Here is a 113193-nt window from a genome sequence, read left to right as displayed (position 1 = left end):
CTTCCCGAGGAGTCCGGCCGCCTGCTGGCCGTGCCGATGCCCGACGCCGCCGGGTGGGTCGCCTCGCACGCCGAGGGAGGCGTGCAGTTCATGGTGTTCGACGCCCCGCAGATCGGCGCGCTCACGCCGCTCGCGAACCTCGCCGCCATGGCCGTCTGGATCGAGCAGCACCCCGGGGACTGAGAAGGGTCCGGGCCCGTTCTCCGGATGAATGGGGGCGGACCGCCGCAGACGCCGCTGCACTCGCGCGATGATCCGGAGATCCGACGTCACCCCCGCCGGCGCCGCGTCGCCATCAGCCCGCGGACAGCAGCGATGACCCGTTCGGGGTGCCACATGAGGTCCGTGGCCGACAGGCGGAGCATTGCGTACCCCCGCTCTGCGAGAGCGAGGTCACGGCTGCGATCGGTGCGGTAGGCCCGAGGACCCGAGTGGTGCGCTTCGCTGTCGCACTCGATGACGAGCCACCCGTCCACGAGGAGGTCGACACGACCGACACCGTCGATGCGGACCTGGATCTCGACGCGACGGGACAGCCCGCGCAGCAGCAGTCTCGCGAGGGTCTCCGGTCCGGACTCGGCCCGCGGGTCGATGAGCATCCGGAGCGGCCGGTAGCGGCGCGGAAGGGCGGCGAACACCCGCGGGACGTCGCTCTCCGGGATCAGCCCGAGGTGGAGCGCGCTGTCGAGCGTCGCGATGGCCGCCCGCGGCGGCTGACAGCGGACTGCGTGAGCCACCATGTCCATCGGGTCCGCGCACGCGCCGTGCCGCTGCGGAGCGTCGATGGGTGGCAACCAGTGCCGCACGATCCCGGGCGCCGGCGGAAGCCTCGTGGAATGCGGGTCGACACGTACGTGGAGGCCGGGCTCGTCGAGCACGAACACTCCCAGGAGTCTCAGCGCACTCACGCACGTCAGGACTCCGCCGGCCGCCACAGCGGCGATCAGCTCGGGGGCAGCGTCGCCCGCGAGGTACCGATCGCGTCGCGCTCGGATCACGCTCCCGTTCGAGAGTGCCGCCGTGCGCTCGGTCCCTCCCATTCCGGCCGCCCGGAGGTCCGACGCGCCCCACACCGGGGTGGCGATGATCCGCCCCGCCCGCTCCCGGAACGCCCGCCGCTCGCTTTCCCACATGGCCACACCGTCCATCACCTTCGCCTCCAGGCGCGGGGGACGCCGACGGGCTGAGCATTTCCGACCGCAGGGACGTCATGTGGAGGAACGTTCTCCGGATGAGGAGGCCCCGAGCGCGCCGCGGTGTCGGCGAGAGGGCATCCATCCGGAGAACGGGCCCGTCTGGAGTGCCGGGGCGGCGCGCTCGGCGCGGGAGCGATGCCGGCCCACGCGCGTTCCTCGACGGCTCGTCGCGGCCCGTTCTCCGGATGAGCGAGGTGGTTCGCCCGCGTCGGACGTCGAAGAGCGTGATTCCTCCGGAGAACGGGCGAACGATGCGTCGGAACCCGCATCCGGCGCGCGCGGATAGGGTCGGGGCATGGAGCCGGTGACGCTGCGGACCGAGCGACTCGTGCTGTCGATCCCCACGGCAGCCGACGTCGACGCGATCACGGACGCCGCGCAGGACCCGCAGGTGCCGCGGTGGACGACGCTCCCCTCCCCCTACGATCGCCGGTACGCCGAGGAGTACGTCCACGGCGCGGAGCGCACGTGGGCCGACGAGTCGGAGCTCCTGTGGGCGATCCGGGCGGACGGCGTATGGGTCGGTGCGATGGGGCTGCACCGGGTCGTCACGGGTGGGAGCGCGGCGATCGGGTACTGGATGGATGCCGCGGCCCGCGGCAACGGCTACGTCACCGAAGCCGCCGCGGCGGTCATCGACTTCGCCTTCGCGCGACCGCTGTCGCTCGCACGCATCGAGTGGCGGGCGATCGTCGGCAACGACGCATCGGCGCGGACGGCGCAGAAGCTCGGCTTCCGCTACGAGGGCACGCTCCGCCAGGGTCTGGCCGACAGCCGCGGCCGCTACGACGGTTGGATCGCCTCGCTCCTGCCGACCGACGACCGCGCCCCGCAGCCGTGGCCGGTGCCCGTGACAACCCCCTGACCACCCGCGACCCCGGATGGCAGGATGACCCCATGCCTGAGATGCCCGAGGTGCAGGGACTGGTCGACTTCCTCCGCGACCGAGCGACGGGACTGTCCGTGACGAAGGTCTCGGTCGCGAACATCGCCGCGCTGAAGACCTACGACCCGCCGATCGACGCCATCAAGGGCGCGAGGATCACGGGATCCGATCGCCACGGCAAGTTCATCGACCTCGAGACGGATGCCGGTGTCCACCTGATCTTCCATCTCGCCAAGGCCGGCTGGCTCCGCTGGTACGACCAGCTCCCTGCGACGGTCATCCGGCCCGGCAAGACGCCGATCGCGCTCCGCATCGGCTTCGACGACGGATCGGGGTTCGACCTGACCGAGGCCGGCACGAAGAAGTCGCTCGCGTACTACGCCGCCCGCTCCCCCGCCGACGTCCCCGGCATCGCCCGCCTCGGACCCGATCCGCTCGACGAGTCGTTCACGCGCGACACGCTCGCGGGCCTGCTCGCTGGGCGCCGGACGCAGATCAAGGGCGTGCTGCGCGATCAGTCGATCGTCGCGGGGATCGGCAACGCCTACTCCGACGAGATCCTCCACGCGGCGAAGATGTCGCCGTACGCGTTGGCGGCTGGTCTGACGGATGCCGAGATCGACCGGCTCTACGCCGCGACCCGCGAGACCCTCGCCGAGGCTGTGGCCGCGGCATCCGGGAAGCCCCCGGCGGACCTGAAGGACGCGAAGCGTCGCGGCATGGCCGTCCACGGCCGGCGCGGCGAGGCGTGCCCGGTGTGCGGCGACGAGGTGCGATCGGTGTTCTTCGCCGACAACAGCCTCGAATACTGCGCGACGTGTCAGACGGGCGGCAAGATCCTCGCGGACCGGCGCCTGTCGCGCCTGCTGAAGTAGATCAGACCGTCCCGGCGAGCACGCGGGCGTCGTCGTCGACCCAGTCCATGGACTTCGACACCGCCTTCTCCCACAGTCGGCAGCGGCGGTCGCGCTCGTCCGGGTCCATCTGCGGCTCGAACCGGCGGTCCTCCTGCCAGTACCCCCGCAGCGCGTCGCAGTCCGGCCATACGCCGACGGCGAGCCCAGCGGCGTATGCGGCGCCGAGCGCCGTCGTCTCGACGACCTTCGGACGGATGACGGGGATGCCGAGGATGTCGGCCTGGAACTGCATGAGCGTGTCGTTGCGCGTCATCCCGCCGTCCACGCGCAGCTCCTCGAGCTCCCGGCCGGTGTCGGAGACGACTGCGGCGATGACGTCGCGCGTCTGGAAGGCAGTGGCTTCGAGCGCCGCACGGGCGATGTGCGCCTTGGTCACGTAGCGGGTGAGGCCGACGAGGGCTCCCCGCGCGTCGGGCCGCCAGTACGGCGCGAACAGGCCGGAGAAGGCGGGGACGAAGTACGCGCCGCCGTTGTCCTCGACGCTGCGGGCGAGCCGCTCGACCTCGGCCGACTCGGAGATGATGCTGAGATTGTCGCGCAGCCACTGGATGAGCGAGCCGGTGACGGCGATCGACCCCTCGAGCGCGTACCGCGGCGCGTCGTCGCCGAGCTGGTAGGCGACCGTCGTGATGAGGCCGGCATCCGATCGCACCAGCTCGGTGCCGGTGCCGACGAGGAGGAAGTTGCCGGTCCCGTAGGTGTTCTTCGACTGGCCGGCATCGAAGGCCGCCTGCCCGAAGGTCGCCGCCTGCTGGTCGCCGAGGATGCCGGCGATCCGGATGCCGCGGGCCACCCGCGGCTGCACGACCTCGCCGTACACCTCGGAGGAGGAGCGGATCTCGGGAAGCATCTCGCGCGGGATGTCCCACACCGAGAGCATCTCATCCGACCAGTCCAGGGTCCGCAGGTCCATGAGGAGGGTGCGGCTGGCATTGGTGACGTCCGTGATGTGGATGCCGCCGTCGCTGCCGCCCGTGAGGTTCCAGACCACCCAGGTGTCGGGCGTGCCGAACAACAGGTCGCCCGAGCGGGCGGCCTCGCGCGCGCCGTCGACGTTGTCGAGGATCCAGGCGATCTTCGACGCCGAGAAGTACGACGCGAGCGGCAGCCCGGTGACGTCGGCGAATGCGTCGACGCCGTGCGCGTCGATGAGCCGGTCGATCGCGGGCTGCGTGCGGGTGTCCTGCCAGACGAGGGCGTTGTGGATCGGCCGACCGGTCCGGCGGTCCCAGACGATCGCCGTCTCGCGCTGGTTCGTCACGCCGATCGCGGCGACGTCCGACGCCGAGAGGCCGATCTGGCTGAGTGCGTGCGCGAGCACCCACTCGGTGTTGGTCCAGATCTCCACGGGGTCGTGCTCGACGCGACCCGCACGGGGGAAGATCTGCTCGTGCTCGCGCTGCGCGGTCGCGACGAGCGCGCCCTCGCCGTCGAAGACGATGGCGCGCGTCGAGGTCGTGCCCTGGTCGATGGCGATCACGTGATCGGTCACGTCTCGTCTCCTCTTCGAGTGCGCGTCGCCGCTCGGGCGACGGGAAGCCTGCTTCAGACCGTAACGGGATCGGCCGCGTGGGTCGCCAGGAGCCCCCGCGCCACCTCCGCGCGCCGCGCGGAGGCATCCCATCCGAGGACGTCGGCGATCGCGTCCGCGATCTCCTCGACCACCTCGGCCGTCGCTTCGCCGCGGAACCCGATGTTCGTGCGACGCAGCAGGATGTCGTCGAGGTGGACCACGTGCTCCGACCGTGCGATGTGGCGCAGCTCCCCCGTGGTGAACCGCGGCAGGCTCGTCAGCGGCGCGTCCTCGTCGTCGTTCCGGACGGATGCCGCGACGGCCAGCGCGTGCGTGCCGTAGCGGTGCAGCATCCGGGTGCCGCGCTCGACGCCGAAGTCCGACAGGTGCTGGTGCACCCATTCCTCGCGTTCGGGCTGGGTGCGGGGGAAGCCGACCGCTCCCCCGATGGGCAGACCCTTCGTCGAGCGGACCCGTCCGCGACCGAGACGGGCGAGCACCTCGTCGGTGAGGCGGGCGGCGACCGCGCGGAAGGTGGTCCACTTGCCGCCGACGAGGCTGAGCACGGGGACGCGTCCGGCCCCGGGCAGGGACGCCTCCTCGATGCGGTAGTCGCGCGAGACGAAGCCGGCGGCGACGTCGCCGTGCCCGGGCAGCGGCCGGACGCCGGAGAAGCGGAAGACGATCTGCGATCGGTCGACGGGGATCGTGGGGAACACGTGCGAGATGAGGTCGAAGAAGTAGTCGACCTCCTCCTCGGTGCAGACGGCCGGCTCGTTCATGTCGTGCTCGAGATCGGTCGTCCCGACGAGGACGCGCCCGTTCAGCGGGTAGATGAGGACGATGCGTCCGTCGGAGTGCTCGAAGAACATCTCCCGACCACCGGTGGCCTGCAGCAGCTCGGGGTGGTCGAGGACGATGTGCGAGCCCTTCGTGCCGCCCATGTAGGCGGTGCGATCCCCGAGCGCGGCGTTGGTGAGGTCTGTCCACGGCCCGGAGGCGTTGAGGACGACGGATGCCTCGAAGGCGAACTCCTCCCCGGTCACCTGGTCGCGGAGGGTCACGGACCCGTCGCCGACACCGACGGCCGACGTGTAGTTCGCGGCCCGGGCGCGGTCGCCCCCGAGCGCGGCGCCGTCGCGGACCAGGTCGAGGCCGAGCCGCTCGGGCTCGCGGAGGGAGGCATCCCAGTAGGTCGCCGTGTACTTCACGCCGGGGTTCAGGTCGGGCTGGGCCGCCAGCGAGCGGCGCCGACCGTGGAAGGTGTGGCGGGGCACGCGACCCCCGCCCCGGGAGAACGAGTCGTAGATGATGAGGCCGACCTTGATGAGGAAGGCCCCGCGCTCAGTGGAGGCGGTCTTGCGGTGCAGCAGCATCCGCAGCGGTGCGGAGAACAGTCCCGAGAAGGTCGAGAAGATGGGCACGGTCGTCCGGAGCGGCGTGACGTAGTGGGCCGCCGTGGTCAGCAGGTCGTTGCGCTCGGTGACCGACTCGTGGACCAGGCGGAACTCGCCGTTCTCGAGGTAGCGGATGCCGCCGTGGATCATGTGGCTGGACGCGGCCGAGGCTCCGGAGAGGAAGTCGCCCCGCTCGACCAGCGCGACGTCCACCCCCTGCAGCGCCAGGTCGCGGAAGGCGGCGACGCCGTTGATCCCGCCGCCGATGATGAGCACGTCGGCCCGCGGCCGCTCGCGCAGCGCCGCAGTCGTCCGTCGGATTCCCGTCTCCACGTGATACTCCCTCGCCTGCCGGGTCGCGGCCCGGTCGTCCCTCGTTCGCGACAATGATCGCACCGCGTGGACGGGATTGCAGTCCGCTTGCACAAACGTGCACACTGTGATGCGTGGACGAACCCCTCGATGCCGACGACGTGCGCCGCGCCCTCACCGCGGCGCATCTGTACTACGTCCAGGAGCGCACGATGGAGGCGATCGCGCGCGAGCTGGGCACCTCCCGGTCGACCGTGTCGCGCCTGCTCTCCCGCGCACGGGCGAGCGGCATCGTCGACATCCGCATCCGCTCGCCCTTCGCGGCTCCGCAGCTGCTCGAACAGGCACTCGCCGAGCGCTACGGGATCACCGCCCACGTCGTCCCCGTCCCCGACGACGCGACCGAGGTGGAGCGGCTCGAGCGCGTGGCCACGGCGGCGGCGCACCTGCTCGGCGACCTGGTCGAACCCGACGGCACCGTCGGTGTCGCCTGGGGCTCGACGACGGCGGCCGTGAGTCGCCGACTCGTCCCGAAGGCGGTCCGGGGCACCACGTTCGTGCAGCTGAACGGCTCGGGCAACACGCACACGACGGGGCTGCTCTACGCCAGTGAGATCCTCAGCCGGTTCGCCGTGGCGTACGGCGGCAGTGCACAGCAGTTCCCCGTGCCGGCGTTCTTCGACGATCCGCGGACGAAGCAGGCGATGTGGCGGGAGCGGAGCACCACCCGCATCCTCGACATGCAGGCGGCCATGGACCTCGTCGTCTTCAGCGTCGGGTCGGCGGACTCGCGCGTTCCCAGCCATGTCTACGCCGGCGGATACCTCGAGCCCGATGAGCTCGCCGAGCTGGAGCGACAGGGGGTGGTCGGCGACGTGGCGACGGTGTTCTACCGCGTCGACGGATCGACCCGCGGGATCACGCTGAACGACCGAGCGACTGGTCCTCGCTTCGACGTCCTGCGCCGTGTCCCCGCACGGCTCTGCGTCGTGTCCGGCGTCGACAAACGCGACAGTCTGCGCGGTGCCCTCGCCGCACGTCTGGTCACGGAGCTCGTCGTCGACGAGGCGACGGCTCGCTCACTCGCCGAATGACCGGCGGCGAGTCGGCGGTCGTCACCTGCGGTCATACGGAACTCATGGGAATGAATCGACTCCACCGGGGTTGACTACACTTCGAGAGCAAGAAACGTGCTCCGGGGTCGGTGTGAATCCGAACCGGCGGTGACAGTCCGCGAGCGGGACCTCTGGTCCTGCTGACCCGGTGGGATTCCGGGACCGACGGTGATGCGACGCGAGTCGCGAGTCCGGATGGGAGGCAGCACGAGAGGTCGTCGGCGGATGCCGCGACCCTTCGCGACCTGCGCCCGCACCCCGGAGACCCGAACGAAGGATCCGGATGAGTGCCACCGCCACGGAGCTGAGCGCGCTGCGCGAGGCGTTCGCGCTCGCCCTGCACGGTCCGCGAGGCGTCAACCCGCAGGTGGGTGCCGCGATCCTCTCCCCCTCCGGGGACGTCCTCGCCCGGGGGTGGCATCGCGGCGCAGGAACCCCCCACGCGGAGGTCGACGCGCTCTCGAAGCTGGGCGCGGATGCCGCGCGCGGCGCGACAGCGGTCGTCACCCTGGAGCCCTGCAACCACACCGGGCGGACCGGCCCGTGCGCCGAGGCCCTCATCGACGCCGGTGTGGCCCGCGTGGTCTACGCGGTCGCCGATCCCGGGGACCACTCCTCCGGCGGCGCCGATCGCCTGCGGGCGGCAGGAGTGGAGGTCGTCGGCGGCGTGCTGGAAGGCGACGGTGAGCACCTGCTGCACTCATGGCTGACCGTGCAGCGACTCGGACGCCCCCACGTCACGGTCAAGTGGGCGCAATCGCTCGACGGGCGGGCCGCGGCATCCGACGGGACCAGCCAGTGGATCACCGGCGCCGCCGCCCGCGCCGACGTGCACCTGCGTCGCGCCGACGCCGACGCCATCGTCGCCGGCACCGGGACGGTGCTGACAGACGACCCCGCGCTGACCGCTCGGCGCGAGGACGGCACCCTCTTCGACACCCAGCCCCGCCCGGTGGTCGTGGGGACCCGCGCGGTGCCGCAGGAAGCGCGGTTGCGGCAGCATCCGCGACCCTTCATGCAGGACGAGGGCGACGACCTGCCCGACCTGCTCGACCGCCTGCGCCAGCTGGGCGCGCACCGCGTCTTCGTCGAGGGCGGTCCGACGCTCGCGGGCTCGTTCCTGCGCGCCGGCCTCGTCGACGAACTGCTCGTGTACGTGGCCCCGACCCTCATCGGCGGGGACCGCGTGGCCGTCGGCGACATCGGCGTCACGACCATCGCGCAGCAGCGGCGACTCGACATCTCGCGCATCGACCGACTCGGCGACGACATCCTCGTCGTCGCGACCCCCAAGGAGGGCTGATGTTCACCGGCATCATCGAAGAACAGGGCGTCATCACCGGCATCTCGCCCTCGGGCGACGGCGTCCGACTGAGCGTGCGCGCGCCCTTGGCCGTGTCGGATGCCGCTCGCGGCGACTCGATCTCCATCAGCGGCGTCTGCCTCACCGTCACGGATCAGACCCCCGACGGCTTCACCGCCGACGTCATGCGGCAGACCCTCGACATGTCGACGCTCGGAGCGCTCGAGGTCGGCTCACCCGTCAACGTCGAGCGCGCGCTCGCGGCCCACGCCCGCCTGGGCGGGCACATCGTCCAGGGACACGTCGACGGCACCGGCGCGGTGCTCGAGGTCCGACCCGGCGAGCAGTGGCGCGTGCTGCGCATCTCGCTCCCGTCCGAGCTCGCTCCCGTCGTCGTCGACAAGGGGTCCATCACCGTGCAGGGCGTCTCGCTCACGGTCTCCGCCGTCTCGGAGCCCGAGGCCGCGGACCACTGGTTCGAGATCTCCCTCATCCCCGAGACCCTCGAGGTGACCACCCTCGGCGCCCTCGCGGCCGGCGACCGCGTCAACCTCGAGACCGACATCCTCGCGCGCCACGTGCAGCGCCTGCTCCGATTCACCGCACCCGGCACCACGCCCGCAGAAGAAGGAGGCTCCCGATGAGCCTGTCGTCCATCCCCGATGCCCTCGCCGCCCTCAAGGAAGGGCGACCGATCCTGGTCGCCGACGACGAGAGCCGCGAGAACGAGGGCGACATCATCATCTCCGCCGAGCTCGCCTCGCCGGAGTGGCTCGCCTGGACCATCCGGTGGTCCAGCGGCTTCCTCTGCGCACCGATGCCGGCCGACTGGGCGGACCGCCTCGACCTGCCGCCCATGGTCGAGGTGAACGAGGACGCGCGGAGCACCGCCTACACGGTCAGCGTCGACGCCGCCGAGGGAGTGACCACGGGCATCAGCGCAGCCGACCGCGCCCGGACGGCCAACGTCCTCGCCGACCCCGCCTCGGTGCCGTCCTCGCTCATCCGGCCCGGACACGTGCTGCCGCTGCGCGCCGTCGACGGGGGCGTGCGAGAGCGTGCGGGCCACACCGAGGCCGCGGTCGAGCTCATGCAGCTCGCGGGCCTGCAGCCCGTCGGGATCATCGGCGAGGTCGTCGCGGACGACGGCAGCATGATGCGCATGCCGGGCCTGCTCGAGATGGGTGAGCGCGACGGCATCCCGGTCATCACCATCGAGCAGCTCATCGCGCACCTCGACGGCATGGACGGCAGCAGCACGGACGCCCACACCGACCACGTCGCCAAGCGCCGCGTGAGCCTGCGCGCCGAGGCGAAGGTGCCGACCTCGCACGGCGAGTTCCGGTTCCTCGCATACAAGGACCGCATCACCGGCACCGACCACATCGCGGTCGTCTCGGGCGAGCTGACCGACGAGGCGCCGCTCGTCCGCGTGCACTCCGAATGCCTGACCGGCGAAGCGTTCGGGTCGCTGAAGTGCGAATGCGGGCCGCAGCTGGAGGCGGCACTCGACGCGATCGAGCAGGACGGCGGCATCGTCATCTACATGCGCGGGCACGAGGGCCGCGGCATCGGGCTGATCAACAAGCTGCGCGCGTACAGCCTGCAGGAGCGCGGACTCGACACCGTCGACGCCAACCTCGCCCTCGGCTTGCCCGCCGATGCGCGTGACTACGCGGCGGCCGCCGGCATCCTGCAGGACCTGGGCGTCCGTCAGATCCGTCTGCTGACGAACAACACCGACAAGGTCGCGCAGCTGCGCGCCCTGGGCCTGTCGATCGTCGACCAGGTCCCCCTGCTCGTCGGCGTCGGCGCGAACAACCACCAGTACCTGGCGACGAAGGCTGACCGCATGGGTCACATCATCGACGCCGACGATCTGCGCGAGGCGCTCGCGCACAGCGAGGAGCACACCGCATGAGCGGACACGGAGCACCCGAGACCCAGCCGATCGACGCACGGGGGCTGCACGTCGTCGTCGTCGCAGGCCAGTGGCACGATCGGATCAGCGACGGTCTCGTCGCGGGCGCCTCGCGGACCCTCGACGCATCGGGTGCGTCGTGGCGCCTGGTCCGTGTGCCGGGCTCGTTCGAGCTGCCGGTCGTCGCGAAGGCCGCCCTCGAGGCGGGCGCGGACGCGGTCGTCGCGCTCGGTGTCATCATCCGCGGCGGGACGCCCCACTTCGAGTTCGTCTCCTCCGCCGCCACCGACGGGCTCACGCGCGTTGCGCTCGACACCGGCAAACCCGTCGGCTTCGGCGTGCTCACCCTCGACGACGAGCAGCAGGGCATCGACCGCGCGGGCCTGGACGGGTCGAAGGAGGACAAGGGTGCGGAAGCAGCGGATGCCGCACTCCGTACGGCGCTCGTGCTCCGGGAACTCCGCGGCTGAGCCCCGACGCGTGGCGCGGCGCGCGCTGCGGGGAGCGGCGCGCTGCGGGAAGTCGGCACCTTCAGGTAGCCTGATGGCATGGAGATCCTGCGCAGTGTCGTCGTCCTCGTCCACCTCGTCGGCTTCGCGACGATCTTCGGCGCGTGGGTCGTCGAAGCCGTCGGGCAGCGGCGCATCACGCGCATCATGCACTGGGGCCTCGGTGTCGCGCTCGTCGCCGGGCTCGCCCTGTCGGCGCCGTGGGGCCTGGACCACGACCTGAACTACGCCAAGATCGGCATCAAGCTGGTCGTCCTCGTCATCATCGGCGGCCTGCTCGGGGCAGGCGCGGCGCGGGCCCGCAAGAGCGGAGGCGGGGTGCCCGCCGGCATCTTCTGGCCCATCGGCATCCTCACCCTGCTGAACGCCGGGCTCGCCGTCATCTGGCGCTGACACCTCGCGGGGACGTCCGGTGCAGCCTGCGGAGTAGGCTGGAGGTTTGGCGCAGACGACACCGTCGGCGCCCGGTCACCCAGTGCACTGACGTCCCCGCGACACCCCTGCCCGGACGTCACGCCGCCGCCGCGTCCCACGAGGACCTCCCCCTCTTCTTCCGAAGGTCCCCGCATGTCATCCGCAGCACCCGCGGCAACCGCCGCGCCCGCCAATCCCCGCTCACGCGTCATCACCGCGAGCCTCATCGGCACGACGATCGAGTTCTACGACTTCTACGTCTACGCGACCGCCGCCGTCCTCGTCTTCCCCATCCTCTTCTTCCCCGCCGGCAACGAGACGACCAACCTCCTGCTCTCGTTCAGCATCTTCGGCGCGGCGATGGTCGCCCGCCCCGTCGGCGCCGTCATCTTCGGCCACTTCGGCGACAAGTTCGGCCGCAAGGCGACCCTCGTGGGCTCGCTGCTCACGATGGGTGTCGCCACCTTCCTCATCGGCCTGCTGCCCACCTTCGACCAGGTCGGCATCGTGGCGCCGATCCTCCTGCTGCTCCTCCGCCTCGCACAGGGCTTCGCCCTCGGCGGCGAATGGTCGGGCGCCGCGCTCGTCGCGACCGAGAACGCGCCGAAGGGCAAGCGCGCCTGGTACGGCACGTTCCCGCAGCTGGGTGCGCCCATCGGGTTCATCATCGCGAACACGGTGTTCCTGGTGATCTACTTCCTGCTGCCGCACCCGGACGGTCCCGCGCAGCGCAGTGAGGAGTTCCTCGCCTGGGGCTGGCGCGTGCCCTTCCTCTTCTCGGCGGTCATGGTCATCGTCGGTCTGTACGTCCGACTCAAGCTCGTCGAGTCGGAGACATTCTCGAAGGCGGAGAAGACCGGCGCCATCCGCAAGTTCCCGCTCGGCGAGGTCGTCCGTCGCCACTGGAAGCAGCTCATCCTCGGCACCTTCATCATGCTGGCGACCTACGTGCTCTTCTACCTCATGACGAGCTTTACCCTCGCGTACGGCACGAAGGCCACCACCGAGGGCGCCGCAGCCGCCGCCGAGGCCGCCGGCACACCCTTCGACGCCGCGGCTTACGTGCCGGGTCTCGGATTCGGGTACACCGACTTCGTCATCATGCAGATCGTCGGCGTCGTCTTCTTCGGCATCTTCACGTTGCTGTCGGGCCCCGTCGCCGACGCGATCGGCCGGCGCCGCCTCCTGCTGTGGATCACCGGCGCCATCGCCGTGTTCGGTCTGCTGTTCAACGTCTTCCTCCTCCCCCAGCTCGACCCCAAGTTCAGCGGCGCACTCGTGCAGGCGTTCCTGATCTTCGGCTTCATGCTGATGGGCGCGACCTTCGGGCCGATGGGCGCGCTCCTGCCCGAGCTCTTCCCGACGAACGTCCGCTACACCGGCTCGGCGATCTCGTACAACGTGTCGTCGATCCTCGGCGCGGCCCTCGCCCCCATCGTCGCGACGGCGCTGTGGGCGGCCGCGGGCGGGTCGCCGTGGCTCGTCGGCGTCTACCTGTCGGGCTCCGCCGTCCTCACCTTCATCGCCCTGTGGCTGTCGAAGGAGACGAAGGACGTCGAGTACGAGACGAACATCGGCCACGTGGACCTCGGCACGCGCTAAGGACCCGGAACCAGCGGATGCCGCGGCCCACCCCACCGGGAGGGCCGCGGCATCCGTCTGTCAAGAGCTCCTCTCGCCGCACGGCCGGGTCTATCGTCGGCCCTACAGGCACGTGAGGAGCGGACGATGGCGAGCAAGAAGGTCACCCAGGCATCGGTCGTCGAGTACGACGAGACCGGCGGACCGGAGGTCCTGCATCTCGTCGATCGACCGCTCGCCGAGCCCGGCCCCGGGGAGGTGACCGTCGAGGTCATGACCATGGGACTCAACCACATCGAGGGCTTCATCCGGTCAGGTGCCGAGCAGGAGTGGGACGATCCGTTCCCGCGCCGTTCGGGCAGCTGCTTCGCGGGCGTCGTCGTCGCAGCGGGTCCGGACGCCGGCAGCTTCCCCGTGGGCACCGACGTCGTGGGTCACGTACGAGCGGGCGCGCAGGCGAGCCACCTGACGGTGTCGACCGACCGACTGGTCCGGAAGCCCAAGAACGTCACCTTCGAGACGGCCGGAGGGCTGTACCTCGCGGGCACGACGGCGCTCGACATCCTGGACGAGCTGAAGATCGGCGCGGGCGACACCGTCGTCATCTCGGCGGCCGCGGGCGGCGTCGGCAGCGTCGAAGCGCAGATCGCGATGCACCGGGGCGCCCGGGTCATCGGCACGTGCGGCGATCGCAACTTCGACTACCTCCGGCAGCTGGGCGTGAAGCCGGTCCGCTACGGCGAGGGCATCGTCGACCGCATCCGGGCCCTCGCGCCCGACGGTGTGACCGCGTTCATCGACAACTTCGGTCAGGACGGGCAGGACATCGCCGAGGCTCTCGGCGTCCCCGCCGGCAAGTTCCGTTCGAGCGCCGACCGTCGCGACCGCGAGGTCGCGCTCCTCTCGGACGAGCCCGACGCGGTCGCCCACGGCACGGAGCAGCTGCGCAAGGTCGTCGACCTCGCCGACAAGCGAGCCGTGAACGTCCTGGTCTCGGGGTTCTACCCGCTCGCCGACGTCGCCGAGGCCTACGACGACCTGCAGAAGCTGCACTCGAGGGGCAAGGTCGTGCTCGCGACGCATCCGGTCAACGCCCGGCGCATCCGCAAGGCTCGCGAGGTCATGGAATCAGGCCGCTGACCGGCGCGACCCTCAGTCGAGGAACAGGGCCCGCAGTCGCGTGGTCGTGAACACCAGCCCGATCGCGATCATCACGACGTAGTAGAGGACGTGCCACAGCATCCCGGCCGACAGGATGCCGGTGGTCAGACCCCGGATGAGCTCGACACCGTGCCACAGCGGGAGCGCCATCACGATGGACTGCACCCACTCCGGGTAGACGTCGATGGGGTAGAACGTCGCCGAGAACAGGAACATCGGCAGGAGCGCGAAGTTGATCCAGTCCATGTGCTGGAACGTGTTCATGTAGCTGGTGACCGCCATGCCGAGACTCGCGAACCCGAAGGCGATGAGGAGCACCGCGGGGATGGCGAGGATCGCGGTCCACGACAGGTTGAGACCCAGGACCTGCATGACGATCATGAACCCGGTGGCATAGAGCAGCCCGCGCAGGAGAGCGTAGAGGATCTCGCCGAGGGCGACGTCGAGCGGGCCGAGGGAGGTCGCCAGCATCCCCTCGTAGAGCTTGCCGTAGTTGAGTTTGAAGAAGACGTTCCAGGTGGAGTCGTAGATGGCGCCGTTCATGGCCGACACCGCCAGCAGCGCCGGCGCGATGAACGCCATGTACGGGACCTCGGTGCCCTGCGCGGTCTGCACCTCGCCGATGAGGGCCCCGAGACCGAGCCCCATCGAGAGCAGGTAGAAGACCGGCTCGAAGAACCCGGACAGGACGACGACCCAGCTCGAGGAGCGGGCCGCGAGGAACCCGCGCTGCACGACGGCCGCCGGATTGCCCGCCCAGAGCGAGCGGACGCCGCCGCGGCGCGACACGGTGTCGACCGTTGCGGCGCTCACTTCGCGAGCCTCTCGATGAACACGCGCCGACCCCACAGGTACCCGATGCCGCACAGCGCGACGAGGAAGGCGAGGTGCACGACGATCATGACCGGCGGGACGGCTGCGCCGTACGTCGCGAGGCGACCGAGCTCGGCGCCGTGCCACAGCGGCGAGATCCAGCCGATCCACTGCAGCCAGACCGGGAGGGTATCGAGCGGGTAGAAGGTGCCGGAGAACAGGAACATCGGCATGAACACGAACCGCTGCACGAGGGCGAACTGTCCTTTGTCATCCTCGATGGAGCCTGCGTAGGCCATAAGGGGGATGCCGAAGGCCGCCCCCGCCAGGATGCCCGCCGGGATCGCGAGCCACCCGGTCCCGGGGTTCGGGACGGTCGTCCAGCCGACGCCCAGGGCGCCGAGCAGCCAGATGAAGAGGTAGTACGCCGCGACGGCGAACGCCATGCGCGCGGTCGCGCCGATGATGACGCCGTTCGCGATCTGCGGGCTCGACAGCGCCGAGGCATTGAATCCGTAGAAGTAGCGGCGCCACTTGAACCCCGCCATGACGGGGTGGGTCATCTCCTCGGAGGCGACGGAGAGGGCGGCGGTCACGAGCAGCGCGGGGGCGACGAAGACGAGGTAGTCGACCTCGATGCCGCGGTCGACGATCGGCGCCTGGATCAGCGCCGCCAGCCCGGCCGCGAGGCCGAGGAGGTACAGCACCGGCTGCCCCAGCGCCCCGACCACGATCGTCCAGCCGTACGCGCGCATCGCGCGGACCATGTGCTCGGTGACGTACCAGCTGCCGTAGCGCCGGGGCTTCCGGCCCCACGCCATCGCCTCGGCGCGCAGCTCGTCGAGCGTCGGCTGCGCCGCCCGCGTCGTCTCGCTCATTCGATCAGCGACCGTCCCGTGAGCCGGAGGAAGACGTCCTCGAGGCTCGAGCGCCGCACCAGGCTCGTCATCGGCTGCAGTCCCGACGTCGTGACCCGCTCGAGGGCGGCCTCGCCGTCGTGGGCGTAGACCAGGATGCGGTCGGGCAGCACCTCGACGCGGTCGCCGATGCCCTGCAGCTGGGCGGCGACCTGCTCGTTGCGATCGGAGCCGAAGCGCACCTCGAGCACCTCGCGGCTCGAGTGCTCGCGGATGAGGGAGGCGGGGCTCCCCTCGGCCATGATGCGCCCCTTGTCCACGACGACGAGCCGGTCGCACAGCTGCTCGGCCTCGTCCATGTAGTGGGTCGTAAGCACGAGCGTCGTGCCGCGCTCCTTGAGGCGGAAGAGTCGATCCCAGAGCACGTGACGGGCCTGCGGGTCGAGGCCGGTCGTGGGCTCGTCGAGGAGGAGGATGCGCGGGTCGTTGATGAGCCCGCGCGCGATCGTCAGGCGGCGCTTCATGCCGCCCGACAGCTGATCGACCTTGTGCTTCGCCTTGTCCTCGAGCTGGGCGAACGCGAGCAGCTCGTCCGCCTTCTCGGCGCACACGTTGCCCGGGAGTCCGAAGTAGCGGCCGTAGATGTAGAGGTTCTCGCGGGCGTTGAGCTCGCCGTCGAGGTTGTCCTGCTGCGGCACGACACCCAGTCGCGAGCGGATCTCGGGACCGTAGTGGTCGGGATCGAGCCCGAGGATCGACAGGTCGCCGCTCGTGCGCGTCGACACCGCCCCGATCATCTTCATCGTCGTCGACTTGCCCGCGCCGTTGGGCCCGAGCAGGCCGAAGGACTCCCCCGGTGCGACCTCGAAGGACAGCCCGTCGACGGCGAGGAAGTCGGGCTTTCCCTTCGACCTGTAGGCCTTCACGAGACGCTCGGCGCGGATCACGGCTTCTGGCACCGGACCACCCTACCGACGGCTCCGGACATCCTCAGGGCGGCGACGGAGGAAGATAGAGGGATGTCGACTCCTCGCCGCGGCCTGCGGCGCCCCTCGAAGAACGACGGCCCGCGCGCCAGTCTGCGTCAGCTCCTCCCCTTCCTCCTCGAGCACAAGCGCATCCTCGTCGTCGTCGCCGTCCTCAGCGTCCTGGAGGCGGTCGCCACCCTCGTGCAGCCGCTCCTCGTGGGCGACGTGATCGGGCGGGTCCAGGCGGGCGACGCCCTCGGCATCCTCGTCTGGATCCTCGTCGGGCTGGTCGTCGTCTCCTCGCTCATCGGCGGCTTCCAGCACTACCTGCTGCAGCGCACCGGGACCGCGGTGGTCTACTCCAGCCGTCGCCGCCTCATCGCCAAACTGCTGCACCTGCCGGTCGCGGAGTACGACGCACGGCGCACCGGTGACCTCGTCTCACGCGTCGGCACCGACACGACGCTCCTCTACGCAGTCCTCACGCAGGGCTTCGCCGACTCACTCGGCAACGCGCTCATCTTCGTCGGCGCGATCATCGCGATGCTCGTCATCGACCCCGTCCTGCTGCTGCTCATCGTCGTGGTGATCGGCGCGTCCGCCGCCGTCGTCGGCGTGCTGAGCGGCCGCATCCGCCGTGCGACTACCGAGCAGCAGGAGAAGGTCGGGGCGCTCGCGTCGGGTGTCGAACGGGCGATCGGCTCGATCCGGACGATCCGCGCGTCGGGGGCCGAGGCCCGCGAGCGCGATGCCATCTCGGCGACGGCGGGCGAGGCATACGAGGCGGGCGTGAAGGTCGCGAAGGCATCCGCGGTCGTCGTCCCGGTCGCCGGTATCGCCCTGCAGGTCTCCCTGCTCGTCGTCCTCGGTGTCGGAGGCTTCCGGGTGGCCTCGGGTGCGATCGACGTCGCGCAGCTGGTCGTCTTCGTGATGTTCCTCTTCTTCCTCATCCAGCCGCTGGCGTCGTTCTTCGGGGCCATCACCTCGGTGAACCAGGCCCTCGGCGCACTGGGACGCATCCAGGAGGTCCTCGATCTCGAGGACGAGACGGCCCGCGACGGGGCGATCGCGGCATCCGTCCCCTCCGAGACCGCACCGGATGCCGCGGCCATCGAGTTCCGCGATGTGCACTTCTCCTACCCGGCTGCCGTCATCGCCGCCCGGAGGACGGCGCAGGACGAGGCGCTGAAGACCCTCGCCGACGCCCACGCGCCGATGCCCGCCGACGCCGAGGACGGCCTCGAGCCCGCGCCGGTCGCCGACGGCGCAGTGCTGCGCGGCGTCTCGTTCCGCGTGCCGCGCGGCGCCCGCGTGGCCCTCGTGGGCCCCTCCGGCGCCGGCAAGTCGACGACCCTCGCGCTCATCGAGCGGTTCTACGATCCGACCTCGGGTTCGGTCGCCATCGACGGGGTTGACGCCCGCGCGCTCGATCGACTCTCGCTGCGGGCTCGCCTCGGGTACGTCGAGCAGGATGCCCCGACCCTGGCCGGGACGATCGGCGACAATCTGCGGCTCGCGTCACCGGGCGCCACCGACGCGGAGTGCGAGCGCGTGCTCGACGCCGTCGATCTGACCGAGGTGCTCGAGCGGAGTCCGCTCCGACTCGACGCCCCTGTCGGCGAGGCGGGCGTCATGCTCTCCGGCGGCGAGCGCCAGCGCCTCGCGATCGCCCGCGCACTGCTCGCCGCGCCCCCGATCCTCTTGCTCGACGAATCGACGTCCTCGCTCGACGGCCTCAACGAGCAGCGGATGCGCGAGGCCATCGACGCGGTGGCGAGCGGGCGCACGCTGATCGTCATCGCGCACCGCCTGTCCACCGTCGTCGACAGCGATCTCATCGTCGTGCTGGATCACGGCCGGGTCGTCGGCCAGGGCACGCACGACGATCTCGTCCGCGACGTGCCCCTGTACCGCGACCTCGCCGCCCGCCAGCTGCTCGTCTGACGCGCGAGACGCTGCGAACGGCCGCCGCCCGGGAGGGGAGCGACCGTTCGCGTCTCGGCGTCCGAGCGGAGCGTCAGACGTCCTGTTGGACCCGCTGCATCCGGTAGCGGAGGGCGGCGAGCTCGGCGTACAGCGCCGGCGGCACCTTGCCCCCGAAGGTGCGGTAGAACTCCTCCGTCAGGTCGGCCTCGGCGAGCCAGGATGCCGGGTCCACCGCGAACAGCTCGTCGAGGTCCTCGCGCGGGACGTCGATGCCGTCGAGGTTCAGGTCATCGGTCTTCGGCAGGCGCCCGACGGGACTGTCGACCGCGCCGACCGAGCCGTCGACCCGTCGGATGATCCAGTCGATGACGCGGGCGTTGTCGCCGAAACCCGGCCACAGGAAGCGTCCGTCGGCGCCCTTGCGGAACCAGTTGACCTGGAAGATGCGCGGGGCGCGGTCGAAGCGGAGCTTCTGGCCCACCTTCAGCCAGTGCGCGAAGTAGTCGGCCATGTTGTAGCCGCAGAACGGCAGCATCGCGAACGGATCGCGACGAAGCTCGCCGACGGTGCCTTCGGCGGCCGCCGTCCGCTCGGACGAGATGTTCGAGCCCATGAACACGCCGTGGGTCCAGTCGGTGGCCTCGACGACGAGCGGCACGTTGGTCGCGCGGCGCCCGCCGAAGAGGATGGCGTCGAGCGGCACACCCTCGGGGGCATCCCAGTCCTCCGCGATCTGCGGGCACTGGTTCGCGCCGACGGTGAACCGCGAGTTCGGGTGCGCCGCGGGACGACCGGATGCCGGCGTCCACGCGTTGCCCTCCCAGTCGATGAGGTCGGCGGGCGCCTCGTCGGTGAGCCCCTCCCACCACACGTCGCCGTCGGGACGGAGCGCCACGTTCGTGAAGATCGTGTTGCCCCACAGGGTCTCGACGGCCGTCACGTTGGTCGACTCGCCGGTTCCCGGTGCGACGCCGAAGAAGCCCGCCTCGGGGTTGATCGCCCAGAGCCGGCCGTCCTCGCCGGGGCGCAGCCACGCGATGTCATCGCCCAGGGTCTCGACGCGCCAGCCGGGGATCGTGGGGCGGAGCATCGCGAGGTTCGTCTTGCCGCACGCCGACGGGAACGCGGCAGCGATGTGGTAAGCGTTGCCCTTCGGGTCGATGACGCGGATGAGGAGCATGTGCTCGGCGAGCCACCCCTCGTCGCGGCCGATGACCGACGCGATGCGGAGGGCGAAGCACTTCTTCGCGAGGATCGCGTTGCCGCCGTATCCAGAACCGAACGACCACACCTCGAGGGTCTCGGGGAAGTGCACGATGTACTTCTCATCGTTGCAGGGCCAGGCGACGTCAGCCTCGCCCGGGGCGAGGGGAGCCCCCACCGAGTGGACGGTCTTCACCCACGGCTTGCCGGCGGCGATCTGCTGCAGCACCGCAGTGCCCACGCGGGTCATGATGCCGATGGAGGTAACGGCGTACGCACTGTCGGTGACCTGGACGCCGATGTGCGACAGCGGGCCTCCGACGGCCCCCATCGAGAAGGGAACGACGTACATCGTCCGCCCGCGCATGCTGCCCGCGAACAGCGGGGTGATCGTCGCGCGGATCTCATCCGGGGCGATCCAATTGTTCGTGGGACCGGCATCCGCTTCGCGCTCGGAGGCGATGAAGGTGCGGGCCTCGGTGCGCGCGACGTCGCTCGGGTGCGAGCGGGCCAGGTAGGAGCCCGGGCGCCACTCGGGGTTGAGCTTGATGAGCTTGCCCTCGTCGACCTGCTGGCGCAGGAGCGCTTCGTTCTCGCTCTGCGAGCCGTCGACCCAGTGGATGCGGTCGGGAGTGGTCAGGGCCGCGATCTCCTCCACCCACGCGACGAGTGCGCTCATCGCCTCACCGGTGACGGCAGGCCGCTCGCCGCCGGTCGGCGGCGTGGTGACAGTGCGGAGGGCACCGGTTGCAGCGGGGCGGGTGAAAAGGTCGGCGATGGCCATTCGGTGCTCCTCGGACGTGTCGTGTGGTGGGTCTTCCTCCACTCTGCGGGTCTTCCACGCGACATTTCTCGCCGTCGCACTGTCAAGAAACGCGAATCTTTCGATAGCCTCAAGATCATGGCCACCCCCCTGCAGCTCTCGACGCTCGGTCACCGCATCCGCCACCAGCGGGTCTCGCACGGCTACACGCTCGACGAGCTCGGCGCCATCGTCGGCATCGCGGGCAGTCAGCTGAGCCTGATCGAGAACGGCAAGCGCGAACCGAAGCTGTCCGTGCTGCAGGCCGTCGCCACCGCCACCGGCACCGATGTCACCGACCTGCTCTCGAACGAACCGCCGAACCCTCGCGCGAGACTCGAACTCGATCTCGAGCGCGCCCAGCAGAGTCCGGTCTTCCGACGCCTGGGGATCGCGCCCATCAAGGTGACCAAGACGATGTCCGACGACACGATCGAGGGGGTCCTCGCGCTCCACCGCGAACTCGAGCGGCGCGAGCGCGAGTCGATCGCGACGCCGGAGGAGGCGCGCCGGGCGAACACCGAGATGCGCCTGCGGATGCGGGATCAGGCGAACCACCTCCCCGACATCGAGCGGCTCGCCGAGAAGCAGCTGAAGGCCGCGGGGCACGCCGGCGGCGCGCTGACGCACCGGACGGTCAGCATCATGGCCGAGCAGCTCGGCTTCGAGCTCATCTATGCGAACGACCTGCCCCACTCCGCCCGCTCGGTCACCGACCTGGAGAACGGTCGGATCTACCTGCCCCCGGCATCGATCCCCGGTGGTCACGGACTGCGCTCGATGGCGCTGCAGGCGATGGCGCACCGGCTGCTCGGGCACACCCCGCCCACCGACTACGCCGACTTCCTCCAGCAGCGCCTCGAGATCAACTACTACGCCGCGTGCTGCCTCATGCCCGAGACGGCGTCGGTCGCGTTCCTCGCCCAGGCCAAGAAGGACCGGAACCTCGCCGTCGAGGACTTCCGCGACGCGTTCGGTGTGACGCACGAGGCCGCCGGGATGCGGCTGACGAACCTCATGACCGAGCACCTCGGCATCCGCCTGCACTTCCTCCGCGTCGACGGCAGCGGCGCGATCAGCCGCGTGTATGAAAACGACGGGCTGCCGCTGCCGATGGATGTCACGGGCTCGGTCGAAGGTCAGGTCGTGTGCCGGAAGTTCGCGGCGCGCTCGGCGTTCGGCGAGCAGAACCGCACGACGGAGCACTACCAGTACACCGACACGCCCGGCGGGACGTTCTGGTGCTCGAGCCAGACCGGGACGACGACCGACGGCGAGTTCTCCATCACCGTCGGGGTGCCCTTCGACGACGCCCGGTGGTTCCGCGGTCGTGAGACCCAGAAGCGGGCGAGCTCGAGTTGCCCCGACGAGGCGTGCTGCCGTCGCCCCGACGCCGAACTCACCGAGCGGTGGCAGGGCAAGGCATGGCCGAGTGCGCGGGTGCACATGCAGATGTTCTCGCCGCTGCCGCGGGGGATGTTCCCGGGGGTCGACGACGGCGAGGTCTACGCGTTCCTCGACCGCCACGCGTGAGCTGGGGGGAAGGACGGCGGGGAGCACGTCCCCACGAGTGCCCCCCGCCGTACCGGTGCGCGGTGCCAGTGCGACTGCCCCAGCGCAGCCGCGGCTGCCGCGCATGACGACGGGGAGCACGTCCCCCGAGTGCTCCCCGTCGTGTCACGCGATCGAGCCGAATGGCCCGATCAGTCCTTCTTGAACGCGTCCTTCACGTTCTCGCCGGCCTTCTTGACATCGGCCTTCGCCTGGTCGGCCTGGCCTTCAGCGACCAGCCGGTCGTTGTCGGTCGCCTTGCCGACGGCCTCCTTCGCCTTGCCGGCGATGTCCTGAGCGGCGTTCTTGATCTTGTCGTCGAGTCCCATGAGGGTCTCCTTTCTCTGTAGGGGTGGTGAACCGGTGCCTGGTTCGGGTGGTCTCAGGGGTCAGTCGACCCGCGGGGAGTCCGAGGCGAGCCTGCTTCGCAGCCCGCCGTGGACGGAGATGTAGCCGGCCGTCTCGGTGCCGGTGACGGCGGTCAGGCCGTCGAGGAGTCGCATGACGTGATCGACGATGCCCCGCGGGTCCGCGTTGTGCCGGGCGGTGACGCTCACGTGCAGCACCGGCTGGTCGCGCACGGTGTGCGCGGTGACGGATGCCGCGACCACGTCGTGCTGACGGGTCAGGGAGTTCTTCACGGCGTCCGCCGCGAAGGCTTCCGTCACCGTCACCCGACCGAGCGGAGTCTGCTCGCCGCCGGAGCGCAGCACGGTCTTCGAGCGGCGGCTGACGAGCGTGGTGAGGGCCCAGACGAGCAGACCGGCGATGGTCACGAGCACCGCGACCGCACCGATCGCGACCCAGCTGATCGCGGTCCCGCCGATCCGTGTCGAGTCGGCGGCGACGCCGAGGGCATCGACGACGGTGGTGCCCGCCGTCGTCCACGTCTGCGCGACGGCCGGCACCGCCGCCGATGTGGCAGCCGCGCCCCCCACCACTGTGAGCAGCAGGCCGGCGAGCAAAAGGACAGTGCGGTTCAGCGCGCGATTGGTGTCGTTCATGCCGCCTTCTCCTCGTCATCGGTGCGCTCGACGCGCACGCGGGTGCGCAGGGGTCGGGTGAGCTTGAATCCCGAGAGCTCGGCCTCGGCGACCGCATTCACCTGTGCCCGGTCCACCGGGATGCCGGCGCCCGGCTTGACGGACACGTCGACGCTCCGGTGGGCCACGCCCACGGTCACGCGGTCCCTCGCGAGACCGGTCTCGTCGCTGACGCGCTGCGCGATCGCCGCGGCGAGCACACCGTTGTCGACGAGCGCGGCGCGACCGCCGGCATCCATCTCGTGCTTCGAGAGCCGTCCGGGCGTGACCGCGAGCAGGATGAGCCACACCCCGACCACGGCGACAGCGAGCCCGCCGGCGATCACCGCGCCGACGGGAACGTCGGCGGGAAGGGCGGCCAGCCAGGCCAACGCGTCGATCGGTCGGACCAGCAGCGCCGGCTGGGACGCCAATGAGAGCACGGTCTCGACCGCCAGGTACAGGCAGGCGACGATCGTCAGCAGCACGACCACCGCGAAGGCGACGCTTCGCGGAGAGTGCGTCTCGCGGCGCACGACGCGGCGCAGCACAGGTTCACTCATCGCACTCGCCTCCTCTCCGGCATCCGTGCACCGGTCACGGTGATGTCCACCCGGACGATGTCGCGTCCGAGCAGATGGGTCAGTCGTTCGCGCAGCTGCTCCTGCATCTGCGCAGCTCTCTCCAGGACGGGGACGGCGGTGCGGACCGCTGCCGAGTCGTCGAGGTCGGGGACGGGGAGAGGGCTCGAGACCCTCAGCGCCATGCCGTCCCGTCGATCGGCGACACCCACGGAGACCTCGCCGCGCGGGACGCCGATGACATCGGCGGACACCGCCCGCGCGATGCCGACGAGCACTCGCTCGGCGACCTCGGTGCGACCGGCGACGCCGGGCCCCGCGGCGGCGAGCCGATTCGACCCGCCGACCGCGGTTCCGTCGGTGTCGGCACGCATCAGGACGTACGCCGTCCCGTGAAGGCGTCGGTCACGGCCCGCAGATCGAGCTGCCCGGACGCGACGCGGCCGATGACCGCGCCGACCGCCATGAACAGGGCCACGAGGAGGAAACCCCAGAACCCGAACACGAGGGCGGCGACGGCCAGGACGGCGCCGAGGACGGCGCCCTTCATCGTGGCGCTCATGAGACGCGCGACTCCTCGTGCTCGGCGTCGTCGTCACCCGGGATGTGCACGTCGTCGACGGTCACGTTGACCTCGACGACCTCGAGCCCGACCAGGCGCGTGATGGCACCGGCGACGGCATCGCGGACCTGCGAGGCGACCTGGTGCACCGGCGTCGGGTACTCGACGACGATGGTGAGGTCGACGGCTGCCTGGGTCTCGCCGACCTCGACCTTCACGCCCTGACCGAGGTCGGTGGCGTTGATGGCGTTGCGGATGGCGCCGAGGGCGCGGGCTCCGCCGCCGCCGAGGGCGTGGACGCCGGGGATCTCGCGCGCAGCGATGCCGGCGACCTTGGCGACGACGCCGTCCGCGATCACGGTCGTGCCGCCGGTGTGGGCGTCGGTGTCACGCGGCGCAGGTGCCGTGCGGTCCACGCGCGATCCGGGGATGGCGGGGGTCGTGGTGGCGGTGGTCGCGGTCTTGTCGTTCTCGGTGGCCATGATCAGCTCCTCTGTCGTGGTGCGGCGCCCGATGCGGTGCGCCGTGGCCGTGTCGTTCCGGCCTCACACGTAAGAGGGATGGAGCGGCGGATTCGTCACAAAAAAGTTCCGACGAATTTCCGCGGGGTGCCGGATCAGTGGATGCGGGCGATCTGGATGCTGACAACGGCGTCCGGCGGCGTGTTCGCGAGCAGCGCGTCGGCGACCCGTCGGGCGGCCGCGGGCGTGCTGTCCTCAGCCGACGTCGCGATGCGTGCCGCCACCGCGGGGACGCCGTCGCGCATCGACACCGCGACCTCGGCGAGACGGTCGTCGGCGGCGCCGGCCGCCGCCGCGATGAGACCGGGGATGCGGGCGATCGCCGAGCGCGGCGAGTAGACATCGGTCACACCGTCGACCGCCCGGATGCGGGCGACGAGGTCGGACTGGGGGTCCGGCGACTGCAGCGACATGGCTCACTCCTCCAGGTCGAGGCCGTGGAGTTCCTCGACGGCGACGTTGACGGCGGTGACGTTGAGTTCGGTGTGCTCGGCGAGCACGCGGTAGACGACGGTGCGCAGCGCGGCCGTCAGCTCGGGGATCGAACGCCCCCACGCGACGGAGGCGGTCAGCTCGATCCGCACCGGCGCGCCGGGTGTCTCGGCGTCGCCGACGATGTCGGTGCGGCCCAGGTAGATGCCGTCCAGCGCGTCAGCGCTCGACCGCACGAGCGACCGCACAGCCCCCTCGGTCACCGTGATCGTGACCCTCGGGTCCGGGTGGTGGATGGGGAAGCTCCGACCGGCCCGCAGCTCGGAGTGGATGACGGAGAGGATGCCCTCGAACCAGCTCTCGGGCGGCCTCGGCAACCGGGCCGCCTCGTCCTCGAGGAGATCACGGGAGAGTTGCCCGACCCGTTCCAGCGCCTCGATGGCGTTGAGGCACTCGGGGCAGGACTCGATGTGCGGATCGCGCGGCAGGCGGCCCGCCTGCACGTAGTCGCTGAGCTGCTCGATGGTGCGACCGCAGTCGAGCACGGACGGGTCGTCGTCGGTCATCGCCACCCCTCCATCTCGATCGCGATGCTCGCGCGGGCACGTGCCAGCATCCCTCGGACCCTGCTCTCAGTCATGTCCATCTCTTCCGCGATCTCCGCGTAGCTGAGCTCGGCCACCTCGCGCAGCAGCCAGCATCGGCGTTGATCGTTGTTCAGTCTGTCCAGCGCCCGCGCCAGCGCGGACAGGCGATCGTTCTCGATCGCGGACCTCTCCGGCTGCGCGTGCGGGGACGGCGGCAGGGTCGCCTCGTCCAAAGCATCCTCTCGCGAACGCCGGGTGACAAGGGAAAGGGCTTCCCGGCCGGCGATCCGCATGAGCCACGACTTGATTGCCGCGGGGTCGCGCAGGGTCGGCAGCTGCTTCCACGCCGTGACGAAGGCATCCTGCACGACGTCGTCGGTGTCGGCGAGCGACCCGACGATGCGGTAGACGTAGGCGCGCACGAGCGATGAGTGGCGTCGGACGAGGGTGCCGAAGGCGGTCGCATCGCCCTCTGCCGCGCGCTGGGCGAGGATCCGGTCGGGGACGTCGGAGGAGGCGTCGATGGTGCACCTCTCCTCGCCGGGCCCGTCGGGTCGACGGGCATGAGGCGACGGTATCCATCCATCGGGATCGACCCCAGCGCTTGCGCGACAGCATCGGACTCGCTAAACGTCACACTTCGCTACGCGCCACCCGCCACGAATCGTCGGTGTCGTTCGAGCGCCGCCGCGACGCCGGCGTCGCTCTCGCCCGCGAACAGGGTGGCGGACGGCGCGCCGCCGCGCGCCCGCGCATCGGCCCCGAACGCCCAGGTGCCGACGACGGCGCCGCCCCGCACGACGACCGGTCGCACCATGCCGTTGGCCAGCGGACCCACCGTCGTCCGATCCCCCGCCCCGAGGATGGGCGCACGGTCGGCGTACGACAGCACGTATTCATCGAAGGCGGGCAACGCCGCCGTCACGGGAGCGGATCGGGATGCCGCGTCGCGACCGGCGAGGTCGAAGACGCCGTCCTCGACCCGCTCGACCCGGTCCGCTGCAGCGTCCGCAGCAGCGCGTGCCGTGCCGAGGGGCACCCCCGCCCACCAGGCGAAGTCGGCCGGGGTCGCGGGTCCGTGGCCCCGCAGGTAGTCGACGAAGAGCGCCGACGGCGGGTCGACGGGAGGCGGCACCGGCGGCAGCTCGACGACGAACTGGTCGCGGGTCACCGCGGCCTCCGTCGGGACGACCGGCCCCAGTGCGACGGCCGCGCGCATCGAGAGCGCCGCCAGGATCCGGGTGCTCGCCGGCGCCGAGTCCGACACGCCCGCCCCGGCGAGCACGGCGGCGAACTCCGCCCGGGTGAGGCGGCCGCCGCCGGCGAGCTCGGCACGCACGGCACCTTCGGCACGGTCGAGGAACGCGGCATCCATCCCGGTCGCCCTCAGCTGGCGCGCGCCCGTCACCGCGAGGATGCCCGCGACGCCGTCCGCAGGGACGATGTGGAGCGTCCCGCGCTGGGTCCAGGAGCGGACGAGCGACCCGTCGTCGAAGAGGGCGTCGACGTCGCGCACGGTGGGGTCCGCGGCCGTGCGCACGCCGAGCGCCCACCGTCCGGCGCCGAAGTCCTGCGCCTGGACGGCGCGCATGTGCCGCGCCGCGTCGAGCGGCGACGCGGCGGGGGCGGAGAGCAGATGCGCCCGCAGGCGGCGCGCGCGCAGCGCCGTGGCATCCATCAGACCACCGCGTACGGCTCGAGCGCGTCCACCACGCTGGCGGCGAAGTCCGAGGCCGCGCCCCAGTCGAAGCGGAACAGCGCGCCCTCTCCCCCACCGGAACCACGGAAGACGACCTTCGTGGGTCCCGTCAGGTTCTCGATGAGCACCGTCAGCGAGGCACGGCTGCTGGTGCGGATGTAGTACTTCTCGAACAGGAGCATCGCCATCTGGTGCCCTGCGTCCGTCGCGGTCGCGTGCTGGCCGACGCACTCGACCGTCATACCCGAGGCCTGCACGTGGTCGAGGACCACGCGGGCCGCGTCGAACGGCACGAGGCTGATCTCCATCGTCTGCAGCATGTCGGCAGTGTGGCACGGACGCCCCCACCCGCGCGCCTATACTGATCCCGTCCGGGACCGCACAGGTCCTGGTGCTCGGAAAAGGGGCACGCAGCCACCCGCATCGTCGCGGAGCGCGAGACATATACGGCATCCGTCGTCATCGTCTCCAGGAGCTGTCATGCCCACCGTCGCCGCCCACGTCGCCGCCGCCCTCGCCGCCCACGTCGATAACGTCTTCGGGGTGATGGGCAACGGCAACGCCCTCGTCCTCGACGCGCTCGAGCGCCGCGACGACGTGACGTTCACCGCAGTCCGCCACGAGGCCGGCGGTGTCGTCGCCGCCGATGCGCACTTCCGCGCCGGCGGCGGCCTTGCCGCAGCCACATCCACGTATGGGGCGGGCTTCACGAACACGCTCACCGCGCTCGCCGAGGCCGCGCAGGCGCGCGTGCCGCTCGTGCTCGTCGTCGGAGACGAACCGACCTCCGGCCCGCGGCCGTGGGACGTCGACCAGCTGTCGCTCGCGTCGGCCGTCGGAGTACGCACATACACCGTCGGACGGACGGATGCCGCGGCCACGACGGTCATCGCGATCGAGCACGCGCTGTCGTTCCGCATCCCCGTCGTCCTGGCGATCCCCTACGACGTCGGCGGGCGCGACGCGGGCGAGATCCCGGCGACGCCCGATCCCGTCCTCCCCGCGCCCCTCGCCCCGACCGGACCGCACGCTCTCGCGACGGTCGCCGCGATCGCCCGCGCGCTCGCGGCGTCCGAGCGCCCCCTGCTCCTCGCCGGCCGCGGCGCGTGGACGGCGGGCGCCGGCGAGCAGCTCGGGCGCCTCGCCGACGCGGTCGGGGCACTGACGGCATCCACCGCCCTCGGCCGTGGCGTGTTCCCGCGCGCCGAGTACGACCTGGGGGTCACCGGCGGATTCGGGGCGGAAGGCGCGATGGCGACGATCCGCGAGGCCGACGTCGTCGTGGTGTTCGGGGCGTCGCTCAACCAGTTCACGATGCGCTTCGGCGAGCTGTTCTCTCCCGACGCGACGATCGTGCAGGTCGATGTCGCGGCCGCGGCGACGCATCCGCAGGTCGGCCGGTATCTGCGGGCGGATGCCGCCCTCGCGGCGCGCGCGCTCGCCGACGAGCTCGAGCAGCTCGGCGGGGCGCCGTCGGGCTGGCGGGAGGCGGTGGACGTCGCGGGGCTCCGGACGTACGACGCCGGCGACGGTCTCGCGCCCGACGGACGGCTCGACCCCCGGAGCGCCGCCGCGGCGATCGCGGAGCTGCTGCCCGAGGACCGGGTCGTCGTCTCGGACGGCGGGCACTTCATCGGCTGGGCGAACATGTTCTGGCCGGTGGCCTCGCCCGACCGGATGATGATGATCGGCACGGCGTACCAGTCGATCGGCCTCGGCTTCCCGTCGGTGCCGGGTGCCGCTCGCGCACGGCCGGAGTCGACCATCGTCCTGACCACCGGCGACGGCGGCGGGCTGATGGCGATCGCCGACCTCGAGTCGGCCGTGCGCGTGGCGCGCGGACGCGGGCTCGCGGTGGTGTGGAACGACGGCGCGTACGGCGCCGAGGTCCACCTCTACGGCGTCATGGGCCTCGCCCGCGGGCCGATGGAGATCCCCGAGGTCGACTTCGCCGGCCTCGCGCGCGCCGTCGGGGCGGAGGGGGTCATCGTGCGGACGCTCGACGACCTGCAGGCGCTCGCGCGCTGGCGCGAGCTCCCCGCCGACGAGCGGCCGTTCCTGCTGCTCGACCTGAGGGTCTCCGGCGCCGTCCGCGCCCCCTACCAGGAGGAGATCCTGCAGGTGAACCTGCGGCGCTGAGGCGCTGGCCAGGCGTCGAGCCGACGCGAACTGTCGTCAACGCGCCGGTTTGGCCGCACTTTGCGTCGGGTCGACGGCGAGCGTCCCGCTCACGCCTCGCGGCGCGGCATCCCTGCTCGTCGGCCGACTGCGAGCCACGCGACGGGACCCGCAACCGGGACCAGCAGCACCACGAGCACCCACACCAGCGCCTGCGTCGACGTCAGCCGCCGCGCGGACCGCGTGAGCGAGACGAGGGCGACGATCGCCAGCACGGCCGCCACCAGAGCGACGACCGACCAGACGATGTCGTATCCGGCCGGGAGCAGGGGGTTCACGGTGTCCACACCCCGACCCTAGCGGCGCTCGACCCGACACGAACGGCGCTCATTCCCGCCGGGTGGGTGCAGTTCGCGTCGGCTCGGCGCGCCGAGACGTCGGGGCGGTGCTCAGTCGCCGCTGCGCAGGTCCGCGACGGTGCGGCGCTCGAAGCCGACCTCGTCGAACGCGGCGCGGCATCCCTCGCCGGTCGGGCTCTGCACTTCGAAACCCACTCTCAGTCGGTCCGAGACACCCGGCAGCGTGAACGCGCGCACGAAGGTCCAGACGCCCCTGTCGTGGGCGTGGAACGCCAGGACGTTCCCCACCCGCGCGATCCGCAGCCGACCCTCGGACGAGTCGAGGAGGAACGCGTTGGCATCGTCGGAGGTCCCCTTGGTCACGACCGAGACGACCATCGACTCGCCCGCCGGGGACCGCTCGACGCAGAGCTTGGCCCAGTTCGTGTCGTCGACCCACGCGAGGAGCACCCCGGCGTCGAACGTCGCGTGATGCTCGGGACGTACCCGAGCGACGAGGGTGAAATCGCCCTCCGGGGGCGCGCCGAGGAGCGTGTTCGCGTTGAGCAGTGTCTCCGCGGCGACCCCGGTCGTCCCGCTGGGATCGACGAACAGATCCGTACCGGCAGGGGCGACCCCCGCGAGGACCGTCCCCCTCAGCGTCCACCCGGACTCGTCGGAGGCGTGGAGCTCGAAGGGCAGGTCAGGAAGGCGCATGCCGCGTTTCTATCAGATCGAGACGTCGCAGATGGTCGGCGGGATGCCGCGAAAGCGGCCATCTGCGACGGCTCGACGCGGTGGAACTCACCCGGCGGGACGGAAGGCGCCGGCCAGGAATTCGCCGAGCTCGGCGGTCGCGGCCAGCGGCAGGACGGCGGCGACGTACTGGTCGGGGCGGACGACGACGACCGCGCCGCTCGCCGAGATCCCGCGCTCGGCGAAGATGTCGACGTCCGTCCAGGTCGAGGGTCCGGTCGCATAGACCTTCTCCCAGTCCATGAGCCCGAGCGGCCCCGAGTGCGGCCGGAACACGACGGGCACCGCCGCCATCTCGACCTCCTCGTACCGCCGCGGGTAGATCACCTTCGCGTCGAAGACGGCGTCGGGGTCGGCGCCCGCCGGCGTGTGCCGGGAGATCGGACCGGATGCCGAGGCGAACCACTCCGCCCAGGTCGAGAGGTCTTCGCCCGACTCATCGGCGAAGGCGTACACGCGCCACCGCCCGTCGGCGGTCGCGTGGTGGCCGAGGTGCACGACGTTGCCGTCCGCGACCCGGACGACCTCGGCGGATTTCAGTCGCTTGCCGACCGGGAACCCCGTCGCGAGGTCCTGGTGCTCGGCCCCTGCGACGATCGCCGAGGCGCCGTACTGCGTCATGAACCCCGAGGGGAACTCGGCGGTCGCCAGGTAGTAGGTCGCGAGGTCCTCGGGATCGGTGATCTCCTCGGGCTTGCGCGCCATCAGCGACGACCACTCCTTGTCGAAGTCGATCAGCTGCTGCGCGACGGGCCGCCGTTCGGCACCGTAGGTGGCGAGGAGGGATGCCGGGGCCAGCCCCGTCAGCACGTGACCGAGCTTCCACCCCAGGTTGAACCCGTCCTGCATCGAGACGTTCATGCCCTGCCCGGCCTTGGCGCTGTGGGTGTGGCAGGCGTCGCCGGTGAGGAAGACCCGCGGATCGCGATCGACGCCCTCGGGGACGTCGTCGAACCCGTCGGTGACGCGGTGCCCGACCTCGTAGACGCTGTGCCAGGCGACCTGCTTCACGTAGATCGTGTACGGGTGGAGGATCTCGTTCGCCCGGCGGACGACCTCCTCGATGGGCGTCTCGCGGACGCGGTGGTTGTCGTCCGCGGCGACCGCGCCGAGGTCGATGTACATGCGGCTGAGGTACCCGCCCTCGCGGGGGATGTGGAGGATGTTCCCCGCCGAGCTGTTGATGGCGCACTTGATGCGCCAGTCGGGGAAGTCGGTGTCGACCAGCACGTCCATGACGCCCCAGGCATGCTTCGACGCGTCGCCGACGTGCACGCGACCGATCGCCTGGCGCACACCGCTCCGGGCGCCGTCGCAACCGACGACGTATCGCGCCCGGATCACGCGCTCCTCCCCCGCACGCGGGCCGCCGACGTGGCGGACTGTGACGGCGACGGGGGCACCGGCATCCTCGGGCACCTCCAGCCCGACGAACTCGACGCCGTAGTCGGGCACGATCCGGCCGGGACCGTGCGCGGCGGCCTCGGCGAAGTAGTCGAGCACACGCGCCTGGTTGACGATGAGGTGCGGGAACTCACTGATCTTCAGGCCGTAGTCGTCGGTCCGCGACGTGCGGCGGATGCGGCTCGGATCGGCCGGGTCGGGGCCCCAGAAGTTCATGTAGCCGATGTTGTACGCCTCGGCGATGATCCGCTCCGCGAACCCGAACGCCTGGAACGTCTCCACCGACCGCGGCTGGATGCCGTCCGCCTGACCCAGTTCGAGCCGGCCGGTGCGCCGCTCGATGAGGCGCGTCGAGACCTGCGGGAACTGCGACATCTGGGCGGCCAGCAGCATCCCCGCCGGGCCCGAGCCGACGATGAGCACGTCGGTCTCGTCGGGGAGCTCCTCGGGGCGGCCGATCCCGGTGCCGGCGGCGGGCAGGACCCGCGGATCTCCCGAGACGTAGCCGTGGTGGTGGAACTGCATGGTTCTCCTCGAACGGTCAGGCGCGGGTGAGGCCGCGGACCGGGCTGACCGCCTGCTCCGCCTCGTGATCGGGGTCGAGCGGGATGCCGCTGCGATCGCGCAGCAGCAGCGTCGCCACCAGGCCCAGCACGGTCATGCCGGCCAGGTACCAGGTGACCGGGGTGGTCGAGCCGAAGGCGGCGACGAGCGCCGTCGCGATCGTCGGTGCGAAGGCGCCGCCGAGGATCGCTCCGATCGCGTACGAGATCGAGACGCCCGAGAAGCGGATCGACGCGGGGAACAGCTCGGCGTAGAGCGCGGCCTGGGGTCCGTACGTGAAGCCGAGGCCGATCGTGAGGATCGCGAGCCCCAGGAAGAGGACGAAGACGTTCCCCGTGTTGACCAGCGGGAAGAGCGTGAACACGCCCACGAGCTGCATGATCCAGCCCGCGATGTAGGTCGTGCGGCGCCCGATCCGGTCGGAGACGAAACCCGCGACGAGCGTCGAGAGCAGCCACGTGACCGCGGACCCGGTCACCGCCCAGAGCACCGGGCCGCGGTCGAGGCCGAGGGGGCCTTCGGGGTTGGTCGCGTAGCCCTGGATGTACCCGCCGGTGGTCATGTAGCCGACGGCGTTGTTCCCGGCGAAGACGAAGGCGGCGATGATCACGAGCACCGCGTGCTTGCGGAACAGCTCGACGATCGGCATCCGACTGTGCTCCTTGCGCTCGGCGAGCTCGAGGAAGACGGGGCTCTCCTCCACGCGGCGACGGACGTACCAGCCGACGAGGATGAGGACGACGCTGAGCAGGAACGGCACACGCCAGCCCCACTGGAGGAACTGCTCCCCCGGCGCGATCGCCGACATGAGCGCCATGACGCCCGAGGCGAGCAGCAGACCGAGCGGCACGCCGATCTGCGGCGACGCTCCGAACGCGCCGCGGCGGGTCTTGGGGGCGTGCTCGACGGCCATGAGCACGGCGCCGCCCCATTCGCCGCCGGCGGAGATGCCCTGCAGGATGCGCAGGAGCACGAGGATGATGGGCGCGGCGAGCCCGATCGACTCGTAGCTCGGGAGCACGCCGATGAGCGCGGTGGCGATCCCCATGAGGATGAGCGTCCACATCAGCACGACCTTGCGACCGTACTTGTCGCCGAGGTGCCCGGCGAGGAACGCACCGAGCGGCCGGAAGAGGAAACTCACCCCGACGGTCGCGAACCCGATGAGCACGCTGTCCTTGCCGAGCGGCGCGAAGAAGAGCTGGCCGAAGACGAGGCCGACGGCGGTCGCGTAGATGAAGAAGTCGTACCACTCCACGGTGGTCCCGACGACGGTGGCGAACACGACGCGACGGCGGTCCGCGGCGGTGGCGATGGTCCCGGTGGGGGTGAACCCGTCCGGTGAGGGGGAAGTGCTCATGCTGACTCCTGTGTCATCCGACGTCTTCGTCGATTACCGGTTGCCCGGTGCAGCACGATCATATACGATTTGAGATACGACGCAAGAGCGAGGGAGCTCCGGACATGCAGAACGACGACACGGTGACGGATGCCGCATCCCGCGACCCGCGCTTCGCCGCCCTCCCCGGTCGACCCGGCAAGATCATCGCCGTCCACCTGAACTATCGCTCGCGCGCCGCACAGCGCGGTCGCACCCCGGTGGCGCCGTCCTACTTCTTCAAGGCCTCGAGTTCGGTCGCCGCCTCCGGCGGCACGGTCGAGCGGCCCGCCGGGACCGAACTGCTCGCCTTCGAGGGTGAGATCGCGCTCGTCATCGGCACGCCCGCCCGTCGCGTCGGCGCGGACCGGGCGTGGGAGCACGTCGCGGGGGTCACGGCATCCAACGATCTCGGTCTGTACGACCTGCGCGCGAACGACAAGGGGTCGAACGTCCGCTCCAAGAGCGGCGACGGCTTCACCCCGCTCGGCCCCGTCGTCCTCGACGCCCGCCTGCTCGACCCGGCCGCGTTGCGCGTACGAACCTGGGTCAACGGCGAGCTCGCCCAGGAGGGCTCCACCGACGACCTCCTCTTCCCCCTCCCGCAGATCGTCGCCGACCTGTCTCAGCACATGACGCTCGAGCCCGGCGATGTCATCCTCACCGGCACGCCGGCGGGCTCGTCGGTCATCGTCCCCGGCGACGTCGTCGAGGTCGAGGTGGACGCCCCCGACACCGGGGCGTCCACCGGCCGGCTCACGACGACTGTCATCGACGGCCCCGACATCCCCTTCGACGCGGCGCTCGGTTCACTCCCCCAGGTCGACGACACGCAGCGCGAAGAGGCGTGGGGCTCCCGCGAGGCCGCCGGGCTGGTCGCGGCATCCGCCCTCTCCCCCGACCTCCGCAAGAAACTCGAGCGCATCCCGGTCGCGGGGCTGTCGCAGCAGCTGCGCAGGCGCGGGCTCGACAACGTCACGATCGACGGCGTCGCCCCGCTCCACCCCGACGCGAAGCTCGTGGGCGTCGCCGCGACGCTCCGCTTCGTCCCGAACCGCGAGGACCTGTTCCAGAGCCACGGCGGCGGCTACAACGCGCAGAAGCGCGCGTTCGACGCGGTCGGCGAGGGCGAGGTCATCGTGATCGAGGCGCGGGGCGAGGCCGGATCCGGAACGCTCGGCGACATCCTCGCGATCCGTGCGCACGCGCAGGGCGCGGCCGGCATCGTGACCGACGGCGGCGTGCGCGACGCCGCGGCGGTCGCCGCGGTCGGTATCCCGGTCTACACCGCGGGTGCGCACCCGGCGGTCCTCGGTCGCAAGCACGTGCCGTGGGATGCCGGGGGCACGATCGCCTGCGGCGGCACGACCGTGCAGCCCGGCGACATCATCGTCGGCGACCGCGACGGCGTCATCGTGCTGCCGCCCGCGCTCGCCGAGGAGGTCGCCGACGCGGCCCTCGCCCAGGAGGACGAGGACGCCTGGATCGCCGCCCGCGTCGCCGAGGGCGAGCCCATCGACGGACTCTTCCCGATGAACGCGCAGTGGCGCGAGCGCTACGAGGCCGAGCGGAGCAGCCGATGAGCGGCGTCGCCGCGCCGAGCAAGTCGCAGCAGGCGTATGCCTGGCTCAAGGAGCGGATCGTCGACGAGACCTTCACGCCCGGCTACCGCCTGGTGCTCGGCAGCATCGCGGGCGAGCTCGACATGAGCGTCGTGCCGGTGCGCGAGGCGATCCGCCAGCTCGAGGCCGAGGGGCTCGTCACCTTCGAACGCAACGTCGGCGCGCGCGTCGCGATGGTCGACGACTCGCAGTACCGCTTCAGCATGCAGGCGCTGTCGATCCTCGAGGGCACCGCCACGGCACTGTCCGCCCGCGCCCTCACCGAGTCCGACGTCCGGCGAGCGCGCGACATCAACGAGCTCATGATCGAGACGCTCGACCACTTCGACCCACGTGCGTTCACCCGCCTGAACCAGGAGTTCCACGCGACCCTCTTCGAGCGCTGCGCGAACCCGCGGATGCTGGAGCTCGTCCAGGTCGAGTGGGCACGGCTCGGGCACCTCCGCGATTCCACGTTCAGCTTCGTGCCGGGGCGCGCGCAGGAGTCGGTCCGCGAGCACGAGCAGATCCTCGTGCTCATCGAGCGGAGCGCTCCCCTCAGCGAGATCGAGCACGCCGCACGTCGGCACCGCTCGGCGACCCTCGACGCCTACATGACCCACGAACACCCCGACCAGGCCCTCGGCCTGCCGAACTTCTGACCCATCGAGCGAGGACGCACGACATGACGGATCCCACCCTGGCCGCGCCGCACACGCCCGCGGACCTGCCCACCCGCATCCAGCACTACATCGACGGCGCGTTCGTCGACTCTGTGGACGGCGACACGTTCGACGTCCTCGACCCCGTCACGAACCGGGTCTACCTGCAGGCCGCGGCCGGCAAGAAGGCCGATGTGGATGCCGCGGTCGCCGCCGCGCGCCGCGCCTTCACCGACGGCCCGTGGCCGAAGATGCTGCCCCGCGAGCGCTCGCGCATCCTGCACAGGATCGCCGACCTCGTCGAGTCCCGCGACGCCCGGCTCGCCGAACTCGAGTCCTTCGACTCGGGCCTGCCGATCACGCAGGCGCTCGGTCAGGCGCGTCGCGCCGCCGAGAACTTCCGCTTCTTCGCCGACCTGATCGTCGCCCAGTCCGACGACACGTTCAAGGTGCCGGGTCGCCAGATCAACTACGTCAACCGCAAGCCGATCGGCGTCGCAGGGCTCATCACCCCGTGGAACACGCCGTTCATGCTCGAGTCCTGGAAGCTCGGACCGGCGCTCGCCACGGGCAACACGGTGGTGCTGAAGCCCGCCGAGTTCACGCCGCTGTCGGCATCCCTCTGGGCCGGGATCTTCGAGGAGGCGGGACTCCCCCAGGGCGTCTTCAACCTCGTGAACGGGCTCGGCGAGGACGCGGGGGATGCGCTCGTGAAGCACCCCGACGTGCCGCTCATCTCCTTCACCGGCGAGAGCTCGACGGGCCAGCTGATCTTCGCGAACGCGGCGCCGTGGCTGAAGGGCCTGTCGATGGAGCTCGGCGGCAAGAGCCCCGCCGTCGTCTTCGCCGACGCGGACCTCGACGCCGCGGTCGACGCGACGATCTTCGGGGTCTTCTCGCTCAACGGCGAGCGCTGCACGGCGGGCAGCCGCATCCTGGTGCAGCGGGAGGTCTACGACGAGTTCGTCGAGCGCTACGCGGCGCAGGCGCAGCGCGTGAAGGTCGGCTTCCCGCACGACCCCGCGACCGAGGTCGGCGCCCTCGTGCACCCGGAGCACTACGACAAGGTGATGTCCTACGTCGAGCTCGGCAAGACCGAGGGCCGACTCGTCGCCGGCGGCGGCCGCCCGGACGGCTTCGCGGACGGCAACTTCGTCGCGCCCACGGTGTTCGCCGACGTGCCCCCGACGGCGCGCATCTTCCAGGAGGAGATCTTCGGACCCGTCGTCGCGATCACGCCCTTCGACACCGATGAGGACGCTCTCGCCCTCGCCAACGACACGAAATACGGCCTCGCCGCCTACGTGTGGACGAACGACCTGAAGCGGGCCCACAACTTCTCGCAAGCCGTCGAGGCCGGCATGGTGTGGCTGAACTCGAACAACGTCCGCGACCTGCGTACGCCCTTCGGCGGCGTGAAGGCCTCCGGACTCGGTCACGAGGGCGGCTACCGCTCGATCGACTTCTACACCGACCAGCAGGCCGTGCACATCACGCTCGGCAAGGTCCACAATCCCACCTTCGGCACGCGCTGAACCCGCCTCGATCACGCAAGGACGCTGACATGAGCCACCGCGACGGCATGACCAAGACCTCCTCCGGGTTCTTCGTCTCGCAAGAAGCCCCGATCCACACCGACGACCCGGTGCAGACCCCCACCTCCCCCGCCCCCGACATCCTGCGCTGCGCGTACATGGACCTGGTCGTCACCGACCTCGCGGCATCCCGCCAGTTCTACGTCGACATCCTGGGACTCCACGTCACCGAGGAGGACGACGAGGTCATCTACCTGCGCTCGACCGAGGAGTTCATCCACCACAACCTCGTACTGCGGAAGGGTCCCGTCGCCGCCGTCGCCGCGTTCTCGTACCGCGTCCGCACGCCCGAAGACCTCGACCGGGCGGTCGCGTTCTACGAGGAGATCGGATGCCGCGTCGAGCGCCGCACCGAGGGGTTCACGAAGGGCATCGGCGACTCGGTGCGCGTCGAGGACCCGCTCGGCTTCCCGTACGAGTTCTTCCACCAGAGCGAGCACGTGGAGCGGTTGTCGTGGCGGTACGACCTGCAGATCCCCGGCGAGCTCGTGCGCCTCGACCACTTCAACCAGGTGACGCCCGACGTCCCGCGCGCGGTGCGCCACTACCAGGACCTGGGGTTCCGGGTGACCGAGGACATCCAGGACGAGGACGGCACGGTCTACGCGGCGTGGATGCGGCGGAAGCCCACCGTGCACGACACCGCCGCGACCGGCGGCGACGGCCCGCGCATGCACCACGTCGCCTTCGCGACGCATGAGAAGCACAACATCCTCGCGATCTGCGACAAGCTCGGCGCCCTGCGACGCTCTGACGCGATCGAGCGCGGGCCGGGCCGTCACGGCGTCTCGAACGCGTTCTACCTCTACCTCCGCGACCCCGACGGCCACCGTGTGGAGATCTACACGCAGGACTACTACACCGGCGACCCCGACAACCCCGTGGTCACGTGGGACGTGCACGACAACCAGCGCCGCGACTTCTGGGGCAACCCCGTGGTCCCGTCCTGGTACACCGAGGCATCCCTCGTCCTCGATCTCGACGGCAACCCGCAGCCGGTCCGCACCCGCGCGCACCGCAGCGAGATGGCGGTCACGATCGGCGCCGACGGCTTCTCGTACACCCGCAAGGGCGACGACGAGGCGATGCCGTCGTGGAAGCAGGGCGAGTACAAGCTGGGGAACCAGCTCTGATGCTGTCCGACGACGACGTCTCGCGCATCGCCGACGAGCTCGCCGAGGCCGACCGCACGCACGGCGTCATCCCGCGGATCACCACCCGCTACCCGCAGGCGACGGTCGAGGACTCCTACGCCATCCAGGGCGTCTGGCGCGACCGGATGATCGCGTCGGGCCGGCGTCTCGTCGGCCGCAAGATCGGGCTGACCTCGAAGGCGATGCAGCAGGCGACCGGGATCACGGAGCCCGACTACGGGGTCATGTTCGACGACACCGTCTACCGGTCGGGCGACAGCATCCCCGTCGACCACTTCTCGAATGTGCGGATCGAGGTCGAGCTGGCCTTCGTGCTGGCGAGGCCCCTCGAGGGCCCCGACTGCACGCTCGAGGACGCCCTCGAGGCGATCGACCACGCCGTGCCCGCGCTCGAGGTGCTGAACTCGCACATCGAGCTCGAGGGGCGGACGATCGTCGACACGATCAGCGACAACGCCGCGTACGGGGCGATGGTCCTCGGCACGGAGCATCGACGCCCCGACGAGATCGACCTGCGCTGGGTGCCGGGGGTGCTGTCGCGGAACGGCGAGATCGAAGAAACCGGGGTGGCCCAGGGCGTCCTCGGCCACCCCGCGACGGGCGTCGCCTGGCTCGCCAACAAGATCCACCAGCACGGTGCGCGGCTCGAGGCGGGCGAGATCATCCTCGCGGGCTCGTTCACGCGACCGATGTGGGTGTCGCGGGGCGACGAGGTGCGCTGCGACTATGGGCCGATGGGAGTCATCGAATGCCGTTTCATCTGAACCCGACGTTCCGGGAGGCGCTGGCGGATGCCGACCGTCCCCTCGCCGGCATGTGGGTGTGCTCCGGGTCGCCGCTGGTCGCAGAGATCTGCGCGGGCGCGGGCCTCGACTGGCTGCTCATCGACATGGAGCACTCGCCGAACGGGCTCGAGTCGGTGCTCGCCCAGCTGCAGGCCGTCGCCGCCGCCCCCGTGACGGCGGTCGTCCGCGTGCCGATCGGTGACGTCGTGACGATCAAGCAGGTGCTCGACCTCGGCGCGCAGAACATCCTCGTGCCGATGGTCGACACGGCCGCGCAGGCGGCGGAGCTCGTCGAAGCCGTGCGGTACCCGCCGCGCGGACGCCGCGGGGTCGGGTCCGCCCTCGCCCGCTCGGCTCGCTGGAACCGCGTCGAGGACTACCTCGCCGGCGCCGACCGGCACGTCTCGCTGTTCGTGCAGGTCGAGACGACCGCAGGCGTGCGCAACGCCGCCGAGATCGCCTCGGTCGACGGTGTGGACGGCGTCTTCGTCGGGCCGAGCGACCTGGCGGCGTCGATGGGCCTGCTCGGCGCGCAGACGCATCCCGACGTCGTCGCCGCCGTCCTCGAGGCGTTCGCCGCGGTGCGCGGCACGGGCACGCCCGTCGGGGTCAACGCGTTCGATCCGGCTGCCGCGCAGCGGTACCTCGACGAGGGGGCGTCGTTCGTGCTCGTCGGCGCCGACGTCACCCTCCTCGCCCGCGGCTCCGAGGCGCTCGCGGCGCGATGGGTCGAGCCGCGCGGCTGACGCCCCGGCGGTCGGGCGTCGTCAGCGGGCGGCGTCCCACCACGCGAGCACCCGCAGCGCGAGGAAGGTGAGCCATCGCGAGGGCTGCCCTTCCGGCGCATCGATCTCGAACCAGCGTCGCCCCTCGAGGCGCCGGTCCTGGTGCCAGGTGCCGTCGGCCTGCCTGCGCTCGCGCACCAGCCCGACCGCATCGGCAAGGCGTTCGTCCGGGGCCGCTCCCTCGAGCAGCGAGACGTCGCGGAAGTGGTCGAGCGCCGCGAGCGCGCTGTAGCGATACCGGTTCGGGAAGACGAACTCCCGGACGAAGGGCGCGACCGGCTCCCCGGTCGACAGCCGGTACAGCAGACGCCGCTCCAGCAGGTACCCTTCGCCCCGATGCCTGCTCGCCCGCAGCCTCGTGTCGCCGGTCGACCGCTCCCACGCGAGCATGCCGCGGACCGCACCCAGCGTCGAGTGGAACGAGCCGCGCATGGAGTCGCCCTCCTCAGCCTCGCAGTTCCAGCCGCCGTCGGCGAGCTGGTGCTCGGGGAACCACCGCACGAGCCGTGACACATCGGCATCCAGCCAGGCCCCGGCGGCCAGCGTGTAGGAGTTGATGCAGACATCGACCTCGCCGCCCCAATAGGGCATGTCCTCGTACTCCCAGCGGCTGTGCCGGTCCAGCTGCTGCGCGGTGCCCTCGAGGGCGGATGCCGGGGCACCCCATTCCCGCAGGTCCTTCAGCACCCAGGTGGTCGCCGTCCACGGCTGGCCCGGCATCTCCGCCTCGGGGCTGCCGAAGAAGTTCGCGGGGAAGAACGCCCCGCCCTCCCACTGGCCGTCCTGGCCCTGCTGTGCGAGGAGCGCCGCACCGAAGCCCTCCGTCGCGACCCGTCGGCGGGTCTCCTGCCAGGTGTCCGCGTCGGCACCGGCGAGGTCTCGTTCGACCTGCCAGCGCAGCGCCGGATCCGAGTCGAGCAGCCACGCGAGGATCGCCGGGTCGGTCGTCATTCGACCATCCTCGCGCGGGCCTCGGACGGGGGCCAGACCGCGCGTCGAGCCCGCCTCACCGTGCAGCGAGCATCTCCCCGTAGCCGTCCTCGAACGTCGGGTAGGCCAGGCCGCCCAGCACCGTCCGGAGCCGCGATCCGTCCAGGACCGTCCCTCGGCGCTCCGCCGCCTCCGCTCGAGGCGGCACCGGCACGCCGAGCCGCTCGGCGAGGAAGGCGACGACCTCGCCGAGGGTGGCCGGCCGCTCGTCCGCGCCGAGCAGCAGCTGGGGCGGGTCGGCGGCATCGAGCAGTGCGAGGATCGCCCGCACGACGTCGGTCTCGTGCAGGCGGTTGGTCCGCCGATCGTGGTCGACGGGTTCGCCTTCGAGCACCTGCCGGATGAGCCGGTCCCGCCCGGGGCCGTAGATCCCCGCGGGACGCAGGACGCTCGCTCCCAGCAGCTCCACGGCGCGCGCCTCGCCCGCCACGAGCTGGCGGGCGCGCTCGCTGCGCGGTCGGGGCTCGTCGTCCTCGGTGAGGGGATGCCCGTCCGTGTGCCCCTCGAACACCCGAGTCGACGAGACGAACACCGTCCGCGCGGCCGGGACGGGCAGGGCGCGCGCGACGTGCGCGACGGCGTCGGCGAGGAACGAGGGCTCCGCGCCCGGCGGCAGGGTGAACACGACCGCATCCACCGCGGGAAGGGGGTCGGCGAGGGGCGCGCCCACGTCGGCCACGACGTGCGACGACGCCGGATCGGATGCCGGCGAGCGCCGGAGCGTCACGGCCTCGGCGCCACCGCTCCGGAGGGCCGCGGCCACCCGCGACCCGATGCGTCCGGAACCGACCAGCAGGGTGCGCGCGGGGATCATCCCGCCATCCTCTCAATCCCCGCCGATGACGGGCGTGTAACAAAGCGACGCCGCCGCACCCCCGGCATCCCCTCGCGCGCGACAATGGTGCCGGAGCCCGGCGCACCGCATCCCGAGCACCACCCGATCCCCGCTCCGAGCACCCTCGGCCGCTTCCCGGAGGCACCATGTCCCGTCGTCCCGCCCTGCGCACCGCCGTCGCCGCATCCGCCGCGGCCTTCGCCCTCCTCTTCGCCGGCTGCGCGACGAACGCACCCGCCGGTGGGTCGTCCGCCGAGGCGACGGATGCCGCGCCCTCCCCCGACGACTACGTCACCCCCGGCAAGCTCACGATCGCCACCGGCGAGACGGCGTACGAGCCCTACGTCATCGACGACGACCCCGCCTCGGGCGAGGGGTTCGAGGCCGCGGTCGCCTACGCCGTCGCGGACAAGCTGGGCTTCGCCGAGGGCGACGTCGAGTGGGTCCGTACGAGCTTCGACGCGGCGATCGCGCCCGGCCCCAAGAGCTTCGACTTCAACGTCCAGCAGTACACGATCACCGACGAGCGCAAGCAGGGTGTCGACTTCTCGTCGCCCTACTACTCCGCCAGCCAGTCCCTCATCGCCCTGAAGGGCGGCGCGGCTGACGGCGTCACCGACCTCGACGGACTGAAGGACATCACGATCGGCGCGATGGCGAACAGCACCAGCGCACTCACGCTGGACGCCCTGGACCTCGGGCTCGAGCCGAAGCTCTACAACTCCAACGAGGACGCGACCGCCGCCCTGAGCGCCGGTCAGGTCGACGCCGTCGTCCTCGACACCCCGACCGCCTACGTCGCGGTCAACTTCTACATCGAGGACTCGTTCTTCGTCGGCGAGCTGCCGAAGTCGGGCATCGAGGACCAGTGGGGCCTGCTGCTCGCGAAGGACTCGCCGCTGACGCCCGCCGTCAGCGCGGCCGTCGACGAGCTCCGCGAGGACGGCACGCTCGCCGACCTGGAAGAGGAGTGGCTGTCGGGTCTCACGGAGGGCGTGACCGAGCTGCAGTGAGGGCGCGCTAGCGTCGATCCGTGACCACCCGCATCCCGAGCGAGCTCGAGCTCGACCGTCGCGCCTATCGGCGCGGCCGCGAGCGACGATCCGTGCTGATCGCCATCGTCTCGACCCTCGCCTTCGCGGCGGTCGTGTGGCTGACGGTCATCAACACGGAGGGCTGGTCGAAGGTCCAGCAGAGCTTCTTCGACCCCGCCGTCGCGCTGCAGGCGCTGCCGAAGGTGTGGGACGGCTTCCTCGTCAACCTGACGGTGCTGGGGATCTCGATCTTCACCGTCGGCGGAGTCGCCCTCCTCATCGCGCTGCTGCGCACCCTGCGGGGCCCGGTGTTCTTCCCGGTGCGGATGCTGGCTGCCGGGTACACCGACCTCTTCCGCGGACTCCCGTTCATCATCGTGCTGTACCTGGTCGGGTTCGGCCTGCCGACGGTCGTCGGCGAGCGGATCGACGAGCTCTTCCTCGGCGTGCTCGCCGTGACCCTCACCTATTCGTCCTACGTCGCCGAGGTGATCCGCGCGGGGATCGAGTCCGTGCACCCCTCACAGCGGCTCGCGGCCCGCGCCCTGGGGCTCAGCCACGTGCAGACCCTCCGGCGGGTGGTCCTCCCCCAGGCCCTCCGCAAGATGACGCCGGCGCTCATGAACGACTTCATCTCGATGCAGAAGGACGTGGGACTCATCTCGATCATCGCCGGCATCGACGCGATCGCCGCCGCAAGGTCCGTGACCGCCACGACCTACAACTTCACGCCGTACGTCGTCGCCGGCATCCTCTTCATCCTGCTCGCGATCCCCACGATCCGCCTCGCGGACTGGTACACGGCGCGGCTGCGCGAGCGCGAGCAGACGGGATCGGTGCTGTGAGCGACGTCCTGACGCCGTCGGTGCTGCGGGCGACCGGCATCCACAAGTCCTTCGGCGACCGCGAGGTACTGCAGGGGGTCGACGTCTCGCTCGCCGCGCACGAGGTGGTCGCGCTCATCGGCGCGAGCGGATCGGGCAAATCGACGCTGCTGCGGTGCCTGGGGCTGCTCGAGCCCATCGACGATGGGCAGATCTTCCTCAGCGACGAGGACATCTCCGACCCCCGCGTCGACGGCAACCGCGTGCGCGCGCGGATGGGTGCCGTGTTCCAGAGCTTCAACCTGTTCCCGCACCTGTCGGTGCTCGACAACGTCACGCTCGCGTCCCGCGTGGTGCACCGGATGCCGCGGCGCGACGCCGAGGCCCGCGCAGTGGACCTGCTGGCCAGGGTCGGACTCGCCGACAAGGCGAAGGACCACCCCGACCGGCTGTCAGGCGGTCAGCAGCAGCGCGTCGCGATCGCCCGCGCGATCGCGACGGACCCCGAGGTGCTCCTGCTCGACGAGATCACCTCGGCGCTCGATCCGGAGCTCGTCGGCGAGGTCCTCGAGCTCGTCCGCGACCTCGCGTCGGAAGGCGCGACGATCCTCATGGCGACGCACGAGATGGCGTTCGCCCGCGACGTCGCCGACCGCGTCGTCTTCCTCGACGCCGGCACGATCGTCGAGCAGGGCCCGCCGTCGGCCGTGCTGCGGCATCCGCGTGAGGAGCGCACCCGCGCGTTCCTCGCGCGCTTCACCGCCTGACGGCGGAGCGCGCCCGCAGGGTCAGGGTGCGTGCACCGGCGGGCAAGCGATCGCCGGTGCACTCGGACGACACTGGAGTGATCCTCGAGGAGACTGCCATGACCCACACCGACGCGCCCGACCACCCGGGCGGCAATCCCGACCTGATCCCGCTGCGCGCCGTCCCCGCGACGCCGCGGCATCCGCTCGACCCGCTCACCGCCGACGAGATCAGCCGCGCCCGCGAGATCCTCGTCGAGGCGGGGCTCCTCGCCGAGACCGTGCGCGTGCCGATGCTCCTCCCCGACGAGCCCGACAAGTCCGAGCTCGCGACCTGGACCGAGGGCTCCCCCTTCGACCGGCTGGTGGACGCCACGCTGCTCGACACCGCGACCGGGGACGTGGTCGAGGCGATCGTGTCGGTGACGGCTGGCAGGGTCGTCTCGCAGCGGCGCCACGACACGACGGCCGCGCCGTACGGGCAGCCGCAGTACCTGTTCGAGGAGTATGAGCGGGCCGCCGAGATCGTCAAGGCATCCCCGGAGTGGCGGGCGGCGATGACGCGACGCGGGCTGGCCGACCGGTGCGACCTCGCCTTCTGCTCGCCGCTCGCGCCCGGTTTCGTGGGGCGCGAGAACGAGGTCGGCCGCCGCGTGATCCGCTCCCTCACCTTCCTTCGCGACAGCGAGGACGACGTCGCCTGGGCCCACCCCGTCGAAGGCCTCATCGTCCACGTCGACCTCATCGAGAACCGCGTGATCGGGATCGAGGACGAGGGCGATGTCCCCGTCCCGAGCGGCTCGGGCAAGTACACCCCGGATGCCGTGGGCCCGGCGCGCGAGTCGCTGCGCCCGATCGAGATCGCGCAGCCCGACGGTCCGAGCTTCTCGGTGCAGGGGTCGCTCGTCGATTGGGAGGACTGGTCGATGCGCGTGGACTTCAACGCGCGCGAGGGACTCGTCCTCCACGACATCCGCTTCGCCGGCCGGTCGGTGCTCAGTCGCGCGAGCATCCCCGAGATGGTGGTGCCCTACGGCGACACCTCGCCGACCCGGTTCTGGATCAGCTACTTCGACGCGGGCGAGTACCTGCTCGGCAAGAACGCGAACCACCTCGAGCTCGGCTGCGACTGCCTCGGCGTCATCCGCTACTTCGACGGGCATGTGGCCGACGATCACGGTCATCCGGTGCGCATCCCCAACGTCGTGTGCATGCACGAGGAGGACTACGGCGTGCTGTGGAAGCACACCGAGCCCGGCCCGGTCGGCGGGCAGGTGCGCCGGTCGCGACGGCTCGTCGTCTCGTACTTCTCCACCATCGGCAACTACGACTACGGCTTCTTCTGGTACTTCTACCTGGACGGTTCGATCCAGGTCGAGGCGAAGGCGACCGGCATCGTGTTCGTGGGAGCGGGCGTGCCGGGATCGACGAATCCCCACGCGCCCGAGATCGCCCCCGGCGTCTTCGCCCCCGTCCACCAGCACCTCTTCAGCGCCCGCCTCGACGTGGCGGTGGACGGCGAGGACAACCGCCTCGTCGAGGTGGATGCCGCGCGCATCCCGATGGGCGAGCAGAACCCCTTCGGCAACGCGTTCTCGTGGACGGAGACACCGCTGCGCACCGAGCGCGAGGCGCAGCGCGAAGCGGACTCCTCCGTCGCGCGCGTCTGGGAGGTCCGATCGGCATCGAGGGTGAACCGGCTCGGCAAGCCCACCGCCTACCACCTGCTCCCCGAGCCGACCGCACTGCTCATGGCGGACCCGGCCTCGACGGTGGCCGCGCGGGCGGCCTTTGCCACCAAGCACCTCTGGGCGACGGCCTTCGACCGCGATGAGCGGTGGCCGGCGGGCCGGTACCCGAACGCCCACCAGGGCGGCGGCGGCCTGCCCGCCTACACCGCCGATGACCGCTCGATCGACGGCGAGGACATCGTCCTCTGGCACACCTTCGGGCTCACGCACATTCCACGACCCGAGGACTGGCCCGTCATGCCGGTGGACTACGCCGGCTTCTGGCTGAAGCCGTACGGCTTCATGGACGTGAACCCCGCGATGGACGTCCCGGAGTCGAGCCAGGCGCACGCCGAGCGGAGCGCCGACGGCGGCTGCGGACAGGGCGACGCCTGCACCTGCGGTCACTGACGCACGAGAGAGGGGCGGATGCCGGGTCGCGAGGCCCGGCATCCGCCCCTTCTTCTGCCCTCAGACGGCTGCGAGCTCGTCGAAGCGCTCCAGGTCGCCCGACAGCCGCGCGTAGACCTCGGGGCGGCGCGACTTCAGGTAGGCGGCGTAGGCGACGCCGCCGACGAGTGCCGCGACGAGCAGCCACGGCAAGAGCCGGACGTACAGCGCCTCGCTGCCCGCGACCAGCGTGAAGTTCGCGATCGCCATCGCGCTGAAGACGGCGAGCGCGACGAACCCGGCGGCGGGGGCGATGAGCGTGCTCCACAGGCGCGGATCCCGCCGCCGACGGAAGTGCACGACGATGGCGAGCGCCGCGATCGCCTGGACGATCATGACCGCGAGGGTTCCGAAGCCGAGCCCCACCGGCACGAGGGTCAGCACCGGGGGAAGCGGATTGCCCTCGGGGTCGGTCTCGACCACGAGGGCGAAGACGCCCGCCACGACGACAGCGAAGAGGAAGTTGGCTGCGAGCGCGCGCTGGGGCGCACCCTGCGCGTTGGTCGCCGCCAGCCAGCGCGGCAGGACACCGGCCCGACCGAGCGCGAAGAGGTAGCGCGCCGCCGAGTTGTGGAAGGCGAGCTGGGCGGCGAAGAGGCTGACCACGAGGAGGACGAGGGAGATCGCGCCGACGACCGGGCCCAGGTAGGTGTCGATGAGCATCAGCGTGAGGTCTCCCGCCGCGAGGTGATCGAGTGCCGCGGTCTGCGCGTCCCGGACGCCCAGCGCCGAGACGATCGCCCAGCCGACGACGGCGTGCATGACGCCGATGATGATGATGGCCGCGAACGTCGCACGAGGGATCGTCTTGCGCGGCTCGCGCGCCTCCTCGCCGAACAGCGCCGTCGCCTCGAACCCGATGAACGCCGTCGCCACGAGCAGGAGGGCGATCCAGATCGAACCGCCGGCGAGGACCTCGGGGCCGAGCGCCAGGGTGAAGGCCTCGATCGAGAAGCCGGTCTGGATCAGGACCGAGACGGCGAAGGCGATGAGGATGAGGACCTCGAGGACGAGTGCGACGCCCAGGACGGCGGCACTGACGTGAATGCCGGACAGCGCCAGCAGGAACACGATCACGAAGAGGACGACGGCGGCGAGGAACCAGTGCACCTCGATGCCGGTGAGCGCGGGGAGGACGACCACGCCGGTGAAGAACCCCAGCGTCCCGAGTGCTCCCGCGACGAAGAAGTTGTAGCCCAGCGTGGCGATGATGCCGGTGACGAGGCCCGCCGCGCGACCGAGGCCCTTCACGGCGATCGCGTAGAAGCCGCCCGCATTGACGAGCTCCTTCGTCATCTGGGCGTACCCCACGGCGAACAGCAGCAGCGCCGCCGCCACCGCGATGACGGCGACGGGGATGCCGCCGCCGTTGCCGAAGGCGATCGCCAGCGGGAGGACGACGATCGCGACGGTGAGCGGTGCGACCGCTGCCAGGACGAGGAAGACGATCGCCGGGACGCCGAGGCGGTTCGAGGCGAGGGTGTCGGGTGCGGAGGTCATGCCGCTCTCCTTCGGGTCGGGTGCCCCGATTCTGGCGGTGCGTCCGTGCCGCCGTCGCTCCCCTGCGTGCGGTCCGCTTGACGGTCAGCGCACGGTCGGCCCGGTCACATGCCGGCGCGGGCGAACGCCGTCGTCGGGAGGTCGACGCTGGTCGCACCGCCGTCGATCGGGAGGACCGCACCGGAGATGTACGACGCCCGCGCCGAGGCGAGGAACACGATGGCCTCAGCCACCTCGGCCGGGTCCGCGGGCCGCGCCAGCGGGACGTCCGCCGTCACCGCCCGGTAGGCGTCGTCACGGCCGGCGAGCCCTGCCGCTGCCGCGAACTCGTCCATCTCCGCGTCGGCCATCGGGGTGCGCACCCAGCCGGGGCAGACGACGTTGGCTCGGACTCCGTCCACGCCGTAGTCGCGGGCGATCGACCGGGTGAGACCGATGAGGGCGTGCTTCGCGGTCGTGTACCCGGCGGTGCTCGGCCCCGCCGCGAGCCCCGCCAGGGACGACACGACGACGATCGAGCCGCGGGAGGCACGCAGCGCCGCGAGCGCCGCCCGGGTGAAGACGAAGGCCGAATCCAGGTTGGCGCGGAGCGCTGCCGCCCAGTCGTCGTCGGTCGTGTCGGCGAGCGCGGCGAACCCGTGGCCGCCGGCATTGGCGACGACCGCGTCGAGCCGCCCGAACTGCTCGAGCACGCGTGCGACTGCGTCGTCGGCGCTCGGGCCGTCCGCGGCATCCGCGACGACGGCGAGACCGCCGACGGTGTCGGCCACGGCGTCGAGAGGCGCGCGACGGCGGCCGATGACGGCCACGCGCCACCCCGCTCGGGCGAACAGCGTCGCCGTCGCCGCGCCGATGCCCGTGCCGCCGCCGGTGATGGCGACGACCGGCTGCTCCCGCGCGGCCGTCACGACCGGACCCGGAGTCCGTCGAGGATCTGCCCGACGGCGCCGACGAGGCGTTCGACCGAGTCGGGATCGTGCGCCGCGGCGATCCCGGCGTCCCGGAGGCTCGAGGAGAGAAGGATCGCGAGCGATGCGGGATCGGCGTCCGCCCGGATCTCGCCGGCGTCACGGGCGGCGCCCAGCTCCGCGTCGAGGCGCGCACGGTAGCCCTGCGTCCCTGCCCCGCCTCCGTCGCGGAACCCGACGAGCGCCGGCCCGGAGAGCGAGTAGAAGCGGCCCAGGGTGGGCGAGGCGGAGAACTCGATCATCGTGCGCGCGTAGGCGAGGATGCGCTCCGACCAGGTCGAGGCGGATGCCGCGGCTCCGCTCGCGCGGAGGAGGAGGTCCTGCCCCGCCCGGTCGTACGCGGCGCGCAGGACGCCGTCGCGGCCGTCGGGGAAATGGGCGTACACGGTCGCGCGGGCGAGCCCGGCCTCGTCGACCAGCCGCTCGATCGTGACCGCCTCGACCCCGTCGGCCTCGATCAGGCGGATGGCGGCCTCGACGAGGTCCTCCTGCGTCCGCCGACGTCGTCGTTCGCGGGCGGTGGGGGGCGTGTCGACGATGCTCATGCGGGTCCGATCAGAATCTGAGTCTGGAAAGTAGAATCAGAGTATGGCAAGGTGTCCTCACTGTCCATGATGGGAGCCCACGGATGCATCTCGAGACCGCGCACGAGCTCGCGCGAGCTGCCCTCGACCGGTTCGGCCTCGATGCCGCAGCGCCGCTCCGGTTCGTGAAGTACCGCGAGAACCATGTCTTCCGCGCGGACGACCCTGCCGGGCCCTTCGCTGTGCGCCTGCACCGCCCGGGGTACCGGGACGAGGCCGAGATCCGAACCGAACTCGAGTACGTCCGCACCCTCCGCGCGGCCGGTGTCCCGGTACCGGTCCTGCTGCGGACGATAGACGACGAGCCCTTCGCGCGCGTCGGCGCAGGAGACGATGCGCGCCTCGCATCGGTGCAGCGGTGGGTCGAGGATGCCGCGCCGTTCGGCGACATCGCCGACGCCCTGTCGGGGGCCCACGACCCCGACGAGGCGGCGTTCGCGCGGATCGGCGCACTCCTCGGCCGCCTGCACGGCGCCGGCGACGAGGTCGGCATGCCCGCGGGATTCCAGCGATCCGCCTGGGATGCGGCGGGCCTCGTGGGGCCGTCCGCGCTCTGGGGCGAAGCGACGCTCCTGGGGAGCCTGACCTCCCGCGACCGATCCCTCCTCCGGCGCGCGACGACCGAGCTCGACGGGCGCCTGCGGTCGCTCCCCATGGGCGCAGCGGATTTCGGCGTCGTGCACGCGGACGCCACACCCGAGAACATCCTCGTCACGCGGGACGGACTCGTCCTCATCGACTTCGACGACTTCGGGACGGGCTGGTACGCCTTCGATCTCGTGACCGCGGTGTTCCACCACGCCCGCAATCCTCGCTACCCCGACTTCGAGCGGGCCATCAGAACGGGCTACGAGACCGAGCGCCCGCTCACCGACTCGTCGCTCGGCGCGTGGGACGATCTCATGCTCGCCCGGGGCCTCACCTATCTCGGCTGGGCGGCGGCGCGTTCCGGCGACCCGGCCGCCGCGTTCATCGCCGCCGTCGTCGCTCCCTTCGTCCTCACCGCCGCCGAGGACGCACTCGACGGCCGACCCGCCCCGTGGCGTCGCCACCCCTCCCTGCAGGAGCACACATGACCTCCGATCTCCTCACCCGCCGACACGCCACCATCGGTCGCCACTCGCCCCTGTTCTACGACCAGCCCGTGCACATCGTGTCGGCGTCGGGCGTGTGGTTGACCGACGCGGACGGGCGGCACTACCTCGACGCCTACAACAACGTGCCCCACGTCGGCCACACCCACCCCCGTGTCGTGGAGGCCCTGCATCGCCAGGCTCAGACACTGAACGTGCACACGCGCTACCTCAACGAGAAGATCCTCGACTACGCCGAGGCGCTCATCGCGCGGTTCGAGCCCGAGCTGGACCGCGTGCTCTTCGCCAACAGCGGCTCCGAGGCGAACGAACTCGCCTTTCGGATCGCGATGCAGCACACCGGTGCCCGAGGCATCCTCGTCACGGACTTCAGCTATCACGGCAACACGTCGCTGCTCGCCGGTGCGACGACCGGACTCCTCACCCACGAAGGCCTCGCCGAGCATGTCCGCGCCTTCCGCGTGCCCGACCTCGACACGGATCGGCGCGAGCCGGCCGTCGTGCGGGACGAGGCGCTGGCGGCAGTGGACCACGCCCTCGCCGATCTCCGCCGCGCAGGGCACGGCGTCTCGGCCGTCATCCTGGAGTCGATCTTCTCGACCGAGGGGATGCCGCGGGTGCCCGCCGGCTTCGTCGAGGGTGTCGCCGCGCGCGTCCGTGCCGCCGGCGGCCTGGTGATCGGCGACGAGGTGCAGGCGGGGCTCGGACGGACCGGTCGCACCTTCTGGGGGTACCAGCGGTACGCGCTGCTTCCCGACCTCGTCACCCTCGGCAAACCGCTGGGCAACGGGCATCCGCTCGCCGCCGTGATCACCACCGCCGACCTCCTCGAGGAGTTCGGATCGCGCAACGAGTACTTCAACACCTTCGCCGGCAACCCGGTCTCGTCGGCGGTCGGGCTCGAAGTGCTGCACGTGATCGACGACGAGGAGCTGTTCCCGCGTGCAGGGCGGCTCGGCGCCGTGGTCCGCGCGCACCTGGGCGAGCTGGTCGCCTCGGACGCCCGCCTCGGACCGATCAAGGGCGACGGGCTGTTCTTCGGCTTCCAGGTGTTCGCCGATGCGGAGCAGACGAATCCGGATGCCGCGACCACCCGCCTGCTCGTCGAAGCCGTGAAGCGACGCGGTGTGCTGCTCAGCAGGATCGGCCCGACCGGGTCGGTGCTGAAGATCCGACCGCCGCTCGCCTTCGACGACGAGCACGTGCCCGTGCTGATCCGCGCCCTCCGCGGGGGGCTCGACGAGGTGCGTTCCTGAGCGCCCTCGGGCGTCGGCATGACGGGCGGATGATCCAGCCGGCATCCGTCACACGTCGGTAGCCTCACCGAAATACGGACGCGGCACGATGGATGCACCCCCGCCGCCAGTCTCAATGAACGGTGCTAAGGTGACCCGAACCCGTACCCGGCAATCGTTTCACGACGGAGTGAGAGCGATGAACACCCGATCCCCGTACCAGTCCGCCGCCTTCGACAGCGTCCTCGACCTCGCGCCGTTCCGGCACGCCGTCGGCGAGGCGGTCGTCTCGCTCGACGTGCGCGCCGCCGACCCCGAGACCTTCCGCGGAGCGCTGCGCGGCCAGGCGGCCGGCGACGTCCACGTCCTCACGATCGCCGCCTCGGCGCACTCCGTGCACCGCACCGAGTCCCTCATCCGCGCCGCGTCGCAGCACTACTTCAAGTTCACGCTGCTCGAAGCCGGCACCGGCATGATCGTCCAGGACGGGCGCGAGAGCGCGCTGACAGCGGGCGACATGACCTTCTACGACACCGACCGCCCGTACTCGCTGCTCTACGGCGACGATTCGCGGCTCTCGGTCGTCATGTTCCCCAAAGACCTGCTCTCGCTCCCGTCCGACCAGCTGGGTCGCCTCACCGCCACGCGCCTCGGCGCGGACTCGGCGGTGGGCTCCCTGGTCCGCCCCTACCTCGCCTCCCTCAGCGAGCGGGTCCGCGACCTCGATCCGCACACGGCCCGTCGTCTGTCGCGGACGGCGGTCGAGATGGTCGCCACGCTCGTCGAGGAGGGCATGGGGTCGCTGACCGCCGCGTCCGGCCACGACGGACTGCGCCGCCGCGTCCTGGACTACATCGACGAGCACCTGTCCTCCCCCGACCTCAGCCCGCCCTCGATCGCCGCCGCGCACTACATTTCGGTGCGCCACCTCCACGGGCTCTTCAACGACCAGGGCACGACCGTGTCGACGGTCATCCGCAATCGGCGCCTCGAGCGCTGCTACGACGAGCTCATCGACCCCTCCGCAGCGGACCGGTCGGTCACCTCGATCGCCCTCGCCAACGGCTTCGTCGACGCCGCGCACTTCAGCCGCACGTTCCGCGCGCACTACGGCCTGCCGCCGAGCGGCATCCGCCCGCGCCGGCCCTGAGCGCGGACGGGCGGAGCCGATGCTCAGGCGGCGGCGAGCCGCCGTGCCCGAGCTGCCGCCAGCCGCACCCGCAGCACATGGGTCATCGAGCTGAGCCCGATGGCGGCGACGAGCGCGACACCGCTTGCCACCGCCTGCCAGAACGTGGTCACCCCGAGCAGCACCAGCGAGTTGTTGAGCGCGCCGTAGAAGAGCACGCCGACGATGACGCCGAAGATCCCGCCCTCTCCGCCGGTGAGCGCCACTCCCCCGAGGAGGACCGCGGTGAGCACCACGAGCTCGAAGCCCGCGCCGATCTGCCCGGCGGGTGCGCTGTTCAGCCGCGCGACGACGATGGTTCCGGCGAAGCCCGCCATCGCCCCCGACAGACCGAAGAGCCAGAACGGCAGCACTTTGACGCGCACGCCCGACAGGTAGGCGGCCTCGCGGTTGACGCCGATCGCGAAGACGTGGCGGCCCGCGGGGGTGAGGGAGAGGAACACGGCGGCGATCATGAGGACGGCGGCGGCGATCCAGACGGAGAACGGGATGCCGGCCAGGGTGCCGACGCCGAGCAGCCCGAACTGGTCGCCGAAGTTGTTGCGCGGGACGGGGCTCACCAGCTGCGCGACGCCCCGGACCGCGGTCAGGGTGCCGAGGGTCGTGATGAAGGAGTTGAGGCCCAGGACGACGACCACGAACGCGTTGATGAGTCCGACCGCGGCGCCGGCGAGGATCGCGAGGAGCACGGCGAGCGCCGGATTGCCCGCCCCCTTGTCCATGACGAGCGAAGCCACGACGCCCCCGAGGGCGAGGGTCGAGCCCACGGACAGGTCGATGTACCCCGCGATCAGCAGCATCGCGACCGGGACGGCGACGATCGCGATGACGGCGCTGTCCTGCAGGATGCCGCGGATGTTGGACCATCCGAAGAACGCATCGGTGGCGAGCTGCACACCCACCACCAGGACGATGAGGATGACCAGGAGCGGCGTGCGGACGACGCTCTCGAGGAGGGCGGAGGGAAGTCGGCGGAGGATCATGTCAGTGCCCTTCGGAGGCGTCGAGGATGCGGGTCTCGGGAGTGGTGCGGTGGACCGCGGCCAGCAGGCGGTCGGCGGTGGTATCGGCGACGATGTGCTCTTCGACGATGCGACCGCGCGAGAAGATGAGACAGCGGTGCGCGAGGTCGATGACCTCCTCGGGCTCGTTGGTGGCGACGACGACGCCGACGCCGCGGTCCGCGGCGAGCCGCTTCACCGCGTCGTAGATGTCCTTGCGAGCGCCCACGTCGACGCCCTGGGTCGGATCGTCGAGCAGGACGACGCGCGTGCGCGCCGCGTCGTTGACCCACCGCCCGAGCAGGATCTTCTGCTGGTTGCCGCCGCTGAACCGGCCCGCGGGGAGGGCGGGTTCGTGGGGGCGGAGGGCGAGCGAGGCGGCCACGCGGTCGAAGACGCCCCGCTCGGCGCGCGCCGAGCGGAAGCCGCCCCGGCCCAGCCTGCTCGAGGCTTCGACGATCGTGTTCTCCGCCGCCCCCAGCGCCGCGAAGAGCCCTTCCCGGGCCCGATCGCCGGGGACCAGCGCGATCCCGCCGCACAGCGCCTGGCGAGGCGAAGTGGCGTTGCGGGGCACACCGTCGACGCTGACCGTGCCCGCCGTGCGGGGCAGCCTGCCGAAGACGGTGCCGAACAGCCGCGACCGACCCGATCCGACGAGTCCGTAGCAGGCGACGATCTCGCCGGGTGCGACGCTCAGGTCGATGGGGCCGAGTCCCGGGCCCGTCAGACCGCGGACGGCGAGCGCCGCCTCGGCATCCCGACGCGGCGGCGCCGGCGACGCGTGCGCGCCGGCATGTCCGTCGCTGATGGCGGCGACCAGCGAGTCCCGCGTGATCTCGGCCCGATTCGCGATCCAGACGGCGCGGCCGTTGCGCAGCACCGTCGCCCGATCGGCGAGCTTCAGCACCTCGCCGAGCAGGTGGGTGACGTAGAGGATCGCGATCCCGCGACCGGCGAGCTCACGGATGAGGTCCCCCAGCCGCGACGCTTCATCCTTCGAGAGCGCGGCGGTCGGCTCGTCGAGGATCAGCAGTCGAGCGTCGCGCTGGAGCACTTTGGCGATCTCGACCATCTGACGCTGGCCGATGGGGAGGGCGCCGAGGCGCATGTCCGGGTCGATGCCGTGCGCGCCGATGCGGTCCAGCGCGGCGCGCGCCCGGTCGCGCTGGGCGCCCCGCCGGATGAGACCGGCGCGCGTCCGCTCCTGGCCGAGGAACAGGTTCTCCGCGACGGTCAGGTTGTCCACGACGCTCAGGTGCTGGTAGATCACCGCCACGCCCGCGCCGATCGACTCCCGCGGCGAGAGCGCCGCGTACGAGCGACCGTCGACGACCATCTCGCCGGCCGTCGGGGAGGTCCCCCCTCCGAGACAGCCGATGACGGTCGACTTCCCGGCGCCGTTGTGGCCGAGGAGGGCGTGGATCTCGCCGTCGGCGAGGTCGAGATCCACGTCGTCGAGGGCGAGCGTGGCGCCGTAGCGCTTGGTGAGTCCGCGGACGGTGACCGGCATGGGCTGCTTCCGTTCAAGGGGCGGGTCGGCGGGCGGGATCGCGGGGGTGGATGCCGGCGGCATCCACCCCCGCCGGTTCAGCCGCCCAGCTCGGTGATGTACTGGTCGAGCTCGGGGGTGTCGACGGTCACGAGCTCGACCGGCAGGTCAACGCTCGCGTCCGTGTCCCCCGTGCCGAGGGCCAGGGGGATGTCGATCACCTGGGAGACGAGCTCCTCGAGCGAGAAGTAGGTCGCGGCGCGGAAGAAGCCGCCGTCGCGCATCTTCTGCAGGAGGTAGACGTTGGGGTCGAGGCCGCCCACGTAGGTCTGCGCGTCGTCCTCCGCGCGCCCGGACTCGACGAGCGCCTGGTAGGCGCCCTGGGCGGCGTCGCCGACCGCCGACACGACCACGTTGACGTCGGGATGCTGCGCGAGCAGCGTCGTCGTCGCCGAGAGCCCGTCGTCGGGCGTGACCGCCTGCTGCTGCGCGACGATCTCGAGGTCGGGTCCGTTCTCCTCCAGGCCGTCGAGCAGTCCCTGCGTCCGCTCGGCGCCGATCTGGCGCTCGGTCTCGCTGAGCACGATGACCTTCGCGTCATCGCCGACGTTCTCGAGCGCCCACTCCGCGGCATCCTTCCCGAGGTCGTAGCCGGACTGGTAGAAGCTGAACTGCAGCGTCGCGTCCTGGTTCTCCATGTCGCCGCCGTAGGTGACCCAGTACTTGCCCGCGGCCCGGTACTGGGCCGCGATGGACTCGAGGCTGGCGGGGTCGACGGGGAACGACACCACGGCGTCGACGTCGCTCGTCAGGTTCGTGGTCAGCTGGCTGACCTGCTTCTGCAGGTCCATCTCGTCGTTCGTGAAGACGACCTCGACCCCGGCCTCGGCGGCACGCTTCTCGACGATGCCGACGATCGCGCCGTAGACCGGCAGCGCGGTGAAGGGGTAGTCGAACAGGATCTTGTCGACCTCGCCGCGCTCGGGCGGCGCGCTCGAGGGCGCCGACCCGGCGTCGTCGGCGGTGGTGGTGCTGCAGCCGGCGAGGACCAGGCCACCGATGAGGGCGGTGGCGACCGCCGCGGTGCGGATGCTGCGCTTCATGATGCTCCTTGTGTCAGGTGGTGCGGGTGTCGGGACGGATGATGCTCAATCGGTGGGACGGGTGTAGACGAGGTCGCCGGCGAACCAGGTCTCGACGGCGTGGGTGCGGACGAGCCGGTCGCTCGGCACGGCGAAGGGATCCTGGTCGAGGACGACGAAATCGGCCGACAGTCCGGGGGCGATCGACCCGGTCTCGTCGCCGAGACCCATCGCCTCGGCGGCACCGCGCGAGAAGGCCGTGAGCGCCTCGTCGAGAGTGATCGCCTGCTCGGCCCAGAGTGTTCCCGGGGCCCGGCCGAGTGGATCGGCCCGGGTGACGAGGCCCTGGATGCCCTCCCACGGGTTCGGGGACTCGCCGACCGGCCAGTCCGAACCGCCGAACACGTGGACGCCGAGGTCGATGAGGTCGCGCACGGGGTGCATCTGCGTCGCCTCGGGCTGCGCGCGGACGGCGGCGATCGCGTCGGGGATCACGCCGGGGAACCAGAGGTACGGCGACATGTCGTTCGACACGGCGAGCCGCACCATCCGCCGGCGGTCGTCGGGGTGGATGAACTGGCCGTGGGCGATCTGGTACCGGACGCCGTCGTGTCCCGCGTCACGGACGGCCTCGATCGCGTCCAGCGCGACTCGCACCGAGGCGTCGCCGGTGCAGTGGATCTTCGCCCCGAGTCCCTGCGCCGCGGTGCGCAGCAGCCAGGCCTCGAGCTCATCGGGCGCCATGGTGGTCGTCCCGCAGTGGGCGTGTCCATGCTCCTCGTCCGCCAGGTACGGCGTGAGGAACGCCGCCGTCTGCGTGGGAGGGATGCCGTCGAGGGCGACCTTCACGAAATCGGGGCGGTGATGACGGGTGCGGAACTCCTCGCGCCGGGCTACGAGCTCGTCGCCGTGCGGCGTGTTCGCGAAGAGGAACTCGCTCGACAACAGTGACGACACCACCCATGCGTGCAGGTCGCCGCCCTCATCGAGGTCCCGCAGGGCGCACATGATCTCGACGGTCGCCGCAGCATCCTGGAAGGCGGTCACGCCGTACGAGTGCAGGATCTGGATCGCGCGGGCGCTCGCCTGGCGCGAGCGCTCCGGAGTGCGCGGCTGCTGCGCGTCGACCGCTTCGGTCACCGCGATCGTCGCCGACTCCATGAGGAGCCCGCTCGGCTTCCCTGTGTCCGGGTCGCGCACGATCCTGCCGTGGTCGGGATCAGGGGTGTCGTCGCCGATCCCGGCGGCCGCGAGCGCGGCGGTGTTCGCGAACTTGTTGTGGTGACTGTCGTCCGTGAGGACGACGGGGCGCCCGCCGGCGGCGTCGTCGATGCGCCGCCTCGCCTCCTCGCGCGAGAAATCCTCGAGCAGCACGCTGCCGAACATCTCCCCCACGACCCACTCGTCCGGGCCCAATCCCTCCGCGTAGGAGCGCACGGCCTCGACGACCTCATCGAAGCCGGCCGTCGGTGCGAAACGGAGCTGGAAGAGGTCGCCCTCCCCCGCGATGAGGTGGTGGGCGTGGCCGTCGACCAGCCCGGGGACGACGGCAGCGCCGCCGAGGTCCCGTACCACCGTGGCGTCGCCGATGAACGGGGCCACATCGGCATCGCTGCCGACCGCGACGAACCTCCCCTCGCGCACGGCGAAGGCCGTGGCGCGGGAGTGGTCGGCATCCACGGTGTGGACGACGGCACCGGTGATGACGAGATCGGCGTGACTCATGGTTCCTCCTGCCCGAGCGGGTGATCAGCGACGGCGGCTGATGAGCAATGCTGAGTGCGTCGCACACGGCCGGCTTGCTCCGAGGCGCAGCGGCATTGACGGTCGATGCAGGGCGATCCGGGTGTGCACCGGCGGTCAACCGCCCTGCGCCCGAGGTCAACCCGGCCCCCGGTGAGCCGACGGAGGATGGCGACACCGCCGTCACCGATCGAGGAGGATCCCATGACCGACAGCGCGACCACCGGCATCCTGGATGCCGTCACCGTGCCCGAAGGCGAGGGGCGGCCGATCCCGGACGCCGCGACTCGCGAGGTCATCGGGCACGCGCCCGTCCACACCGTGGCCGACCTCGATCGAGCGGTCGATGCGGCGCGCGCAGCCCAGCCGTCGTGGAACGCCCTCGGTCACGCCGAGCGCGCCCGGCTGCTCCACGAGATCGCCGACGACATCGAGGCGCACGCGGACGAGCTCGCCGAGCTGCTCTCGCGCGAGCAGGGCAAGCCCCTGAACGGCCCCAACGCCCGCTTCGAGGTCGGGGCCTGCGCAGCGTGGACGCGGAGCGCGGCAGACATCGCCCTCGAGCCCGAGGTCGTCTTCGAGGACGGCCCCGCCCGCGCCGAGGTCCACTACGACGCCCTCGGCGTGGTCGGCGCGATCAGCCCGTGGAACTGGCCGATGATGATCGCCGTCTGGCAGATCGCGCCGTCGCTGCGCATGGGCAACACGGTGGTGTCCAAGCCGAGCGAGTACACGCCGCTGTCGGTGCTGGCACTGGTCGAGGTCTTCAATCGGCACCTGCCGCCCGGAGTCCTCACCGCGATCTCCGGCGACCGCGAGGTCGGCGCGGCGATCGCCGCGCACCCGGGTTTCGACAAGATCATGTTCACCGGCTCGACGGCCACCGGCCGCCGCATCGTGGAGTCCTCGGCGAACAACCTCGCCCGGCTCACCCTCGAGCTCGGCGGCAACGACGCGGGTATCGTCCTGCCCGGCACGGATGTCGCGGCCATCGCCGAAACGCTGTTCTGGGGTATCTTCATCAACACCGGCCAGACCTGCGCGTCGCTCAAGCGCCTCTACGTGCACGACTCGCTGTACGACGAGGTCGTCGACGCACTCGCGGGCCTCGCACGACAGATGCCGATGGGCGCGGGCCTCAGCGAGGAAAACGTGCTCGGACCGCTGCAGAACGAGAAGCAGTTCGACATCGTCACGCGACTCGTGGACGACGCCCGCGCGCGAGGAGCCCGCATCGTGACCGGCGGCGAGCCCGCCCCCGAACTCGGTCCGCTGTTCTACCGCCCGACGGTCGTCGCCGACATCGAGGACGGCGCCCCCCTCGTCGACGAGGAGCAGTTCGGTCCCGCGATCCCGGTGATCCGCTATGCGGACGTCGACGACGCCGTCGCGCGGGCCAACGCGTCCGAGCAGGGGCTCGGGGCATCCGTCTGGTCCGCTGACCCGGACGCCGCCGTGGACGTGGCGAAGCGCCTGCAGGCGGGCACCGTGTGGATCAACAACCACGGCGCCATCAACCCGTTCGTGCCCTTCGGCGGGGTGAAGGCGTCCGGATACGGCCAGGAGTTCGGCGCCGCCGGCCTGAAGGCGGTGGCCGCCCCGAAGGTGATCAGCCGCTGAGCGGACCGCGGTGGGCGGCGCGCGTCAGTCGCGCAGGCCCGCCGCGCGCTCGGCGACCTCGACCACGTTCGTCATCAGCAGCGCGACGGTCATCGGACCGACGCCGCCGGGGTTCGGCGAGACCCACCCGGCGACCTCCGCGACATCCGGATGGACGTCGCCGTAGACGCGGCTCTTGCCGGTCTCCGGGTCGTCCTCGCGGGTGACGCCGACGTCCAGCACGGCGGCGCCGGGCTTCACGTGCTCGGCGGTGACGATGTGCTTCACACCCGCCGCCGCGACGATGACGTCGGCCTCGCGCAGGTGCGCGCCGAGGTCGGTCGTGCCGGTGTGGGTGAGGGTGACGGTCGCGTTGACTTCGCGGCGCGTGAGCAGCAGGCCGATCGAGCGGCCGATCGTGACGCCGCGGCCGACGACGACGACGTGCTTGCCCGTCAGGTCGTACCCGTTTCGCAGCAGGAGTTCGATGACGCCGCGCGGCGTGCACGGCAGCGGCGACGTGATCGGGCTGTTGACGTTCAGCACCAGGCGACCGAGATTCGTCGGGTGGAGACCGTCGGCATCCTTCTCCGGATCGATGCGCTCCAGGATGCGGTCGGTGTCGAGGTGCTTCGGCAGCGGGAGCTGCACGATGTAGCCGTGGCAGGCGGGGTCGTCGTTGAGCTCGTCGATCAGCGCCTCGACCTGCTCCTGCGTGGCGTCAGCCGGGAGCTCGCGCTGGATCGAGTTCATGCCGATGGCCTCGGACTGGCGGTGCTTCATCCCGACGTACAGCTGGGATGCCGGGTCCGCCCCGACGAGCACGGTGGCGATCCCGGGCGTCACGCCGTGCTCCTTCAGCACGGCGACGCGCTCGGCGAGCTCGGTCTTGATCGCGGCCGAGGCCGCCTTGCCGTCGAGGATCCGAGCGGTCACGATGTCTCCTGTCGTCGCCCCTCGACCGCGAGACTGCACCGGGAGCTCGAGACTGCGGTCCAAGACCGCTGTCTCGAGGCGTGCGTGCAGTCTCGCGGGCGGAGGAGGGGCCGGATGCCGGGGGTCACTGCTGGAGGCCGGGGTACAGCGGGAACGCGTCGGCGAGCGTGGCGACGCGGGCGCGGAGGGCTTCGAGGTCGGCGCCGGGCTGCAGCGCGAGCGCGATGACGTCGGCGACCTCGGTGAACTCGGCGTCGCCGAAGCCGCGGGTCGCGAGCGCGGGCGTGCCGATGCGCAGGCCCGAGGTGACCATCGGGGGGCGCGGGTCGTTCGGCACCGCGTTGCGGTTGACGGTGATCCGGATCTCGTGGAGGAGGTCCTCGGCCTGCTTGCCGTCGATCGCCGCGTCTCGCAGGTCGACGAGGACGAGGTGCACGTCGGTGCCGCCGGAGCGGACCGAGATGCCGGCATCCTTCACGTCCTGCTGCGAGAGCCGGTCGGCGAGGATCGCCGCGCCCGAGACGGTGCGCTGCTGGCGCTCCTTGAAGGCCTCGGATGCCGCGAGCTTGAACGCGGTCGCCTTCGCGGCGATCACGTGCATGAGCGGGCCGCCCTGCTGACCCGGGAAGACGGCCGAGTTGATCTTCTTCGCGATGTCGGCGTCGTTCGTGAGGATGAAGCCCGAGCGGGGGCCGCCGATCGTCTTGTGCACCGTCGAGCTGACCACGTGCGCGTGCGGGACCGGCGAGGGGTGGAGGCCCGCCGCGACGAGACCGGCGAAGTGCGCCATGTCGACCCAGAGGAGCGCCCCGACCTCGTCGGCGATCGCGCGGAACGCGGCGAAGTCGAGCTGCCGCGGGTAGGCCGACCACCCGGCGATGATGACCTTCGGCTTGTGCTCGATCGCGAGGCGGCGGACCTCGTCCATGTCGACGAGCGAGGTCTCGGCGTCGACGCCGTACGCGACGATGTCGTAGAGGCGGCCGGAGAAGTTGATCTTCATGCCGTGGGTCAGGTGGCCGCCGTGGTCGAGCGACAGGCCGAGCAGGGTGTCACCGGGGCGGGCGATCGCGTGGAGGACCGCGGCGTTCGCCGAGGCACCGGAGTGCGGCTGGACGTTGGCGAACTCGGCGCCGAACAGTGCCTTGGCGCGCTCGATGGCGAGCTCCTCGGCGACGTCGACGACCTCACAGCCGCCGTAGTAGCGACGGCCGGGGTAGCCCTCGGCGTACTTGTTCGTGAGGACGGAGCCCTGCGACTGCAGCACCGAGACGGGAACGAAGTTCTCGGAGGCGATCATCTCGAGGAACCCGCGCTGGCGGTCGAGCTCGCGCTCGAGCACATCGGCGATCTCGGGATCGACCTCGGAGAGGGGGGCGTTGAACAGCGAATCGGTCATGACGATCTCCTGACGACGGCTTTCGGGATGAGGAATCTCGCATCGGCCCAGGCGCGCGGTCGAATGCCGTGTCAATCGCTCCCCGGTGGTAGCCCACCTCAACGCCAGTCGCGACTCTGCGAGCATAACGGATGCGGTCGCTGATACGCTGACCCGAACGGTTTTGTTAGGACACCTTACAGAACGGTGGTGGCGGTGCTCCCCCTCTCTCTCGTGCCCCTTCCGGCGGATGTCGACGTCCACGGAGGGACGCCCTTCCCCCTGCTCGGGGCCGGCGTCTCCGGGGACACGGATGCCGCAGACGCCCTCCGCACCCTGGTCGCAGCGCGGACGGGCATCGCACTGCCGGAGGGCGACGACGTCGTCCTGGCCGTGCAGGACGGCGGCCCTGCCGAGTCGTACGTGCTCGAGGTGTCGGCCGCCGGCATCCGTGTCACGGGAGCGGATGCCGCGGGGCTGTTCTACGGCGTGCAGACGCTCGGGCAGCTCGTCCGCCGCGACGGCGAGCGATGGGTGGTCCCGGCCGTCCGCATCGCCGACGCCCCGCGATTCGCCTACCGGGGCGTCATGCTCGACGTCGCGCGCCACTTCCACGACGTCGACACCGTCCGCGCCTACATCGACCGCGCGGCATCGCTGAAGTGCAACGTGCTGCACCTGCACCTCTCGGACGACCAGGGCTGGCGGCTCGAGCTCCGCTCGCGCCCCGCCCTGACGGCGACGGCGTCCGCAACGGCCGTCGGCGGCGCACCGGGCGGCTTCTACACGCAGGACGACTACCGCGCGATCGTCGCGCACGCGGCATCCCGTCACATGACCGTGGTGCCCGAACTCGACATGCCGGGGCACACCCATGCCGTCGGTCTGGCGTACCCCGAGATCACCGAACCGCCGGTCGTCGAGGTCATCACCGAGGGCTCGGCGCCGGTGGCGGGCGAGCCGTACACCGGCATCGGCGTCGGGTTCTCGTCGCTGCGCATCGGTGACGACGCGACCGACGCCTTCGTCCGCGACGTCTTCACCGAACTCGCCGGGCTCACGCCCGGACCCTGGCTGCACTTCGGTGGCGACGAGTCCCTCGGCACGTCCGCCGAGGCCTTCGCCGCCTTCGTCTCCCGCGCGAGCGAGATCATCGCCGCGCTCGGCAAGACCCCCGTCGCCTGGCACGAGGCCGGCGCCGCCGACGGCCTCGCCCCGGGGACGGTCGGCCAGTACTGGGGGTTCGTCGCGCCGACGGATGCCGCGCCGCGCCACGCCCGCGCGTTCGCCGAGCGCGGCGGTGAGGTCATCCTCTCGCCCGCCGACGCGGTCTACCTCGACATGAAGCCGACCGCCGACGCCGCGCTCGGGCTCACCTGGGCGAACGGGCCGACGAGCCTCGAACGCGCGTACGCCTGGGAGCCCGCCTCGATCGTCGAGGGGCTGGGCGAAGCGGCGATCCTCGGCGTGGAAGCGCCGCTGTGGTCGGAGACCGTCGCCAGCCTCGACGACATCGACGCGCTCGCCTTCCCCCGCATCGCCGCGGCCGCCGAGATCGCATGGTCGCCCGCTGCCGGCGACGAGCGGACGTGGGAATCGTTCCGTGCCCGCGTCGGCGGCTTGGGGCCGCTCTGGACGACGCTCGGCATCCGCTTCCCCGCGTCCTCGGAGGTGCCGTGGCGCACCTGACCCGCGTCATCCACTCCGCCCGGCTGATCGACGGCGGGGACGAGGCGCCCGACGCCTGGATCGGCGTCGCGGCAGGGCGCGTCGCCGCATCCGGAACCGGCGACGCCTGGCGCGCGCTCAGCGCCGACGAGGTCGTCGACGCGCGGGCGGTCGCCGGCGCCGGCGCCCTCCTCACCCCCGGCTTCATCGACCTGCACTGTCACGGCGGCGGTGGACACGCGCACGAGGACGGCGCCGAGGCCATCCGCGCGTCGCGGGCACTCCACCTCGCGCACGGGACGACGCGCGCGGTGATCTCCCTCGTCGCCGGGTCGCTGCCGGACCTCACCGCACGCGTGGGCGTCATCGCCGACCTGGCCGAAACGGACGCCTCCATCGTCGGCTCGCACCTCGAGGGTCCGTTCCTCGACACCGCGCATCACGGCGCGCACGACCCGGCACTGCTGATCGAGCCGACGCCGGACGCGGTGGACGCCCTGCTGGCCGCCGCCCGCGGCACGCTCGCGCAGGTCACCATCGCGCCGGAGCTGCCCGGCGGACTGGACGCCGTCACGCGCTTCGCCGACGCGGGCGTGGCGGTCGCCGTCGGCCACACCGGCGCCGACGCGGACGCCTCGCGTCGCGCATTCGACGCCGGCGCGACACTCCTCACGCACGCGTTCAACGCGATGCCGGGCCTGCACCACCGCGCGCCCGGGCCCGTCGGCGCCGCGACCGGCGACCCGCGCGTGACCATCGAGGTGATCGCGGACGGCGTGCACGTGCATCCCGATGTCATCCGGATGCTGTTCGCCGCCGCTCCCGGCCGCGTCGCGCTCATCACGGACGCAATGGCGGCCGCCGGCGCGCCCGACGGCGCGTACGTCCTCGGCGCGCTGCCGGTCACCGTGGCCGACGGCGTCGCGCGCCTCGCCGACGGCACGATCGCCGGATCCACCCTGACGCAGGATGCCGCCCTCCGCACCGCCGTTGCCGCGGGGGTGCCCCTGCCGGCGGCGGTCGCCGCGCTCACCGCGGTCCCGGCGCGGGCGATCCGCCGGCCGGAGCTGGGCTCGCTCGCCGTCGGCGCCGTCGCCGACGCGGTGCTCCTGGACGCCGAGCTGCAGGTGCGGCGGGTCTTCGTCGGCGGGGCCTGACCGGCATCCCGCCCGTTCTCCGGACGGATGCAGGGGCGGAGGCCTCCCGGCTTCCTGACGGCGGCATTCATCCGGAGAACGGTTCTGCACCGCCCCGGGCATCGCCGACGGGTCGGACAGGCACCCGGCGCAGGTTGCACCGGTCCGGAGTGGCGGATCCGGCGGTTCCGTGCCGACTGAACCTGCAGTCGGACACCGCCGCCAGGTATCCGCTCAGACGCCGGAGACGGCCTCCGCGGCGGCGAGCCCCAGCAGGGCCGCCCCGACCGCCCCCACCGGCACACCGCCGGGCACCGGGACGACGCGGTCGGCGAGGTCGAGTGAGCGGAGGAAGGCCGATCCGGATGCCGCGTGGCGCAGCGCCGCGCGGACGGGACCGCGCAGCCGCTCGCCGAGGTGCGAGACACCCCCGCCGAGGACGACGACGTCGACGTCGGCCGTGAGGACGAGCAGCTGCGCCGCCGCGGCCACGCCCTGCACGACCTCCCCGCGGATGGTCGAGGCCACCGGGTCGCCCGCATCGGCGGCGTCGAAGACGTCGGCGACGGGCAGGCTCCCGGGCGTCGCCCAGCGGGCGGCGACCCCGGCACCGCCGGCCAGCGCCTCGATGCAGCCGCGCTGGCCGCACGGACAGGCGGGACCGGCGGGGTCGACGCTGACGTGCCCGATCTCGCCGGCGGCGCCGCGCGCGCCGCGCCACGGCATCCCGTCCCGGACGATGCCGGCGGCGACGCCGGTCCCGAGGTTCAGGAATGCGATCGAGTCGGCGTCGGGCAGCAGTGCCGCGGCGCCGACGGCTGCGGCACGGACGTCGTTGTCGACGGCCGGCCGGACGCCGATGCGCTCCGCGACCGCGGCCGCCAGGTCGAGCTCGTCGATGCCGAGGTTGAGCGCGTGGCGGACGACGCCGCCGGGGGCGATCTGCCCCGGCACGCCGATGCCGACCGACCCGGGTGCCGCACCGCCGGTCAGTGCCGCGACGGCGGCGGCGATCCCGTCCACGACGGCATCCGCGCCCCAGCCGGTCGGCCGACGCACGCTCGCGACCACGCGGCCCTCGTCATCCGTCAGGGCCGCGAGGATCTTCGTGCCGCCGACGTCCAGTCCGATGCGCACTCAGCCCTTCACCGCCCCCGACACGAGGCCACCGGACATCCGCCCCTGCACCAGCAGGAAGAAGACCACGACGGGGACCGAGATGAGGGTGGATGCCGCCATCACCGCCCCCCAGTTGGTGGCCTCCGTCGCGGACTGGAACGACAGCAGCCACGGCGGCAGCGTGAGGGTGTAGCCGCGGAGGAGGAGGAGTGCCATCGTGAACTCGTTCCAGGCCTGGATGAAGGCGAAGACGCCGGTCGCGACGAGCCCGGGCGCGAGCAGGGGGAAGGTGACCCGCCAGAAGGCCTGCGATCGTGTGCAGCCGTCGATCATGGCCGCCTCCTCGAGGTCGATCGGCACCCCGGCGACGAAGCCGCGGAGGGTCCAGATCGTGAAGGGGACGACGGCGGCGACGTAGACGATCCCGAGCCCCAGGAGCGTATTCATGAGGCGCCAGTCGTCGATCATCCCGTAGATCGTGAACATCATCGCCTCGCCGGGGATCATCTGCACGATGAGCACCGCGACGATGAACGAGCGGCGTCCGCGGAAGCGGATGCGTGCCACCGCGATCGAGGCGAGGAACGCGAACAGCAGGGTCACGACGAGGACGCCCACGGTCACGATCGTCGAGCTCAGGAGGCCGTGCACGAAGTCGGTCTGCCCTGGCGCCGCCTCACGCGTCCACGCCGTCTCGTAGTTGCGGAGCGTGAAGTCGAAGGGCAGGAAGCTCGGCGTCCGGCTGATGATCGACTCGCCGCTGGTGAACGACATGTTGAGCATCCAGTACACGGGGAAGACCGAGCACACGAAGACGACGACCGCGGCGACGTGGAGCAGGATGCGTCCGAGCGGCGAGCGCCGACGCCGTCGAGCTGAGAGCGACCCGGGGGCGGGCGTCTTCGCCCGGCCGACGGCGCCGGCGACCTCGTCGACGCCGACCGTGGCGAGCTGCGCGGCAGGGGTGATCTGCGTGCTCACAGCTCCTCCTCCTTCAGGGTGGTGCGGACGTATCCCCACGAGAGTGCGAGCAGGAGGATGACGGTCAGGACGCCGATCGCACTCGTGACCCCGAACTCGCCGACGCCCTGCCGGAAGATGTAGGTGCCGAGCACGTTCGTCTCCGAGGCGAGCCCGCCGCGCTGCTGGAGCGTGTAGACCTGCGTGAAGATGCGGAGGTTCCAGATGACCTGCAGGACGACGACCACGGTGACGACGTTGCGCAGGTAGGGGAAGACGACGAGGCGGAACCGCTGCACCCCCGTCGCGCCGTCGAGTGATGCCGCTTCGAGCACCTCCCCGGGGACCTGTCCGAGGGCCGCGTAGAGGGTGAAGGCGGCGAACGGCACGCCCTGCCACACGACGATGATCGTGAGCACGAGGAAGAACGACCACGGGTTCAGCAGCCAGGAGTGGTTGGTGAAGTCCTGCGTGCCGGTGATCGCATTCAGCGCCCAGTTCACGAGGCCGTACTGCGTGTCGAAGATCCACCCCCAGACGGTCGTCGCCGCCAGCGGCGGCATGGCCCAGGCCAGCAGCAGCCCGATGGACACGAGGACCCGCCACCCCTTCCCCAGCCGGGTCATCAGCACGGCGACGAGAGCGCCGAGACCGACGATGCAGACGGTCATGACGACCATGAGCCCGAGGCTGCGCACCAGCACCATCGGGAAGTCCGAGGCGGTGAACACCTCGAGGTAATTCTCGACACCGACGACGCCCGGCAGCGTCCCCTGAACCTTGTTGCGGATCGAGTAGTCGGTGAAGGACTGGACGAGCATCAGGACGCCCGGGTAGCCGACCATGACCGCGAGGATGACCAGCGACGGGCTGAGGAGGGTCAGCGCCGCGGCGCCGTCCCGCCGACGACGGGCGCGTTCGCGGGCTCCGTCGGCGAACGCGTCGCGGGGCGCTGCACGTGGGGCGCGGGACGGTCGCGTGAGGGTGTCGGGCATCGTCGCCTTCCTCGGGATCGTGAGGTGGAGCCGGGGCGGCGGGGGCAGAGGACGCCCCCGCCGCGACCGGATCAGGAGTTGAGGATCGACTCGATCTGGCCGTCGAGCTCCGCGGCGATCTCGGCGACGTCGCCGCCCTGGGCGACCTTGACGAGTGCATCCTTGATGACGCCGGCGGATTCGACCTCGGACCACTTCGGGCTCGCGGGGACCGCCTTCGACGACGCGGCCGCCTTGGCCGCCTCCGCGGTGATCTGCCCCTCGGGCAGGTACTGCGCGAACGAGGTGCGGGCGGGGATGAGCCCGTTCTCGGCGAGGATCTTCTGGTACCCCTCCGAGAGGACGATCTCGAGCGCCGCCTCGGCCATCTGCGGCGCGTCGGACTTCGCCGCGACGGCGATGTTCGATCCGCCGGCGAAGACGGGGGCGACCTCGCCCGCCGTCATGCCGGGCAGCGCGAACGCCGTCAGGTCCTTGCCGGCCTCGTCGGGGCATCCGGGAGCTTCGGCGTCCGCTGCCGCGAGGATCGACCACTGCACCCAGCTGGGCGCGGAGAGGAACCCGATCTCGCCGGCGCAGAAGGGCACCTGCGGGTCGGTCTCGTCGGCGTCGGCCGGTGCGATGGTCGCGTTCTCGTAGACGTCCTGCAGCATCTCGAGCCCCGCGATGCCGCCCTCGCTCGAGAACCCGCCGACCCACTGGTCGCCGTCGAGCGTCGCGATCTCGCCGCCGTTGGCCCAGATGTAGGGCAGGGCGTTGTACCAGTCCTTGCCGGGTGCGTAGATGCCCGACTTGGTGGCGGAGGTGTTCTCGATCCCGGCCTGGACGTAGTCGGCCAGAGTCTCGGGCACCTCGCCGGAGTAGCTCGCCGGCGAGAAAAAGACTACGCGGGAGCCGGCGTAGTAGGGCGCCGCGTAGAGCGTGCCGTCCTCCGAGCCCAGCTCGACGAAGCTCTGCAGCAGGTCGTCGCCGCCGAGGTCCGACTGGATGCCGGACAGGTCGGCGAACAGGCCCTGTTCGATGAAGCCGGGCGCCTGGGTGTTGCCGACCTCGACGAGGTCGGGGGCGTCGTTCGACGAGAGGGCTGCGACATAGCCCTCGGCCGTGTCGGCCCACGTCTTCTCCTCGACGGTGAGGGTCCAGCCTTCGTGCTCCTCCTCGAAGGTCGTCTTGAGATAATCGCGCGCGTCCTGCGGGGTGTCGGTGCCGACGAGCCACACGGTCAAGTCGCCGGTCTCCGCGCTCTCGGCAGCGGGAGATGTGCCGCCGGCGCAGCCGGAGAGGACGAGGGCGGACGCGCCGAGGAGCGACAGTGCTCCGAGGGTCTTCTTCATAGCGGTTCCTTCATTCATGGATGGGGCGGTCCGGGCGGGCCGCCGGTGGGAGGGGTGGAGCGGATGCTGCCGGTGGAGCGGCGTCAGGACACCCCGAGTCGGCCGGAGAGGACCATGACAGCGGCGCCGCGGAGGACGATGTCCTCGCTCTGCGCCGACATGCGCACCTGGAGCCCGTCGTGGAACGTGGCGAGCGTGCGGGTGCGCACCGTCTCGGCCGCGGCCTCCGCGAGGGCGCCGCCGAGCAGGTCGGATGGGCCGGAGAGCGTGATCTCCGACAGGTCGAGGGCGCCGACGATGGGCGCGAGCGCGATGCCGAGCCGCTCCCCCGCGTCGCGCAGGACGCCGGTGGGGTCGTCGCTCGTGGCGAGTCGCTCGGTCAGGGACGGGACGGCGAGCCAGGCCTCGAGGCATCCGATCTTCCCGCAGGCGCACCGCGGCCCGCCGTCGGTGCCGACGGTGACGTGCCCGATCTCGCCGGCCGCGAAGCGGGCGCCGGCGAGCGGTTCCCCGCCGGTGAGGAGGCCGGCGCCGACACCGCGGCCGACCCGGATGAGGATCACGTCGTCGCCGGCGCCGCCGAAGGTGTGCTCGGCGAGGACAGCGGCGTTGGCGTCGTTCGCGACGAGGACGGGAAGACCCAGCTCGGCTTCGAGCCTGCCGCTGAGGTCGAGGTCCGACCACCCGAGGCCGGGCGCGGCGAGGACGACGCCCCGGTCGTCGACGACACCGGGGGTGCCGACGCCGAGGCCGAGCACGGGGGCGTGCGCATCGGCGATCACCGCACGGGCGAGGTCGATCACGGCGGGGAGGATGCCGGCCGGGTCGGCGGGGACGTCGACCTCATGGCGGGCGACGATCTCGCCGTCGAGGGTCAGCACGGCCCCGACGAACCGGTCGCTGCCCGACAGGTCGAGACCGGCGATGCGGTGCCCGGCGCGGGCGATGTCGACGAGGATGGCGGGTTTGCCGGGTCCGGATGCCTCCCGCACGCCCCGTTCGACGACATAGCCGTCCGCGATGAGGCCCGCCACGAGGTCCGAGATCGTCACCCGGGTGAGGCCGGTCTCGCGGGAGAGGTCGGCGCGGCTCATCGCTCCGTCCGAGAACAGCGACTGCAGCACGAGTGCACGGTTGTGGGCCCGGGCATGCTCGGGGAGGATCTTTCCGCCCGCCCTGCGGGGACGTGCGGACGAGGTCTTCGTCGGTGTCGACATGTTTGTTAGTAGACCTTACGAATCCGCCTTCGACAAGATCCGCGGACCGATTTGCAAGCAGTCTTAACAAACTCGTTACACTCCGGGGCGGCACTGCTCCCCCGTAGGATCGACGCATGTCCGAGCTCCCCCATGTGCGCCCCGAACGACCCGCGGAGCCGCAGCCGGCGGGGACCCGATCCCCGCTGTCCGCCCTCGATCTGCTCTCGCTGCTGTGCGCCCTCTTCGCGGTGGGCACCATGGCGTTCTGGGGCTTCACCGCGTGGGATGCCCCGTGGAACCTCGTCTTCGGGATCGGCACGCCGCTGCTGACGCTCATCTTGTGGGGGCTGTTCGTCTCCCCCCGCGCCGTCTTCGTCGTGCACCCGTTCGCTCGCGGGGTGATCGAGCTGCTCATCTACCTCTCGGCGACGATCGCGTGGTGGAGCGGCGGGCAGGTGTGGATCGGACTGGGCTTCGCCGTCGTGGCGGTCACCGTCGGCGTGCTCTCGGGACGGAAGCGTGTGGCGTGAGCGACGTCCTCACCCTCCTCCGCGACGCACTCGGAGAGCGCATCGACACCTCCGACGCCGCGCTGGATGAGGCGCGGGCCGACAAGTCCGGCCATCGCGCCGCGAGCCGGCCGCTCGCCGTCGTCCATGCGCGCTCGGTGGCCGACGTGCAGGAGACCCTCCGCATCGCGGCGGCGACCGGGACCCCGGTCGTGACCCGCGGCGCCGGAACCGGGCTCGCCGGCGGGGCGAACACCGGGGCGGGCGAGATCGCACTGTCCGTCCGAGGCATGGACCGCGTGCTCGAGGTCCGCGCGGACGACCTGCTCGCGGTCGTCGAACCCGGCATCCTCAACGCCGACCTGAACCGCGCGCTCGCACCGCACGGCCTGTGGTGGGCGCCCGACCCGGCGAGCCGGGAGATCTCCACCGTCGGCGGGAACATCGCCACGGGGGCGGGCGGACTGCTGTGCGCGAAGTACGGCGTCGTCCGCGACGCGGTGCTCGCCCTCGACGTCGTCCTGGCCGACGGCACCCTCATCTCGACCGGCCACCGCAGCGTGAAGGGGGTCACGGGGTACGACCTGACGGCCCTCCTCATCGGTTCCGAGGGGACCCTCGGTGTGGTCGTGGGTGCCACGCTGAAGCTGCGACGCCTCGTGCCCGGCCAGACCCGAACCCTCACCGCGACCTTCCCGGGCGTCCGCGCGGCCGCGGCAGGCTCCGCCGCCGTGACCGCGTCTGGTGTGCAGCCCGCGATCATGGAGCTGATGGATGCGGCCAGCCTGGCGGCGTCGCACGCGCTGCTGGGCCTGCCCGCACCGACGCCCGGCGCGGCGCAGCTCACGGTGCAGACCGACGGCCCGGACGCCGTCGGCGAGCAGGCGGCGATCGCCGACGTGCTGACCCGCTCGGGCGGTGTCGTGCGGCTGGCGGCCGACGCCGCCGAAGCGGAGCGGCTGTGGGCGGTGCGCCGATCTATGCACCCCGCGATGGAGCGGCTGGGCACGACGCTCATCGAGGACGTCTCGGTGCCTCGGAGCGCACTCCCGGCGATGTTCGACGAGATCGCGCGCATCGAGCGCGAGTTCGGTCTCGCCATCCCGACGGTGTGTCATGCGGGCGACGGCAACCTCCACCCGAACTTCATCTTCGACGGCGACGACGTCCCCGATCATGTCTGGGACGCGGCGGATGCCCTCTTCCGTGCCGCCATCGCACTCGGCGGCACCCTGACCGGTGAGCACGGGATCGGCGTGCTCAAGCGACGGTGGCTCGCCGACGAACTGGGCGAGACGCAGTGGCGGCTGCAGCGCGGGATCAAGGCGGTCTTCGATCCCAGCGGCATCCTGAACCCCGGGAAAGTGTTCGTCCACTCGTCCTGAGGCGTCCTCCCCCGCGCGCGGGCGGTCCTCAGCCGCGTCGGAGCGCGGCGGCGACGGGCGACCCGCCGGCCACGGGAGTCGGCTGCGCCGTTCGCGAGAGCACGATCGACACGAGGCCGACGACTCCCGGGATCGTGGCCGGCAGCACCCCGACGGCGCTGCCCGATCCGGGCGCCAGGAGCGGCAGCGCGACGGCGAAGACGATCGAGAGGCCGAGACCCAGGCTGGTCGCCGCCAGCGGGATGTGGCTCCAGGGCCGGGGGATCACGCCGACGCGGAGGACGGCGACGGATGCCGCAGACGCGAGGATGAACGACGCCACCGTGCCGAGTGCGGCGGTGGCCGCCGCCGACGCGCCCCCGGCGTACCCGGTCGGCCCTGCCCACCACACCGCCTGCGCGAACCCGAGGGCGCCGAGACCCAGCACGACGGCCATACCCGCAGGGCGCCGAGCGACAACGCTCTCCTCGGGCCGCAGGCCCCACGCGTAGACGGCGCAGGCCGCCGCCGTCAGCAGGGCCGCCCCGAGCGTCAATGCCACGGACACGCGGTCACCCGTCGCGACGGCGAGCGCGGCGAAGACGCCGAGGACGCTCTGCGCCAGCAGCAACAGCCCGCCGACGAACCACGACCACACCGTTGTGCGTTGCATGAGCCACACCCTAGGCGCGCGGCCGCGGCCGTGTCATCGGGTGCAGCGGACTCGTGAGCCGTGTGAGCGGACTCTCATGCGAGGCGTGCGGGCCTCGCACTCACACGCCCTGCCAGTGCGGCTTGTGGGCGAACGCGTAGCGGTAGTAATCGGCATCCGCCAGCCGCGACGCCGCCGGCTCGTCGAGGACGACCGTGACGTGCGGGTGCAGCTGGATGGCGGACGCCGGGAGCGACGCGGTCACCGGCCCCTCGACCGCCGCTGCCACCGCCGCCGCCTTGCCGGCACCGAACGCCAGCAGGACGAGGTGACGCGCCTGCAGGATGGTGCCGAGGCCCTGCGTGATGCAGTGCACGGGCACCTCGTCGACGGAGTCGAAGAACCGCGCGTTGTCCCGGCGGGTCTGCTCGACGAGCGTCTTGACCCGGGTACGCGACGCGAATGACGATCCCGGCTCGTTGAAGCCGATGTGACCGGACGTCCCGATCCCCAGGATCTGCAGGTCGACGCCGCCGGCGTCGGCGATCGCCCGCTCGTACTCCTCACCCGCGTGCTCGGCGCGCTCGAGCGCGCCATCGGGCGTGCGGATGCGGGCCGGGTCGAATCCCAGCGGCTCGATCACCTCGCGCCGGATGACGGACCGGTAGCTCTCCGGATGATCGGGGTCGATCCCGACGTACTCGTCGAGCGCGAAACCGCGCACCTGCGAGACGTCGACGCCGACGAGTCGCCTCCGGAGCGCCTCGTAGACGGGCAGCGGGGTCGAACCGGTCGCGAGTCCCAGGACGGTGTCCGGGCGTGTACGCACGCGGCGCTCGATCTCGGCGGCGACGAGGTCCCCGGCCTCGGCTGCGGACCCCGCGATGACGACCTCGGCCACGGACCACTCCTCCCGCACATCGCCCATCGACGCGCGGAGCCAGTGTACGGGCGCGGTCCGCCGCATTGACGAGGCGTTCAGCCTCGACCTGGCACGCTCGGAGGGTCCCCATCGGCTGAGGAGGTCCCGCGTGCCCGCCATCCGCCCGTTCATCGCCCCGCCGCAGACGGTGCTGCGCATGAGCGTCGCGGCCCTCGTCGCCGGCGCCGCGATCGCCATGACGAGCGCCTGCGCACCGGCCGACGATGCCGCGCCGCAGACGCGATCCGACGCGTGCGGTGCCGTCTCCACGGCGGTGAACGAGGCCATGTCGACGTTCAGCGACGTGGATGCAGCAGACCTCCCGGCGGCGGCGGAGGCGACGGAGGCCGTCGCGGCGCAGCTGGACCTCGCGGCGGACGCGGTCACCGAACCGGCCGTCGACGCCGCCCTCTCGGATCTGCGGGCGGGGTTCGACGCGCTGGCTGAGGCATCCTCATCGGCTGCGACGGGCGGTGCCGCCGGCCTCGGCGACCTCGCCGAGGCGACCGAGCGGATCCGCACCGGCGTCGCAGCATTCCGCGACCTCTGCGGCGCGTGAGTGGCATTCAGCCCACGTCGCGTACCATTTCCTCAGCGACGAGATCCCGCACCCTGCGGGCTCCGGAACGCCAGGACGCACCTCGGGGGAGATCGATGTCCGAGATCATCACACGCCACGACGCGCAGGACGCGCCGCCCGCCGACGGATCCGTCGATGTCCGGTGGGCCCCTGCCGAACCCGCGCCGAAGCCGCGCCGCCTCTGGCTGAAAGTCGGCCTCCCCGTCGCCGCCGTGACCGTCGGCGCCGTCGTGTGCTCGCTCGTCCTCATCGCCCCCGGCACCTCCACCGCCGGCGTCGCAGTCGGCGGGCAGACCACGGCGATGGCGGCCGACTCGATCTCCTCGCGGCTCTCGTCGATCGAGGTGTCGCTCGGCGACGGCGGACCGACGGTGTCGGCCGCGGACCTCGGCGCGTCCGTGGATGCGGCAGCCCTCGCGGACGCCGCCTTCGCGCAGAGCCCCATGTGGAACGTCACGTCCTGGTTCGCGGAGTACGACGGCGGTGAGGTCGCCCTCGACACCGCGCGCGCGACGGCCGCGCTCCGCGCCGCAGCGCCGGACTCGTTCACCGACCCGACCCCGGCAGCCGTCGCCTTCGACGGATCCGTCTACACCGCCACGCCCGCGCAGGACGGCACCGGGATCTCGCTCGAATCGGTGCGCACCGCACTCGAGGGCGCGCTCAGGGACGGCGTCGACCGTGTCACGGTCGACCCGACGCCCGAGCCCGTCCCCTCCGACATCACGACGGATGCCGCGGAAGCGGCGGTCGCGACGCTGAACGGCATGATCGACGAGGCCGGGTTCTACGCCGGCGACGAGAACATCGTGCGCGTGTCGGCGAAGCGGCTCGCCTCGTGGCTGACCGTCGCGCCCGACGAGTCCGGTGCGTTCGTCATCACCGCCGACGCCGCCGCCGTGCAGGAGACGGTGGACGGTCTCGCCGGCAAGGTGAACCAGGATCCTCAGACCGCGCAGGTGCTCAGCAACGAGTCAGGCACCGTGCTCTCGACGATCGTCGAGGGCCAGGATGGTCGCGTCCTCGGGGACGTCGGCGGCGTCGCACGCGATTTCGCCGATCAGCTCGCAACGGGCAGCGCCGCGTACGCCCTCCCCGTCGATGTGACGCCGCGCGACACGGTAAGCACGGTGCGCCTCGCCGAGGTGGACCTCGGCGAGCAGCGGCTCTACCTCAAGGAGAACGGCAAGGTCATCGACACCTGGCTCATCTCGAGCGGTCGCGACGGCGCGGTCACCTTCACCGGTCGCTATTCCATCGGCTGGCGGACGCCCCTCCAGGACATGAAGGGCACGTCCCGCGACACCGGCTCGAAGTACACCCAGCCCGACGTGCCGTGGGTGATGTACTTCAACGGCAACCAGGCGTTCCACGGCGCGTACTGGCACAACAACTTCGGCAGCCAGATGAGTGCGGGATGCGTCAACATGCCGCCGCCGCTCGCGAAGAAGCTCTACGACTGGATGCCTGACGGCGGAGACGTCTGGATCCATTCCTGATCGGCGATCATGACGCGGGCATGTGCGACCCGGCGCCATCCCCGTTAGCCTGTGCTCATGGCTGACCTCCGCGTGGAAGAACTGTCGGCGTCGACGATCGTCGCCGTGAACACCCTCTCGCTCAAGCCGGGCCAGGAACGCTTCATCGCACCCGAGAGCTATGCGATCGCCGCGACCGTCGTCGACCCCGCCACATCGTGGCAGCGGGTCATCCTCGACGGTGACGAGGTGGTCGGGTTCGTGAGCGCGGGCTTCGACGCCGACGCGCCGCACGAGCACTTCCGCTCCGTGCTGTGGCGCATCAACGTGGATGCCGACGATCAGGGTCGCGGCATCGGTCGCTACGCGGTCGAGCAGCTCACCGGCGAGGCGCGCGCCCGCGGTTTCGACCATGTCAACGTCATCTACGAGGCGGGCGAGGGCGGCCCGGACGCCTTCTTCCGCCGCGTCGGGTTCACCCCCGTCGACGAGACCGAATACGGCGAGGTCGTTGCGCAGATCAAGCTCTGACGCTCCCCGAACGCACGGATGCCCCGGCCCGCTCTCGCGGCCGGGGCATCCGTCTGTGCGGGTCAGTGCCCGTCGATGATGCCGTTCAGCGTCGCCGAGGGACGCATGACCTTCTCGACGAGCGCCGGGTCGGGACGGTAGTACCCGCCGATCTCGGCGGGCGAGCCCTGCACCGCGACCAGCTCGGCGACGATGGTCTCCTCGTTGGAGCTCAGCGCCTCCGCGACCGGGGCGAACGCCGCGGCGAGCTCGGGGTCGACGGTCTGGCGGGCGAGCTCCTGCGCCCAGTAGGTCGCCAGGTAGTAGTGGCTGCCGCGGTTGTCGATCGTGCCGAGGGCGCGACCGGGCGACTTGTCCTCCTCGAGGAAGGTGCCGGTGGCGGCGTCGAGCGTGTCGGCGAGGACCTGGGCGTGCGCGTTGCCGGTGTAGTCGGCGAGGTGCTCGAAGGATGCCGCCAGCGCGAAGAACTCGCCGAGGGAGTCCCACCGCAGGTAGTTCTGCTCGACGAGCTGCTGCACGTGCTTGGGTGCAGAGCCGCCCGCGCCGGTCTCGAAGAGTCCGCCGCCGGCGAGCAGCGGGACGATCGAGAGCATCTTGGCGCTCGTGCCGACCTCGAGGATGGGGAAGAGGTCGGTGAGGTAGTCGCGCAGCACGTTGCCGGTGACCGAGATGGTGTCCTCGCCGCGGCGGATGCGCTCGAGCGAGTACCGGGTCGCGTCAGCCGGGGCGAGGATCTCAATCGTGAGCCCCTCGGTGTCGTGCTCGGCGAGGTAGGCCTTCACCTTCGCGATCAGGTTCGCGTCGTGGGCGCGGGTCTCGTCGAGCCAGAAGACGGCGGGGACACCGGTGGCGCGGGCGCGCGTGACGGCCAGCTTCACCCAGTCGCGGATGGCGACGTCCTTCGTCTGCGTGGCACGCCAGATGTCACCCGGCTGCACGGCGTGCGCGAGGAGGACCACGCCCGCCGAGTTCACGACCTCGACGGTGCCCGCCGCCGCGATCTCGAACGTCTTGTCGTGCGAGCCGTACTCCTCGGCCGCCTGCGCCATGAGGCCGACGTTCGGCACGGAGCCGATGGTGGCCGGGTCGAGCGGTCCGTTCGCGATGACGTCGTCGATCGTCGCCTGGTAGACACCGGCGTAGGACGAGTCGGGGATGACGGCGATCGTGTCGTCCTCGCCGCCGTCGGCACCCCAGAGCTTGCCGCCGTTGCGGATGAGGGCCGGCATGGAGGCATCCACGATCACGTCCGAGGGGACGTGCAGGTTCGTGATGCCCTTATCGGAGTTGACGTACGACAGGCGCGGGCCGACGGCGATGGCCGCCTCGAACGCGGCACGGATCTCGTCGCCGCCCTCGACGTCGCCGAGGCCGCCGAGGATCGCCCCGAGGCCGTCGTTGGGGGTGAGTCCCGCCGCGGCGAGCGTGTCGCCGAAGCGCGAGAAGACGTCCGCGAAGAACGCGCGGACGACGTGACCGAAGATGATCGGGTCGCTGACCTTCATCATCGTCGCCTTGAGGTGCACGGAGTACAGGACGTTCTCCGCCTTCGCCTGGGCGACGGTGTCGGCGAGGAAGGCGTCGAGCGCCTTCGCCGAGAGGAAGGTCGCGTCGACGACCTCGTCGGGCAGGACCTTGAGACCCGACTTCAGCTCAGTGACGGTGCCGTCCTCGCCCGTGAAGCGGATGGTCAGCACGTCGTCGTTCTCGATGACCGTCGAGGTCTCGTTGGACTTGAAGTCGTCGTGGCCGAGCGTCGCGACGCGGGTCTTGGAGCCGTCGGCGAACGCTTTGTTGCGGTGCGGGTGCTTGCGTGCGTAGTTCTTCACCGACAGCGGCGCGCGGCGGTCGCTGTTGCCCTCGCGCAGAACGGGGTTCACCGCGGATCCCTTGATGCGGTCGTAGCGGGCACGGACGTCCTTCTCGGCGACGTCCTTCGGCTCGTCCGGGTAGTCCGGGATGTCATAGCCTGCGGCCTGGAGTTCGGCGATGGCCGCCTTCAGCTGCGGGATGGATGCCGAGATGTTCGGCAGCTTGATGATGTTGGCCTCGGGCAGTGTCGCGAGACCGCCGAGCTCGGCGAGCGCGTCGCCGACCTGCTGCTCGGGGGTGAGGTTCTGCGGGAAGGCGGCGAGGATGCGACCGGCGAGCGAGATGTCGCGGGTCTCGATGCCCACCCCGGCCTTGCCGGCGAACGCTTCGACGATCGGCAGGAAGGACGCCGTCGCCAGCGCCGGCGCCTCGTCGGTGTAGGTGTAGATGATGGTGGAATCGGGCACGTGTCGTCTCCAGGAAAAGGGCGTCGCGGATCGGTCTCAGCGTATCGCACCGCCCCGGTTTCTCTCGATGTCGAGATATCTCCCCGCCCTGATCCCGGGCGTGCGCGACGACGCCTGCGCGGACGCTAGGGTGAGCCCGTGCCGCGCTTCGATCTGCCCCTCGACGACCTCCGCGACTATCGCCCGGAGGTCCGCGTGCCGGACGACTTCGACGACTTCTGGCGCAGCACCGTCGCGGGCGCGCGGGATGCCGGGGGTGCCGTCGCGGTGGCGCCGGTGCCGACGCCGCTCCGCGGCATCGACGCGTTCGACGTCACCTTCCCCGGGTTCGCGGGCGACCCCGTCAAGGGATGGCTGCTCCTTCCCGCGCAGCGCGACGCCCCGTTGCCGACCGTCGTGGAGTTCAACGGCTACGGCGGCGGCCGGGGCCTTCCGGTCGAACGACTCGGATGGGCGGCGTCCGGCTACGCGCACCTCTTCATGGACACCCGTGGGCAGGGCAGCGCCTGGGGCGCGGGCGGTGCCACGCCCGACCCGCACGGCACCGGGCCGGCCTTCCCCGGTTTCATGACCCGCGGGATCGACGACCCCGAGACCTACTACTACCGTCGCGTGTTCACCGACGCGGTTCGGGCGATCGACGCCGTCCGCACGCTGCCGGAGGTGGATGCGGCGCGCGTCGCCGTCTGCGGCGGCAGCCAGGGCGGCGGCATCGCCATCGCCGCCGCCGCGCTCAGCGACGATCTGGTCGCCGTCATGCCGGACGTCCCCTTCCTCTGCCACTTCGAGCGCGCCGTCGGGATGACCGGCCGGGACCCGTACGAGGAGGTCGCGCGCTACCTCGCCGTCCACAGGGGCGCGGAGGCCCGCGTGTTCGAGACGCTGTCCTACTTCGACGGGGTGAACTTCGCGGTGCGGGCAAATGCCGCATCCCTCTTCTCCGTCGCACTGCTCGACCCGATCTGCCCGCCCTCGACCGTCTTCGCGGCGTACAACGCCTGGGGCGGTGCCGACAAGGAGATCGAGGTCTTCCCGTTCAACGAGCACGAGGGCGGCCAGGCGTACCAGTGGATGCGGCAGGCGGAGTTCCTCGCCGCCCGCATCTGACGATCAGTCGAACGGCGGCCGCTCGCCCGTCCCGCGCTCGATGATCCACGTCGGCAGGGTGATCTGCCGCACGAAGCCGGACGGATCCCCGATCCGCTCGATGGCCAGCTGCGCCGCGCGGCGACCGAGCTCGAGCGGGTCGTAGGAGATCACCGAGACGCCGAGGACGTCGCCCGTGTCGAAGTCGTCGAACCCCACGAGCGCCGTGCGTTCGTCGCCTCGCTCACGCAGCACCCGCAGGGCTCCGACGGTGACGCGGTTGTTCCCGGCGATGACCGCCGTCGGACCGTCGCCGTCCGCCCAGAGCGCCCGGACGAGGTCCGTCGGCGACAGGGCGAGATCGTCGCCCAGCACCTCCCACGGCGTGCTGTCGACGCCGACCTCCGACAACGCCTGCCGATAGCCGGCGAGTCGCTCGGACTGCGTCCAGACGGATGCCGGGTTGCAGACGTAGGCGATGCGTCGGTGCCCTCGCGTCACGAGGCGTCGCGTCGCCTCGAGGACGGCGGCGCGGTTGTCGAGCACGATGGCGTCGGCTGCGAGGTTGCGGGCCGGCCGGTCGATGGCGATCACCGGGGTGCCGAGCTGCCGCTCGCCCTCGAGGTAGGACTGGTCGTCGCCCACGGGGATGAGCAGCAGTGCGCCGACCCGCTGGGCCAGCAGCGCATCGGCGACACGGCCCTCGCCCTCTTCGGTGTCGTCCGTCGTCGCGACCACGAGGCTGAAGCCGTGCGCCGAGAGCTCCTTCTCGATGCCGGCCGCCACCTTGTAGTAGAAGGGGTTGCTCAGCTCGCCGATGATGAAGCCGACCGTCCGGCTGCCGCCTCGGCGCAGCCCCTGCGCGAGGCTGTTCGGCCGGAAGCGGAGCCGCTTGGCCGCCCCCAGGACGCGTTCGACGGTGAGCGGTGCCACCAGCTCACGCTGCGCGAACACGCGCGAGACCGTCTTCGAGCTGACTCCCGCGAGCCGCGCAACGTCATCCAGCGTCGCCCGCTGTTGTACCGTCATCGGTCCTCCTGTCGCGAGAATAGCATCCTCGATGCGAAATGACGACGGTGGACATTCTGACGACATACGTCCTTGTAGAGCGTTGTTTAGTCGGAAAAAAATTCCCGATAAAGAAAGATTTCTGCAAGCCAGATCGAGACGGGACAGGACAAGACAGCGCTGACATTTCATGCTTGTGAAGCGTTTCGAATCGGTCTACCGTGAGCGCCATCGGCAACGCAGCCGACCCGCACCCGAGTGGTTTCGAAGATGAATCTGACAGGAGACGCACACATGGCACGCACACGGATCGGCGCCGCGATCGCGACGCTCACCGTCGCCGGCATCGCCCTCGCCGGCTGCGCCGGCGGTGGCGCACAGCCCGCCGGCGACAACACCATCGACGGGGAGGTGGCCGGCGACATCAAGGTCGTCACCTGGCGCACCGACCTCGTCGAGGACGGCACGTTCGAGGAGTACGCGAAGGAGTTCAACAAGAAGTACCCCGACGTCAACGTCACGTTCGAGGGCATCACCGACTACGCGGGCGAGATGATCACCCGCATGTCGACAACGAACTACGGTGACGTCATCGGCATCCCGGCCATCAAGCCCGACCAGTACGAGCAGTTCCTCGAGCCGCTCGGCGAGACCTCGTCGTTCGAGGACACCTATCGCTTCCTCCCCGCCGCCAGCTACGACGGCACGCAGTACGGGATCGCCTTCGGCGGCAACGCGAACGGCATCGTCTACAACAAGAAGGTCTTCGAAGAGGCGGGCGTGACGGATCTCCCCACCGACGAGGCGTCGTGGCTCGAGGCCCTGCAGCTGGTGAAGGACAACACGGACGCCGTGCCGATGTACACCAACTACAAGGACGGGTGGCCGCTCACCCAGAGCTTCGGCAACCTCGGCGTCATCACCAACGACCCCGACGCGCCCATCACGATGGCCGAGGACCCGGCTCCCTGGACCGAGGGCTCGGACGTCTACGCGATCGACTCCCTCCTGTACGACACCGTCGAGGCGGGGCTGACCGAGGAGGACCCGCTCACGACGAACTGGGAGCAGTCCAAGGTCGACCTCGGCACCGGCAAGATCGCCACGATGCCGCTGGGCTCGTGGGCCATCTCGCAGATGCAGGCCGCGGCCGAGGACAACGGTGCGTCGGCGGACGACATCGGCTACATGGCCTTCCCGGCCAACGTCGACGGCACCCAGTACGCCGTCATCGGCGGCGACTACAACCTCGCGGTCAGCCGCCACTCGAAGGCGAAGGCCGCCGCGTGGGCGTGGATCCAGTGGGTCGCCGCGGACTCGGGCTACACCGAGGCGCAGGGCATGATCTCGCCCGTCATCGACAAGCCGCTCCCGGACAACCTCGCCGGATTCGAGGACTCCGGCGTCGAGCTCATGGAGATCAACGCCGCCCCCGCCGGCAAGGAGGGCCTGATCAACTCGATCGCGGACGACTCGCAGATCGACCTCTACGGTCCGCTCTACCGGCAGAAGCTCGTCGACATCGCCCGCGGCGCTGCCGACGGCGACAAGGAGAGCTACTTCTCCGAGCTCAACGAGCGCTGGGGCGCATCGGTCGAGAAGCTCGGCTGAGGAGCACCCCTCTGATGGCGATCGCAACTCCCGGCTCCGCTTCCGCGGACGCCCCTGCGGTCCTGTCCGCGCCCTCGCGGGCGCGCCGGCTGCGCGGCTCACGTCGCGCAGCCGGCGCCCCGGCGTCGGGGACCCGCGGGGCGGGACGCGGCTTCCTCCAACGCCTCACCCCGTGGCTCTTCCTCTCGGGCGCCGTCGGGCTGCTGCTGCTGTTCACCTACTGGCCGGCACTGAACCTCTTCTACTACTCCGTCACGGACTGGGACGGCATCGACCTCGAGAAGAACCTGGTCGGGTTCGACAACTACGTGCAGGTGTTCACCGATCCCCGCATCTTCAGCGTCTTCTGGGTCGGCCTCTACTACTTCGCCGCCTCCTTCCTGCAGATGGCCATCGCCCTCTACTTCGCGGTGATCCTCAGCTTCTCGACGCGGTTCTCGAACCTCTTCCGCGGCATCCTCTTCTTCCCGTATCTGATCAACGGGGTCGCGATCGGCTTCGTCTTCCTCTACCTGTTCCAGCCGGGCGGCACCCTCGACACCGTGCTCGGCTGGTTCGGGCTCGCCGACCCGCCGCAGTGGCTCGGCGACCCGGACGTCGTCAACTGGTCGCTCGCCGGCACGTCGGTCTGGCGGTACACCGGACTCAACTTCGTCCTCTTCCTCGGTGCGATCCAGTCCATCCCGCGCGAGCTCTATGAGGCGGCAGAGCTCGACGGTGCGAACAAGTGGCAGCAGTTCTGGTCGATCATCGCCCCCGGCATCCGTCGGATCATCGGCCTGTCCTTCATCCTCGCCATCGCCGGAAGCCTGTCGGTGTTCGAGGTGCCGTTCATCATGACCGGCGGCGCGAACGGGTCGGCGACGTTCGTCATCCAGACGCTGCAGACCGCGTTCTCCTTCCGACAGGTCGGTCTCGCCTCCGCCATGGCCGTCGTACTGCTGGCGATCGTCCTGACCGTCACCTGGATCCAGCGACGCGTGTTCCCCGACGAGAAGGTCGATCTCACATGACCGCCACACTGATGCCGCCGACGCGGCCCACCCCGCTCCCCCGCCGCCGCTCCGCGCGGACGCCCCTGCAGCGACTCGGCAGCATGAGCGCGACCGCCGCGAAGTACACGAGCCTCGTCATCGCCGCAGTCGTCACGCTGCTGCCGCTGTCGGTGCTGCTGTTCGCCAGCATGAAGAGCTCGAGCGAGTACGCGTCGACCGGGCCGTTCGACCCCCCGTCCAACTGGTTCAACTTCGACAACTTCGTGACGGCGTTCACCAGCGGCAAGATGCTCGAGGGATTCGTCAACACGAGCATCGTCCTGGCCGTGTCGCTGGTCGGGACCATCATCATCGGCACGATGGCGGCCTACGCCCTCGACCGCTTCGCCTTCCGCGGCAAGAAGCTCGTGATGGGACTGTTCCTGCTCGCGACCCTCATCCCGGGCGTGACGAGCCAGGTCGCGACGTTCCAGCTGGTGAACGGGTTGGGGCTCTACGACACGAAGGCCGCGCTGATCCTGCTCTTCATGGGCACCGACATCATCGCGATCTACCTCTTCATCCAGTTCATGCAGTCGATCCCGGTCTCACTCGACGAGGCGGCGATGATCGACGGCGCGAACCGATGGACGATCTACTGGCGCGTCGTGCTCCCGCTCCTGCGCCCGGCCATCGCGACGGTCGTCATCATCAAGGGGATCGCGGTCTACAACGAGTTCTACGCACCCTTCCTCTACCTGCCCTCCGAGGGCATGATCTCCACCTCCCTCTTCCGATTCAAAGGGCCCTTCGGCGCGCAGTGGGAGGTGATCGCCGCGGGGACGCTCGTCGTCATCATCCCGACGCTGATCGCCTTCCTGCTGCTGCAGCGCTGGATCTACCAGGGCCTGACCTCAGGAGCCGTCAAGTGACCCACCTCTCCCGCCGTCCGCTTCACGACGGGTGGACCGTCCGCGCTGCCGCAGGGCCGGTCTCCCCCGCCCTCGAGGGCGTCGACGTCGCAGCATCGGTGCCCGGCAGCATCCACGTCGACCTGCTCGCCGCGGAGCTCATCCCCGATCCCTTCCACGGGAACAACGAGGCGCTGCTCGCATGGATCGGCCTCGTCGACTGGACGTACCGGACCACCTTCGACTGGCAGCCGGACGCGCTCGACCGTCACGACCTCGTCTTTGACGGGCTCGACACCGTCGCGACCATCCGGCTGAACGGTGTCGTCGTCGCGGACGTCGCCAATCAGCACCGGTCCTACCGGTACGACGTGGACACGCTGCTCCGTGAGGGCGCCAACGAGCTCGAGGTCGCCTTCCGCGCCCCCGTGCCGTACGCGAATCAGGCGAGCCTCGAGCTGGGTGCGCGGCCGCGCCCGTACCCGCTCCCCTACGAGGCCATCCGCAAGTCCGCCTGCAATTTCGGGTGGGACTGGGGCATCGCGACCTACACGAGCGGCATCTGGAAGCCCGTGCACCTCGAGTCCTGGTCGACCGCGCGCCTCGCCGAGGCCCGCGTCGTCGCGACGCCGCAGGGCGACGGCGGCACCGTCTCGGTCGATGTCCGCCTCGAACGGGCGGATGCCGCAGCAACCCCGCTCGAGGTCCGCCTCGGCGTCAGCGGCCCCGGCATCGACGGCGTGGCCGAGGTCGTCGCACCGATCGACGACACCGGCCGCATCGACATCGAGCTGGCGCAGATCGACCGGTGGTGGCCCGTCGGTCACGGCGACCAGCCGCTGTACGACGTGCGCGTCGCGCTCGTCGCCGACGGCGCCGAGCTCGACGTCACGACCCGCCGGGTGGGATTCCGCACGGTCGTGTGGGACACCGAACCCGATGCTGCCGGGACGCCCTACACCCTGGTGGTCAACGACCGACCGATCTTCGTGAAGGGCGTGAACTGGATCCCCGACGACGCACTCCCCGTGCGCGTGGACCGCGACCGGTACGAGCGCCGCCTGCGACAGGCGGTGGCCGCCAACCTGAACCTCATCCGCGTCTGGGGCGGCGGGCTCTACGAAGCCGACGACTTCTACGACGTCGCGGACGAGCTCGGTCTGCTCGTCTGGCAGGACTTCCTCTTCGCGTGCGCCGCCTACCCCGAGGAGGAGCCGCTGCGTTCGGAGATCGAAGCGGAGGCACGCGAGAACGTCGTGCGCCTCGCCTCCCACGCATCGCTCGCCCAGCTCGTCGGCAACAACGAGAACCTCTGGGGCTTCGAGGACTGGGGCTGGAAGCTCAGCCTCGACGGCAAGACCTGGGGCGCGACCTACTACTACGAACTGTTCCCGCAGATCATCGGCGAGCTCGCACCGCACGTCCCCTACGCCCCCGGCAGCCCGTTCAGCCCGGGCACGGGATGGGATGCCGCATCCGGCCGTCAGACCGGCCCCCACCCGAACGACGAGCAGCACGGCAGCATGCACCTCTGGGAGCAGTGGAACCGTCGCGACTGGCACACCTATCGCGAGCACACCCCGCGGTTCGTCGCCGAATTCGGCTGGCAGGCCCCGCCCGCGTGGACGACGCTGGTGGAATCGGTCGACGACGCTCCGCTGACGCCGGAGTCGCCTGGCATGGTCGTCCACCAGAAGGCGATGGAGGGCAACACCAAGCTGACGAACGGCCTGCTGCCGCACTTCCGGATGCCTGCCGACATGGAGTCGTGGCACTGGGCGATGCAGCTCAACCAAGCGCTCGCCGTCGGCGCGGCGCTCGATCACTTCCGTTCCTGGGCACCGCACACGATGGGCGCGGTGGTGTGGCAGCTCAACGACTGCTGGCCGGTCACCTCGTGGGCCGCGATCGACGGCGCGGAACGGGTCAAGCCGCTGTACCACGCACTGAAGAACGCCTTCGCGCCGCGGGTGGTCACCGTCCAGCCGCGCGAGTCCGGCCTCGTGGCCGTCCTCGGCAACGACACCGACGAGACGTGGGCCACCTCGGTGCGCACCCGGCGCGTGTCGTTCGCGGGAGGGCAGCTGATCGACACCGCCCGCGACGTCTCGGTGCCGGCCCGCGGGTCGCTGACCCTGCCCCTGGACGACTCCCTCACCTCGGCCGCAGACGCCGCCTCGGAGGCCATCGTGGTCGACGCCGACGGCGCGCGCGGCGTCTGGTACTTCGCCGAGCCGCGCGACTCGACGCTCGGCGATCCGGGCCTCAGCCTCGAGGTCCGCGCCGTGGACGGCGGCACCGAGGCGATCATCACCGCCGCGGGCTTCGCCCGGGACGTCGCCCTGCTCGCCGACAAGGCGCATCCGTCGGCGCAGCCCGAGGACGGCCTGCTGACCCTGTTGCCCGGCGAGACGCGACGCATCGTCGTCCGTCACGGCGCCGACGTCGCACTCGACGCCGCGGCACTGTCGGACGCGCGCGTCCTGCGCTCGGCCAATCAGCTGGTGACCGGGTGAACGCGTTCGCCGAGCCCGTCTGCGGGATGACGTGGGGGTGGACGGGCGTGCGCGGCACGTGGACGACGCCCGACGCCGAGGCATCCCTCGACGCGATGGCCGACCACGCCGTCACCTGGACCGCCTTGGCCTACGCCGCCCAGCAGGCGACCGCGTTCTCGACCGACATCCCCTACGAGGACGAGCCGACCGTGACCGAGGACGAGATCGTGCACGCGATCCGGGCCGCGCACGATCGCGGGATGAAGGTGTGCCTGAAGCCCGTCGTCAATGTCGCCGACGGCACCTGGCGCGCCTTCATCGGCTTCTTCGACTGGGACGTGCCGGGAGAGCCCAGCTGGACGGACTGGTTCGCGTCCTACGGCGCGTTCATCCTGCACGCGGCCCGCATCGCCGAGGCCGAGGGCTGCGAGATGCTCTGCATCGGCTGCGAGATGGTCCGAAGCGACGGACAGGACCGCCACTGGCGCGAGCTCATCCGGCGGGTCCGCGAGGTCTACTCCGGTCCGATCACCTACAACTGCGACAAATATCAGGAGGACCACGTCAGCTGGTGGGATGCCGTCGACGTCATCTCCTCGAGCGGCTACTACCCGATCGATGCGTGGGAGGAGAACCTCGATCGCATCGAGGCCGTCGTCGCGGCATCCGGCAAGCCGTTCGTGTTCCTCGAGGCGGGCTGCCCCTCCCGCGAGAACTCGCCGATGCGACCGAACGACTGGCAGCTGGCCGGAGCGCCCTCGGGGCAGGCGCAGCTCGAGTACTACCGCGCCATGTTCGACGCCTGCGCGCGGCGTGAATGGGTGTCGGGCTTCTTCCTCTGGGACTGGCCGGCGCAGCTGTACAACCCCCTCGAAGCGGAATCGAACGACGACTACTGTCCCTACGGCAAACCGGCGGGATCCCTCATGCGCGAGCACTACCGTGCGCTGACCGCCGCCGCCCCAGGAGGAGAACGATGAACGCTCGCCGCGTGCTGGCCATCGATGCCGGCCAGAGTGACATCAAGGTGAGAGTCGACGCGGGTGACCACCACGAGGACCTCACCTTCCGCGGCATCCATACCGGCGGTCCGCTGCTCCCCCAGCTCGCACGAGTCGTGCACGACACGCTGGCGAGCACGGGGGCCGACCTCGACGTGGTGACCGCGGGGATCTCGGGTCTCACCGACCGCGATGCGGATGCCGGCGCGCTGCTCTCGCTCGTGCACGCCGAGGGGGTGCGCGCGACCCTCCTCGCCCACGACTCGACCACGTCGTTCCTCGGCGCGCTGGGCGACCAGCACGGCGCCGTCGTGGCCGCCGGGACCGGCGTCGTCACCCTCGCCGTCGGCTCGACGTCGACGGCGCGCGTGGACGGGTGGGGCTGGATCATGGGCGACGCCGGCAGCGGCTGGTGGATCGGTCGCGAGGCCCTCGATGCCGTGATGCGGGCGTTCGACGGGCGGGGACCGGCGACCGCGTTGACGGATGCCGCCCTCCGCCGCTGGCCCGACCTCACCCAGGCGTACATGGCGCTGCAGGCCGATCACGACCGCGTGCGCATCGTCGCCTCGATCGCCCGCGACGTCGCGCTCGCCGCGGACGCCGGGGATGCGGTCGCCCGCGGTATCTCGGTCCGGGCGGCGGAGCAGCTCGCCCACAGCGCCCGCACCGCGGCCGCGCAGGTGCGGACGGACGAGTCGGAGTTCGCCGTCTGCGCGATCGGGGGTGTCTTCTCGTCCGCGACGCTGCGGAGCGCCTTCGAGCAGGCGCTCGAGGCCGATCCGACCCTGCGGCTGGTGGCCCCGCGCGGCGTCGGGATCGACGGCGCGCGTGCGCTGGCCGACTTGACCGCCTCGCACCCGCTGGGCGCCGCCGTCCATCGCGCCGGCGCCTTCTGACGAGGACTGCGGGCATCGTCCCGGCGCGGCGGGATGGCACTCCCACCGCGCCGGTCACGGCATCGGATCACGACTCGGCATCTTTTTGTTGACAGGTCCCACAAAAGCCTTGCGCATGCCGTGGGAGCGGTTCTACACTCACTGTCGAAACGCTTCGAGTACCCGCTCGAAGACGTGATCCGCGATCGACGAAGAGGTGGACATGGCGCGCATCGACGAAGTCGCCGCCGCCGCCGGCGTGTCGATCTCGACCGTCTCCTACGCCCTCAGCGGCAAACGCGCGATCTCGACGGACACCCGTCGGCGGGTCGAGGAGGCCGTCCGCGAACTCGGCTACCGGCCGCACGCGGGCGCCCGGGCACTGGCAGGCCGGAAGACGCAGATCTTCGCGTTGACGGAGCCCCTGCGCGCCGACACCCACGCCCCGACCCACATGGCGTTCGTCCTGGCGGCGTCGGTCGCCGCCCGCCGCCGCGAGTACGACATCCTCCTGCTGACCGACGAAGAGGCCTCGAATGGGATGCGGCGCGTCGCCGCCAGTGACCTCGTCGACGCGGTCCTCGTGCTCGACGTCGCTCCCGACGACGCCCGCGTCGAGATCGCCCGGTCGATCCCCATCCCCACCGTCTTCATCGGCATCCCCGACGACCACGCGGGCCTCGACTGCGTCGACCTCGACTTCGAGGCGGCGGCCGAGCTCGCCGTCGACCGACTCGCCGACGCCGGACACCGTCGCATCGGCATCGTCGGTCAGAGCGAGATCGCCTACCGCGCGTCGAACTTCCCCCCTCGGGTGCGCGCCGCCGCGACTGCGCGGGCGGAGGTCCGAGGGCTCGCGCACTCCTTCACGACCACGGGCGCCACGACGACCGACGCCGCAGCGGTGCGCTCGTCGACGGCCGCTGCGCTCGACGCCGGCGCGACGGCGTTCGTCCTCCACGCCGCGGAGGACGCGCAGGAAGTCGTCCTCGCCACCCTCGCCGAGCGCGGACTCGTCGTCGGCCGCGACATCTCCCTCGTCTCCGTGGCCTCGGTGTTCGACGCCACACGACTGTCGACTCCCCTCGACACGATCCCGCTGGTGCCGGCCGCGTCCTGCGACGCCGCGGTCGACCTGGCCATCGCGCGGCTGCAGGATCCGGGCCGCGCGCCCGTCCTCCACCTGATCCCGCCGGAATACCGAGCGGCCGGCTCCGTCGCGCCGCCGCCCACCTGATCGACAGGCGGTGACATGCACGCTCGCACCGCCGTCATCGAAGCGCTTCGACGAAGCCTTCCACTGCACCTGCACCACCCCACCCGAAGTACCGACCGTTCTGGTCACTGAGAAAGGAGTGCCGACGATGGCACGCATGACACGACGCACCGCGGCCCTCTCCGCGGTCGCCACCCTCTCCGCCGCGGGGCTCGCCCTGAGCGGATGCGCGGGCGGCGGAGGTGACGCCGGCGGCGACGGCGACACCCTCCGCCTCTGGCACTACGAGAGCGCGGACAGCGCGATGGGCAAGGCCTGGGATGAGGCGATCAAGGTCTTCGAAGAGGAGACCGGCGCGACCGTCGAGTTCGAGGAGAAGTCCTTCGAGCAGATCCAGAAGACCGCGAGCCAGGTGCTCGACACCGACGCCGCGCCCGACCTCATGGAGTTCAACAAGGGCAACGCGACCGCCGGCTTCCTCGCGAGCACCGGGCTCATCTCCGACATCTCCGACGCCGTGGACGAGTACGGGTGGGCGGACAAGCTGGCCCCGTCGCTCCAGACCACGGCGAAGTACAGCGAGGACGGCGTCATGGGTGGGGACGCCTGGTACGGCATCCCGAACTACGGCGAGTTCGTCGGCGTCTACTACAACCTCGACATGTTCGAGGAGGCGGGCCTCGAGGTCCCCACGACCTACGCCGAGTTCGTGGACGTGCTCGACGCCTTCGTGGAGCAGGGCGTGACCCCGCTCGCCGAGGCGGGCGCTGAGTACCCCCTCGGCCAGCTCTGGTACCAGCTCGCGCTGTCGCAGGGCGACCGTTCGTTCGTCGACGACTACCAGCTGTACGCGAACCCGGTCGACTGGAGCGGGCCCGAGGTGACCTACGCGACCGAGACCCTCGCGGACTACGTCGACAAGGGGTACATCGCGAGCGACGTCTCGTCCGTCGTCGCCGAGGACGCCGGTGTCTCGTTCATCAACGGGACCTCGCCCATCTTCGTGTCCGGGTCGTGGTGGTACGGCCGCTTCGTGGCCGAGGCGACCGGATTCGAATGGTCGATGACGTCGTTCCCCGAGTCGCAGCTGTCGCTCGGCTCGTCGGGCAACCTGTGGGTCGTCCCGGCGAACGCGGCGAACGCCGAGCTCGCCTACGAGTTCATCGACATCACCATGCGTCCCGAGATCCAGGCCATCATCGGCAACAACGGTGGCGTCCCGGTCGCGGCCGACCCCGCGGACATCACCGACGAGAAGAGCGCCGCACTGATCGAGACCTTCAACGGGATCCTCGACGAGGACGGCCTCTCGTTCTACCCCGACTGGCCCGCGCCCGGCTTCTACGACGTCCTCGTCCAGGAGCTCCAGGGCCTCGTCACAGGAGCGCAGGATGCCGCGGCCACCGCCGCGAACCTCGGCGAGCAGTACGACGAAGGCACAGCGGACTACCGCTGATCCGACCGGGAGGGGCGGATGCCGCATCCGCCCCTCCCCTCACCCCGGAGTCACTCATGACCGTCACCGACACGCGCACCCTGCGCACGGCCCTCCCGCCCGAGGAGCCGTCCATCCCCCAGCGCGGCACCAGCCGCGCCGGCTACTGGCTGTATCTGCTGCCCGGCTTCGCACTGCTCATCGTCATCGTCATCGTCCCGCTCGTCTGGAACCTGGTCCTCACCTTCACCGACTGGCGCGGCGTCGGGACCCCCGAGTTCATCGGGCTCGAGAACTGGGCGGCGATCCTCGTCGACGAGGACTTCTGGACCTCGTTCGCGAACTCCGTGTGGATGGTGCTCGCGATGGTGGTCGTCCCGACGGTCGTCGGGCTCTTCGTCGCCGCGGCACTGTTCGACGTCATCGGGCGCAAGTTCGGCGGGAAGCTCGCGAGCTTCCTGCGCGCCACGTACTACCTGCCGCAGATCCTCCCGGTCGCCGTCGCCGGCATCGTGATCGGCTGGATCGTCCGACCCGGTGGTGACGGCGCGCTCAACCAGATCCTGGGGCTCGTCGGGATCGGCCCGATCGACTGGCTCGGACAGATGCCGTCCGCGCTCATCGTCCTCATGGTCGTGCTCGTCTGGGTGCAGATCGGCTACCCCGTGGTGGTCTTCATGGCGGCGCTGCAGCGCGTCGACCCTGAGCTCTACGAGGCCGCCGAGCTCGACGGTGCGAACTGGGGGCAGCGCTTCGTCGCGATCACCATGAGCATCATCCGGCCCGAGATCTTCGTCGTCACCCTCACCTGCACCATCGCGGCGCTGAAGGTCTTCGGCCCGGTCTACGTCATCACCCGCGGCGGCCCCGCGGGGTCGACCCTCGTCCCGGCGTACTACGCATATCAGGAGTTCTTCACCAAGCGCGACGTCGGGTACGGCGCGACCATCGCCACCGTCCTGACGATCCTCGTCGTCATCGTGTCGATCGTCTTCGTGCGCGTGCAGAACTCCCTCGAGCGCAAGGAAAGGGCGGGCCTGTGATGGCGACCTCCACCCTGCTCCCCCCGGTCACCACCCGCACATCGACGCGCAAGCCGCGCCCCCGAGGCGGGATGACGCGGCCCCGCGGACGCGACTGGATCGTCGTGCTGCTGGTCGCCCTCGGCGCCCTCGCGGTCCTCGCGCCGTTCTACCTCGTGCTCGTCAATTCGTTCAAGTCCCCGGCGGACTACGCAACCTCGGGCGCGCTCGCGTTCCCGCAGGCGCTCGACTTCACCGGTGTCGGTCGGTTCTGGGAGCGCGTGAACTTCCCCGAGAAGGTGTGGAACTCGATCTTCATCTCGGGTGTCGTCGCGGTGCTCGCCGTGCTCATCTCGATGCTGAACGCGTTCGCGATCGGGATCGGCCGCGTGAAGTACCGCACCTCGATCGTGTTGCTGTTCCTGCTCGCCAACCTGCTGCCGCAGGAGGCGCTGCTGTACCCGCTGTACTACATGTTCAAAGAGGTCGGGCTCTACGACAGCGTCTGGGCGGTCATCATCATCTTCGTCGTCATCCAGGCGGCGTTCGGCACGTACCTGCTGAGCTCGGTGTACGGCACGTTCCCGAAGGAGGTGCTCGAGGCGGCATCCCTCGACGGCGCGAGCCGCTGGCAGATCCTGTGGCGGGTCGTCTTCCCGATCAGCCGCCCCACCCTGTCGGTGCTGCTCATCTTCTTCTTCATCTGGACGTGGAACGAGTTCCTCATCCCGCTGACGTTCCTCGCGTCGAATGCCAATCAGACGGTGCCCGTCGCGATCAGCGTGCTGCAGGGCGACCGGCTCATGGACGTCACGACCACGAGCGCATCGGCCCTCCTCGGCATCATCCCGACGCTCATCTTCTTCCTCATCTTCCAACGCACCCTCACCCGGGGCATCACCGCAGGAGCAGTCAAGTAATGAAGTTCACCGATGGTTTCTGGCAGCTGCGTCCGGGCGTCAGCCCGCTCTTCGCGCAGGAGGCCTACGACATCGAGGCCGGTTCGCACCCGACCGACGGTGAGGCGGTCGTCGTCTCGGCGACCACGGCGATCATCGGTCACCGGGGTGACACGCTGAACCGTCCGGTCCTGACCGCCACGCTGTCCTCGCCGCTCGAGGGTGTCGTCCGGGTGCGGATCGAGCGCCACGTCGGCGGACGGCGGCACGACGGCTTCGCGCTGCCGGGCGCGGTCGCAGGCGGCGCGGGCGCGGCATCCGTCACCCGCGATGAGGGTGTGCTGCAGGCCGGGCGCCTGACCGCGCGCGTCCGTCGCGGGGCGCCGTGGGGGCTCGACTTCGAGGTCGACGGCGCTCGGATCACCGGCAGCGGCTTCCGGGCGCCCGCCTGGCTGGGCGTCGACGCCGACGCGCAGGTCGACCCGGGGATGCCGGGCGAGACCGTCAGCGGCATGCACCTCCCCCGCGCGGCGAGCTACGTCCGCGAGCAGCTCGATCTCGGCGTGGGCGAGCTCGTCTACGGCCTCGGCGAGCGCTTCGGACCGCTCGTGAAGAACGGGCAGACCGTCGACATCTGGAACGCCGACGGCGGCACGTCGAGCGAGCAGGCGTACAAGAACGTGCCGTTCTACTTGACCAGCCGCGGCTACGGCGTGCTCGTGAACGACCCCGGGCACGTGTCGTTCGAGGTCGGCTCGGAGTCGGTCGAGCGGGTGCAGTTCGCCGTCTCGGGCGAGGCGCTCGAGTACTTCGTCTTCGCGGGGCCGACCCCGAAGGACGTCCTGGCCCGCTACACGCAGCTGACCGGTCGCGCGGCGGTCGTCCCCGCGTGGTCGTACGGCCTGTGGCTGTCGACCTCGTTCACCACCGACTACGACGAGGCGACCGTGACCTCGTTCATCGACGAGATGGCCCAGCGCGAGCTGCCGGTGTCGGTCTTCCACTTCGACTGCTTCTGGATGCGCGAGTTCAACTGGTGCGACTTCGAGTGGGACCCGCGGGTCTTCCCCGACCCCGACGGCATGCTCGAGCGCCTGCACGCGAAAGACCTGCGGGTCAGCGTCTGGATCAACCCTTACATCGCGCAGCGCTCGCCCCTGTTCGCCGAGGCGGCAGCGGCCGGCTACCTCGTCACGCGGCCCGACGGCACGGTGTGGCAGTGGGACAAGTGGCAGGCCGGCATGGGTCTCGTGGACTTCACGAACCCGGATGCCACGGCCTGGTACCAGTCGAAGCTCCGCGCGCTGGTCGATCAGGGCGTCGACTGCTTCAAGACCGATTTCGGCGAGCGGATCCCCGTCGACGTCGCCTGGGCCGACGGCTCCGACCCCGAGCGCATGCACAACCTCTACACGCAGCTGTACAACCGTGCGGTGCACGACGTGCTCGTCGGGGCGCGCGGCGAGGGCGAGGCGGTGCTCTTCGCCCGCTCGGCGACCGCCGGCGGCCAGCAGATGCCGGTGCACTGGGGCGGCGACAACACCTCGACGTTCCCCTCGATGGCCGAGACCCTGCGCGGCGGCCTGTCGCTCGCCTTCAGCGGCTTCGCCCACTGGAGCCATGACATCGGCGGGTTCGAGGGCACACCCGATCCACTCGTCTACAAGCGCTGGACGGCGTTCGGACTCTTGAGCACGCACAGCCGCTTCCACGGCTCCAGCTCGTACCGCGTGCCGTGGAACTTCGACGACGAAGCCGTCGAGGTGACGCGTCGCTTCACGCACCTGAAGCTGCAGCTGATGCCCTACCTGTACCAGGCGGGGCGGGATGCGGCGGCCACCGGCGTCCCCGTCTTCCGTCCGCTGCAGCTGGAGTTCCCCGAAGACCCGAGCGTCGCCTACCTCGACCGGCAGTTCATGCTCGGCTCGGAGCTGATGGTCGCACCCGTCATGTCGGCGGACGGCGAGGTCGAGTTCTACCTGCCCGAGGGCACCTGGACCAGCCTGCTCACCGGCGAGACGGTCGAGGGCGGGCGCTGGCGCCGCGAGACCCACGACGTCTTCTCGTTGCCGCTGTACGCCCGGCCCGGCGCGGTGATCCCCTGGGGTTCGCGCACCGACCGCCCGGACTACGACTACCTCGACGGCCTGCGGCTGCGGGTCTTCGCGGGCGGCTCCGGCTCACGCGAGGTGACCGTGACCACCCCCGACGGCCGCGCCGAGACGTTCACCGTCGACCTGACGGAGGTCACCGGCTGACGCGTCCGGCGTGCCGAGCGCCTTTCTCACCCCTCCGACGTCGTCGGATTCGGAGATGTGCGCCGGATTCGGATTGGAATGCAATTTCGGCCCGAATCCGGTGACGATCTCCGAATCCGGTGACGGAATGTCGGCTCGAAGGCTTCTGCACATCGGGATCCGGGCGGGTATCCTCCGCTGCAGTGGGCCGAGCGGAGGTGCGGATGCCTCGCGTCGGCACACTGTCGGTATGGATCACCGCGCCCTCGTCGATGCGCACGGCGGGATCGTTCACCGCTCCGTCCTGCTCGCGGCGGGCGCATCACCGCGAGCGCTGCGGACGGCCGTCGCGCGCGGCGATCTGCAGCGGATACGGCGATCGTGGCTCGCGACGCGGGCTGCACCACCCGACCTGCGTGCGGCGGCGTCGTCGACGGCGCGACTCGCCTGCGTCTCCGCCGCGCGGCATCGCGGCTGGTGGATGCCACCGGGGGCTGACGACCGTCTTCACCTGCACGTGCTCCCGCACGCCGAGGCTCCTCGCGCGGATGCGGTCGTCCATTGGACGTCGCCCATCGTCCCCGCCTCCCGAACCACGCTGATCGAATCCATCGAGGACACCCTCGATCATGTGGCCGCATGCGCGGATCCCGAGACCGCGGTCGTGCTCTGGGAGTCTGCGTGCCGCCTCGAGGCGTTGACGCCCGCGGAGCTCGCGCGCGTGCGGTGGCGGTCGGCATCCGCCCGTGGACTCTGCGCGGAGGTCAGCGGCCTGCACGACTCAGGGCTCGAGACCATTTTCGCGGTGCGGATGCGTCCCCTCGGCCTTGCACTGCGGTTCCAGGTACCGGTCGCCGGCCGCCGGGTCGACGCGCTGATCGGCGAACGGCTGGTGGTGCAGCTCGACGGCTTCGCGTTCCACTCGACCAGCGCCGACCGCACCCGCGACGTCGCGCATGACCGCGAGCTCGTCGCGCGGGGCTACACGGTCCTGCGATTCACGTACGTCGAGGTGCTGCATCGCTGGCCCGTCGTCGAGCGCGCGATCGGACGCGCGATCGCGCAAGGCGCGCACCTCGCCGCCCGCTGACGTGCCCGATCGCGCGTCGGGCGCCCGTCATCGGATTCGGAGATGTGCGTCAAATTCGGACCAGGTGAGGCGTCCTCGTCCGAACGCAGCGACATTCTCCGAATCCGGCGCCGGCACGCCAACCCGGCGCCGGCCCGCCACCCGCCGCGGGCACCCAGCACGGCGCCCGCACGAACGACGGATGCCGGGGCCCCGATCTCGGGCCCCGGCATCCGTCTGCGTGTCAGCGTCGCGTCAGACGAGCGATTCGCGCCAGGCGCGGTGCAGCTGGGCGAACTTGCCCGTGCCCGCGATGAGCGCGTCGGGGGTGTCGTCCTCGATGATGCGCCCATGCTCCATCACCAGCACGCGGTCGGCGATCGCGACCGTCGACAGACGGTGGGCGATGATGATCGCGGTCCGGTCGGCGAGCAGGGTGCCGAGGGCCTCCTGGATCTGCCGCTCGCTCGGGATGTCGAGCGACGCCGTGGCCTCGTCGAGGATGAGCACCGCCGGGTCGGCGAGGAAGGCGCGCGCGAACGAGATCAGCTGACGCTGTCCCGCCGACACGCGGCCGCCGCGCTTGTTGACGTCCGTGCCGTACCCGTCCGGTAGCTTCTCGATGAAGGCGTGCGCGCCGACGGCGCGCGCCGCGGCCTCGATCTCGTCCATCGTCGCCTCGGGCTTGCCGAGCGCGATGTTGTCGGCGACGGTCCCGCTGAACAGGTACGCCTCCTGTGTGACCATCACGATGGCTCGTCGCAGGTCCTTCGGGTGCAGCTCGCGCAGGTCGACGCCGTCGAGGGTGACGGCGCCCTTCGTCGGGTCGTAGAAGCGCGCGATGAGCTTGGCGAGCGTCGATTTGCCGGCACCGGTCGTGCCCACGAGAGCGATCGTCTGCCCCGCGGGGATGTCGAGTCGGAAGTCCGGCAGGATCGTCTTCGCGTCCGAGTAGCCGAAGGTGACGTCGTCGAACCGCAGGTGCCCGCGCGCCTCGCGCAGGTCGACCGGACGGGTCGGGTCGGGCACGGTCGGCGACTCCTCGAGCACGCCGGAGACCTTCTCGAGCGCCGCCGTCGCCGATTGGTAGGAGTTCAGGAAGAACGCCACCTCCTGCATCGGGGCGAAGAAGTTCCGCACGTACAGCACCGCCGACAGCAGGAAGCCGAGCTCGAGCGCGCCGCTCACGACGCGCAGGCCGCCCCACATGACGACCGCCGCGAGGGCGACGGATGCCAGGGCCATCATCGCGGGCTCGAACGTGCCGAACAGGCGGATCGAACGCATGTTGATGTCGCGGTAGTCGCTCGAGAGGCCACCGAACTCGGTGTCGTTCGCCGGCTCCTTTCGGAACGCCTTGACGGCACGGATGCCGGTCATCGACTCGACGAACTTGACGATCACCTTGGCGCTGACCACACGGGACTCGCGGTAGACGACCTGCGAACGCAGGTAGAACCAGCGCATCAGGAAGAACAGCGGGATGCCCATCGCCGCCAGGATCACGCCCGACTGCCAGTCGAGCAGGATCAGCGCGACGAGGGTGAACCCGCCGTACAGCAGCCCCGACACGAGCTCGTTGAGACCGCCATCGAGCAGCTCGCGGATGGTGTCGAGGTCGCTCGTCTGGCGGGAGATGATCCGCCCCGACGTGTAGGACTCGTGGAACTCGAGGCTCAGCTTCTGCGTGTGCAGGAAGATCCGCTTGCGCAGGTCCAGCATGACCGCCTGGGTGAGGCGTGCCACGACGACGGCGTACCAGCCGATGAGCGCCGCTCCGCCGACGGCGGTGACGAGGAAGAGCGCGACGACCATGATCGTCGGCATCCAGTCCGCCTGCTCCTGCACGGCCGGCAGTGCGTTCGAGATGCCGAAGCCCACGAGCGCCGGCCCCGCCACGCGCAGGATCGTCGAGATCACCAGGACGATGCCCGCGACCACGAGCTGCAGCTTCAGCGGCGTGACGAGCGAGCCGAGCAGACGCAGCGAACGCCGCCGGATCTGCCGGCTCTCCTCTCGGGTGTAGTCGGAGCGGTCTTCGCCGCTGGTGCCCGTGACGGTGCTCACAGGGTCACCTCCCTCTCGTGCTGACGTTCCTGCTCGTCCTCGAGGCTCGAGATGACGTGCCGGTAGTGCTCGCTGGTGCGCAGGAGCTCGGAGTGCGTGCCGACGGCGGTGATGCGTCCCTCTTCGAGGAGCGCGACGCGGTCGGCGAGCGTGACGGTGGACGGCCGGTGCGCGACCACGAGGGCCGTCGTCTCGGCCAGCACCTCGCGCAGCGCGTCTTCGACGAGCGCCTCGGTGTCGACGTCGAGCGCCGACAGCGGGTCGTCGAGGACGAGGACGGCGGGACGTGCCGCGACGGCACGGGCGAGCGCGAGACGCTGGCGCTGACCGCCCGAGAGGCTGAGCCCCTCCTCGCCGATGACCGTCTCGACCCCGTCGGGGAGGTCCTCGACGAAGCCGGCCTGCGCGACCTGCAGCGCTTCGCGCAGCACGCGTTCGCCCTCGGGGCCGTGCGGGTCGAGATCCTCACGCCCGAGCAGGACGTTCTCGCGCACGGTCTGCGAGAAGAGCGTGGCATCCTCGAAGGCCATCCCGACGTGACGACGCAGATCGGTGAGGCTGAGGTCGCGGACGTCCACGCCGTCGAGCAGCACCCGGCCGCCGGTGACGTCGTAGAGACGGCCCGGGAGGGTCGTCAGTGTCGTCTTGCCCGACCCGGTGAGACCGACCAGCGCCATCGTCTCGCCAGGGCGGAGCGACAGGTCGATCCCGTCGAGCAGGTCGCGCTCTGCGCTGCCGGCATCCTGATACCGGAACCGGGCGCCTTCGAACACGAGCTCACCGCGGGGATGCTCGATCGACACCGGGCTCGCCGGATCGACGATCGTGTTCTCCTCGTCGAAGACCTCGAAGATGCGGTCCGTCGCGGTGCGCGCGTCGACGAGGAACGAGAAGAGGAACCCGATCGACTCGACCGGCCACCGCAGGATCGTCGCCATCGCGAAGAACGCGATGAGCGCGGCGGTGTCGATCTCGCCGGCCTGGATGAGGAAGATGCCGGCGCCCAGGCACAGCGCGAAGGCGATGTCGGGCAGCAGCACCAGCCAGAACCAGATCCAGCCGACCGCCTTCGCCTTGTCGATCTCGGTCTCGCGCAGGGTCTCAGCCTGGCGCGTGAACTTGCGCAGGGCGTGACTGCCGCGACCGAAGGCCTTCAGCACGCGGATGCCGTGCACCGACTCCTCGACGGCGGTCGCGAGGTCGCCGGCCTGGTCCTGGCTCTTGCGCGACAGCGCGCCGTAGCGGTTCTCGAAGACGAACCCGGCGATCCACAGCGGGGCGGAGACGACGACGAAGATCGTGCCGAGCAGCCAGTGCCAGCTGAACAGGATCACCGAACCGACGACGATCGTGATCATGTTCACGACGAGCAGCACCAGGCCGAAGGCGAGCCAGCGCCGGACGAGCCCGATGTCCTGCATCATGCGGCTGAGCAGCTGACCCGACTGCCACCGGTCGTGGAAGGCGACCGGCAGGCGCTGCAGTCGCGAGAAGAATTCGGTGCGCACCTGGTACTCGACCGCGGTGGCCGGCGACAGCACGAACCAGCGCCGTGCCCACACCATCAGCGCTTCGAGCAGGCCGAGCAGCAGCACGGCTCCGGCGCCGAGCGCGATGAGCCACGGGTCGCCGGAGGCGATCGGCCCCGCCTCGCCGACGATCTGCTCGAGGACCAGGGGGATGCCGAGGGCCAGCAGGCTCGCGACGAGCGCGCTGAGGGCGCCGAGGCCGAGCCGGGGCAGGACGGGCTTCGCGAACGGCAGCAGCCGGGCGAGGGAACGGACGGTGGACAGACGGGGAGGCGTCGTGGAGGTCATGATCCTGCAGGTGAGAGGAGCGGATGCCGGACGGCGAGGGGCGCAGCATGGCGCGGACGATCAGGGTCTCGAGGACCCGTCGAGGGAGAACAGCGACAGGCGCGGGATGCTTCCGCGCGACGCCTGACCGGCGGTCAGACCAGCGGTCGTCCCTGGCGGGCGGGGCGTCCGGCGGCGGCGAGGAAGGCGACGGCGGACTTCGTGATGACGATCTCCGTGGACATGGCATTCCTCCTTGATGGGGCCGGACAAGGCGCCCGCATCGTGCGCGGGAGCCCTCCAGGATATCCCTGTGGAAATGCTGAGGGCAAGCGTTTTCTGACGCTCAGGCCGCCGCTTCGCGGTCGAGCAGGCTGCGCTTGACGTGGACGCCCCAGGCGAAGCCGCCGAGCGCTCCCCCGGCGCGGAGGACGCGGTGGCACGGCACGAACAGCGCCGGAGCGTTGCGGGCGCAGATCGAGGCCGCCGCCCGCACGGCCGACGGCGAGCCGAGGTGCGCCGCGAACTCGCTGTACGTGAGCGGTCGCCCGGGTGCGATGCTGCGCAACGCCTCCCATCCCGACATCTGCATGCTCGTGCCCGCCTGCTGGACCGGCACGTCGTCGATGGCGGCGATGTCCCCCGCGTAGTACGCGACGACGGCCTCGGCGGAGCGGACACGTCCCGGGGAGACGGATGCCGGTACCCGATCAGCGCGGAGCCGGCCGAGGATCGACGCGGCATCGGCGGTCCAGCCCGAGGACAGCACGCGGCCGTCGTCTTCGAGGATCGTGAAGGGGCCGTCGGGTGTGTCGATGGTCTGCAGCAGCGCGGTCATCGGGATGCCTTCCGAGGAGCGGGATCGGGAACGGGTGCACGCCACGCCTGCGTGACGGGGGCGGCGTACCAGAGGTGCGCCATGAGGTAGCTCCGCCAGGGTGCGACCCGGGACGCCCACGCGGTGAGGGCCGCGGCCTCGGCGGGGATGCCGGCCGCCGCCGCGCCTGCTCGGGCGGCCACATCGCCGGGCAGCAGGACGTCAGGATCGCCGAGGACCCGCATCCGCACATAATCGGCCGTCCACGGGCCGATGCCGGGCAGGGCCATGAGGGCTGCGCGCTGCTCGTCGGTGTCGTCACCGGGGCCGAGCCGGAGAGTGCCGTCGGCGAGCGCCGTCGCGGCCCCCACGATGGCACGCACGCGCGCGCCGGGACCGCGCAGCACGTCGGCGCCGTGTTCGGCGATCGCCGCCGGGGTCGGGAAGAGGAGCGCGGGCCCCGTCGAGGTCTCCATCGGTTCGCCGAGGGCTGCGGCGAGGCGGCCCATGACCGTCCTGGCCGAGGCCACGCTGATCTGCTGCCCGATCATGGCTCGGATGAGCATCTCGTCCGCGTCGACGGCGGCGGGGAGTCGGACGCCGGGGATGCGACGCACGAGCGGCTGGAGTTCGGGGTGCTGCGACAGCCCCGCGTCGATCGCGGTGGGGTCGGCGTCGAGGTCGAACAGTCGCCGGACCCTCGAGATCAGCGGGGCGAGGTCGCGGAGCGAGGTGAGCTCGGCGCGCAGACGCAGCCGGCCCGAGGCATCCTCGGCGACCTCGAACCAGGCCGGTCCGCCGTCGAGGCGGATCGTCCGCGCGAAGGACGCGACGCCGCCGTCCTCGACGCCGGGAACGGCGTGCGCCCGCATCCACCCGAACAGGCCGACCGCGTCGAAGGGCTCGCGCCGCGGGAGGATGAGATCGATCCGACCCGGGGTGCTCGCCGTTCGACGACGCCGCGCACGGAGGTCTGTGGGCGAGAGCGCGAAGACCTCGGTCGTGGTCTCGTTGAACTGACGGATGCTGCCGAACCCGGCTGCGAACGCGACGTCGGCCATCGAGAGGTCGGTGTCGACGAGCAGCGTCCGAGCGGTGTGCGCCCGGTGGGCGCGAGCGAGGGCGAGCGGACCCGCGCCGAGCTCCGTGGTCAGCAGACGGGTGAGGTGACGCTCCGAATAGCCCAGCCGACGGGAGAGCCCCGAGACACCCTCGCGGTCGACCACGCCGTCGGCGATGAGACGCATCGCGCGGCCCGCGACGTCGCCGCGGAGGTTCCATTGCGGTGAGCCCGGGGTCGCCTCGGGCAGGCAGCGCTTGCAGGCGCGGAAGCCGGCTTCGTGGGCTGCCGCGCTGGTCGGGTAGAAGCTGACGTTCGCCGCTCGGGGGGTCCTCGCCGGGCAGCTCGGTCTGCAGTAGATCCCGGTCGAGCGCACCGCGGTGACGAACTGTCCGTCGAATCGGGCGTCACGCGCGTCGATGGCGCGGTAGCGCTCATCGAAGGTCATCGCCGCGATCGTCATGCGTCCCAGCCTGTCACGGGTGACGGACGCCGGCTCGCGGAAATCGGACACGACGGTGTCCGGACGGGAGACCCGGGCCTCAGCCTCCAGGCGCCCACTGGGTGATGCCGGACAGCAACGGTGCCCTGTCGCCGTTCGCCATCGTCACCCCCGTGAGGTCGGGTGATGTGATCGTGATCCGCGGCACGACGGCGAGCGGCTTGGCGAGCGCGGCGTTCACGATGGTGGACTCGATCGAGGCCAGCAGTTCCCTCGCCTCGTAGACGTCGACCGTCTGGCTCAGCCGGGCGATCAGGTCGTCGCGCGTCTCATCACCGGTCCCGGTGAGGGATGCCGCTCCGTCAGTGCCCCACTGCGCGGCGATCTCGGCCGGGGTCGTGGGGATGCGCACGCGGTCGATGACGGCGTCCCAGCCGGACTGGCCGACCGCGGATCGGAGGTCGTCGGTGCCGCAGTCCGCCACCGACCACCCGCCTTCATCGGCAGCGGTACGGAGTGCGGCGAAGGCGCGGCTCGCGAACGCGCTCCTGCGGTCGTAGAGGACGCAGACGCGCGCTCGGTCCGCCACCCCAGCCGCGGCACGATCGAGCGCGGCGTCGTCTGCCGCGGTCCCGAGCACCTCGGCGAACCCGGAATCCTCGTTGACGATCTCGAAGGCGCGGGACTCCGGCGCCGTCACCATCGATGTGGTCTTCGTGTACGACTGCGCCCAGACGCCCGCCCCCGCCGCCACCATGTCATCGGCCGGGACGACGCGGAGGAACGCCGCGCGTGCCGCACGGTCGCCGAAGACGCCGTCGGCACTCATCACCACGGCCCACATCGTCCCGTCGTGCGTCGTCTGCACGCCGAAATCACGACGCTCGCGTTCTCTGATCGCATCGCGGTTGTCGTCGGAGGGGCGGACGGTGACGACATCGGCGCTCTCGCCCACCGAGGCGATCGGGTCCTCCGCGGGCGGGGTGAGGACGACGTCCTCGACCTGCGCGACAGCCGCCCCGGTGTAGGTCGGATTCGGGGCGAGGGTGACGCGCTGTCCGGCGTCGTCAGACTCGATGCCTTCGACGAGGTAGGGGCCGCTCGACAGGCGGAGGTCCTCGTCCGCCGGAGTGGCACCCGCCGCCGCGAAGTCGTTCGCCCACACGTCCGCGATGGCAGCGATCGCGACGGCATCCTCCGATTCGATCGCCTCGATGACCGCCTGCTTGGCCTCCATCGGGTCATCGAGGTCGAAGGCACGCTGCCCGACGACGTGTGCGGGCACGGCGACGGAGATCGCCGACTGCCATCCGATCGTCGGCGCCGCGAACGTCACGTCGATCGCCCGGGAGAACTCGTCGACCGTCGGAGCATCCGGTCGATCCTCGCCCTCGGACTCGCCCAGGATCCCCGCGCCGGCAGCCCATCCGAGGAGGAGGTCGGCAGCGTCCAGCGGGATCCGGTCGGACCATACCGGCTCGGCCAGGTCGTAGCGCACCGTGAACGGATCTTCGCTGACGATCCGCACCGTTCCGAACGACTCGTCGGCGACGAACTCACCGTCGACGCTGTTGCCGAACGAGGCACGGGTCGCGGCGGCGACGTCGATGTTCCCCGAGGTCGGCACCGCCGCGGCGTTGAACGAGGTCAGCTCCCCCGACCATGCCACCGTGACGGTGCTGCCGGGGACGACCGAGGGCGGGAGCGCCGGTGCGCAGGCGGTGAGCGCGAGCGCGGCAGTCAGTGCGCCGACGGCCGCGGCGCGGCGGAAGACGGGCATCGAGGGTCAGATGCGGTCGACGTCGTCGTCGAGCTCAGCCGCCATCTCGCGGTACGGCGCGCTCTCCTCGCTCTCCAGCCAGGTACGGGCGTACTCGACGAGGATCGCGGGTGAGTCCTCCGCCTCGGCGGCTGTCGCGAACGGCCCCAAGCAGTCCTCCGAGGGGCGCTCGTCGTCGCGCACGACGGACTGGGTCGAGAGGTTGTACCAATAGGTCTGCGACATCAGCGCGGCCTTCCGTTCGTCTTGCCGATCCTCATCATCCCGCACGCACGGAACGGGTCGTGGTGCGGAGCGATCTCCGCACCACGACCCGTGGTGTCCGTAGGCGGTATCAACCGCCGGCGAGCTCCGCGTCCGTGTCGCGGATGCGGTCGGCCATGCGGTCGAGCGCCTGGGCCATGTCGTTGACTGCCTCAGCGGCGTCGTCGAGCGACGTCGTGAGCTCCGAGTACGCCGTCGAGTAGGCCTCGGACGCGTTCTCGGTCTTGAAGCCGTCCTGCACCAGGTCATCGATGATGCCCTGGAGTTCCTTCAGCGTGTCGGTGACGGTCTGGCGACCGTCGCGCAGGCGCTGCGCCGCGCTCTCCATCTCGCTGTATGTTGCACCGAAATCGTGTGCCATGAACCCGCCTCCCAGCGTGTCGTCGTGGTCCGGAGAACCCGTTTCATCCCCCGCGTGAACGATGCTAGCGAAGAGGTCCCCCCGACCCCATGGGGAGAAGTCCCCTCTTGACAATCCTTCGTCAGACCGGTTGCTCACCGAGGCGAAGGGCTGGTCGGCGGCGCAATTCCGCGCGTGCGCTCAGTGCCCGATGGGCCCCTGGAGATCGACCATCATCTGGATCGCCGAGAGCGTGGGGCGTTTCTGCAGGGTGTCGACTGTGCCAGGTCCGCCCAGGGAAGGAAGGGGAACGAAGATGAACGACTCATCGAATGCGGGCGCCGTCGAGCCCCAGCAGCGTCAGGAACGACGCCGGCTTCCCCAGACCCGTACCGCGTTGCTCCCGGAAATGAAGCGCCACCAGGCCCCCGAGGCTGGGCTCCCAGGTGATGCGGTCGCCCAGCTCAGCCTCGTACACCGCAGGGTTGATCACGCGGATGAACCCCTCGCCGAACGTGCCGTACCCGTACTGCTCCCAGATCTCGACGATCTCCGCGGGAACCCGGTCACGGTACGCAGCGACCACTTCCGGCTCCACCGGAGCATGCGGGACGAAATCCTCGATCTGGACCATGGTTTCTGACCTGGGGACGAACTCAGGTGTGGTCGATCAGTGACCGATGGGACCCTGCAGATCGACCATGACCTGGATAGCCGAGAGCGTCTGACGCTTCTGAAGCGTGTCGACCGTGCCCGGCCCACCCAACGACGGCAGCGGGACAAAGATGAACGACTCATCGAAGTCCGGCGCGCCCTGCGCCGCGACCGCTTCGGGGAACACACCCCAGTCCAGAACCCGCGCAAGGTGACGCGCGCCGCCTGCACGCGTCAAGGTCAGGAAGCTGGACACCTTGCCCAAACCCGCGCCTCGATTGCTTCGGAACATCAGCGCGATCAGGCCGCCCATACTCGGTTCCCACGTGATCACGTCGCCAAGGCCGGTGACCATGACGGGGATGGAGATGCCGTCGCCCTGCGTCTTCCCGAGCCGGTCGCCCAGCTCCGCTTCGTACACGGCGGGATTGATCACGCGGATGAAACCCTCGCCGAACGTGCCGTATCCGTACTCTTCCCAGATCTCGACCAGTTCCGGGGGTACCCGATCGCGATATGCGGCAATGACGTCGGGTTCGACAGGGGCGTGCTCGACGAAGTCAGCAATCTCGACCATTCCCACAACCTATCGAACGACGACGTTCATATAGACCCTGGTGATGTCGACGCCCGGGTTCGCCTCCAGATAGCGAACGACAGCTTGGTCGATGTCACCCACACGCGTGCGCCATTGCGATCCGAGTGACGAGTTGATCCGAGCGTCACCCACACCGGAGATGTCTGTCACGTCCCCACCGGCGATTCCATCGAGGCGGTGCGTCGCGGCTTGGGTACGCATCCAGTCGGTGGCGGAGGCATACGCATCGTCGTAATCCTGGCCGGCTTCGACGAGCTCGGTCACCTTCTCTTCGAATGACAGCTCCCGCGCATACTCCTGCGCCCTGAGCGAGTCGGGCGTGCGGCCGTTCTGCAGGTACTCGGTGCGGTTGCGGAGCCAGTCGGACAGCGGCATCTGCTGCAGTGCGTCCATCTGCTCGTTGTACTGGCGGTCGTACTCGACCGGGTCGTGCTTCTTGTTCCGCTTGAACGGACGCAAGGTGACATCGAACGTGTCGATGTCTTCGACACCGTCGCGGTTGCGTCGCTGCTTGCCGCGCAAGCCTCGCACCATCTCGCCGAGCTGCCGACCGTGGACCGGGATGTCGTCCAGCGCCCGCAGCATCGGCTTGATGAGTTCGTCTCCGACTCGTGCCATCCGTCAGTCCCCCGTGATGTGCAGTCCGGCCAGGTCGGCCATCAGCCGGTCCATCAGCGATTCGATGTCGGCAGCCCGCAGATCGAGCTCCTCCTCGGACTGCTCGAGCGCCTGCAGGTCGGCGTAGAACTCGTCCGGGTTGCCGGCCACGGCCTCGACGACGGGAGCGTTCAGCGCGGCCATGACGACGGCGGGCATTTCATCGACGAGCGGCTCGATGACCGTCGGCAGGATCTGGTTCAGCGCCTGCTCGATCGCGATGTCGACCGCGGCGTTCAGCAGCTTCTTCTTGATGATGAGCATGGGGCCGGCACCGACCGCGGTGATGGGGTTGGTGAGCATGCCGACCAGCGCGATCATCGTCGTCGTGACGTCGGCGATGACCTTGATCTTGAGCCCGAGCACGACGCCCGCGGCGAAGTCCATCCCCGGCGGAACGGGCCCCAGCAGGTCGACGAGCTTCTGCAGGTTCTGCGATCGGTTGGTGTTCCACGCCGAGACGAAGGCCGGCCCAGCCTGGCCCCGCATCGCCGCGGCCAGGTCTCCGTTCACCTTCCGGTCGATGGCCTGCAGGGAGTCCTCGAGGTCGTCGCGGAAGTGGGAGACGATCTGCGCGCCGCGTCGCAGCTCGTCCTCGTCGACGTCGGGCCATTCGAATCCGAGCTTCTCCATCACCCAGATCAGTTCGTTCGGCAGCATCATGCCCACAGCGCATCACCTCCCCAGCGAGCGTAGGCAGGAGTCGTCGCCACGCACATGGGGAGAAGTCCCCGTTCCGATCGACGGCTCAAGCCCCCAGCGTCGTGCCCGCGGCATCCGCCGTCACCGCTTCGCGGGCCGCAGCACGGGTGGTCGGCACGCTGACGACCGGCTCCGCGGCGGGCGCGACATCCGCGACGAGCGGCATCTGCACTGTGACCGAGCGACCAGCCTGCACGAAGATGCCGCGGCCGACGGGGAAGTCCGACCGCTTGACGCGGCCGAACGGCGTCTTGAAGATCGCCTCGCCGTCGTACGTGTCGGGCTTGAGCACGATGCCCTGCCTGCCGGCCTTCCACTCGCCGAGGACGCCGATGCTGCCGCTCGCACGGGAGATCTCCGCCTCGCCGATGAGCATGTGCTCACTGTCGTTCATGGCCTGCAGGAGCGCTCGCATGGGGCGGTCCGCGGGGCCGTCCGAGAGGTGGGGCATGTCCTCGATGACGATCAGGATGCGGCCCTCCGACAGCTCCCGCGTGACGAGCTCCGTCAGCTCGGTCGCCAGCTCCTTCTCGTCGTCGGGGCGGGTGGCGCTCTTCACCCAGGGACGGAAGTCCTTGAGCTCCGCGCGGCGGCTGCCGAAGTGGTACATCTGCACGCCCGGATCGAAGCGCTCCATCGCCGTCACGAGCGACTTCAGGCCGTTGGTGCGACCGGATGCCGGGGGCCCCGAGATCACGAACGAACCGATCGGCTCGAAGCCGTGCGCCGACAGGGTGTCGTCCGCGACGCCGAACACCGGCATCCCGTCGACACGGGCAGGCATGTCCGACGCGGGGACCGCAGTGGGCAGGGCGCCGATCTCGGGCAGATCCCGCACGCCCTCCGCCCGGAGCTTCGCGCCGAGCGCACCGAGCGCCTTCGTCTGCTCCACCGCGTTCGAGGTGCCGCCGAGGACGGCGATCTGCGCCTCGTGGCCGTCGATCACCGCGCGACCGGGGGCGGACTGCTCATCCAGCACGTCACGGGGCGTGCCCAGCAGCATGTACTGCGACGGGTCGCCCATGCGGAGCACGACCTTGCGGGGGATGTTCGAGGCGACGGCGCTCGGCACCGCGTTGCCGCGGTCCGCCGTGAGCACCGTGTGGACGCCCAGCGTGCGGCCTTCGCCGAGAATCCGCATGAAGGTGCGGTAGAACGGCCCGCGCCCAGGGGCGACCTCCCAGTCCTTCTTGAATTCGGGGAAGTTGTCGATGAGCAGGATGATGCGCGGCAGGTTCGGATCCGCGATCTCGCGGTACTCCTGCAGGGTCGCCGCGCTCGCCGTCGAGAACGCGGTGGCCCGTCGGTCCATCTCGCCGTCGAGTGTGCGGAACAGCCGCTGGATGCGCTCCACGTCGGACCCGTCGACGACCGATCCCACGTGCGGCAGCGCTGACAGCGCGCCGAGGGCGCCGGTGGCGAAGTCGAGGCAGTACACGTTCACCCGGCCGCGGTCGGGGCGCATGCCGGCGGCCGTGCCGATCGTCTTGAGGACGGTCGACTTGCCGGATCCGGACGTGCCGTAGACGACAAGGGAGCCGTCGCGGTCGGGGACGAAGGCCGCCGACTCCTGCAGCTGCTTCTCGGGAACGTCCATGAGGGCGATCGGGATGCGGGTGTCGCCGTCGTTCGCGAGGTCGGCCAGATCGACGAGCGCGGACAGGTCGTCGAGCCACGGACGTCGCGGCAGCGGCAGGCGGGCGACCTTCCTCGCCTCGACGAGCGTCGACACGATGCGCTTCTGGTCGTTGGGACCGAGGTCCTCCTCATGGGAGTCCGATTCGGCCGGACGGTCGGGCTCCCACTCCGCGGCAGCGCCGAAGCGGAGCTCCGAGACGCGGACCTCGGCGACGGCGGTGTCCTCCTGGCTGGTCCATCCGCCGGTGTACGCCGATTGGAAGGGGACCAGGCGCCCCGGACCCGTTTTCGCGATCGCGCGGCCGGGGACGGATGCCGGGAAGCTCGCCGCGACGTCGTCGTCGACCACGTCGCGCGAGTCCGCCTCGTCCGCCATGCGGAGCGCGATGCGGAGGTTCGTGTTCGCCCGGAGGTTGTCCTTGATGACACCCGCGGGGCGCTGCGTGGCCATGATGAGGTGGATGCCGAGGGAGCGGCCCCGCTGGGCGATGTCGACCACCCCGTCGACGAACTCGGGCATCTCCGACGCCAGCGCGGCGAACTCGTCGATGACGAGCACGAGCGAGGGCGGGCACTCGGGGTCCTGCCGCTTCTCGAGCTCGAGGAGGTCCTTGGCCTTCTTGCGATTGAGGAGGTGCTCGCGGTGCTGCAGCTCGGCTCGGAGGCTCGTGAGCGCACGGCGGACGAGGTGCGGGTTCAGGTCGGTCACGAGCCCCACGCAGTGCGGCAGGTCGACGCAGTCCGCAAAGGCGGATCCGCCCTTGTAGTCGACGAAGAGGAACGTGACGCGGTCGGGGCTGTGCGCGGCGGCCATGCCGAGCACCCACGCCTGGAGGAACTCCGACTTGCCCGAGCCGGTCGTCCCGCCCACGAGCGCGTGGGGGCCCTGCGTCCGCAGATCGAGCAGCATCGCGTCGCTCGGCCCCTGCCCGATGATGGCGCGGAGGGTGCCGGCCTTCTTCAGGCGCGGCCTGGGCGTGGGCGTGCGGTCGAGGATCGTGTTGTTCTGTCGCCACCGCTCGATCACCACGGCGGGGTTCTCTGCGATGGCCGGGTCGACGAGCTGCAGGAACATGACCGCGTTCGGGATGTCGGATGCGTCGTGCACGACCGTGCTCGCATCCACGACCGGCGCCAAGCGACGGGCGAACATCTCCATGTAGGCGTTCGAGACCCCTTCGACCTCGGCGTGGTCGAAGCTCTCGCCGCTGCGGACGAGACCCACGCGGGCGTCGGAGAGCTCGGCGCGCAGCTCGATGAAGCTGCGGCACACTGCCGGCAGCGACTCGACGGTCGAAGAGACGAAGACGGCGTGGACGCCGTGGTCGGCGCCCTTCTCGAGGACGTCGGTGAGGCGACCGCGGTCGACCGGAGCGTCGCCGGTGACGAAGACGACGACCGACACCGGGGGCGTGCGCTGCCGGTCCTCAGCGGCTCGGGCGACATCGGTGCCGTACTGCAGGGGGTTCCAGTCGTCTTTGAACGGGCCGCGCGGCTCGCCCTTGCCTCCCCCGGCGGCACGCCGCACGTACTCCTCGAGGGAGTTCAGCAGCGCCGCGGCGCTCGGCGCGGAGTCCGCGAGCGCCGCACCGCGGAACGGGCTGCGCTCCGACGAGGTGTGCGGCAGCCACTTGAGCCACTCGAGCTCGGGGGTCCATGAGGCATCCGAGAACGCGACCGTCACCACGTCGTTCGGCGCATGGAGCCCGAACAGCTGCACAGCCACGCCTCGCATCGCGTCGGCGACGAGCGTGCGGGGACCCGCGATGCCGATCGAGCCGGCTGCCGCCAGCGTCTCGAAGATCGGGACGTCGTCGACCGTCGCGTACCGCTCGCGCAGGCGGTCGACGCGATCGATGTACTCGGGCAGCCCCTCGGGCGTATCGGTGTCGTCGATCGCGTTGCGCGCCGGCAGCGAACACGTCCCGAGCCGGAGCGCGAGGAAGTTCCAGTGCTCCGGACGCCGCGTCCACAGCATGGGTCCCAGGCGCATCGCCTCTTCGAAGACGTCGGCGACCGCCGGCGCCTCGGCGTTGCGCGCCCGCTCCTCCGCCGGTTTGCCGCGGAAGAAGTCCTCTTCGAGCTGCTCGAACTGCCGCTCGAAGAGCAGGCGCTCGTGGTTCTCGCTCTTCTTGCTCTGGACGGACTGGTTGATGAGGTTGCCGAACGCCATGAGCGGGGTCATGACGATGAGCAGCAGCGAGCGGGGATTGCCATTCAGCGCGAAGAGCGCCGCACCCATGATGATCGGGGCCACCAGGATCGGCCACGGGAAGATCTTGCCGATCTTCTCGGTGGGCAGACGCGGCGGCTTGAAGCGGGTGCCCGGGTAGCGCACCTCGACGCGCGGACTGCGGTTGAACAGCAGGCCGCCGCCGCGCTCGATCACGGGGTCCTCGGCGGCGCCGCCGTCCCAGACCCGCGTCAGATACACGACCAGCGTGGTTCCGCCGATGACGAACGGTCGGCCGTCTTCGACGCGGACACGCTGCACCTCGACGCCGTCGACGA

At 70.8% G+C, this 113193-nt stretch carries 102 protein-coding genes and 2 riboswitches (2 of these 104 only partly in view); of the genes, 48 read left to right on the top strand and 54 right to left on the bottom strand.

The window, feature by feature from the left end; genetic code table 11:
* A protein-coding gene (locus KZX17_RS07865; RefSeq protein WP_248171840.1) for a hypothetical protein crosses the window boundary here: on the top strand, window positions 1-183 show its 3' end. It extends 267 nt beyond the left edge of the window; the window shows 183 of its 450 coding nt (coding positions 268-450); the start codon falls outside the window, past its left edge; the stop codon is at window positions 181-183.
* 86 nt (window positions 184-269) lie between these two features.
* Here the strand turns inward: KZX17_RS07865 and KZX17_RS07860 are convergent, their stop codons facing one another.
* Window positions 270-1148: an endonuclease domain-containing protein gene (locus KZX17_RS07860; RefSeq protein ID WP_248175598.1), complete on the bottom strand. Its 879-nt coding sequence runs from the start codon at window positions 1146-1148 to the stop codon at window positions 270-272.
* A 343-nt stretch (window positions 1149-1491) separates the two neighbouring features.
* On the opposite strand from KZX17_RS07860, the gene KZX17_RS07855 reads away from it, so the two are divergent.
* Window positions 1492-2061, top strand: coding sequence for a GNAT family N-acetyltransferase (locus KZX17_RS07855; RefSeq protein WP_248171836.1), 570 nt, complete (start codon window positions 1492-1494; stop codon window positions 2059-2061).
* 32 nt (window positions 2062-2093) lie between these two features.
* Window positions 2094-2957: an Fpg/Nei family DNA glycosylase gene (locus KZX17_RS07850; protein WP_248171834.1), complete on the top strand. Its 864-nt coding sequence runs from the start codon at window positions 2094-2096 to the stop codon at window positions 2955-2957.
* Between the two features lies 1 nt (window position 2958).
* Here KZX17_RS07850 and glpK read toward each other — a convergent pair whose 3' ends face one another.
* Window positions 2959-4491, bottom strand: coding sequence for a glycerol kinase GlpK (glpK, locus tag KZX17_RS07845; RefSeq protein ID WP_248171832.1), 1533 nt, complete (start codon window positions 4489-4491; stop codon window positions 2959-2961).
* A 53-nt stretch (window positions 4492-4544) separates the two neighbouring features.
* A complete protein-coding gene (locus KZX17_RS07840; RefSeq protein WP_248171830.1) occupies window positions 4545-6242 on the bottom strand; it encodes a glycerol-3-phosphate dehydrogenase/oxidase in 1698 nt (565 codons plus the stop codon).
* Window positions 6243-6355: 113 nt separating this feature from the next.
* On the opposite strand from KZX17_RS07840, the gene KZX17_RS07835 reads away from it, so the two are divergent.
* The 8 genes from KZX17_RS07835 (at window position 6356) to KZX17_RS07800 (ending at window position 14204) form a co-directional block, all read left to right on the top strand.
* On the top strand, window positions 6356-7315 hold the full coding sequence (locus KZX17_RS07835; protein WP_248171828.1) for a sugar-binding transcriptional regulator: 960 nt from the start codon (window positions 6356-6358) through the stop codon (window positions 7313-7315).
* A 92-nt stretch (window positions 7316-7407) separates the two neighbouring features.
* Window positions 7408-7549, top strand: a riboswitch (FMN riboswitch).
* A gap of 70 nt (window positions 7550-7619) precedes the next feature.
* Complete coding sequence (ribD, locus tag KZX17_RS07830) at window positions 7620-8639, top strand: bifunctional diaminohydroxyphosphoribosylaminopyrimidine deaminase/5-amino-6-(5-phosphoribosylamino)uracil reductase RibD (RefSeq protein ID WP_248171826.1); 1020 nt, start codon at window positions 7620-7622, stop codon at window positions 8637-8639.
* On the top strand, window positions 8639-9283 hold the full coding sequence (locus tag KZX17_RS07825) for a riboflavin synthase (RefSeq protein WP_248171824.1): 645 nt from the start codon (window positions 8639-8641) through the stop codon (window positions 9281-9283). Before ribD ends, KZX17_RS07825 begins: the two co-directional genes overlap by 1 nt.
* Window positions 9280-10560 carry a GTP cyclohydrolase II gene (gene ribA / locus KZX17_RS07820; RefSeq protein WP_248171823.1) on the top strand — a complete coding sequence of 427 codons (1281 nt, stop codon included), beginning with the start codon at window positions 9280-9282 and terminating at the stop codon, window positions 10558-10560. Before KZX17_RS07825 ends, ribA begins: the two co-directional genes overlap by 4 nt.
* Window positions 10557-11030 (top strand): 6,7-dimethyl-8-ribityllumazine synthase, encoded by a 474-nt coding sequence (gene ribH / locus KZX17_RS07815; RefSeq protein WP_248171822.1) that lies wholly within the window; start codon window positions 10557-10559, stop codon window positions 11028-11030. The genes ribA and ribH overlap by 4 nt, the downstream gene beginning before the upstream one ends.
* Before the next feature lie 78 nt (window positions 11031-11108).
* Window positions 11109-11462 carry a Fe-S protein gene (locus KZX17_RS07810; RefSeq protein WP_248171821.1) on the top strand — a complete coding sequence of 118 codons (354 nt, stop codon included), beginning with the start codon at window positions 11109-11111 and terminating at the stop codon, window positions 11460-11462.
* Window positions 11463-11636: 174 nt separating this feature from the next.
* Window positions 11637-13085: an MFS transporter gene (locus KZX17_RS07805; RefSeq protein ID WP_248171820.1), complete on the top strand. Its 1449-nt coding sequence runs from the start codon at window positions 11637-11639 to the stop codon at window positions 13083-13085.
* Window positions 13086-13211: 126 nt separating this feature from the next.
* Window positions 13212-14204 carry an NADP-dependent oxidoreductase gene (locus KZX17_RS07800; protein ID WP_248171819.1) on the top strand — a complete coding sequence of 331 codons (993 nt, stop codon included), beginning with the start codon at window positions 13212-13214 and terminating at the stop codon, window positions 14202-14204.
* A gap of 12 nt (window positions 14205-14216) precedes the next feature.
* Here KZX17_RS07800 and KZX17_RS07795 read toward each other — a convergent pair whose 3' ends face one another.
* Genes KZX17_RS07795 through KZX17_RS07785 form a run of 3 tightly spaced genes read right to left on the bottom strand, consistent with a single transcriptional unit; the run spans window position 14217 to window position 16854 of the window.
* On the bottom strand, window positions 14217-15038 hold the full coding sequence (locus KZX17_RS07795; RefSeq protein WP_248171818.1) for an ABC transporter permease: 822 nt from the start codon (window positions 15036-15038) through the stop codon (window positions 14217-14219).
* Window positions 15035-15916 carry an ABC transporter permease gene (locus tag KZX17_RS07790; RefSeq protein ID WP_248171817.1) on the bottom strand — a complete coding sequence of 294 codons (882 nt, stop codon included), beginning with the start codon at window positions 15914-15916 and terminating at the stop codon, window positions 15035-15037. Before KZX17_RS07790 ends, KZX17_RS07795 begins: the two co-directional genes overlap by 4 nt.
* Window positions 15913-16854 (bottom strand): ABC transporter ATP-binding protein, encoded by a 942-nt coding sequence (locus KZX17_RS07785; RefSeq protein ID WP_248171816.1) that lies wholly within the window; start codon window positions 16852-16854, stop codon window positions 15913-15915. The genes KZX17_RS07790 and KZX17_RS07785 overlap by 4 nt, the downstream gene beginning before the upstream one ends.
* Before the next feature lie 60 nt (window positions 16855-16914).
* Between KZX17_RS07785 and KZX17_RS07780 the strand changes: the two genes are divergently transcribed.
* Window positions 16915-18807 carry an ABC transporter ATP-binding protein gene (locus KZX17_RS07780; protein WP_248171815.1) on the top strand — a complete coding sequence of 631 codons (1893 nt, stop codon included), beginning with the start codon at window positions 16915-16917 and terminating at the stop codon, window positions 18805-18807.
* 73 nt (window positions 18808-18880) lie between these two features.
* Here KZX17_RS07780 and KZX17_RS07775 read toward each other — a convergent pair whose 3' ends face one another.
* Entirely contained in the window at window positions 18881-20776 is a 1896-nt protein-coding gene (locus KZX17_RS07775; protein ID WP_248171814.1) for a phosphoenolpyruvate carboxykinase (GTP), read from the bottom strand.
* A 117-nt stretch (window positions 20777-20893) separates the two neighbouring features.
* Here KZX17_RS07775 and KZX17_RS07770 point away from each other — a divergent pair, with 117 nt between their 5' ends.
* A complete protein-coding gene (locus KZX17_RS07770; protein WP_248171813.1) occupies window positions 20894-22327 on the top strand; it encodes an XRE family transcriptional regulator in 1434 nt (477 codons plus the stop codon).
* Between the two features lie 170 nt (window positions 22328-22497).
* On the opposite strand, the gene KZX17_RS07765 is transcribed toward KZX17_RS07770, so the two are convergent.
* The 11 genes from KZX17_RS07765 to KZX17_RS07715 form a co-directional block, all read right to left on the bottom strand.
* The gene (locus tag KZX17_RS07765; protein WP_248171812.1) at window positions 22498-22674 is read right to left on the bottom strand and encodes a CsbD family protein; all 177 of its coding nucleotides are present in this window, start codon (window positions 22672-22674) and stop codon (window positions 22498-22500) included.
* A 60-nt stretch (window positions 22675-22734) separates the two neighbouring features.
* Window positions 22735-23349 (bottom strand): hypothetical protein, encoded by a 615-nt coding sequence (locus KZX17_RS07760; RefSeq protein WP_248171811.1) that lies wholly within the window; start codon window positions 23347-23349, stop codon window positions 22735-22737.
* Window positions 23346-23930 (bottom strand): DUF6286 domain-containing protein, encoded by a 585-nt coding sequence (locus KZX17_RS07755; RefSeq protein ID WP_248171810.1) that lies wholly within the window; start codon window positions 23928-23930, stop codon window positions 23346-23348. Before KZX17_RS07755 ends, KZX17_RS07760 begins: the two co-directional genes overlap by 4 nt.
* Window positions 23927-24322 (bottom strand): hypothetical protein, encoded by a 396-nt coding sequence (locus tag KZX17_RS07750; protein WP_248171809.1) that lies wholly within the window; start codon window positions 24320-24322, stop codon window positions 23927-23929. Before KZX17_RS07750 ends, KZX17_RS07755 begins: the two co-directional genes overlap by 4 nt.
* The gene (locus KZX17_RS07745) at window positions 24322-24510 is read right to left on the bottom strand and encodes a DUF2273 domain-containing protein (RefSeq protein ID WP_248171808.1); all 189 of its coding nucleotides are present in this window, start codon (window positions 24508-24510) and stop codon (window positions 24322-24324) included. The genes KZX17_RS07750 and KZX17_RS07745 overlap by 1 nt, the downstream gene beginning before the upstream one ends.
* The gene (locus tag KZX17_RS07740) at window positions 24507-24992 is read right to left on the bottom strand and encodes an Asp23/Gls24 family envelope stress response protein (RefSeq protein ID WP_248171807.1); all 486 of its coding nucleotides are present in this window, start codon (window positions 24990-24992) and stop codon (window positions 24507-24509) included. Before KZX17_RS07740 ends, KZX17_RS07745 begins: the two co-directional genes overlap by 4 nt.
* 134 nt (window positions 24993-25126) lie before the next feature.
* On the bottom strand, window positions 25127-25444 hold the full coding sequence (locus tag KZX17_RS07735; RefSeq protein WP_248171806.1) for a hypothetical protein: 318 nt from the start codon (window positions 25442-25444) through the stop codon (window positions 25127-25129).
* Window positions 25445-25447: 3 nt separating this feature from the next.
* Window positions 25448-26029: an Asp23/Gls24 family envelope stress response protein gene (locus tag KZX17_RS07730; RefSeq protein ID WP_248171805.1), complete on the bottom strand. Its 582-nt coding sequence runs from the start codon at window positions 26027-26029 to the stop codon at window positions 25448-25450.
* Window positions 26026-26544: an RNA polymerase sigma factor gene (locus KZX17_RS07725; protein ID WP_308194627.1), complete on the bottom strand. Its 519-nt coding sequence runs from the start codon at window positions 26542-26544 to the stop codon at window positions 26026-26028. The genes KZX17_RS07730 and KZX17_RS07725 overlap by 4 nt, the downstream gene beginning before the upstream one ends.
* Before the next feature lie 149 nt (window positions 26545-26693).
* Window positions 26694-27728 carry a DNA glycosylase AlkZ-like family protein gene (locus KZX17_RS07720; protein WP_248171803.1) on the bottom strand — a complete coding sequence of 345 codons (1035 nt, stop codon included), beginning with the start codon at window positions 27726-27728 and terminating at the stop codon, window positions 26694-26696.
* Entirely contained in the window at window positions 27728-28069 is a 342-nt protein-coding gene (locus KZX17_RS07715; RefSeq protein ID WP_248171802.1) for a DUF6054 family protein, read from the bottom strand. The genes KZX17_RS07720 and KZX17_RS07715 overlap by 1 nt, the downstream gene beginning before the upstream one ends.
* Before the next feature lie 160 nt (window positions 28070-28229).
* On the opposite strand from KZX17_RS07715, the gene KZX17_RS07710 reads away from it, so the two are divergent.
* On the top strand, window positions 28230-29888 hold the full coding sequence (locus KZX17_RS07710; protein ID WP_248171801.1) for a thiamine pyrophosphate-binding protein: 1659 nt from the start codon (window positions 28230-28232) through the stop codon (window positions 29886-29888).
* 89 nt (window positions 29889-29977) lie between these two features.
* On the opposite strand, the gene KZX17_RS07705 is transcribed toward KZX17_RS07710, so the two are convergent.
* The 4 genes from KZX17_RS07705 to KZX17_RS07690 form a co-directional block, all read right to left on the bottom strand.
* A complete protein-coding gene (locus KZX17_RS07705; protein ID WP_091356199.1) occupies window positions 29978-30214 on the bottom strand; it encodes a PLDc N-terminal domain-containing protein in 237 nt (78 codons plus the stop codon).
* 102 nt (window positions 30215-30316) lie between these two features.
* A complete protein-coding gene (locus KZX17_RS07700) occupies window positions 30317-30922 on the bottom strand; it encodes a DUF1349 domain-containing protein (protein ID WP_248171800.1) in 606 nt (201 codons plus the stop codon).
* An 87-nt stretch (window positions 30923-31009) separates the two neighbouring features.
* On the bottom strand, window positions 31010-32890 hold the full coding sequence (locus KZX17_RS07695; RefSeq protein WP_248171799.1) for an FAD-dependent monooxygenase: 1881 nt from the start codon (window positions 32888-32890) through the stop codon (window positions 31010-31012).
* Between the two features lie 16 nt (window positions 32891-32906).
* On the bottom strand, window positions 32907-34289 hold the full coding sequence (locus KZX17_RS07690; RefSeq protein WP_133400276.1) for an MFS transporter: 1383 nt from the start codon (window positions 34287-34289) through the stop codon (window positions 32907-32909).
* Window positions 34290-34393: 104 nt separating this feature from the next.
* On the opposite strand from KZX17_RS07690, the gene KZX17_RS07685 reads away from it, so the two are divergent.
* Genes KZX17_RS07685 through KZX17_RS07660 form a run of 6 tightly spaced genes read left to right on the top strand, consistent with a single transcriptional unit; the run spans window position 34394 to window position 40850 of the window.
* Window positions 34394-35890 carry a fumarylacetoacetate hydrolase family protein gene (locus tag KZX17_RS07685; RefSeq protein WP_248171798.1) on the top strand — a complete coding sequence of 499 codons (1497 nt, stop codon included), beginning with the start codon at window positions 34394-34396 and terminating at the stop codon, window positions 35888-35890.
* Window positions 35887-36570: a GntR family transcriptional regulator gene (locus KZX17_RS07680; protein WP_248171797.1), complete on the top strand. Its 684-nt coding sequence runs from the start codon at window positions 35887-35889 to the stop codon at window positions 36568-36570. Before KZX17_RS07685 ends, KZX17_RS07680 begins: the two co-directional genes overlap by 4 nt.
* A gap of 23 nt (window positions 36571-36593) precedes the next feature.
* Window positions 36594-38105, top strand: coding sequence for a 5-carboxymethyl-2-hydroxymuconate semialdehyde dehydrogenase (hpaE, locus tag KZX17_RS07675; RefSeq protein ID WP_116228552.1), 1512 nt, complete (start codon window positions 36594-36596; stop codon window positions 38103-38105).
* A gap of 29 nt (window positions 38106-38134) precedes the next feature.
* Window positions 38135-39298: a 3,4-dihydroxyphenylacetate 2,3-dioxygenase gene (gene hpaD, locus KZX17_RS07670; RefSeq protein WP_248171796.1), complete on the top strand. Its 1164-nt coding sequence runs from the start codon at window positions 38135-38137 to the stop codon at window positions 39296-39298.
* Window positions 39298-40083, top strand: coding sequence for a 2-keto-4-pentenoate hydratase (locus KZX17_RS07665; protein ID WP_248171795.1), 786 nt, complete (start codon window positions 39298-39300; stop codon window positions 40081-40083). The genes hpaD and KZX17_RS07665 overlap by 1 nt, the downstream gene beginning before the upstream one ends.
* A complete protein-coding gene (locus tag KZX17_RS07660) occupies window positions 40068-40850 on the top strand; it encodes an HpcH/HpaI aldolase/citrate lyase family protein (RefSeq protein WP_248171794.1) in 783 nt (260 codons plus the stop codon). Before KZX17_RS07665 ends, KZX17_RS07660 begins: the two co-directional genes overlap by 16 nt.
* A gap of 21 nt (window positions 40851-40871) precedes the next feature.
* On the opposite strand, the gene KZX17_RS07655 is transcribed toward KZX17_RS07660, so the two are convergent.
* A complete protein-coding gene (locus KZX17_RS07655; protein WP_248171793.1) occupies window positions 40872-41840 on the bottom strand; it encodes a squalene cyclase in 969 nt (322 codons plus the stop codon).
* Between the two features lie 55 nt (window positions 41841-41895).
* A complete protein-coding gene (locus KZX17_RS07650; protein WP_248171792.1) occupies window positions 41896-42693 on the bottom strand; it encodes a sugar nucleotide-binding protein in 798 nt (265 codons plus the stop codon).
* 167 nt (window positions 42694-42860) lie between these two features.
* On the opposite strand from KZX17_RS07650, the gene KZX17_RS07645 reads away from it, so the two are divergent.
* The 4 genes from KZX17_RS07645 to KZX17_RS07630 all read left to right on the top strand — a co-directional run bounded on the left by KZX17_RS07645 (window position 42861) and on the right by KZX17_RS07630 (window position 47459).
* Complete coding sequence (locus tag KZX17_RS07645; RefSeq protein ID WP_282443656.1) at window positions 42861-43727, top strand: transporter substrate-binding domain-containing protein; 867 nt, start codon at window positions 42861-42863, stop codon at window positions 43725-43727.
* Window positions 43728-43747: 20 nt separating this feature from the next.
* Window positions 43748-44593, top strand: coding sequence for an amino acid ABC transporter permease (locus KZX17_RS07640; protein WP_248171791.1), 846 nt, complete (start codon window positions 43748-43750; stop codon window positions 44591-44593).
* Window positions 44590-45339: an amino acid ABC transporter ATP-binding protein gene (locus KZX17_RS07635; RefSeq protein WP_248171790.1), complete on the top strand. Its 750-nt coding sequence runs from the start codon at window positions 44590-44592 to the stop codon at window positions 45337-45339. The genes KZX17_RS07640 and KZX17_RS07635 overlap by 4 nt, the downstream gene beginning before the upstream one ends.
* Before the next feature lie 98 nt (window positions 45340-45437).
* Entirely contained in the window at window positions 45438-47459 is a 2022-nt protein-coding gene (locus tag KZX17_RS07630; RefSeq protein ID WP_248171789.1) for a primary-amine oxidase, read from the top strand.
* A gap of 60 nt (window positions 47460-47519) precedes the next feature.
* Here the strand turns inward: KZX17_RS07630 and KZX17_RS07625 are convergent, their stop codons facing one another.
* From KZX17_RS07625 to KZX17_RS07615, 3 genes are all read right to left on the bottom strand, one after another.
* A complete protein-coding gene (locus KZX17_RS07625) occupies window positions 47520-48998 on the bottom strand; it encodes an APC family permease (protein ID WP_248171788.1) in 1479 nt (492 codons plus the stop codon).
* A gap of 104 nt (window positions 48999-49102) precedes the next feature.
* Window positions 49103-49906, bottom strand: a complete 804-nt coding sequence (locus KZX17_RS07620; RefSeq protein ID WP_248171787.1) for an SDR family oxidoreductase — start codon at window positions 49904-49906, stop codon at window positions 49103-49105.
* A complete protein-coding gene (locus KZX17_RS07615; protein WP_248171786.1) occupies window positions 49903-50511 on the bottom strand; it encodes a TetR/AcrR family transcriptional regulator in 609 nt (202 codons plus the stop codon). The genes KZX17_RS07620 and KZX17_RS07615 overlap by 4 nt, the downstream gene beginning before the upstream one ends.
* A gap of 83 nt (window positions 50512-50594) precedes the next feature.
* On the opposite strand from KZX17_RS07615, the gene KZX17_RS07610 reads away from it, so the two are divergent.
* The 3 genes from KZX17_RS07610 to KZX17_RS07600 all read left to right on the top strand — a co-directional run bounded on the left by KZX17_RS07610 (window position 50595) and on the right by KZX17_RS07600 (window position 54029).
* Window positions 50595-51626 (top strand): phosphotransferase enzyme family protein, encoded by a 1032-nt coding sequence (locus KZX17_RS07610; RefSeq protein ID WP_248171785.1) that lies wholly within the window; start codon window positions 50595-50597, stop codon window positions 51624-51626.
* Window positions 51623-52900, top strand: a complete 1278-nt coding sequence (locus KZX17_RS07605; RefSeq protein ID WP_248171784.1) for an aspartate aminotransferase family protein — start codon at window positions 51623-51625, stop codon at window positions 52898-52900. The genes KZX17_RS07610 and KZX17_RS07605 overlap by 4 nt, the downstream gene beginning before the upstream one ends.
* Window positions 52901-53078: 178 nt before the next feature.
* Entirely contained in the window at window positions 53079-54029 is a 951-nt protein-coding gene (locus tag KZX17_RS07600) for a helix-turn-helix domain-containing protein (protein ID WP_248171783.1), read from the top strand.
* 23 nt (window positions 54030-54052) lie between these two features.
* Here KZX17_RS07600 and KZX17_RS07595 read toward each other — a convergent pair whose 3' ends face one another.
* The 4 genes from KZX17_RS07595 to KZX17_RS07580 form a co-directional block, all read right to left on the bottom strand.
* Window positions 54053-55051, bottom strand: coding sequence for an ABC transporter permease (locus KZX17_RS07595; protein ID WP_248171782.1), 999 nt, complete (start codon window positions 55049-55051; stop codon window positions 54053-54055).
* Between the two features lies 1 nt (window position 55052).
* Window positions 55053-56579: a sugar ABC transporter ATP-binding protein gene (locus KZX17_RS07590; protein WP_248171781.1), complete on the bottom strand. Its 1527-nt coding sequence runs from the start codon at window positions 56577-56579 to the stop codon at window positions 55053-55055.
* Window positions 56580-56656: 77 nt separating this feature from the next.
* Entirely contained in the window at window positions 56657-57661 is a 1005-nt protein-coding gene (locus tag KZX17_RS07585) for a sugar ABC transporter substrate-binding protein (RefSeq protein ID WP_248171780.1), read from the bottom strand.
* Window positions 57662-57706: 45 nt separating this feature from the next.
* Window positions 57707-59365, bottom strand: coding sequence for an amidohydrolase (locus tag KZX17_RS07580; RefSeq protein ID WP_248171779.1), 1659 nt, complete (start codon window positions 59363-59365; stop codon window positions 57707-57709).
* Window positions 59366-59587: 222 nt separating this feature from the next.
* Here KZX17_RS07580 and KZX17_RS07575 point away from each other — a divergent pair, with 222 nt between their 5' ends.
* A complete protein-coding gene (locus tag KZX17_RS07575) occupies window positions 59588-61003 on the top strand; it encodes an aldehyde dehydrogenase family protein (RefSeq protein WP_248171778.1) in 1416 nt (471 codons plus the stop codon).
* Between the two features lie 24 nt (window positions 61004-61027).
* Here KZX17_RS07575 and KZX17_RS07570 read toward each other — a convergent pair whose 3' ends face one another.
* Together KZX17_RS07570 and glyA are read right to left on the bottom strand one after the other, a co-directional pair.
* Window positions 61028-61918 carry a bifunctional methylenetetrahydrofolate dehydrogenase/methenyltetrahydrofolate cyclohydrolase gene (locus KZX17_RS07570; RefSeq protein WP_248171777.1) on the bottom strand — a complete coding sequence of 297 codons (891 nt, stop codon included), beginning with the start codon at window positions 61916-61918 and terminating at the stop codon, window positions 61028-61030.
* 124 nt (window positions 61919-62042) lie between these two features.
* Window positions 62043-63317, bottom strand: coding sequence for a serine hydroxymethyltransferase (gene glyA, locus KZX17_RS07565; RefSeq protein ID WP_248171776.1), 1275 nt, complete (start codon window positions 63315-63317; stop codon window positions 62043-62045).
* A 38-nt stretch (window positions 63318-63355) separates the two neighbouring features.
* Window positions 63356-63439, bottom strand: a riboswitch (ZMP/ZTP riboswitch).
* Between the two features lie 67 nt (window positions 63440-63506).
* Between glyA and KZX17_RS07560 the strand changes: the two genes are divergently transcribed.
* Window positions 63507-64985, top strand: coding sequence for a family 20 glycosylhydrolase (locus tag KZX17_RS07560; protein WP_248171775.1), 1479 nt, complete (start codon window positions 63507-63509; stop codon window positions 64983-64985).
* Window positions 64982-66121: an amidohydrolase family protein gene (locus KZX17_RS07555; RefSeq protein WP_282443901.1), complete on the top strand. Its 1140-nt coding sequence runs from the start codon at window positions 64982-64984 to the stop codon at window positions 66119-66121. The genes KZX17_RS07560 and KZX17_RS07555 overlap by 4 nt, the downstream gene beginning before the upstream one ends.
* A gap of 213 nt (window positions 66122-66334) precedes the next feature.
* On the opposite strand, the gene KZX17_RS07550 is transcribed toward KZX17_RS07555, so the two are convergent.
* The 5 genes from KZX17_RS07550 to KZX17_RS07530 form a co-directional block, all read right to left on the bottom strand.
* Entirely contained in the window at window positions 66335-67237 is a 903-nt protein-coding gene (locus KZX17_RS07550; protein ID WP_248171773.1) for an ROK family protein, read from the bottom strand.
* Window positions 67238-68200 (bottom strand): carbohydrate ABC transporter permease, encoded by a 963-nt coding sequence (locus KZX17_RS07545; RefSeq protein WP_248171772.1) that lies wholly within the window; start codon window positions 68198-68200, stop codon window positions 67238-67240.
* Complete coding sequence (locus KZX17_RS07540; RefSeq protein ID WP_248171771.1) at window positions 68197-69174, bottom strand: carbohydrate ABC transporter permease; 978 nt, start codon at window positions 69172-69174, stop codon at window positions 68197-68199. Before KZX17_RS07540 ends, KZX17_RS07545 begins: the two co-directional genes overlap by 4 nt.
* Window positions 69175-69245: 71 nt before the next feature.
* Window positions 69246-70508, bottom strand: coding sequence for an extracellular solute-binding protein (locus tag KZX17_RS07535; protein ID WP_248171770.1), 1263 nt, complete (start codon window positions 70506-70508; stop codon window positions 69246-69248).
* A gap of 83 nt (window positions 70509-70591) precedes the next feature.
* Window positions 70592-71725, bottom strand: a complete 1134-nt coding sequence (locus KZX17_RS07530; RefSeq protein ID WP_248171769.1) for an ROK family transcriptional regulator — start codon at window positions 71723-71725, stop codon at window positions 70592-70594.
* A 116-nt stretch (window positions 71726-71841) separates the two neighbouring features.
* Here KZX17_RS07530 and KZX17_RS07525 point away from each other — a divergent pair, with 116 nt between their 5' ends.
* Both KZX17_RS07525 and KZX17_RS07520 read left to right on the top strand, forming a co-directional pair.
* The gene (locus KZX17_RS07525) at window positions 71842-72237 is read left to right on the top strand and encodes a YrdB family protein (RefSeq protein ID WP_248171768.1); all 396 of its coding nucleotides are present in this window, start codon (window positions 71842-71844) and stop codon (window positions 72235-72237) included.
* Window positions 72234-73601, top strand: coding sequence for an FAD-binding oxidoreductase (locus KZX17_RS07520; protein WP_248171767.1), 1368 nt, complete (start codon window positions 72234-72236; stop codon window positions 73599-73601). The genes KZX17_RS07525 and KZX17_RS07520 overlap by 4 nt, the downstream gene beginning before the upstream one ends.
* Window positions 73602-73629: 28 nt before the next feature.
* Here KZX17_RS07520 and KZX17_RS07515 read toward each other — a convergent pair whose 3' ends face one another.
* Together KZX17_RS07515 and KZX17_RS07510 are read right to left on the bottom strand one after the other, a co-directional pair.
* A complete protein-coding gene (locus KZX17_RS07515) occupies window positions 73630-74253 on the bottom strand; it encodes a hypothetical protein (RefSeq protein WP_248171766.1) in 624 nt (207 codons plus the stop codon).
* Between the two features lie 100 nt (window positions 74254-74353).
* Window positions 74354-75133 (bottom strand): glucosamine-6-phosphate deaminase, encoded by a 780-nt coding sequence (locus KZX17_RS07510; RefSeq protein ID WP_248174724.1) that lies wholly within the window; start codon window positions 75131-75133, stop codon window positions 74354-74356.
* A gap of 130 nt (window positions 75134-75263) precedes the next feature.
* Between KZX17_RS07510 and KZX17_RS07505 the strand changes: the two genes are divergently transcribed.
* From KZX17_RS07505 to KZX17_RS07495, 3 genes are all read left to right on the top strand, one after another.
* Window positions 75264-75713 carry a hypothetical protein gene (locus KZX17_RS07505; protein ID WP_248171765.1) on the top strand — a complete coding sequence of 150 codons (450 nt, stop codon included), beginning with the start codon at window positions 75264-75266 and terminating at the stop codon, window positions 75711-75713.
* Between the two features lie 95 nt (window positions 75714-75808).
* The gene (locus tag KZX17_RS07500; RefSeq protein ID WP_248171764.1) at window positions 75809-77233 is read left to right on the top strand and encodes a L,D-transpeptidase family protein; all 1425 of its coding nucleotides are present in this window, start codon (window positions 75809-75811) and stop codon (window positions 77231-77233) included.
* A gap of 57 nt (window positions 77234-77290) precedes the next feature.
* On the top strand, window positions 77291-77743 hold the full coding sequence (locus tag KZX17_RS07495; RefSeq protein WP_248171763.1) for a GNAT family N-acetyltransferase: 453 nt from the start codon (window positions 77291-77293) through the stop codon (window positions 77741-77743).
* A gap of 62 nt (window positions 77744-77805) precedes the next feature.
* Here the strand turns inward: KZX17_RS07495 and KZX17_RS07490 are convergent, their stop codons facing one another.
* Complete coding sequence (locus tag KZX17_RS07490; RefSeq protein ID WP_248171762.1) at window positions 77806-80022, bottom strand: NADP-dependent isocitrate dehydrogenase; 2217 nt, start codon at window positions 80020-80022, stop codon at window positions 77806-77808.
* Between the two features lie 138 nt (window positions 80023-80160).
* Between KZX17_RS07490 and KZX17_RS07485 the strand changes: the two genes are divergently transcribed.
* The gene (locus KZX17_RS07485) at window positions 80161-81129 is read left to right on the top strand and encodes an acetylxylan esterase (protein ID WP_248171761.1); all 969 of its coding nucleotides are present in this window, start codon (window positions 80161-80163) and stop codon (window positions 81127-81129) included.
* Window positions 81130-81132: 3 nt separating this feature from the next.
* Here KZX17_RS07485 and KZX17_RS07480 read toward each other — a convergent pair whose 3' ends face one another.
* Window positions 81133-82137, bottom strand: a complete 1005-nt coding sequence (locus tag KZX17_RS07480; RefSeq protein ID WP_248171760.1) for a LacI family DNA-binding transcriptional regulator — start codon at window positions 82135-82137, stop codon at window positions 81133-81135.
* A 273-nt stretch (window positions 82138-82410) separates the two neighbouring features.
* Between KZX17_RS07480 and KZX17_RS07475 the strand changes: the two genes are divergently transcribed.
* The 12 genes from KZX17_RS07475 to KZX17_RS07420 all read left to right on the top strand — a co-directional run bounded on the left by KZX17_RS07475 (window position 82411) and on the right by KZX17_RS07420 (window position 97888).
* Window positions 82411-83727 (top strand): ABC transporter substrate-binding protein, encoded by a 1317-nt coding sequence (locus KZX17_RS07475; RefSeq protein WP_248171759.1) that lies wholly within the window; start codon window positions 82411-82413, stop codon window positions 83725-83727.
* Between the two features lie 14 nt (window positions 83728-83741).
* Entirely contained in the window at window positions 83742-84740 is a 999-nt protein-coding gene (locus KZX17_RS07470; protein ID WP_248171758.1) for a carbohydrate ABC transporter permease, read from the top strand.
* Complete coding sequence (locus KZX17_RS07465; protein ID WP_248171757.1) at window positions 84737-85633, top strand: carbohydrate ABC transporter permease; 897 nt, start codon at window positions 84737-84739, stop codon at window positions 85631-85633. The genes KZX17_RS07470 and KZX17_RS07465 overlap by 4 nt, the downstream gene beginning before the upstream one ends.
* Window positions 85630-88128, top strand: a complete 2499-nt coding sequence (locus KZX17_RS07460; protein ID WP_248171756.1) for a glycoside hydrolase family 2 protein — start codon at window positions 85630-85632, stop codon at window positions 88126-88128. The genes KZX17_RS07465 and KZX17_RS07460 overlap by 4 nt, the downstream gene beginning before the upstream one ends.
* A gap of 26 nt (window positions 88129-88154) precedes the next feature.
* Window positions 88155-89090 (top strand): 1,4-beta-xylanase, encoded by a 936-nt coding sequence (locus tag KZX17_RS07455; RefSeq protein ID WP_248174722.1) that lies wholly within the window; start codon window positions 88155-88157, stop codon window positions 89088-89090.
* On the top strand, window positions 89087-90010 hold the full coding sequence (locus KZX17_RS07450) for an N-acetylglucosamine kinase (protein WP_248171755.1): 924 nt from the start codon (window positions 89087-89089) through the stop codon (window positions 90008-90010). Before KZX17_RS07455 ends, KZX17_RS07450 begins: the two co-directional genes overlap by 4 nt.
* 202 nt (window positions 90011-90212) lie before the next feature.
* The gene (locus KZX17_RS07445) at window positions 90213-91226 is read left to right on the top strand and encodes a LacI family DNA-binding transcriptional regulator (protein WP_248171754.1); all 1014 of its coding nucleotides are present in this window, start codon (window positions 90213-90215) and stop codon (window positions 91224-91226) included.
* Between the two features lie 127 nt (window positions 91227-91353).
* Window positions 91354-92661 (top strand): ABC transporter substrate-binding protein, encoded by a 1308-nt coding sequence (locus tag KZX17_RS07440; protein ID WP_374107959.1) that lies wholly within the window; start codon window positions 91354-91356, stop codon window positions 92659-92661.
* 56 nt (window positions 92662-92717) lie between these two features.
* Complete coding sequence (locus KZX17_RS07435) at window positions 92718-93683, top strand: carbohydrate ABC transporter permease (RefSeq protein ID WP_248171752.1); 966 nt, start codon at window positions 92718-92720, stop codon at window positions 93681-93683.
* Entirely contained in the window at window positions 93683-94582 is a 900-nt protein-coding gene (locus tag KZX17_RS07430) for a carbohydrate ABC transporter permease (protein WP_248171751.1), read from the top strand. Before KZX17_RS07435 ends, KZX17_RS07430 begins: the two co-directional genes overlap by 1 nt.
* On the top strand, window positions 94582-96819 hold the full coding sequence (gene yicI, locus KZX17_RS07425; RefSeq protein ID WP_248171750.1) for an alpha-xylosidase: 2238 nt from the start codon (window positions 94582-94584) through the stop codon (window positions 96817-96819). The genes KZX17_RS07430 and yicI overlap by 1 nt, the downstream gene beginning before the upstream one ends.
* Before the next feature lie 229 nt (window positions 96820-97048).
* Window positions 97049-97888: a type IV toxin-antitoxin system AbiEi family antitoxin domain-containing protein gene (locus KZX17_RS07420; protein ID WP_248171749.1), complete on the top strand. Its 840-nt coding sequence runs from the start codon at window positions 97049-97051 to the stop codon at window positions 97886-97888.
* Between the two features lie 234 nt (window positions 97889-98122).
* Here KZX17_RS07420 and KZX17_RS07415 read toward each other — a convergent pair whose 3' ends face one another.
* From KZX17_RS07415 to KZX17_RS07360, 12 genes are all read right to left on the bottom strand, one after another.
* Window positions 98123-99934 carry an ABC transporter ATP-binding protein gene (locus tag KZX17_RS07415; protein WP_248171748.1) on the bottom strand — a complete coding sequence of 604 codons (1812 nt, stop codon included), beginning with the start codon at window positions 99932-99934 and terminating at the stop codon, window positions 98123-98125.
* Window positions 99931-101751, bottom strand: a complete 1821-nt coding sequence (locus KZX17_RS07410; protein ID WP_248171747.1) for an ABC transporter ATP-binding protein — start codon at window positions 101749-101751, stop codon at window positions 99931-99933. Before KZX17_RS07410 ends, KZX17_RS07415 begins: the two co-directional genes overlap by 4 nt.
* Before the next feature lie 325 nt (window positions 101752-102076).
* Entirely contained in the window at window positions 102077-102568 is a 492-nt protein-coding gene (locus KZX17_RS07405) for a methylated-DNA--[protein]-cysteine S-methyltransferase (RefSeq protein WP_248171746.1), read from the bottom strand.
* Entirely contained in the window at window positions 102565-104070 is a 1506-nt protein-coding gene (locus tag KZX17_RS07400) for an AlkA N-terminal domain-containing protein (RefSeq protein ID WP_248171745.1), read from the bottom strand. The genes KZX17_RS07405 and KZX17_RS07400 overlap by 4 nt, the downstream gene beginning before the upstream one ends.
* A 79-nt stretch (window positions 104071-104149) precedes the next feature.
* Complete coding sequence (locus tag KZX17_RS07395) at window positions 104150-105829, bottom strand: hypothetical protein (RefSeq protein WP_248171744.1); 1680 nt, start codon at window positions 105827-105829, stop codon at window positions 104150-104152.
* A 6-nt stretch (window positions 105830-105835) separates the two neighbouring features.
* Window positions 105836-106054 (bottom strand): hypothetical protein, encoded by a 219-nt coding sequence (locus tag KZX17_RS07390; RefSeq protein WP_248171743.1) that lies wholly within the window; start codon window positions 106052-106054, stop codon window positions 105836-105838.
* Window positions 106055-106163: 109 nt separating this feature from the next.
* Window positions 106164-106454, bottom strand: coding sequence for a WXG100 family type VII secretion target (locus KZX17_RS07385; RefSeq protein WP_231370862.1), 291 nt, complete (start codon window positions 106452-106454; stop codon window positions 106164-106166).
* A 304-nt stretch (window positions 106455-106758) separates the two neighbouring features.
* Window positions 106759-107067 (bottom strand): GAD-like domain-containing protein, encoded by a 309-nt coding sequence (locus KZX17_RS07380; RefSeq protein WP_248171742.1) that lies wholly within the window; start codon window positions 107065-107067, stop codon window positions 106759-106761.
* Window positions 107068-107103: 36 nt separating this feature from the next.
* Complete coding sequence (locus tag KZX17_RS07375) at window positions 107104-107664, bottom strand: GAD-like domain-containing protein (protein ID WP_248171741.1); 561 nt, start codon at window positions 107662-107664, stop codon at window positions 107104-107106.
* Between the two features lie 9 nt (window positions 107665-107673).
* Window positions 107674-108270: a polymorphic toxin type 15 domain-containing protein gene (locus tag KZX17_RS07370; protein ID WP_248171740.1), complete on the bottom strand. Its 597-nt coding sequence runs from the start codon at window positions 108268-108270 to the stop codon at window positions 107674-107676.
* 36 nt (window positions 108271-108306) lie between these two features.
* On the bottom strand, window positions 108307-109005 hold the full coding sequence (locus KZX17_RS07365) for a WXG100 family type VII secretion target (RefSeq protein ID WP_248171739.1): 699 nt from the start codon (window positions 109003-109005) through the stop codon (window positions 108307-108309).
* A gap of 85 nt (window positions 109006-109090) precedes the next feature.
* Window positions 109091-113193, bottom strand: partial view of an FtsK/SpoIIIE domain-containing protein gene (locus tag KZX17_RS07360; protein ID WP_248171738.1) — the 3' portion only. 493 nt of this gene lie beyond the right edge of the window; 4103 of the gene's 4596 nt are visible here — the last part of the coding sequence; the start codon falls outside the window, past its right edge — the gene reads right to left on this strand; the stop codon is at window positions 109091-109093.

The sequence above is a fragment of the Microbacterium sp. EYE_78 genome (genome assembly GCF_023149035.1).
In the GTDB taxonomy this organism is placed as follows: domain Bacteria; phylum Actinomycetota; class Actinomycetes; order Actinomycetales; family Microbacteriaceae; genus Microbacterium.
This window is presented reverse-complemented; position numbering and strand designations above follow the sequence as displayed.

What these genes read in the sequence shown, in the direction of transcription:
- KZX17_RS07790 (WP_248171817.1), bottom strand. Translation starts at nt 15,916, where the DNA reads ATGAGCGAGACGACGCGGGCGGCGCAGCCGACGCTCGACGAGCTGCGC.
- KZX17_RS07860 (WP_248175598.1), bottom strand. Translation starts at nt 1,148, where the DNA reads ATGGACGGTGTGGCCATGTGGGAAAGCGAGCGGCGGGCGTTCCGGGAG.
- KZX17_RS07685 (WP_248171798.1), top strand. Translation starts at nt 34,394, where the DNA reads ATGCAGAACGACGACACGGTGACGGATGCCGCATCCCGCGACCCGCGC.
- glyA (WP_248171776.1), bottom strand. Translation starts at nt 63,317, where the DNA reads ATGACCGATTCGCTGTTCAACGCCCCCCTCTCCGAGGTCGATCCCGAG.
- KZX17_RS07385 (WP_231370862.1), bottom strand. Translation starts at nt 106,454, where the DNA reads ATGGCACACGATTTCGGTGCAACATACAGCGAGATGGAGAGCGCGGCG.
- KZX17_RS07430 (WP_248171751.1), top strand. Translation starts at nt 93,683, where the DNA reads ATGGCGACCTCCACCCTGCTCCCCCCGGTCACCACCCGCACATCGACG.
- KZX17_RS07450 (WP_248171755.1), top strand. Translation starts at nt 89,087, where the DNA reads ATGAACGCTCGCCGCGTGCTGGCCATCGATGCCGGCCAGAGTGACATC.
- KZX17_RS07765 (WP_248171812.1), bottom strand. Translation starts at nt 22,674, where the DNA reads ATGGGACTCGACGACAAGATCAAGAACGCCGCTCAGGACATCGCCGGC.
- KZX17_RS07850 (WP_248171834.1), top strand. Translation starts at nt 2,094, where the DNA reads ATGCCTGAGATGCCCGAGGTGCAGGGACTGGTCGACTTCCTCCGCGAC.
- KZX17_RS07515 (WP_248171766.1), bottom strand. Translation starts at nt 74,253, where the DNA reads ATGCAACGCACAACGGTGTGGTCGTGGTTCGTCGGCGGGCTGTTGCTG.
- KZX17_RS07740 (WP_248171807.1), bottom strand. Translation starts at nt 24,992, where the DNA reads ATGGCCACCGAGAACGACAAGACCGCGACCACCGCCACCACGACCCCC.
- KZX17_RS07800 (WP_248171819.1), top strand. Translation starts at nt 13,212, where the DNA reads ATGGCGAGCAAGAAGGTCACCCAGGCATCGGTCGTCGAGTACGACGAG.
- KZX17_RS07600 (WP_248171783.1), top strand. Translation starts at nt 53,079, where the DNA reads ATGAACACCCGATCCCCGTACCAGTCCGCCGCCTTCGACAGCGTCCTC.
- KZX17_RS07405 (WP_248171746.1), bottom strand. Translation starts at nt 102,568, where the DNA reads ATGACCGCGCTGCTGCAGACCATCGACACACCCGACGGCCCCTTCACG.
- KZX17_RS07760 (WP_248171811.1), bottom strand. Translation starts at nt 23,349, where the DNA reads ATGAACGACACCAATCGCGCGCTGAACCGCACTGTCCTTTTGCTCGCC.
- KZX17_RS07575 (WP_248171778.1), top strand. Translation starts at nt 59,588, where the DNA reads ATGACCGACAGCGCGACCACCGGCATCCTGGATGCCGTCACCGTGCCC.
- KZX17_RS07665 (WP_248171795.1), top strand. Translation starts at nt 39,298, where the DNA reads ATGCTGTCCGACGACGACGTCTCGCGCATCGCCGACGAGCTCGCCGAG.
- KZX17_RS07855 (WP_248171836.1), top strand. Translation starts at nt 1,492, where the DNA reads ATGGAGCCGGTGACGCTGCGGACCGAGCGACTCGTGCTGTCGATCCCC.
- KZX17_RS07495 (WP_248171763.1), top strand. Translation starts at nt 77,291, where the DNA reads ATGGCTGACCTCCGCGTGGAAGAACTGTCGGCGTCGACGATCGTCGCC.
- KZX17_RS07500 (WP_248171764.1), top strand. Translation starts at nt 75,809, where the DNA reads ATGTCCGAGATCATCACACGCCACGACGCGCAGGACGCGCCGCCCGCC.
- KZX17_RS07455 (WP_248174722.1), top strand. Translation starts at nt 88,155, where the DNA reads ATGACGTGGGGGTGGACGGGCGTGCGCGGCACGTGGACGACGCCCGAC.
- KZX17_RS07535 (WP_248171770.1), bottom strand. Translation starts at nt 70,508, where the DNA reads ATGAAGAAGACCCTCGGAGCACTGTCGCTCCTCGGCGCGTCCGCCCTC.
- KZX17_RS07720 (WP_248171803.1), bottom strand. Translation starts at nt 27,728, where the DNA reads ATGGATGCCACGGCGCTGCGCGCGCGCCGCCTGCGGGCGCATCTGCTC.
- hpaE (WP_116228552.1), top strand. Translation starts at nt 36,594, where the DNA reads ATGACGGATCCCACCCTGGCCGCGCCGCACACGCCCGCGGACCTGCCC.
- KZX17_RS07660 (WP_248171794.1), top strand. Translation starts at nt 40,068, where the DNA reads ATGCCGTTTCATCTGAACCCGACGTTCCGGGAGGCGCTGGCGGATGCC.
- ribH (WP_248171822.1), top strand. Translation starts at nt 10,557, where the DNA reads ATGAGCGGACACGGAGCACCCGAGACCCAGCCGATCGACGCACGGGGG.
- KZX17_RS07370 (WP_248171740.1), bottom strand. Translation starts at nt 108,270, where the DNA reads ATGCTGCGGGCGCTGGACGACATCCCGGTCCACGGTCGGCAGCTCGGC.
- KZX17_RS07745 (WP_248171808.1), bottom strand. Translation starts at nt 24,510, where the DNA reads ATGAGCGCCACGATGAAGGGCGCCGTCCTCGGCGCCGTCCTGGCCGTC.
- KZX17_RS07775 (WP_248171814.1), bottom strand. Translation starts at nt 20,776, where the DNA reads ATGGCCATCGCCGACCTTTTCACCCGCCCCGCTGCAACCGGTGCCCTC.
- KZX17_RS07700 (WP_248171800.1), bottom strand. Translation starts at nt 30,922, where the DNA reads ATGCGCCTTCCTGACCTGCCCTTCGAGCTCCACGCCTCCGACGAGTCC.
- KZX17_RS07440 (WP_374107959.1), top strand. Translation starts at nt 91,354, where the DNA reads ATGGCACGCATGACACGACGCACCGCGGCCCTCTCCGCGGTCGCCACC.
- KZX17_RS07710 (WP_248171801.1), top strand. Translation starts at nt 28,230, where the DNA reads ATGCCCACCGTCGCCGCCCACGTCGCCGCCGCCCTCGCCGCCCACGTC.
- hpaD (WP_248171796.1), top strand. Translation starts at nt 38,135, where the DNA reads ATGAGCCACCGCGACGGCATGACCAAGACCTCCTCCGGGTTCTTCGTC.
- KZX17_RS07715 (WP_248171802.1), bottom strand. Translation starts at nt 28,069, where the DNA reads ATGCTGCAGACGATGGAGATCAGCCTCGTGCCGTTCGACGCGGCCCGC.
- KZX17_RS07465 (WP_248171757.1), top strand. Translation starts at nt 84,737, where the DNA reads ATGACCGCCACACTGATGCCGCCGACGCGGCCCACCCCGCTCCCCCGC.
- KZX17_RS07650 (WP_248171792.1), bottom strand. Translation starts at nt 42,693, where the DNA reads ATGATCCCCGCGCGCACCCTGCTGGTCGGTTCCGGACGCATCGGGTCG.
- KZX17_RS07755 (WP_248171810.1), bottom strand. Translation starts at nt 23,930, where the DNA reads ATGAGTGAACCTGTGCTGCGCCGCGTCGTGCGCCGCGAGACGCACTCT.
- KZX17_RS07390 (WP_248171743.1), bottom strand. Translation starts at nt 106,054, where the DNA reads ATGTCGCAGACCTATTGGTACAACCTCTCGACCCAGTCCGTCGTGCGC.
- KZX17_RS07625 (WP_248171788.1), bottom strand. Translation starts at nt 48,998, where the DNA reads ATGACCTCCGCACCCGACACCCTCGCCTCGAACCGCCTCGGCGTCCCG.
- KZX17_RS07530 (WP_248171769.1), bottom strand. Translation starts at nt 71,725, where the DNA reads ATGTCGACACCGACGAAGACCTCGTCCGCACGTCCCCGCAGGGCGGGC.
- KZX17_RS07585 (WP_248171780.1), bottom strand. Translation starts at nt 57,661, where the DNA reads ATGAAGCGCAGCATCCGCACCGCGGCGGTCGCCACCGCCCTCATCGGT.
- KZX17_RS07695 (WP_248171799.1), bottom strand. Translation starts at nt 32,890, where the DNA reads ATGCAGTTCCACCACCACGGCTACGTCTCGGGAGATCCGCGGGTCCTG.
- KZX17_RS07380 (WP_248171742.1), bottom strand. Translation starts at nt 107,067, where the DNA reads ATGGTCCAGATCGAGGATTTCGTCCCGCATGCTCCGGTGGAGCCGGAA.
- KZX17_RS07420 (WP_248171749.1), top strand. Translation starts at nt 97,049, where the DNA reads ATGGATCACCGCGCCCTCGTCGATGCGCACGGCGGGATCGTTCACCGC.
- KZX17_RS07735 (WP_248171806.1), bottom strand. Translation starts at nt 25,444, where the DNA reads ATGTCGCTGCAGTCGCCGGACCCCCAGTCCGACCTCGTCGCCCGCATC.
- KZX17_RS07680 (WP_248171797.1), top strand. Translation starts at nt 35,887, where the DNA reads ATGAGCGGCGTCGCCGCGCCGAGCAAGTCGCAGCAGGCGTATGCCTGG.
- KZX17_RS07645 (WP_282443656.1), top strand. Translation starts at nt 42,861, where the DNA reads ATGTCCCGTCGTCCCGCCCTGCGCACCGCCGTCGCCGCATCCGCCGCG.
- KZX17_RS07475 (WP_248171759.1), top strand. Translation starts at nt 82,411, where the DNA reads ATGGCACGCACACGGATCGGCGCCGCGATCGCGACGCTCACCGTCGCC.
- KZX17_RS07435 (WP_248171752.1), top strand. Translation starts at nt 92,718, where the DNA reads ATGACCGTCACCGACACGCGCACCCTGCGCACGGCCCTCCCGCCCGAG.
- KZX17_RS07730 (WP_248171805.1), bottom strand. Translation starts at nt 26,029, where the DNA reads ATGACCGACGACGACCCGTCCGTGCTCGACTGCGGTCGCACCATCGAG.
- KZX17_RS07615 (WP_248171786.1), bottom strand. Translation starts at nt 50,511, where the DNA reads ATGAGCATCGTCGACACGCCCCCCACCGCCCGCGAACGACGACGTCGG.
- KZX17_RS07605 (WP_248171784.1), top strand. Translation starts at nt 51,623, where the DNA reads ATGACCTCCGATCTCCTCACCCGCCGACACGCCACCATCGGTCGCCAC.
- KZX17_RS07525 (WP_248171768.1), top strand. Translation starts at nt 71,842, where the DNA reads ATGTCCGAGCTCCCCCATGTGCGCCCCGAACGACCCGCGGAGCCGCAG.
- KZX17_RS07595 (WP_248171782.1), bottom strand. Translation starts at nt 55,051, where the DNA reads ATGATCCTCCGCCGACTTCCCTCCGCCCTCCTCGAGAGCGTCGTCCGC.
- KZX17_RS07445 (WP_248171754.1), top strand. Translation starts at nt 90,213, where the DNA reads ATGGCGCGCATCGACGAAGTCGCCGCCGCCGCCGGCGTGTCGATCTCG.
- KZX17_RS07810 (WP_248171821.1), top strand. Translation starts at nt 11,109, where the DNA reads ATGGAGATCCTGCGCAGTGTCGTCGTCCTCGTCCACCTCGTCGGCTTC.
- KZX17_RS07540 (WP_248171771.1), bottom strand. Translation starts at nt 69,174, where the DNA reads ATGCCCGACACCCTCACGCGACCGTCCCGCGCCCCACGTGCAGCGCCC.
- KZX17_RS07610 (WP_248171785.1), top strand. Translation starts at nt 50,595, where the DNA reads ATGCATCTCGAGACCGCGCACGAGCTCGCGCGAGCTGCCCTCGACCGG.
- KZX17_RS07780 (WP_248171815.1), top strand. Translation starts at nt 16,915, where the DNA reads ATGTCGACTCCTCGCCGCGGCCTGCGGCGCCCCTCGAAGAACGACGGC.
- KZX17_RS07410 (WP_248171747.1), bottom strand. Translation starts at nt 101,751, where the DNA reads ATGACCTCCACGACGCCTCCCCGTCTGTCCACCGTCCGTTCCCTCGCC.
- ribD (WP_248171826.1), top strand. Translation starts at nt 7,620, where the DNA reads ATGAGTGCCACCGCCACGGAGCTGAGCGCGCTGCGCGAGGCGTTCGCG.
- KZX17_RS07805 (WP_248171820.1), top strand. Translation starts at nt 11,637, where the DNA reads ATGTCATCCGCAGCACCCGCGGCAACCGCCGCGCCCGCCAATCCCCGC.
- KZX17_RS07470 (WP_248171758.1), top strand. Translation starts at nt 83,742, where the DNA reads ATGGCGATCGCAACTCCCGGCTCCGCTTCCGCGGACGCCCCTGCGGTC.
- KZX17_RS07750 (WP_248171809.1), bottom strand. Translation starts at nt 24,322, where the DNA reads ATGCGTGCCGACACCGACGGAACCGCGGTCGGCGGGTCGAATCGGCTC.
- KZX17_RS07400 (WP_248171745.1), bottom strand. Translation starts at nt 104,070, where the DNA reads ATGACGATCGCGGCGATGACCTTCGATGAGCGCTACCGCGCCATCGAC.
- KZX17_RS07630 (WP_248171789.1), top strand. Translation starts at nt 45,438, where the DNA reads ATGACCCACACCGACGCGCCCGACCACCCGGGCGGCAATCCCGACCTG.
- KZX17_RS07375 (WP_248171741.1), bottom strand. Translation starts at nt 107,664, where the DNA reads ATGGTCGAGATTGCTGACTTCGTCGAGCACGCCCCTGTCGAACCCGAC.
- ribA (WP_248171823.1), top strand. Translation starts at nt 9,280, where the DNA reads ATGAGCCTGTCGTCCATCCCCGATGCCCTCGCCGCCCTCAAGGAAGGG.
- KZX17_RS07580 (WP_248171779.1), bottom strand. Translation starts at nt 59,365, where the DNA reads ATGAGTCACGCCGATCTCGTCATCACCGGTGCCGTCGTCCACACCGTG.
- KZX17_RS07480 (WP_248171760.1), bottom strand. Translation starts at nt 82,137, where the DNA reads ATGACGGTACAACAGCGGGCGACGCTGGATGACGTTGCGCGGCTCGCG.
- KZX17_RS07365 (WP_248171739.1), bottom strand. Translation starts at nt 109,005, where the DNA reads ATGATGCTGCCGAACGAACTGATCTGGGTGATGGAGAAGCTCGGATTC.
- KZX17_RS07825 (WP_248171824.1), top strand. Translation starts at nt 8,639, where the DNA reads ATGTTCACCGGCATCATCGAAGAACAGGGCGTCATCACCGGCATCTCG.
- KZX17_RS07655 (WP_248171793.1), bottom strand. Translation starts at nt 41,840, where the DNA reads ATGACGACCGACCCGGCGATCCTCGCGTGGCTGCTCGACTCGGATCCG.
- KZX17_RS07690 (WP_133400276.1), bottom strand. Translation starts at nt 34,289, where the DNA reads ATGAGCACTTCCCCCTCACCGGACGGGTTCACCCCCACCGGGACCATC.
- yicI (WP_248171750.1), top strand. Translation starts at nt 94,582, where the DNA reads ATGAAGTTCACCGATGGTTTCTGGCAGCTGCGTCCGGGCGTCAGCCCG.
- KZX17_RS07590 (WP_248171781.1), bottom strand. Translation starts at nt 56,579, where the DNA reads ATGCCGGTCACCGTCCGCGGACTCACCAAGCGCTACGGCGCCACGCTC.
- KZX17_RS07395 (WP_248171744.1), bottom strand. Translation starts at nt 105,829, where the DNA reads ATGCCCGTCTTCCGCCGCGCCGCGGCCGTCGGCGCACTGACTGCCGCG.
- KZX17_RS07770 (WP_248171813.1), top strand. Translation starts at nt 20,894, where the DNA reads ATGGCCACCCCCCTGCAGCTCTCGACGCTCGGTCACCGCATCCGCCAC.